At 69.9% G+C, this 114126-nt stretch carries 104 protein-coding genes, 1 other RNA gene, 1 pseudogene and 1 riboswitch (2 of these 107 running past the window's edge); of the genes and pseudogenes, 44 read left to right on the top strand and 62 right to left on the bottom strand.

Annotated elements, in window-relative coordinates:
* The 4 genes from OID54_RS12215 to OID54_RS12200 all read left to right on the top strand — a co-directional run.
* Nucleotides 1-161 carry the 3' end of a hypothetical protein gene (locus OID54_RS12215; RefSeq protein ID WP_329018162.1) on the top strand. 1216 nt of this gene lie to the left of the window's left edge, so the window shows 161 of its 1377 coding nt (coding positions 1217-1377); the start codon falls outside the window, past its left edge; it ends in the stop codon at nucleotides 159-161.
* Nucleotides 162-236: 75 nt separating this feature from the next.
* Nucleotides 237-839, top strand: a complete 603-nt coding sequence (locus OID54_RS12210; protein WP_329018160.1) for a DUF4383 domain-containing protein — start codon at nucleotides 237-239, stop codon at nucleotides 837-839.
* A gap of 9 nt (nucleotides 840-848) precedes the next feature.
* A complete protein-coding gene (locus OID54_RS12205) occupies nucleotides 849-1067 on the top strand; it encodes an FmdB family zinc ribbon protein (protein ID WP_329018156.1) in 219 nt (72 codons plus the stop codon).
* Between the two features lie 164 nt (nucleotides 1068-1231).
* Nucleotides 1232-1414, top strand: coding sequence for a hypothetical protein (locus tag OID54_RS12200; protein WP_329018153.1), 183 nt, complete (start codon nucleotides 1232-1234; stop codon nucleotides 1412-1414).
* A gap of 21 nt (nucleotides 1415-1435) precedes the next feature.
* Here the strand turns inward: OID54_RS12200 and OID54_RS12195 are convergent.
* The 3 genes from OID54_RS12195 to OID54_RS12185 all read right to left on the bottom strand — a co-directional run bounded on the left by OID54_RS12195 (nucleotide 1436) and on the right by OID54_RS12185 (nucleotide 2901).
* Nucleotides 1436-2256 (bottom strand): IS5 family transposase gene (locus OID54_RS12195; protein WP_329013717.1). Its coding sequence is split into 2 segments (ribosomal slippage): nucleotides 1436-1896 and nucleotides 1896-2256, totalling 822 coding nucleotides; the frame shifts between segments, so codons are not numbered across the junction.
* A 66-nt stretch (nucleotides 2257-2322) separates the two neighbouring features.
* Nucleotides 2323-2487, bottom strand: coding sequence for a hypothetical protein (locus OID54_RS12190; protein ID WP_329018150.1), 165 nt, complete (start codon nucleotides 2485-2487; stop codon nucleotides 2323-2325).
* 267 nt (nucleotides 2488-2754) lie between these two features.
* A complete protein-coding gene (locus tag OID54_RS12185) occupies nucleotides 2755-2901 on the bottom strand; it encodes a hypothetical protein (protein WP_329018146.1) in 147 nt (48 codons plus the stop codon).
* A gap of 257 nt (nucleotides 2902-3158) precedes the next feature.
* Between OID54_RS12185 and OID54_RS12180 the strand changes: the two genes are divergently transcribed.
* From OID54_RS12180 to OID54_RS12170, 3 genes are all read left to right on the top strand, one after another.
* The gene (locus OID54_RS12180; RefSeq protein WP_329018144.1) at nucleotides 3159-3974 is read left to right on the top strand and encodes a DUF3592 domain-containing protein; all 816 of its coding nucleotides are present in this window, start codon (nucleotides 3159-3161) and stop codon (nucleotides 3972-3974) included.
* Nucleotides 3975-4189: 215 nt separating this feature from the next.
* Complete coding sequence (locus OID54_RS12175; RefSeq protein ID WP_329027446.1) at nucleotides 4190-4654, top strand: protein-tyrosine phosphatase family protein; 465 nt, start codon at nucleotides 4190-4192, stop codon at nucleotides 4652-4654.
* Between the two features lie 4 nt (nucleotides 4655-4658).
* Nucleotides 4659-4910 (top strand): DUF2277 domain-containing protein, encoded by a 252-nt coding sequence (locus OID54_RS12170; RefSeq protein ID WP_329018141.1) that lies wholly within the window; start codon nucleotides 4659-4661, stop codon nucleotides 4908-4910.
* On the opposite strand, the gene OID54_RS12165 is transcribed toward OID54_RS12170, so the two are convergent.
* From OID54_RS12165 to OID54_RS12150, 4 genes are all read right to left on the bottom strand, one after another.
* Nucleotides 4867-5520: a DedA family protein gene (locus tag OID54_RS12165; protein ID WP_329018139.1), complete on the bottom strand. Its 654-nt coding sequence runs from the start codon at nucleotides 5518-5520 to the stop codon at nucleotides 4867-4869. The two genes, OID54_RS12170 and OID54_RS12165, sit on opposite strands and share 44 nt — an antisense overlap.
* A gap of 303 nt (nucleotides 5521-5823) precedes the next feature.
* The gene (locus tag OID54_RS12160; RefSeq protein ID WP_329027445.1) at nucleotides 5824-6288 is read right to left on the bottom strand and encodes a DoxX family protein; all 465 of its coding nucleotides are present in this window, start codon (nucleotides 6286-6288) and stop codon (nucleotides 5824-5826) included.
* Nucleotides 6289-6412: 124 nt separating this feature from the next.
* Complete coding sequence (locus OID54_RS12155; protein ID WP_329018136.1) at nucleotides 6413-8200, bottom strand: alkaline phosphatase D family protein; 1788 nt, start codon at nucleotides 8198-8200, stop codon at nucleotides 6413-6415.
* A gap of 123 nt (nucleotides 8201-8323) precedes the next feature.
* Nucleotides 8324-8986 (bottom strand): HNH endonuclease family protein, encoded by a 663-nt coding sequence (locus tag OID54_RS12150; protein WP_329018134.1) that lies wholly within the window; start codon nucleotides 8984-8986, stop codon nucleotides 8324-8326.
* Between the two features lie 163 nt (nucleotides 8987-9149).
* Between OID54_RS12150 and OID54_RS12145 the strand changes: the two genes are divergently transcribed.
* Together OID54_RS12145 and OID54_RS12140 are read left to right on the top strand one after the other, a co-directional pair.
* Entirely contained in the window at nucleotides 9150-9893 is a 744-nt protein-coding gene (locus tag OID54_RS12145; RefSeq protein WP_329018131.1) for an ABC transporter permease, read from the top strand.
* 244 nt (nucleotides 9894-10137) lie between these two features.
* The gene (locus OID54_RS12140; protein WP_329018128.1) at nucleotides 10138-10722 is read left to right on the top strand and encodes a TMEM165/GDT1 family protein; all 585 of its coding nucleotides are present in this window, start codon (nucleotides 10138-10140) and stop codon (nucleotides 10720-10722) included.
* 209 nt (nucleotides 10723-10931) lie between these two features.
* Here OID54_RS12140 and OID54_RS12135 read toward each other — a convergent pair whose 3' ends face one another.
* A complete protein-coding gene (locus OID54_RS12135) occupies nucleotides 10932-11918 on the bottom strand; it encodes an NAD-dependent epimerase/dehydratase family protein (RefSeq protein ID WP_329018125.1) in 987 nt (328 codons plus the stop codon).
* 274 nt (nucleotides 11919-12192) lie between these two features.
* Here OID54_RS12135 and OID54_RS12130 point away from each other — a divergent pair, with 274 nt between their 5' ends.
* The gene (locus OID54_RS12130) at nucleotides 12193-15006 is read left to right on the top strand and encodes a hypothetical protein (protein WP_329018122.1); all 2814 of its coding nucleotides are present in this window, start codon (nucleotides 12193-12195) and stop codon (nucleotides 15004-15006) included.
* A 192-nt stretch (nucleotides 15007-15198) separates the two neighbouring features.
* Here OID54_RS12130 and OID54_RS12125 read toward each other — a convergent pair whose 3' ends face one another.
* On the bottom strand, nucleotides 15199-15870 hold the full coding sequence (locus OID54_RS12125) for an HAD-IA family hydrolase (RefSeq protein WP_329018119.1): 672 nt from the start codon (nucleotides 15868-15870) through the stop codon (nucleotides 15199-15201).
* Nucleotides 15871-16075: 205 nt separating this feature from the next.
* On the opposite strand from OID54_RS12125, the gene OID54_RS12120 reads away from it, so the two are divergent.
* Nucleotides 16076-18127, top strand: coding sequence for an MFS transporter (locus OID54_RS12120; RefSeq protein ID WP_329018116.1), 2052 nt, complete (start codon nucleotides 16076-16078; stop codon nucleotides 18125-18127).
* Nucleotides 18128-18141: 14 nt separating this feature from the next.
* Here the strand turns inward: OID54_RS12120 and OID54_RS12115 are convergent, their stop codons facing one another.
* Both OID54_RS12115 and OID54_RS12110 read right to left on the bottom strand, forming a co-directional pair.
* The gene (locus tag OID54_RS12115) at nucleotides 18142-18621 is read right to left on the bottom strand and encodes a GNAT family N-acetyltransferase (RefSeq protein ID WP_329018114.1); all 480 of its coding nucleotides are present in this window, start codon (nucleotides 18619-18621) and stop codon (nucleotides 18142-18144) included.
* Nucleotides 18622-18738: 117 nt separating this feature from the next.
* Nucleotides 18739-19080, bottom strand: coding sequence for an antibiotic biosynthesis monooxygenase family protein (locus OID54_RS12110; RefSeq protein ID WP_329018111.1), 342 nt, complete (start codon nucleotides 19078-19080; stop codon nucleotides 18739-18741).
* A 279-nt stretch (nucleotides 19081-19359) separates the two neighbouring features.
* Between OID54_RS12110 and OID54_RS12105 the strand changes: the two genes are divergently transcribed.
* The gene (locus OID54_RS12105) at nucleotides 19360-20766 is read left to right on the top strand and encodes a VanZ family protein (protein WP_329018108.1); all 1407 of its coding nucleotides are present in this window, start codon (nucleotides 19360-19362) and stop codon (nucleotides 20764-20766) included.
* A gap of 49 nt (nucleotides 20767-20815) precedes the next feature.
* Here the strand turns inward: OID54_RS12105 and OID54_RS12100 are convergent, their stop codons facing one another.
* The 3 genes from OID54_RS12100 to OID54_RS12090 are packed head-to-tail and all read right to left on the bottom strand — an operon-like array spanning nucleotide 20816 to nucleotide 26180.
* A complete protein-coding gene (locus OID54_RS12100) occupies nucleotides 20816-21925 on the bottom strand; it encodes a tetratricopeptide repeat protein (protein ID WP_329018105.1) in 1110 nt (369 codons plus the stop codon).
* The gene (locus OID54_RS12095) at nucleotides 21922-25722 is read right to left on the bottom strand and encodes a tetratricopeptide repeat protein (RefSeq protein WP_329018103.1); all 3801 of its coding nucleotides are present in this window, start codon (nucleotides 25720-25722) and stop codon (nucleotides 21922-21924) included. The genes OID54_RS12100 and OID54_RS12095 overlap by 4 nt, the downstream gene beginning before the upstream one ends.
* A complete protein-coding gene (locus OID54_RS12090; RefSeq protein WP_329018100.1) occupies nucleotides 25719-26180 on the bottom strand; it encodes a hypothetical protein in 462 nt (153 codons plus the stop codon). The genes OID54_RS12095 and OID54_RS12090 overlap by 4 nt, the downstream gene beginning before the upstream one ends.
* 591 nt (nucleotides 26181-26771) lie before the next feature.
* On the opposite strand from OID54_RS12090, the gene OID54_RS12085 reads away from it, so the two are divergent.
* Nucleotides 26772-27179, top strand: coding sequence for a DUF3291 domain-containing protein (locus OID54_RS12085; protein WP_329018097.1), 408 nt, complete (start codon nucleotides 26772-26774; stop codon nucleotides 27177-27179).
* 118 nt (nucleotides 27180-27297) lie between these two features.
* On the opposite strand, the gene OID54_RS12080 is transcribed toward OID54_RS12085, so the two are convergent.
* A complete protein-coding gene (locus OID54_RS12080) occupies nucleotides 27298-28497 on the bottom strand; it encodes an RNA-guided endonuclease InsQ/TnpB family protein (RefSeq protein WP_329018093.1) in 1200 nt (399 codons plus the stop codon).
* Nucleotides 28498-28548: 51 nt separating this feature from the next.
* Between OID54_RS12080 and tnpA the strand changes: the two genes are divergently transcribed.
* On the top strand, nucleotides 28549-28977 hold the full coding sequence (gene tnpA, locus OID54_RS12075) for an IS200/IS605 family transposase (RefSeq protein WP_329018090.1): 429 nt from the start codon (nucleotides 28549-28551) through the stop codon (nucleotides 28975-28977).
* An 83-nt stretch (nucleotides 28978-29060) separates the two neighbouring features.
* The gene (locus OID54_RS12070) at nucleotides 29061-30182 is read left to right on the top strand and encodes a serpin family protein (RefSeq protein ID WP_329018087.1); all 1122 of its coding nucleotides are present in this window, start codon (nucleotides 29061-29063) and stop codon (nucleotides 30180-30182) included.
* Here OID54_RS12070 and OID54_RS12065 read toward each other — a convergent pair.
* Nucleotides 30179-30904 carry an O-methyltransferase gene (locus OID54_RS12065; RefSeq protein WP_329018084.1) on the bottom strand — a complete coding sequence of 242 codons (726 nt, stop codon included), beginning with the start codon at nucleotides 30902-30904 and terminating at the stop codon, nucleotides 30179-30181. The two genes, OID54_RS12070 and OID54_RS12065, sit on opposite strands and share 4 nt — an antisense overlap.
* A 452-nt stretch (nucleotides 30905-31356) precedes the next feature.
* Here OID54_RS12065 and OID54_RS12060 point away from each other — a divergent pair, with 452 nt between their 5' ends.
* A complete protein-coding gene (locus tag OID54_RS12060) occupies nucleotides 31357-33471 on the top strand; it encodes a bifunctional glycosyltransferase 87/phosphatase PAP2 family protein (RefSeq protein ID WP_329018081.1) in 2115 nt (704 codons plus the stop codon).
* Between the two features lie 278 nt (nucleotides 33472-33749).
* Here the strand turns inward: OID54_RS12060 and OID54_RS12055 are convergent, their stop codons facing one another.
* From OID54_RS12055 to OID54_RS12025, 7 genes are all read right to left on the bottom strand, one after another.
* Nucleotides 33750-34190, bottom strand: coding sequence for a transglycosylase SLT domain-containing protein (locus OID54_RS12055; protein WP_329018078.1), 441 nt, complete (start codon nucleotides 34188-34190; stop codon nucleotides 33750-33752).
* Between the two features lie 284 nt (nucleotides 34191-34474).
* Nucleotides 34475-35329, bottom strand: coding sequence for an ECF transporter S component (locus tag OID54_RS12050; RefSeq protein WP_329018075.1), 855 nt, complete (start codon nucleotides 35327-35329; stop codon nucleotides 34475-34477).
* A gap of 5 nt (nucleotides 35330-35334) precedes the next feature.
* Nucleotides 35335-36993 carry an ABC transporter ATP-binding protein gene (locus OID54_RS12045; protein WP_329018073.1) on the bottom strand — a complete coding sequence of 553 codons (1659 nt, stop codon included), beginning with the start codon at nucleotides 36991-36993 and terminating at the stop codon, nucleotides 35335-35337.
* Nucleotides 36990-38303, bottom strand: coding sequence for a CbiQ family ECF transporter T component (locus OID54_RS12040; protein ID WP_329018070.1), 1314 nt, complete (start codon nucleotides 38301-38303; stop codon nucleotides 36990-36992). Before OID54_RS12040 ends, OID54_RS12045 begins: the two co-directional genes overlap by 4 nt.
* Nucleotides 38300-38956, bottom strand: a complete 657-nt coding sequence (locus OID54_RS12035) for an SCO2322 family protein (protein WP_329018067.1) — start codon at nucleotides 38954-38956, stop codon at nucleotides 38300-38302. The genes OID54_RS12040 and OID54_RS12035 overlap by 4 nt, the downstream gene beginning before the upstream one ends.
* Nucleotides 38956-40182, bottom strand: a complete 1227-nt coding sequence (locus tag OID54_RS12030; protein WP_329018064.1) for a prenyltransferase/squalene oxidase repeat-containing protein — start codon at nucleotides 40180-40182, stop codon at nucleotides 38956-38958. Before OID54_RS12030 ends, OID54_RS12035 begins: the two co-directional genes overlap by 1 nt.
* A gap of 132 nt (nucleotides 40183-40314) precedes the next feature.
* Nucleotides 40315-40385: riboswitch (cobalamin riboswitch) on the bottom strand.
* Between the two features lie 375 nt (nucleotides 40386-40760).
* Nucleotides 40761-41423 carry a TetR family transcriptional regulator gene (locus OID54_RS12025; protein WP_329018061.1) on the bottom strand — a complete coding sequence of 221 codons (663 nt, stop codon included), beginning with the start codon at nucleotides 41421-41423 and terminating at the stop codon, nucleotides 40761-40763.
* Nucleotides 41424-41630: 207 nt separating this feature from the next.
* On the opposite strand from OID54_RS12025, the gene OID54_RS12020 reads away from it, so the two are divergent.
* The 3 genes from OID54_RS12020 to OID54_RS12010 all read left to right on the top strand — a co-directional run bounded on the left by OID54_RS12020 (nucleotide 41631) and on the right by OID54_RS12010 (nucleotide 45077).
* Complete coding sequence (locus OID54_RS12020; RefSeq protein ID WP_329018058.1) at nucleotides 41631-43106, top strand: glycosyltransferase family 4 protein; 1476 nt, start codon at nucleotides 41631-41633, stop codon at nucleotides 43104-43106.
* A 166-nt stretch (nucleotides 43107-43272) separates the two neighbouring features.
* Nucleotides 43273-44004: a class I SAM-dependent methyltransferase gene (locus OID54_RS12015; RefSeq protein ID WP_329018056.1), complete on the top strand. Its 732-nt coding sequence runs from the start codon at nucleotides 43273-43275 to the stop codon at nucleotides 44002-44004.
* Nucleotides 44001-45077, top strand: a complete 1077-nt coding sequence (locus OID54_RS12010; protein ID WP_329018053.1) for a prenyltransferase — start codon at nucleotides 44001-44003, stop codon at nucleotides 45075-45077. The genes OID54_RS12015 and OID54_RS12010 overlap by 4 nt, the downstream gene beginning before the upstream one ends.
* Nucleotides 45078-45174: 97 nt before the next feature.
* On the opposite strand, the gene OID54_RS12005 is transcribed toward OID54_RS12010, so the two are convergent.
* Nucleotides 45175-45468, bottom strand: a complete 294-nt coding sequence (locus OID54_RS12005) for a hypothetical protein (protein ID WP_329018050.1) — start codon at nucleotides 45466-45468, stop codon at nucleotides 45175-45177.
* A gap of 262 nt (nucleotides 45469-45730) precedes the next feature.
* Here OID54_RS12005 and OID54_RS12000 point away from each other — a divergent pair, with 262 nt between their 5' ends.
* Nucleotides 45731-46285, top strand: coding sequence for a hypothetical protein (locus OID54_RS12000; protein ID WP_329018048.1), 555 nt, complete (start codon nucleotides 45731-45733; stop codon nucleotides 46283-46285).
* Between the two features lie 108 nt (nucleotides 46286-46393).
* Here the strand turns inward: OID54_RS12000 and OID54_RS11995 are convergent, their stop codons facing one another.
* From OID54_RS11995 to OID54_RS11980, 4 genes are all read right to left on the bottom strand, one after another.
* Nucleotides 46394-47404: an LLM class F420-dependent oxidoreductase gene (locus OID54_RS11995; protein WP_329018045.1), complete on the bottom strand. Its 1011-nt coding sequence runs from the start codon at nucleotides 47402-47404 to the stop codon at nucleotides 46394-46396.
* Nucleotides 47405-47518: 114 nt separating this feature from the next.
* The gene (locus OID54_RS11990; protein WP_329018043.1) at nucleotides 47519-48340 is read right to left on the bottom strand and encodes a hypothetical protein; all 822 of its coding nucleotides are present in this window, start codon (nucleotides 48338-48340) and stop codon (nucleotides 47519-47521) included.
* Nucleotides 48341-48652: 312 nt separating this feature from the next.
* Complete coding sequence (locus OID54_RS11985; RefSeq protein WP_329027443.1) at nucleotides 48653-49564, bottom strand: N-acetylmuramoyl-L-alanine amidase; 912 nt, start codon at nucleotides 49562-49564, stop codon at nucleotides 48653-48655.
* Between the two features lie 169 nt (nucleotides 49565-49733).
* Complete coding sequence (locus OID54_RS11980) at nucleotides 49734-50405, bottom strand: class I SAM-dependent methyltransferase (RefSeq protein ID WP_329018041.1); 672 nt, start codon at nucleotides 50403-50405, stop codon at nucleotides 49734-49736.
* Nucleotides 50406-50624: 219 nt separating this feature from the next.
* Between OID54_RS11980 and OID54_RS11975 the strand changes: the two genes are divergently transcribed.
* Nucleotides 50625-52058 carry an MFS transporter gene (locus OID54_RS11975; protein WP_329018037.1) on the top strand — a complete coding sequence of 478 codons (1434 nt, stop codon included), beginning with the start codon at nucleotides 50625-50627 and terminating at the stop codon, nucleotides 52056-52058.
* Nucleotides 52059-52152: 94 nt separating this feature from the next.
* Here OID54_RS11975 and OID54_RS11970 read toward each other — a convergent pair.
* A pseudogene (locus OID54_RS11970) lies at nucleotides 52153-52599 on the bottom strand (response regulator); the annotation flags it as partial.
* A gap of 420 nt (nucleotides 52600-53019) precedes the next feature.
* The gene (locus tag OID54_RS11965; RefSeq protein ID WP_329018033.1) at nucleotides 53020-54234 is read right to left on the bottom strand and encodes a hypothetical protein; all 1215 of its coding nucleotides are present in this window, start codon (nucleotides 54232-54234) and stop codon (nucleotides 53020-53022) included.
* A 492-nt stretch (nucleotides 54235-54726) separates the two neighbouring features.
* Between OID54_RS11965 and OID54_RS11960 the strand changes: the two genes are divergently transcribed.
* From OID54_RS11960 to OID54_RS11950, 3 genes are read left to right on the top strand one after another with little or no spacing between them, the layout of a single operon-like run.
* The gene (locus OID54_RS11960) at nucleotides 54727-55578 is read left to right on the top strand and encodes a Nif3-like dinuclear metal center hexameric protein (RefSeq protein WP_329018030.1); all 852 of its coding nucleotides are present in this window, start codon (nucleotides 54727-54729) and stop codon (nucleotides 55576-55578) included.
* Nucleotides 55575-56318, top strand: coding sequence for a zinc ribbon domain-containing protein (locus tag OID54_RS11955; protein ID WP_329027441.1), 744 nt, complete (start codon nucleotides 55575-55577; stop codon nucleotides 56316-56318). Before OID54_RS11960 ends, OID54_RS11955 begins: the two co-directional genes overlap by 4 nt.
* Nucleotides 56318-57601, top strand: a complete 1284-nt coding sequence (locus OID54_RS11950) for a bifunctional RNase H/acid phosphatase (RefSeq protein WP_329018027.1) — start codon at nucleotides 56318-56320, stop codon at nucleotides 57599-57601. Before OID54_RS11955 ends, OID54_RS11950 begins: the two co-directional genes overlap by 1 nt.
* A gap of 51 nt (nucleotides 57602-57652) precedes the next feature.
* On the opposite strand, the gene OID54_RS11945 is transcribed toward OID54_RS11950, so the two are convergent.
* The 5 genes from OID54_RS11945 to yaaA form a co-directional block, all read right to left on the bottom strand.
* Nucleotides 57653-58150 (bottom strand): universal stress protein, encoded by a 498-nt coding sequence (locus tag OID54_RS11945; protein ID WP_329018024.1) that lies wholly within the window; start codon nucleotides 58148-58150, stop codon nucleotides 57653-57655.
* 40 nt (nucleotides 58151-58190) lie between these two features.
* Nucleotides 58191-59447: an arsenic transporter gene (locus OID54_RS11940; protein WP_329027439.1), complete on the bottom strand. Its 1257-nt coding sequence runs from the start codon at nucleotides 59445-59447 to the stop codon at nucleotides 58191-58193.
* Nucleotides 59444-59605 (bottom strand): hypothetical protein, encoded by a 162-nt coding sequence (locus tag OID54_RS11935; RefSeq protein WP_329018021.1) that lies wholly within the window; start codon nucleotides 59603-59605, stop codon nucleotides 59444-59446. The genes OID54_RS11940 and OID54_RS11935 overlap by 4 nt, the downstream gene beginning before the upstream one ends.
* A 121-nt stretch (nucleotides 59606-59726) precedes the next feature.
* A complete protein-coding gene (gene eda, locus OID54_RS11930) occupies nucleotides 59727-60344 on the bottom strand; it encodes a bifunctional 4-hydroxy-2-oxoglutarate aldolase/2-dehydro-3-deoxy-phosphogluconate aldolase (RefSeq protein WP_329018018.1) in 618 nt (205 codons plus the stop codon).
* Between the two features lie 86 nt (nucleotides 60345-60430).
* Complete coding sequence (gene yaaA / locus OID54_RS11925; protein WP_329018016.1) at nucleotides 60431-61231, bottom strand: peroxide stress protein YaaA; 801 nt, start codon at nucleotides 61229-61231, stop codon at nucleotides 60431-60433.
* Nucleotides 61232-61438: 207 nt separating this feature from the next.
* Between yaaA and OID54_RS11920 the strand changes: the two genes are divergently transcribed.
* Both OID54_RS11920 and rnpB read left to right on the top strand, forming a co-directional pair.
* Complete coding sequence (locus OID54_RS11920) at nucleotides 61439-62875, top strand: RNB domain-containing ribonuclease (RefSeq protein ID WP_329018014.1); 1437 nt, start codon at nucleotides 61439-61441, stop codon at nucleotides 62873-62875.
* An 80-nt stretch (nucleotides 62876-62955) separates the two neighbouring features.
* Nucleotides 62956-63368, top strand: an RNA gene (rnpB, locus tag OID54_RS11915) — RNase P RNA component class A.
* Nucleotides 63369-63407: 39 nt separating this feature from the next.
* Here rnpB and OID54_RS11910 read toward each other — a convergent pair.
* The 8 genes from OID54_RS11910 to OID54_RS11875 form a co-directional block, all read right to left on the bottom strand.
* Complete coding sequence (locus OID54_RS11910) at nucleotides 63408-64640, bottom strand: MFS transporter (RefSeq protein WP_329018010.1); 1233 nt, start codon at nucleotides 64638-64640, stop codon at nucleotides 63408-63410.
* A gap of 88 nt (nucleotides 64641-64728) precedes the next feature.
* The gene (locus tag OID54_RS11905) at nucleotides 64729-65157 is read right to left on the bottom strand and encodes a MerR family transcriptional regulator (RefSeq protein ID WP_329018006.1); all 429 of its coding nucleotides are present in this window, start codon (nucleotides 65155-65157) and stop codon (nucleotides 64729-64731) included.
* Nucleotides 65158-65488: 331 nt separating this feature from the next.
* A complete protein-coding gene (locus OID54_RS11900) occupies nucleotides 65489-66577 on the bottom strand; it encodes a hypothetical protein (RefSeq protein WP_329018003.1) in 1089 nt (362 codons plus the stop codon).
* Nucleotides 66578-66587: 10 nt separating this feature from the next.
* Entirely contained in the window at nucleotides 66588-67511 is a 924-nt protein-coding gene (locus tag OID54_RS11895; protein WP_329018000.1) for a hypothetical protein, read from the bottom strand.
* A gap of 52 nt (nucleotides 67512-67563) precedes the next feature.
* Nucleotides 67564-71502, bottom strand: coding sequence for an FxSxx-COOH system tetratricopeptide repeat protein (gene fxsT, locus OID54_RS11890; RefSeq protein WP_329017999.1), 3939 nt, complete (start codon nucleotides 71500-71502; stop codon nucleotides 67564-67566).
* Nucleotides 71503-71525: 23 nt separating this feature from the next.
* A complete protein-coding gene (locus OID54_RS11885) occupies nucleotides 71526-72131 on the bottom strand; it encodes a hypothetical protein (RefSeq protein WP_329017997.1) in 606 nt (201 codons plus the stop codon).
* A 314-nt stretch (nucleotides 72132-72445) separates the two neighbouring features.
* Nucleotides 72446-73696, bottom strand: a complete 1251-nt coding sequence (locus OID54_RS11880; RefSeq protein WP_329017995.1) for an FxsB family cyclophane-forming radical SAM/SPASM peptide maturase — start codon at nucleotides 73694-73696, stop codon at nucleotides 72446-72448.
* Between the two features lie 85 nt (nucleotides 73697-73781).
* The gene (locus OID54_RS11875; RefSeq protein ID WP_329017994.1) at nucleotides 73782-73976 is read right to left on the bottom strand and encodes a hypothetical protein; all 195 of its coding nucleotides are present in this window, start codon (nucleotides 73974-73976) and stop codon (nucleotides 73782-73784) included.
* A gap of 315 nt (nucleotides 73977-74291) precedes the next feature.
* On the opposite strand from OID54_RS11875, the gene OID54_RS11870 reads away from it, so the two are divergent.
* The 4 genes from OID54_RS11870 (at nucleotide 74292) to OID54_RS11855 (ending at nucleotide 79911) form a co-directional block, all read left to right on the top strand.
* Complete coding sequence (locus tag OID54_RS11870) at nucleotides 74292-75446, top strand: toll/interleukin-1 receptor domain-containing protein (protein WP_329017992.1); 1155 nt, start codon at nucleotides 74292-74294, stop codon at nucleotides 75444-75446.
* A complete protein-coding gene (locus tag OID54_RS11865) occupies nucleotides 75443-76639 on the top strand; it encodes an effector-associated domain 2-containing protein (RefSeq protein ID WP_329017990.1) in 1197 nt (398 codons plus the stop codon). Before OID54_RS11870 ends, OID54_RS11865 begins: the two co-directional genes overlap by 4 nt.
* Nucleotides 76640-76798: 159 nt before the next feature.
* On the top strand, nucleotides 76799-77800 hold the full coding sequence (locus OID54_RS11860) for a toll/interleukin-1 receptor domain-containing protein (protein WP_329017987.1): 1002 nt from the start codon (nucleotides 76799-76801) through the stop codon (nucleotides 77798-77800).
* 338 nt (nucleotides 77801-78138) lie between these two features.
* Nucleotides 78139-79911, top strand: coding sequence for an ABC transporter substrate-binding protein (locus OID54_RS11855; protein ID WP_329017985.1), 1773 nt, complete (start codon nucleotides 78139-78141; stop codon nucleotides 79909-79911).
* Between the two features lie 107 nt (nucleotides 79912-80018).
* Here OID54_RS11855 and OID54_RS11850 read toward each other — a convergent pair whose 3' ends face one another.
* Genes OID54_RS11850 through OID54_RS11835 form a run of 4 tightly spaced genes read right to left on the bottom strand, consistent with a single transcriptional unit; the run spans nucleotide 80019 to nucleotide 83507 of the window.
* Nucleotides 80019-81167 (bottom strand): C45 family peptidase, encoded by a 1149-nt coding sequence (locus tag OID54_RS11850; RefSeq protein WP_329017983.1) that lies wholly within the window; start codon nucleotides 81165-81167, stop codon nucleotides 80019-80021.
* Entirely contained in the window at nucleotides 81164-81922 is a 759-nt protein-coding gene (locus OID54_RS11845; RefSeq protein WP_329017982.1) for an SDR family NAD(P)-dependent oxidoreductase, read from the bottom strand. Before OID54_RS11845 ends, OID54_RS11850 begins: the two co-directional genes overlap by 4 nt.
* Nucleotides 81919-82734: an SDR family NAD(P)-dependent oxidoreductase gene (locus OID54_RS11840; protein ID WP_329017978.1), complete on the bottom strand. Its 816-nt coding sequence runs from the start codon at nucleotides 82732-82734 to the stop codon at nucleotides 81919-81921. The genes OID54_RS11845 and OID54_RS11840 overlap by 4 nt, the downstream gene beginning before the upstream one ends.
* Nucleotides 82731-83507 carry a polysaccharide deacetylase family protein gene (locus OID54_RS11835; RefSeq protein ID WP_329017975.1) on the bottom strand — a complete coding sequence of 259 codons (777 nt, stop codon included), beginning with the start codon at nucleotides 83505-83507 and terminating at the stop codon, nucleotides 82731-82733. The genes OID54_RS11840 and OID54_RS11835 overlap by 4 nt, the downstream gene beginning before the upstream one ends.
* A gap of 312 nt (nucleotides 83508-83819) precedes the next feature.
* Here OID54_RS11835 and OID54_RS11830 point away from each other — a divergent pair, with 312 nt between their 5' ends.
* On the top strand, nucleotides 83820-85181 hold the full coding sequence (locus OID54_RS11830) for an APC family permease (RefSeq protein WP_329017972.1): 1362 nt from the start codon (nucleotides 83820-83822) through the stop codon (nucleotides 85179-85181).
* 188 nt (nucleotides 85182-85369) lie between these two features.
* Here OID54_RS11830 and OID54_RS11825 read toward each other — a convergent pair whose 3' ends face one another.
* From OID54_RS11825 to OID54_RS11815, 3 genes are all read right to left on the bottom strand, one after another.
* Complete coding sequence (locus tag OID54_RS11825) at nucleotides 85370-86116, bottom strand: hypothetical protein (protein WP_329017968.1); 747 nt, start codon at nucleotides 86114-86116, stop codon at nucleotides 85370-85372.
* Nucleotides 86117-86218: 102 nt separating this feature from the next.
* Entirely contained in the window at nucleotides 86219-86404 is a 186-nt protein-coding gene (locus OID54_RS11820; RefSeq protein ID WP_329017964.1) for a hypothetical protein, read from the bottom strand.
* Between the two features lie 461 nt (nucleotides 86405-86865).
* Nucleotides 86866-87621 carry an SDR family oxidoreductase gene (locus tag OID54_RS11815; RefSeq protein WP_329017961.1) on the bottom strand — a complete coding sequence of 252 codons (756 nt, stop codon included), beginning with the start codon at nucleotides 87619-87621 and terminating at the stop codon, nucleotides 86866-86868.
* Between the two features lie 43 nt (nucleotides 87622-87664).
* On the opposite strand from OID54_RS11815, the gene OID54_RS11810 reads away from it, so the two are divergent.
* Together OID54_RS11810 and OID54_RS11805 are read left to right on the top strand one after the other, a co-directional pair.
* On the top strand, nucleotides 87665-89299 hold the full coding sequence (locus tag OID54_RS11810; RefSeq protein ID WP_329027437.1) for an alkaline phosphatase D family protein: 1635 nt from the start codon (nucleotides 87665-87667) through the stop codon (nucleotides 89297-89299).
* A gap of 111 nt (nucleotides 89300-89410) precedes the next feature.
* A complete protein-coding gene (locus tag OID54_RS11805) occupies nucleotides 89411-90826 on the top strand; it encodes a Bcr/CflA family multidrug efflux MFS transporter (protein ID WP_329017959.1) in 1416 nt (471 codons plus the stop codon).
* 69 nt (nucleotides 90827-90895) lie between these two features.
* Here OID54_RS11805 and OID54_RS11800 read toward each other — a convergent pair whose 3' ends face one another.
* Complete coding sequence (locus OID54_RS11800; protein WP_329017957.1) at nucleotides 90896-92269, bottom strand: hypothetical protein; 1374 nt, start codon at nucleotides 92267-92269, stop codon at nucleotides 90896-90898.
* A gap of 661 nt (nucleotides 92270-92930) precedes the next feature.
* Between OID54_RS11800 and OID54_RS11795 the strand changes: the two genes are divergently transcribed.
* On the top strand, nucleotides 92931-93935 hold the full coding sequence (locus tag OID54_RS11795; RefSeq protein WP_329017953.1) for a small ribosomal subunit Rsm22 family protein: 1005 nt from the start codon (nucleotides 92931-92933) through the stop codon (nucleotides 93933-93935).
* 200 nt (nucleotides 93936-94135) lie between these two features.
* Here OID54_RS11795 and ddaH read toward each other — a convergent pair whose 3' ends face one another.
* The gene (gene ddaH, locus OID54_RS11790) at nucleotides 94136-94960 is read right to left on the bottom strand and encodes a dimethylargininase (RefSeq protein WP_443055567.1); all 825 of its coding nucleotides are present in this window, start codon (nucleotides 94958-94960) and stop codon (nucleotides 94136-94138) included.
* 255 nt (nucleotides 94961-95215) lie between these two features.
* Between ddaH and OID54_RS11785 the strand changes: the two genes are divergently transcribed.
* Complete coding sequence (locus OID54_RS11785) at nucleotides 95216-95821, top strand: TetR/AcrR family transcriptional regulator (protein WP_329017950.1); 606 nt, start codon at nucleotides 95216-95218, stop codon at nucleotides 95819-95821.
* Nucleotides 95822-95972: 151 nt separating this feature from the next.
* Nucleotides 95973-96734, top strand: a complete 762-nt coding sequence (locus tag OID54_RS11780) for a bifunctional DNA primase/polymerase (protein ID WP_329017948.1) — start codon at nucleotides 95973-95975, stop codon at nucleotides 96732-96734.
* Nucleotides 96735-96954: 220 nt separating this feature from the next.
* Here OID54_RS11780 and OID54_RS11775 read toward each other — a convergent pair whose 3' ends face one another.
* The 5 genes from OID54_RS11775 to OID54_RS11755 form a co-directional block, all read right to left on the bottom strand.
* Nucleotides 96955-97851, bottom strand: coding sequence for a hypothetical protein (locus OID54_RS11775; protein ID WP_443055566.1), 897 nt, complete (start codon nucleotides 97849-97851; stop codon nucleotides 96955-96957).
* Nucleotides 97799-98851 (bottom strand): FTR1 family protein, encoded by a 1053-nt coding sequence (locus OID54_RS11770; protein WP_329017942.1) that lies wholly within the window; start codon nucleotides 98849-98851, stop codon nucleotides 97799-97801. The genes OID54_RS11775 and OID54_RS11770 overlap by 53 nt, the downstream gene beginning before the upstream one ends.
* Nucleotides 98852-99154: 303 nt before the next feature.
* On the bottom strand, nucleotides 99155-99994 hold the full coding sequence (locus OID54_RS11765) for a heme ABC transporter ATP-binding protein (RefSeq protein WP_329017940.1): 840 nt from the start codon (nucleotides 99992-99994) through the stop codon (nucleotides 99155-99157).
* On the bottom strand, nucleotides 99991-101124 hold the full coding sequence (locus OID54_RS11760; protein WP_443055769.1) for a FecCD family ABC transporter permease: 1134 nt from the start codon (nucleotides 101122-101124) through the stop codon (nucleotides 99991-99993). Before OID54_RS11760 ends, OID54_RS11765 begins: the two co-directional genes overlap by 4 nt.
* Nucleotides 101125-101270: 146 nt before the next feature.
* Nucleotides 101271-102263, bottom strand: a complete 993-nt coding sequence (locus OID54_RS11755) for a heme/hemin ABC transporter substrate-binding protein (protein WP_329017933.1) — start codon at nucleotides 102261-102263, stop codon at nucleotides 101271-101273.
* Nucleotides 102264-102529: 266 nt separating this feature from the next.
* On the opposite strand from OID54_RS11755, the gene OID54_RS11750 reads away from it, so the two are divergent.
* The 4 genes from OID54_RS11750 (at nucleotide 102530) to OID54_RS11735 (ending at nucleotide 107415) form a co-directional block, all read left to right on the top strand.
* On the top strand, nucleotides 102530-103939 hold the full coding sequence (locus OID54_RS11750) for an HtaA domain-containing protein (RefSeq protein ID WP_329017929.1): 1410 nt from the start codon (nucleotides 102530-102532) through the stop codon (nucleotides 103937-103939).
* A gap of 55 nt (nucleotides 103940-103994) precedes the next feature.
* Nucleotides 103995-105614 carry an HtaA domain-containing protein gene (locus tag OID54_RS11745; RefSeq protein ID WP_329017926.1) on the top strand — a complete coding sequence of 540 codons (1620 nt, stop codon included), beginning with the start codon at nucleotides 103995-103997 and terminating at the stop codon, nucleotides 105612-105614.
* Nucleotides 105615-105837: 223 nt separating this feature from the next.
* On the top strand, nucleotides 105838-106656 hold the full coding sequence (locus OID54_RS11740; protein ID WP_443055565.1) for a PhzF family phenazine biosynthesis protein: 819 nt from the start codon (nucleotides 105838-105840) through the stop codon (nucleotides 106654-106656).
* Between the two features lie 288 nt (nucleotides 106657-106944).
* Nucleotides 106945-107415: a hypothetical protein gene (locus tag OID54_RS11735; RefSeq protein ID WP_329017920.1), complete on the top strand. Its 471-nt coding sequence runs from the start codon at nucleotides 106945-106947 to the stop codon at nucleotides 107413-107415.
* A gap of 153 nt (nucleotides 107416-107568) precedes the next feature.
* On the opposite strand, the gene OID54_RS11730 is transcribed toward OID54_RS11735, so the two are convergent.
* Together OID54_RS11730 and map are read right to left on the bottom strand one after the other, a co-directional pair.
* Nucleotides 107569-108234 carry a biliverdin-producing heme oxygenase gene (locus OID54_RS11730; RefSeq protein WP_329027433.1) on the bottom strand — a complete coding sequence of 222 codons (666 nt, stop codon included), beginning with the start codon at nucleotides 108232-108234 and terminating at the stop codon, nucleotides 107569-107571.
* Nucleotides 108235-108377: 143 nt separating this feature from the next.
* Entirely contained in the window at nucleotides 108378-109235 is an 858-nt protein-coding gene (map, locus tag OID54_RS11725) for a type I methionyl aminopeptidase (protein WP_329017916.1), read from the bottom strand.
* Between the two features lie 113 nt (nucleotides 109236-109348).
* Between map and OID54_RS11720 the strand changes: the two genes are divergently transcribed.
* Entirely contained in the window at nucleotides 109349-109585 is a 237-nt protein-coding gene (locus tag OID54_RS11720; protein WP_329017913.1) for a hypothetical protein, read from the top strand.
* Nucleotides 109586-109727: 142 nt separating this feature from the next.
* Here the strand turns inward: OID54_RS11720 and OID54_RS11715 are convergent, their stop codons facing one another.
* Together OID54_RS11715 and OID54_RS11710 are read right to left on the bottom strand one after the other, a co-directional pair.
* Nucleotides 109728-111011, bottom strand: a complete 1284-nt coding sequence (locus OID54_RS11715) for an MFS transporter (RefSeq protein ID WP_329017909.1) — start codon at nucleotides 111009-111011, stop codon at nucleotides 109728-109730.
* 269 nt (nucleotides 111012-111280) lie between these two features.
* Nucleotides 111281-111916 carry a hypothetical protein gene (locus OID54_RS11710; protein ID WP_329017906.1) on the bottom strand — a complete coding sequence of 212 codons (636 nt, stop codon included), beginning with the start codon at nucleotides 111914-111916 and terminating at the stop codon, nucleotides 111281-111283.
* Nucleotides 111917-112010: 94 nt separating this feature from the next.
* Here OID54_RS11710 and npdG point away from each other — a divergent pair, with 94 nt between their 5' ends.
* Nucleotides 112011-112745, top strand: a complete 735-nt coding sequence (npdG, locus tag OID54_RS11705; RefSeq protein ID WP_329017902.1) for an NADPH-dependent F420 reductase — start codon at nucleotides 112011-112013, stop codon at nucleotides 112743-112745.
* Between the two features lie 65 nt (nucleotides 112746-112810).
* Nucleotides 112811-112999: a hypothetical protein gene (locus OID54_RS11700; RefSeq protein WP_329017900.1), complete on the top strand. Its 189-nt coding sequence runs from the start codon at nucleotides 112811-112813 to the stop codon at nucleotides 112997-112999.
* Between the two features lie 50 nt (nucleotides 113000-113049).
* Here OID54_RS11700 and OID54_RS11695 read toward each other — a convergent pair whose 3' ends face one another.
* Entirely contained in the window at nucleotides 113050-113856 is an 807-nt protein-coding gene (locus OID54_RS11695; RefSeq protein WP_329017897.1) for a site-2 protease family protein, read from the bottom strand.
* Between the two features lie 130 nt (nucleotides 113857-113986).
* Between OID54_RS11695 and OID54_RS11690 the strand changes: the two genes are divergently transcribed.
* Nucleotides 113987-114126 carry the start of an AfsR/SARP family transcriptional regulator gene (locus OID54_RS11690; protein WP_329017894.1) on the top strand. The gene runs 3256 nt beyond the window's last position, so 140 of the gene's 3396 nt are visible here — the first part of the coding sequence; the start codon lies at nucleotides 113987-113989; the stop codon falls past the right edge of the window.

The raw sequence follows: 114126 nt of genomic DNA, 5'->3' as shown, positions 1-114126 counted from the left end.
CGCTCGACGAGGCCGTGGCCCGGCTTCAGCGGGCCGTCGATTCGCTCTCCGGCCGCCACCCCGACTACTGGCACTTCCTGACCGAGACGGAAGCGGTGCGGCGTACCGCGGCTCGGGTCGTCGAGCAGATCCGTGAGGAGCGCGGCTCCGGGACCGGCTGAGCCGGGTCGCAGTTGTCCGGGGCGGGCCGCTGGCGGATGCTTGGTGGTACGGGTACGTACTCAAGGAGGCCGGACATGGCCGCACACGTACTGCATCGCAAGGATTCCCGTTCGCGCCGGGTCCGGTTCGACGAGCACCTTCCGGTGGATCACCGGCTGAGCCGCGTCTACCGTGTGGGCGCCGGGCTGATGGGTCTGTTGTTGCTGGTCTTCGGCATTCTGGGCTTGATCGACAAGATCGGCTTCTTCGACACCCAGGGCGACACGGTCGCCGGGTTGAACACCAACGGTGCGCTGAGCGTGCTGTCCATCTGCGTCGGAGTGCTGCTGTTCGTCGGCATGGTCGTCGGCGGCAATTTCGCCTCGACGCTGAACATGGTGCTCGGCGTTGCGTTCATCGGGAGCGGTTTCATCAATCTGGCGCTGTTGGACACCAGCTTCAACCCGCTGGCGTTCGAGATCCAGAACGTGCTGTTCAGTTTTGTCGTCGGTGTGCTGCTGATGTTCTTCGGCATGTACGGGAGGGTTAGTTCGACGCTGCCGCACGACAATCCCTACTGGCGGGCCAGACATCCCGAGCAGCGCGGACCCAGCGCGGACATGGCAGCGACCACGCCTGATGCCGCGGACGCCCTGGCCCGGTCGAGGGCCGAAGGGGGCCATGGACCGACCGCGTAGCCTGAGCACATGCCTCGTTACGATTTCCGCTGCCGCAGTTGTGGCGACACCTTCGAAGTGAACCGGCCCATGGCCCAGTCCTCCGATCCGGCGAGTTGTCCTGCCGGGCACGAGGACACCGTGAAGCTGCTGTCGACCGTCGCCGTGGGAGGGACCTCCGCGGCACCCGCACCGCAGTCGGGCGGCGGCGGTGGCGGTGGGTGCTGCGGCGGGGGCTGCTGCGGCTGACCAGCGCCTCCTCGGACCCGTACGACCCGTCGGAAAGCATCACCCGGCACCTTGGCACGTACGATCCGCGCCAAGGTGCCAAAGTGCCAAGGTGCCGACGTGCCCGCTGAAGCTGCTGTCCGTCGGCGCGTGACCCGCGGCGCGGTCCTTGCGTTCACCGTGGCATGACCGATCTTTCCGAAGTCCTTGAAGAACTCGTCCAAGAGCCGGGGGAGCCGTTGCCGCTGCTCACCGCCGGTGAGGCGCGGGCCGTCGTCGTGCTTCTCGGTCTGCTGGCTCAGGCCGGGACCGATGAGGGTGGTGTGGCCGCGGAGTTGCGGGATCGGATCGCCCGACGGGTCGGGTGAGGGAGAACTGCCTTAGAGGAGCTAACACAATGCCTGGACTCGTCTGTAGGTGATCACGCAGCAGGCGAGTTTCAGGAACGCTTCGTGGATGTCGTCGCGGATGTCCCAGCGGATCCGTAGCCGTCGGAAGCCATGAATCCAAGCGTTCGTGCGCTCGACGACCCACCGAACAGTGCCTAGGCCGGAGCCGTGGGGCACGCCCCGGCGAGCGATGACTGGTTTGATGCCGCGCTTCCACAGCAGTCGGCGGTACTTGTCGTAGTCGTAGCCTCGGTCGGCGAACAGCTGCCGGGGACGGTGGCGTGGCCGGCCGGTGGTCCCGCGGATGCGGGGGATCGCGTCGAGTAGGGGCAGTAGCTGGGTGACGTCGTGGCGGTTTCCGCCGGTCAGGGTGATGGCAAGCGGTGTGCCGACGGCATCGGTGATGATGTGGTGCTTCGAGCCGGGCCGGGCGCGGTCGACCGGGCTCGGCCCGGTTTTGGGCCGCCCCGACGGGCTTGGCGGTGCGAGCCGTCGATCACCGCCCGGGACCAGTCCAGCTTCCCCGCGCGATGCAGTTCGGTGAGAAGCAGCTGGTGCAGCCGGTCCCAGACACCGGCCTCGTGCCAGTCCCGCAGCCTCCGCCAGCACGTCATTCCGGAGCCGAACCCGAGCTCCTGCGGCAGCCACTCCCACTGGATCCCGGTGTGCAGCACGAACAAGATGCCCTGCAGGCAACCGCGGTCATCAAGCGGCAGCCGCCCCGGGTTGCACGACCGGCGCTGCCTGACCGGCAGCAGCGGCTCGACCCGCATCCACAGGTCGTCCGACACCACCCACGGCGGACCATTCCCCTTCCCCATACCCCGCCCAACGATCCGCCAGGGGAAGAGGACATGGCTTCCACCACAGCTTTCTGTTAGCTCCTCTTAGTTACTGCGCGAGTCCGTGGCGACAACCCACACCGTCACCAGGGCCAGCGCTGCCCAGAGCACCCAGAGCCAGATCGGGGTGGTGACCAGGAGCGTGGTGGCGGCGAGGGCGATCAGGCTGGCCAGTGTGCACAGGACGAGTCGGTTCGTCGTTGCCGTCATCGGTGGTCCTCCGGGGTGAGACGGGGCGGGTGCTTGTGCAGCCGGGTGCTTCGGGAGGAGTTTCCCAAGAGTGCCCGCCCGGCGCAGCGGTCCGCGGCAACGGGCGTCCTGGCCACCCTGTGGTGGTACCCCGTGTCATCGTGAAATCGCGTCCGGCTCCGGCGCTGCACTGTTCGGCATCGCCCTGTTCACTGTGCCCCTGCGCCAGGTGCAGAGCTGTGAGGGCTCTCTGCCGGCCTGCCACCCGGAAGAAGAACCGGGCGCGCCTCAGCGGGACTTCATAAAGCGCGGGACCACCACCGTGACGAGGGCGACGACACCGCCGCTCGTGGCCGCCCATAGATCGTCCGTCAGCAGGTATCCGATGCCCGTGCAGACGAGTGCGATGACGACCCCGCCGAGGTAGTCGGCCATATCGAGCTCCTTGGGGCCGGTGGCGATGCTGAAGCCCCGTGGGCCTCACCGGTGAATGCTCTCAGGTGAATGCGGGGCGGTGGGGCGGAGCGTTCCCCGCCGTGGACGGTCGTTTGGTGTCGGGCAGGGGGCACCTCGCAGTGCGGGTGCCTCCCAGGGCGACCAGGGCTGCCTAGAGTCCTGCCGAACGCTCTCCGTCGGGGGTGGGGAGTGGGCACGTCGATCGTGCCGTCGTACGGGAGCGAGGGGAGTTGGCGGTGATCGGTCGTGGTCGCCTTCGGGCGGGGGCCGTCACGGGCCTTGTGCTGTTGCTCTACGGCGGGGTCTGGTTCCTCGGCGGACTCTCCATCGCCGACCTTGCGCGCCACCCAGTCGGCTCGCTCTATCTGACGCCCGACACCGAGCCCTCCAACGGGACTCCGGGGCTGCTCTGGGCCTCCTTCGTCGCCCTGTTCCTCGGTCCGATGGTCCATGGGTCGGCGCGGTCGGCGCTCGCGCACGGGTGGGGTGGGACGCCAGCCTCGGTGGTGCCGTTGGCCGTCTTCGGTACGAGTGTCGGTACCGGGTTCTGTCTCGGGGCCGGTGCCTTGTGGGTGCTGGCACCCGACCCGGGCACTGACGTCGATGGCGCGGGCCGTCGTGGTGTGTCCTGGGGGCCGGGGGAGTGGGCGGCATGGACCGCACAGTGGTGGGCACCCCTGCTGCTGCTCGCGTTCGTCGTCGTACGGATCCTCGTCATCGTGGCGGCCTCGGCCCGTGAGTCCCATCGGGAGGCCCGTGCCCACGAGGTCATGGCCGGCGGAGTGTGCACGACCGGGCGAGTCATCGAGGTGTCGGAGACGGGGACGGAGGTGGGGGGCAGGCCGCGGATCCGGTTCGTCGTCGTGTTCACGGACCGTGGTGGTACGGATCGCAGGGTCACCCGCTACGAGTTGTTCGACCGGTCATGCGTCCCGCAGGTGCGGGATGGTGTCACCGTCTGGTTCGACCCCGAGGACCCGGATGATCACGATGCGATCAGTGTGGCTGGCGTCCCCGCAATGGGCGGTGGATCACCCGCTCGGGAGAAGTAGCCGGGTACCGCACCGAGTGCGGCAAGGCGGTGAACGCCCCACGTGCGCGATCTCATGATCGTATGGTTTTCACTGGCGCGCTGTGGCATGGCCGGGTGCGCCGAAGACCGGGCCCGGGCTCCACGGTCGGGCCGACGAGCGGTGTGGAACGAGGACGGATCTCCGATGACCACCGGATGTGTGAGCGCGTCACCAGCGGCGCCGGGTCGGCTTCGATGAGCGGCCCCTGGGCGCCGGATGCGCCGGGTGTGCTGCGGTTGCCCTCCGGGAGGACCATCCGCGGGCGTGGTCTGCGACGGCCGCTGCCCGACGGGGACACCCCGGACTTCGCCGTGTACCTGCTGGGGCGGCAGCCACCCGAGGTGGCCTGGCAGTCCCGCTGGCTGCCGTGGCCCGACTTCCGGCTGCCGCGCGATCGTGAGCTGGCCCGACAGCTCTTCGCCGAGCTGTGGGAGCGTGCAGCGCATGAGCGGGTGGAGGTCGCCTGCGAGGGCGGTCGGGGGCGGACCGGGACGGCGCTCGCCTGTGTGGCGGTCCTCGACGGTTGTCCCCCCGAGGAGGCGGTCGCCTTCGTACGCGCAGGCTATGACCGACATGCAGTGGAAACACCGTGGCAGCGTAGATATGTACGGAATTTTCCTGTGCTGCCCCACGCATCGAGTCCCAGAGAGGCAGACTGAAAGCATGTGCCGCAGTATCAAGACCCTCCGCCCACCGGTCCTGCCCGACGAGGCGACCGAGGACGATGTGCGCGCCGCCGCACTTCAGTACGTCCGCAAGGTGTCCGGTTTCCGGGCGCCGGCCGAGCACAACCGTGAGGTTTTCGACCGGGCCGTCGACGAGATAGCCGAAGCGACGCAGAAGCTGCTCGACGGGTTGGAGATCAGAGGGGCTAAACCGTCTCGGGAGCGGGCTGCCGCGTCGGACGCCGCATGACGAACGCGGCGAGTGCGCCTGCTCCGAACAACGCGAGCACGGAGATCGCCGCGCCGACCCAACTGGCGCCCAGCCACTGGCCGCCGAAGTAGCCGAGGCCCACGCTGTAGCCAGCCCAGGCCACTCCCGCCAGCGCCGACCAGGGAAGGAACTCCTTCACCTTGCGGTGTGCCGTGCCGGCCGCGAGGGAGACCAGCGAGCGTCCTGCGGGTGCGAAGCGGGCGATCACGACGAGTGCGCCGCCACCGCGGTTGAGCGCGGTGCCGAGTTTGGCCTGCGCCTTGGTGAGCCGTCGTGACTTGGCGATGGCCCGGTCGAAGCGGTCACCGCCGCGGCGCGCGAGCCGGTAGGCGACCAGATCGCCGACCACGGAAGCCGTGGCTGCGCAGAGGATCAGGATCAGGAGCGAGGGCACCTCGTGCGGCACCTTTTCGGCCGCTCCGGCGACCTTGGTGGCCGTAGTGGAACCGGCCGCGGCGGCTGCGGTGGCCGCGGCGATCACCAGTACTCCGCTCGGGAGCACCGGGAGGAACACATCGAGCAGTACGGACAAACCGATGATCGCGTAGATCCAAGGGCTGCCGGTCAGGAACCCCAGACTTTCCAGCACCTTGTCTCTCCCCGATTCCCCGTTTAGTGAGCCTGCCGCTACGTACTGTGGTCGTTGGCGCGCGGCAGTAACAGCTGTACAGCGTACGCGGGAAGTCCCCCTTTTGATCACTCGGGGCCCAACGTTGTTGTGATCATCACTTTCTGTCTGGATTCAGACCCGTGGGCATGATGTCAACAGCGCCTAAAGCCTCACTTGAAGAGGCCGTAGGCGCTGCTGAAATCGATGGTGCGAAGGCGGATTCAGGTGGGGGGCACCGCCCTGGCCGCTCGGCCTCGTCGTGGCCGAGTATGTGGTCCTTCCTTAGGCGGTGGCTGCTTTCCGCTGGTGTTCGCTGTCCTGGTCCCGTGCGGTCACGCGTGTTTCACCGCGAGAGCCGAGCAGTTGGTCCACGGCGAATGCGCCAGGGCCGGTGAAGACCAGCAGGAGGAAGGCCCAGCAGAAGAAGGCCGACGCCTCCCCGGCGTTCTCCAGCGGGAACAGGCCCTCGGGCTGGTGGACCTTGAAGTACGCGTATGCCATCGAGCCCGAGCAGATGAAAGCGGCGCTGCGGGTCAGTGCGCCGATGAGCACCAGTCCGCCGCCGACGAGTTGGATCACCGCCGCGTACCAGCCGGGCCAGGTGCCGGCTTCGATGGTGCCTCCGCCGTGCGCCCCGCCGAGTACGCCGAAGAGGGAGGCGGCGCCGTGGCAGGCGAACAGCAGTCCTATGACGATGCGGAAGAGGCCCAGTGCGTACGGCTGGGACTGATCGAGCTTGGTGCTCAATGAGTTCTGAGTCATGGGGGGACTCCGTGTGTGGGGGGACGGGAACCTATCGACCCAAGTAAGGCAGTCCTAAAATGTACTTGCAAGTTCAACATTCGATTTTCGGATGTTTCTCATACAACTCTCATTCGCGTGGACGCCGAGCGCTCGACGGGCCCAACTCCCTTTCATCCACAGTCAGTAGACGAGCGGCACCGCGGGCGTCCGCGTCCCGTGCGGTCGGCTGCCCCGTCCGGGCCTGTTCCAATCTCAGCCGTGCCGAGCGTCCGCGCAGCGTCAGGGTCATCAACTGATTCCCGAACCAGGGCCCGCCCGACCGGGACCAGTGCACCGGCGGCCTCCCGGTCCGCCCGTGGCGTGCCAGCACGTGTCCCAGCCGCCGCCCCAAGCGGCTCCAACCGAAGTGGAAGCCCAGCTGGATCATCCTGGGGATGGAGTTGTGCACGGGGGAGCAGGTCAGTTGGTACACCCGGGCGTCCGGATCTCCCGCACCGCGCCAGTCCGGCTCCGCCACATATGCGTGGTGCACGTCCCCGGAGAGCACGCAGATCGTCGCCGGGGCGTGGTCGCCCGTGCCGACCTCGGCCACCAGGGCGGTCAGTTCGTCGAAGGAGCGCGGGAAGGCCGCCCAGTGCTCCAGGTCGGCCCCGCGCCGCAGCCGTTCGCCGAACCGTGCCCAACGGGCTCCGCGTTCGCCCCGGCACAGTGCCGCGTTCCAGCTCTCCGTGTCATGGATGAGGGGCGGCAGCAGCCAGGGCAGCGAGGTGCCGATGAGGAGGTGGTCGTACGGCCCCACCGCCGTCGGTCCCTCCGTCGCCAGTGGCTCCGTCGCCAGTGGCCCCGCGGCCGTGGTCGCGCCCGCCGCCTCGCGCAGGCCGTCCAGCGCCTGGTCCCTGACCCAGCGGGCCTCATCCGGGTCGAGCATGGCCCGATGCTGTTCTTCGAGGACCCGAGCCGCCCGGGTGTCCACCATGAGCAGCCGCGTACGGTCGAAGTCGCGGCGGTAGCTCCAGCGGGTGGAGAGCGGATCGTCGTCCGCCCGTACCGCGAACTCGCGCAGCGTGGCGGTGCCGTCGGCCGCCGATGTGACGGCGGCGAACAGCCCGTCCGACTCCAGTTCCTTCGGTGGGAGATTGCCGAGGTGCTGGTAGACCCAGTACGACATCAGTCCGCTGACGACACGCTCCCGCCACCACGGGAGGGTGCGCATCTCCGCCAGCCAGGCGGCGCTGGTGTTCCAGTCGTCGATCAGGTCGTGATCGTCGAAGATCATGCAGCTGGGGACGGTGGAGAGCAGCCAGCGCACCTCCGGGTCGAGCCAGGACTCGTCGTAGAGCCGGGTGTACTCCTCATAGTCGGTGACCTCGGCGCCGGGAGCCTCGTCGAGGTCGCGCCGCTCGGCGAGCCAGGCTCGGGTCGCCTCGGACGTCTCGTCCGCGTACACCTGATCGCCGAGGAGGAGCAGGACATCCGGGCGCGGTCCGCTCGGGTCGGCGGCGATCCGGGCGGCCAGGGTGTCGAGTGCGTCCGGGCCTACGGGGTCGTGCTCGTCCGCGGGCGCCGCGGCCCAGCGGCAGGACCCGAACGAGACGGTGACACCGGTCGAGGACTCCGGGGGCGTGGTGATGGTCGACGGGGGGAAGGGCGAGTCCGTCAGCGGCCAGACCCGCGCACCGTCCAGCAGGACTTCGTACGGGGTACTGGTGCCGGGCGTCAGTCCGCGGACCGTCACCAGCGCGTAGTGGTGGCCGGCGATCGCGAAGGTGGGGCCGGAGCCCTGGGAGCCGTCCGCGCCGATGACCTCGACCGTGCACGCGCGGTCGGTCTCGACCCAGACCGTCGCATGGTCCTTGGTCTCCCAGTCGACGTACCGCAGCAGTGGTCCCAGTCGAAGCCCCGCCGGATCGGCCATGGCTGTCCTCCTCCTCCGTCGCCCCGTACGGTACGGAACGACGGAGGGATACGGACAGGGGTTCGGCCGTGCATGCGTCCGGTGTCCACCGGGTGACACACGGTCTTGATGTGGTTGCCGGGGTCAGCAGCCACCCAGGACCGACTGGAGCGCGCTCTTTTCGGCCGTGTCCACGCTCATGCCGTACGTGTGCTTCACCTGGACCCACATCCGCACATAGACACAGCGGTACGCGGTGCGCGGCGGTAGCCATTCGGCCGGGTCCTTGTCGCCCTTCGCCTGGTTGACGTTGTCGGTGACCGCGATCAGCTGTGGGCCGGTGAGGTCATTGGCGAACGACTGTCGGCGGGCCGTGGTCCAACTGCTTGCGCCGGATCGCCATGCCTCGGCGAGCGGCACGATGTGGTCGATGTCCACGTCGGAGGCCGCCGTCCAGGTCGCCCCGTCGAACTCCGAGTACCAGGTGCCGCTGACCGCGGCGCAGCTGGCGTTCTGCACCACGTTGCGGCCGTCGCGCTTGAGGACGACCTCGCGGGTGTTGCAGCTGCCCGACTGGGTGATCCAGTGCGGGAACCTGTCCCGGCTGTAACCGCTGGAGCTGCCTTCGGCGCGCACGGTGAGCTGGCCGAGGTAGGTGCGGGCGGTGGTGGCGTTCACCGGCGTGGGCGGGGCGGCCTGGGCCGGGGGTGCGGTCGTCAGGAGACTCGCGAGGGCGAGCGCCCCCGCCGAACCGAGCAGTGCCGCACGGGAGGGGCGGCGCGAGCGACGCGCGTAGAAGAAGGACATGCGAACTCCCTTGAGCATGGGGGGCCTCGACCGGAGGGTGCGGCCGGGTGGGGCGTCCGGGTGGTGCGGGGACGGACGTCCGCACTTCAGCCTGACGACATGCCCACGTCAAATCAAGGGTTGATGCACCGCCAGCAGAGGTGAGCCGGCGTAGGGTTGGCGCGTGCTGCTGCCGGTCAATGTCACCTTCGGGGCTGTTCTGGCCGTACTGCTCGCCGTGGCGGCGACCGTTGCCGCACTCGCCCATCTCGGACGCTCGCGCGACATCGTCATCGCCGGAGTCCGGGCAGCCGCCCAACTCGCCGTCGTCTCCCTGGTCATCGGCGCGGTCGTGCGCTCGCTGCCCCTGCTGCTCGCCTTCGTCGCGCTGATGTACGCCGTCGCCGTACGCACCGCTGGCCGGCGCATCACCCCCAACGCCACCTGGTGGTGGGCCGCACTGCCGATCGCGGCCGGGGTCTTCCCCGTGGTGGGAGCGCTGCTGCTGACCGGACTCGTACCACTGAAGGGCATCGCGCTCATTCCCGTCGCGGGCATCCTGATCGGCGGCGCGCTCACGGCGACGGTGCTGGCGGGGCGACGGGCCCTGGATGAGCTCGGCCTGCGCCACGGCGAGGTCGAGGCGGGCATGGCGCTGGGGCTGCTGGACCGGGACGCCCGTCTGGAGATCGCCAGGACGCCCGCCGCAGAAGCTTTGCTACCGGGACTCGACCAGACCCGGACCGTGGGGCTCGTCACACTTCCCGGTGCTTTCGTGGGAATGCTCCTGGGGGGCGCATCGCCGCTGCTTGCAGGTGCCGTACAGCTGTTCGTCCTGGTGGGGCTGATGGCGGTGCAGTCGGTCGCGGTGGCGGTGGTGCTGGAGCTGGTCGCCCGGGGAGCGGTCCACCGGGAGGCACAGGAGTGAGCTCACCGAGGGCCGTGACGTACCCTGGGGAGAGCAGAAGGGGAGTAGCTCTTCGCCGGAACGTCGACATACTGCCGGGCCCTGGGCCTGGCCGGCGCCCGGAGGCGGTTCCCGGTCCATCGGTCCGGTATCCGCCAGCGAGACCTTCGGCCGCAGTGTCCTACCGACGCTGCCGTGCCGAAGCGACCCCTGGAGCGGTATAGGTCTCTCGGCGCGGGCAGCCCGACCGATAGAGGAACCATCCGTGATCAGCTTCACCATCATGGCGATCACGTTCGGCGTTGTTTTCCTGGCCGAACTCCCCGACAAAACTGCACTCGCAGGACTGATGCTCGGCACGCGCTACCGGGCCTCCTATGTCTTCGTCGGTGTCGCCGCCGCCTTCGCCGTGCACGTGGCACTGGCCATCGCAGCGGGCTCCGTGCTCACCCTGCTGCCCCAACGCCTGGTGCAGGCCGTCGTCGGCATCCTGTTCCTCGCGGGAGCGCTGATCCTGCTCCTGAAGAAGAACGACGACGAGGAGGAGAACATCAAGGCCCCCGCCGACCAGTCGTTCTGGAAGGTGTCCGGGGCCGGGTTCATGCTGATCCTGGTGGCCGAGTTCGGCGATCTCACCCAGATCATGACGGCCAACCTGGCCGCCCGCTACGACGACCCCGTGTCGGTGGGCCTGGGTGCGGTGTTGGCGCTCTGGGCGGTGGCGGGCATCGGCATCCTGGGCGGGCGGACCCTGATGAAGTACGTACCGCTGCGGTTGATCACCAAGATCGCGGCCTGTCTGATGCTGGCGCTGGCCGGTTTCAGTCTCTATGAGGCGCTCATGGGGTGACGCCCCTTGCCACCACCACGGCCCCGGGGCCACCGAGCGTTCGGTGGCCCCGGGGCCGTGGTGCGCCTCGACACCGACCAGAAGGAGCCATCACGCCGTGATCGGCCTCGTCGACGAGTCGGCCCCTCGTTGTCGTGGACTGCGGCGCAGCCCGCCGCATCCGCAGTCTCACCGCGAGGAAACGCGTGCCAACAGTCCCGTGCTGGGCACTACCCGAGCGCGTCCAGGAGTTCGCGCTCACGCGCGGCGCTCAGCCCCGCGCGCCGCTCCCTGTCCAGGCCCTGTTCCCGTTCCCACCGCAAGGTGTCGGCCAACACTTCCGCCCTGGGGCGATGCCGCAACCCGGCCCGCTCCGCCGCGGCGCCACTCCGCGCCGACCAGCCTTCCCACCCCGGCTTAACCAGCCACAACGGCAAGGACTGCGGCCCCATGTACTCGGCCACCCCCTGCGCCAGCAGCCAGGCGGGATCGGCGGTGACCACCCGGCCGCCATGTCCGCCTGCGACACGGGACAACTCGATCCATTCGTCGAAGGGCAGGACCGGACCGACCGCGTCGAAGATGCCGGTCGTCCTCGCCTCCGCGGCATCCAGCAGCCAGGCCACCAGGTCCCGTACATCGACCACCTGGGTCGGCAGATCGGGTGCGTGCGGCACCAGCATCGGCCCGCGCGGATCCCGGGCGGCACGGGCCGCCCAGTAGCCGGACCGGCCGCTGTGATCGCCGGGGCCACCGATCAGTCCGGCGCGCGCCACGAGCAACCGATCGCCCACCGCATCGGTCGAGGCCCGCTCACAGGTGACCTTCGCCTCGCCGTACGCCTCTCGACCTGCGGAGCTCAGGTCGGTGGGGGCGAGGAGCGCCGCGGACTCGTCGGCGCCCGGGACGGCGTGCGACGCATAGGCGCTGATCGAGGAGACGTACGTCCAGTGCCGTGCCCGGTCTGCCAAGAAGGCGAGTGCATCGCGGACGAACCCGGGCTGCCACGACACCTCCACGACCGCGTCCCAGGTGCGGTCCAGCAGGGCGTGGTACGCCGAAGGGTCACCCCGATCGGCGCCGATCAGGGTGGCGCCCTCGGCGACGGGGCCGCTTCCACCGCGGGCGAGGCACGTCACCCGATGTCCGCGCGCAAGCGCCTGCCGGGACAACTCCCGCCCCACCCATGCCGTACCGCCCAATACGAGGATCTCCATCGCGCCAGTCAAACACCGCCGACCTCGGACGGGAACGGGAATCTGCCGCCAGCAGAGCCGGCGTGCGGTCCCCCGCCACTCCGCTTGATCCAGCCGCCAACGGACGATCAAATTCCGGTGTGCTGGCCGAAATCCGCCTGTGACGTGCAGGTTTCCGTACAGCCACAGTGTGCTGCGCGAGGCAACCGCCCACCAGCGTTCCCCGTCCTCCGACAACGAGGACCTCAGGCGTTCCTGGGGTGCTCGGGCACGATCGATGAGGAGGAGGACCACCTTGAACCGTGTCTCGCGCAGGGTGACGGCCGCACTTGCGGTGATCGCTCTTGCGGTGGGGGTACCGGGACTGGCGCACGCCGCACCGGGGACGACACAACCGCAACGACCCACCGATCTCATATCCCCGGCACCGCCGGGCAGTCCGGGGCAACTCCCCGACGGCTGGCGGATAACCGGCACGGGCACCGAGAGGCAATTGGTCTGGACGTCGTCCGCACCGGTGCCCGTGGGGAACGCCCGTATCGAGTTCTACGCCGGGGACCGCTTCCTCGGCATTCCTGTTCCAACGAAGGACCAGCGCAGCTTCGCGCTCGACCTGGAGGGAATCCGGATCGGAGCGTCCGAGGAGCTCAAGGTCCTCGCCGCCGGCCGGCGCCTCGACGCCGCCGCAACGCCCGAGAGCCCCGACGCCCGCCGCTCCGCCGCTCCGACGAAGCCGGCCACGCCCCTCCCGGCGAACCCGGTCGACCCCGGTGTCCCCGGCAAGTACCGCACCACGAGTGGCGAGTACGCCCTCAACTCGGTACGGCTGCCCGGCTACGCCAGCCCGATCGAGATGCGCGCCACGGTCGTCTCACCGACCGACGCCCCCGGTCGCAGGCCGCTCGCCCTCTTCCTCCACGGCCGCCACTTCACCTGCTACGACGCCAAGGGCGAGATCAGCATGTCCTGGCCGTGCGAGACCGGCTTCAAGGCGGTGCCGAGCTATCGCGGCTATCTCCACGACCAGAAACTCCTGGCCTCCCAGGGCTATGTCACGGTGTCCATCTCCGCCAACGGCATCAACGCGCAGGACGCGATGGCGAACGACGCCGGCGCCCAGGCCCGCTCCTCGCTGGTGCGCTTGCACCTCGCCCGCTGGGCCCAGTGGGGCACCGCCCCGTCCAAGGCGCCGGCCGCCGTACGGGCCGCTGCGCCCGCCGATCTCAACCGGGTGCTGCTCGTCGGTCACTCCCGAGGCGGCGAAGGCGTCAACCGGGCCGCGCTCGACAGCCGGTTCAAGCCACCGGCCGCGGAGGACGGATACCAGGGCCCGGTGCGCTGGCGCATCCGGGGCACGGTCCTCATCGGTCCCACGATCTTCGGCCAGAACCCGGCGCCCGATGTGCCCTCCATGACGATCCTTCCCGGCTGTGACGGCGATGTGTCCAACCTCCAGGGCCAGATGTACGCGGACGGCACCCGCGGCACCGGCCGGGGAACCTCCCTGCACAGCTCGGTCTACGTCATCGGCGCCAACCACAACTACTTCAACACCGAGTGGACGCCGGGACAGGCCGAGGCGCCTGCCGACGACGACTTCTACCCTCCGGAGCCCGGCGAGAAGCCGGATGCCGTGTGTGCGCTGGGCACATCGGCCCACCGGCTGACGGCGACCCAGCAGCAGTCCGCGGGCTCCACCTACATCGCCGCGGCGGCCCGACTGTTCGTCGCGGGTGATGACCGGGTCCGTCCGCTGCTGGACGGCTCCAACCGGCGCGCTCCCTCGGCGGACCCCGCTCGGGTGCTCACGCACGCGGTCGGCGGCCATCGCGCGCCCGTCATCCTGCCGGACGCATCGGTCGCCGTCACCGGTGGTCGACTGTGCAACCAGGTCGACCACCGGGTGAAGACGGCCTGCCTCAGTGGCCGTGAGCCCGGCGGCTCGCCGCACTTCGTGGGGTTCGTGGCCTCGCCCGAGCCGGGCCGCCAGTCCATCGCCCTGAAGTGGACGAAGGCGGGCTCACCGGTCCGGATGACTCCCGCGCGGCCGGTCTCCGTCTCCGGTGCCGAGTCGCTGGCGCTGCGGCTGATCGTGCCGCCCAACACCACCGGCACCAAGGTCGACATCACGGTGACCGACACCGCGGGTCGCAAGGCGACCCTCGGGCGGGCCACCGTCGACGGGCTGCCGGGCACGAACCGGACCTTCGCGCACTGGGGGCGCGAGGTCCGCGTACCGCTGACCGCGGCGGTGAAGGCCGGACTGAACCTCAAGCAGGTGAAGACCCTGGAGCTCACTCCGCGATCCACCTCCGGGCGGGCCTGGCTGGTGGACGCCTGGGGCTGGCGCCCGGGCACCCCTGCGGTGGCGCCCGTCGCACTGCCGCGGGTGGACCTCGGTGAACTGCGGGTCAAGGAGGGCAACTCGGGGGAGCGTACCTATCTGATTCCGGCGAAGGTCTCCGGCAAGGGCAGCGGCCAGGTCCGACTGTTCATCAGGGACCTGCTCACCGAGAAGCTCACCACCAGGACGGTCACGGTTACGGCCGGCACCAACTCGATCAACGTCCCGGTCAAGGTGAAGGGCAACACCCGCTACGGGTACGACAGGTGGCACACGGTGGCGGCCAAGGCGGTGCGGGGAGCCGCCATCGGCTCCTACTCCGGGGGCCTGACCGTGCTGGACGACGACCCGATGCCCAAGATCACGGTCACGCCCGTCGCGAATCGGGTGACCGAGGGCGGAGTGCTGAAGTGGCGGGTCTCCCTCTCCGAGGTCGCCGACGCCGATGTGGTGACCGGGTTCTCCTTCCAGCCGGTGGCCAGCGGACCGACGCTGTCCACGCTCGACGTCGACCCGGCGTGGATCAACCGGCAGTTCGGACGGTTGCCCACTCCGGAGCGGTCACTGTTCAACGTTGCGGACGATCCGTGGCTGGCGGCCGACATCCCCGCGGGCAAGAAGACCGCCGAGGTGACGGTGCCCACCATCACGGACACGGTGACCGAAGCTGAGGAGGCCACGCGGCTCAGGTTCTTCCACTACGACCGCGACTGGAACCAGAAGCCCGGTGCGTACTGCATCGGCAAGGTGAAGGACGCTTCGTAACATCGGATGTGAGTCGGACATGAGCAGCATGGCCGAGGACCGGGGCTGACCCGGGGATCGAGCCGCACAGTGCCCCAGGTCCCTAGGGACCTGGGGCACTGTGCGTGACCGACGGCGGTCCCCACGGCCGGCCGCCTGCCCCGGGGCAGGTGTGTCCCGTGCGACCGAGGACCGGAGTGGGGCCGCCTCGGCTCAGCCCGTGGCGCGGATGTCGACGATGGTGATCAGACCGTCCTGGACCGTCACCCCAAGCTCAGTGAGGTCGGTGACCTGGAGGTCGGGGCCCAGCGCCTCGGCGCGTTCGCCCACGCCCACCACCCGCATGCCCGCCGCCCGAGCGGCGAGGATTCCCGCCTCGGAGTCCTCGAAGACCACGCACTCCGCCGCACTGAACCCCAACTCCGCTGCGCCCTTCACAAAGCCCTCCGGATCGGGCTTGCTGGCGCTCACGTCCTCGGCGGTCACCCGAACGTCCGGCATCGACAGCCCGGCGGCGGCCATCCTCGCTTCGGCCAGTGGCCGGTCCGCCGACGTCACCAGGGCGTGCGGTGCGCTGGCGATCGCCGTGAGGAACGCCAGGGCCCCCGGTACCGGTATGACCCCGTCCATGTCGGCGGTCTCGCGCTCCAGCATCACCGCGTTCTCGGCGTGGTTCTCCGCCATCGGGCGGTCCGGCAGCAGTTCCGCCATGGTGGCGTAGCCCTGCCGGCCGTGGACGACCTTCAGTGCCTGCTCGGGGTCCAGACCGTGCTCCTGCGCCCACAGCCGCCAGTGGCGCTCCACCACCGCATCCGAGTTCACGAGGGTGCCGTCCATGTCGAGCAGCAGGGCCCGGGCGGTCAGGGTGGTGGTGCGTGCCGGCATTCGGTGTACTCCGTGCTCCGTAGCGGTGATGGGGATGGGTGAGATGGCACGACTCGGCGTCCCCGCTGGGGGGAGTGGTCGAAGTCGATTTTGTTTACTCATGATACAAAGCGGCCCTCCCGTCCGCCACCCCCGGCCCAACCCCGCAGGCCAGATGCGCTCACACCCACCACGATGGGAAGGACGCGGACCCTGAGGAGAACGCATGGCTCAGGAAGTGAGCACCACACCCACGAGCCCGGCGCCCGGTGAAGGCCAGAACCGCCGGCAGGTGCTGGTCGCCATCGGCGCGCTCCTGCTCGGTCTGCTGCTGGCCGCACTCGACCAGACCATCGTCTCCACCGCCCTGCCCACGATCGTCAGCGAACTCGGCGGCCTCGACCACCTCTCCTGGGTGGTCACCGCCTACATGCTCGCCTCCACAGCGGCCACCCCGCTGTGGGGCAAGCTGGGCGACCAGTACGGTCGCAAGAAGCTGTTCCAGTCGGCGATCGTCATCTTCCTCATCGGCTCGGCGCTCTGCGGCGTGGCCCAGAACATGGCCCAGCTCATCGGCTTCCGCGCACTCCAGGGCCTGGGCGGCGGCGGGCTGATAGTCCTCTCGATGGCGATCGTCGGCGACATCGTCTCGCCCCGCGAACGCGGCAAGTACCAAGGACTGTTCGGTGCGGTCTTCGGCACCACCAGCGTGCTCGGCCCCCTCCTCGGCGGATTCTTCACCGAGCACCTCAGCTGGCGTTGGGTCTTCTACATCAATCTGCCCATCGGAGTGGTGGCACTCTGCGTCATCGCCACCGTGCTCCACATCCCCGCGCGCCCCACCCGGCACACCATCGACTACCTGGGCACCTTCCTCATCGCCTCGGTCGCCACCTGTCTGGTCCTCGTCGCCTCACTCGGCGGCACTACCTGGGGCTGGGGCTCTCCGCAGATCATCTCGCTCGCCGTACTCGGAGCCGTGCTCCTCGTCCTGTTCGTCCTGGTGGAGCGCAGGGCCGTGGAGCCCGTGCTCCCGCTGAAGCTGTTCCACATCCGCACCTTCAGCCTGGTCGCGGTCATCAGCTTCGTGGTGGGCTTCGCCATGTTCGGCGCGATGACCTATCTACCGACGTTCCTCCAGATCGTGCAGGGCGTCACCCCCACCATGTCCGGCGTCCATATGCTGCCCATGGTGCTGGGACTGCTGATCGCCTCCACCGCCTCCGGGCAGATCGTCAGCCGCACCGGACGCTGGAAGGTCTTCCCCATCGCCGGCACCGGCATCACCGCGATCGGGCTGCTGCTGTTGCACCGGCTCACCGAGTTCAGCTCCACCTGGGAGATGAGCGCGTACTTCTTCGTCTTCGGCACCGGCCTCGGCCTGGTCATGCAGGTACTGGTCCTGGTGGTGCAGAACTCCGTGCCCTACGAGGACCTGGGGGTTGCCACCTCCGGTGCCACCTTCTTCCGCTCCATCGGCGCGTCCTTCGGTGTGGCCATCTTCGGCACGATCTTCACCAGCAGGCTCGAACGCAAGCTCACCGCAGCCCTGCGCGGCCAGGACGTACCGCCGGGCGCCCGGGCCGGTGACCTGGCCGCCGACCCCCGTACCATCGCCGAACTCCCCGCCGGGTTGCGCGCATCGGCGCTACACGCCTTCGCGTCCTCCATCACCGACGTCTTCCTCTACGCGGTGCCGGTCGTCCTCGTCGCCTTCATCACCGCCTGGTTCCTCAAGGAGGACCGGCTTCGCGGCTCGGTCACCGCCCCGGAACCCAGCCAGACCCTCGCCTCCAACCCCGTACAGCGCTCGTCCCACGAGGAGGTCGCCCGGGCCCTGTCCGTGCTCGGCTCCCGAGAGGGCAGACGCCATGTGTACGAGAAGATCACCCAACGCGCGGGCTATGACCTGCTGCCCGCCTCCAGTTGGCTGCTGCTGCGCATCCGCCGCCACGGAACCGTCGAACCGGGCGCACTCGCCGACACCACCCCCGTACCGCTGACCGTGATCACCGATGCCTCCCGCCAGTTGGAGGAACGCGAACTCGCCCATCGGGAAGGCGTACAACTGCTGCTCACCGAGAAGGGGTTGGAGACGGCCGTACGTCTAGCGAAGGCCCGCGAAGAGTCCTTGGCCGACCTGCTGGGGGACTGGTGGGGGCCCGATCGCCCCACCGACCTGGTGCAACTGGTCGAGGAGTTGAACGCCGAACTCTGCGGATCGGACGGGGAACGCCCCCACGGCCCGGGCCCGAGGGGCGACCACCGCGCACCCTGAGCCACACGGGCGACTCACAGCTCCTTGCCGTACCAGACGTCCATGTAGGGGCCGGTGCAGTACGCGGGTATCTCCCGGTAGCTCTGTCGGAGGTAGAGGCGTCGCGCCTCGACGAGGTCGAGCCGGGTGTTGAGGACCATGCGCCGCGCACCGAGCGCGCGGGCCTCCTCCTCCAACGCCGCCAGCAGCAGCCGCCCACCCTGCCGGCCGCGGTACGCGGGCCGCAGATAGACCCGGGTGAGCTCGGCCCGCTCGGCATCCAGCATCTGCACACCGCCACAGGCCGCCGCGACCCGCCCCAACCGTCCCACCATGAACTGCCCGGTGGGCGGGACGAGCAGTTCGACACCGTCTCCGCTGAGCCCTTCGGCCATCTCCGCAGGGGTCGCCGGCCGCTGCCAGTAGCGACCTGCGACCTCTGCGTAGTAGTCGTGGCGCAGGCTGCTGGCGGCGGGCGAGTCAAAAGCTTCGGCGGTGAAGGACCAAGACGTCATGCCCCTCTGTACCTCGTCTCCCGGGCCGCTGGCCAGCGATTTTCACCTCGGGCGCGGGCGGCAGATCGTACGGATCGTACGGATGAGGCCGCGCTGCCCGGGAGCTTTCGGCAGCGGCTAGCTCTCGGCGCCCGAAGACCGCGGCGCGGCCGTCTGGACGACCTCGAAGGACCATACGGTCGACCCGGTGGCGGCCGGCTTGCGCGCCTCGCCCTCCGTCCCGCCCTGGCCGTGTGCACTGCGCATCGAACCCGACATCCACGCCTCGAAGTCCGCCTCACTGCGCCAGCGGGTGTAGACGAGGTACTGATCGGTGCCCTCGACCGGGCGCAGCAACTCGAACCACTCGAAACCATCGGCGCCCTCCACGGCACCGGCCCGGGACGCGAACCGCTTCTCCAGCACCTCACGCTGCTCGGCGGGGACGGTCAGAACGTTGATCTTTACGACGCTGGGCACAGGACACCTCTCAAGAAGTACAGGCCGGGCACCGCACCTGGCCTTCGATCACATGGGTGCAGTCTGCTACATGCCTCGGTCAAGGCGCCGTGAGGGTGAGGGCAGGCCGTCCAGGGCGCACCTCACGACGGGGCGATCGTCCCGAAGCGGCTGGCCCATGGGCCTCGGGCACTCCACAGTTGCCGATCCACACTGGCTGAAACCGTCGACCGTTGGGTTCCGTCTGCGAGGGCGAGGCCCGTCCGCGCTCTGCCCCCTGACCTGGCAAGGAACACACCCGTGTTTACCGCGATCTTCCAGAACCACTACGGCTACTTAGCCACCCTCGTGCTCATAGCCCTCCTCCTGGGGGGTGCCGCATGGTGGATCTTCCGTCGGTTGGGCAACCCCCACGCGGGGTGGTGGGCCGGGCTTGTCGCCACGATCACCGGTGTGCTCGGTGTCACCTTCATGGGCAGCGGCAGGGCCAGCGGCCAGTGCGTCATCAACCATGACTTCACCCAGCCCTTCCAAGCGACGCAGGGGCTGTGGAACCTCGCCATGACGGTCCCGCTCGGGCTCTTCGCCCTGCTGGCCTCGCGCCGACCGTTGCCTGCGCTCGTGGGCGTTGTGGCGCTGCCCCTGGCCATCGAGTTCACCCAGGCCGAGGTGAGCGGTCTGGGGCGGGTGTGCGACAGCTCGGACGCCCAGATGAACATCCTGGGTGGCCTGGTGGGACTGGCGGTCGCCGCCTTCGTCATCGCCAGGCGGACGCCGCTCGACTGGCGCGCCGGTACGAAGGCGTCGCTGATCGCCTCCGCGGTGCTGCTGGCGCTGGGGGCCGGTGTGGCCCGCCCGATGCTGACCTTCTCGCACGTGGACGGCACGGGTCTGTCGGCTGCGGACTCCGGGCAAGTGCGGGCCGTGGAGCAGGTGGTGGAAGAGGCGTTCGGTGATCGGTATGCGCTGGGCCGGGTGCAGGACCAGCCGTGTGTGGGGGCGCCGTGCAGGAACGTCGTCTTCGTCCTGCTCAGCCGGGACAAACGGCACCCGAAGGCGTTCAGCAACGGCACTCTGTCCTGGCCGGACAAGAAGCACCTGAACGTGCTCCTGAAGGACAGCGACCGTCCCAGCGTCATGGGGTACCCCGTCCCGGGGGCGAAGGCGCCGTCCAATGAACGGGAGGCATACGGCATCGCGCAGTCGTACATGCGCGAGCGCTACCCGTGGGGTGCGGACGCTGTCGAGCACAAGACATATCCGGTGGGCGGGAAGGCGGAGCTGGGGTGGATGACCAGTTGGCGCTGGGTCCACAACGATGTGCTGATGCCGAGGATGCTGGATGTGCAGGTCGACAGGACCGGGCACGTCTCACAGGTGGATGTGACGCTCGGTCCCAAGCGATTGACGCTCGACAAGGCGAAGCTGAGCGCAGAGCAGGCTGAGAAGGCGGCGCGGGCCGCGATGATCGCCCGGCTCGGCCCCCGCGGAGAAGGCATCGAGGACGATCTCCGAGGCGATGCGTTCACGCTCAAAGCGGTCGAACGGAAGGGCATCTGGCGTCCCGAGTGGTTGGTCAACCTGTCGATCGGCGCGCCCGTGCCCGACCCCGACCCTGATGCTTCACAGACGACGGAACTGTGGCGCGTGGACGCTGTGACAGGACAGGTGTACGACAGCGCCGATGTCGCGGTGAAGGCTGATTGAGTCGGCCCGACGCCTCCGGGCCGAAGCATCGGAAGGAGGGTGCTCCGGCCTAACTACCGGCTGCCGTCGTCCGGGCGATGCCCGCGAGTCTGCGGGCATCCCGCATCCGGGCGCGCAGTTCCGGCAGGGCCGGGTGCTTCGAGCCGGCCGCTTCGGTGAGATCGTCGACGAGAGCGGACAGTTCGATCGCCGCCTCCTCATGGCGCCCGGCCCTGAACAGCAGTTCCGCGAGGTGGCTGCGGGTGTTGAGCGTGTCCTCGCCCCGCGGTCCCTGCATGTGCTGCCAGCTCAGCCGTGCCTCGCGGACCAGCTCGATCGCCGAGCTCAGATCGCCGGTCTCCTGCCTCGCGACCGCCAGATTGCGGCATCGGAGCAGGGTTCTCGCGTCCTCGGGGCCGAAGATCCCCGACAGGCCGTGCAGCGCCCGTTCGTACCAGGGGATCGCCGCGGCCGGGTCGCCCGCCTCGTGGTGGGCGTTCGCGAGGTTGTCCGCCCAGACGAACCACTCCAGATGGTCGGGCCCGTACAACTGCTCGGTCTCCCGCAGCATTCCGGCTGCCAACTCGATCGACTCCCCGTGGAGGTCGGCCCGGTACGAAGCCCAGAACAGAGCGGCCCGCCGTGCGCGCCGGTCCTCGTCCCCCAGCGGCAGACTGCGCTCGTCCACCCGGACGGTCTGCTTCAGCAGGGCGATGGCCTGCTGCGCCTCACCGGTGGCGAGCAGCGCCTCGGCCAGCCGAAACCGGGTGGTACAGGACTCCGGGGCTTCGGCGCCCAAGACGGACTCCCGCCCGGCCAGCGCCTGTGCGAGCGTCTGCTGTGCCTCGTGGGGACGGTTCGCGTCCAGCAACGCCGAGCCGAGGTCATGGCAGGTGGACAGGGTGTCCGCATGATGGCTGCCGAACACCAGACGACGACGTGAGTGGAGTTCCCGGTACTGCTCGATGGCCTTGCGCAACAGCGGCCCGTCGGGCTCTCCCGCCAGACCGGCAGCGTGCACGAGGGCGGCCAGGACTCCTTTGCGGCGCAGCGCTTCAGGGTCGTACGGTCCCCGTTCCCGCTCGGCGGCTGCCAACGACCGCACATGGCCACCGAGGAGTTCGGGGGTGAGGGTGAGGGGTTCGTCATCGTCGCGGTCGGGCGCCGCCGCTGTGCTCATCCCGATGTCCGCGGGGTGCTTCGGTACTCCACCGCCGCACGGGTGAGGAGCAGCAGATCGCGCTGCTCGGACGGCAGCGACTGTACGGCGCCCCAGGACGGTTCGAGCTCAGCGGTGCTGAGCGCGGCCAGCGGCCGTTCCCAGACGGCGGCCGGGTGCAGCAGGTCGTGCACGGCGAGCGATGCACCCCTGCTCCTGCGCCGGAGGCCGCCCCCGGTGGCGTAGGCGAGACGCCGGCCGTCGGACGAGGCGGCGACGGCCAGCGGGGGGTGGTCGCTCGGCCGTGGTAGGCCCCGTGGTGTCAAGGTCGCGGTGTCGTAGCAGTGGGCGCGCCGCTCGCGCGGTGCCCAACCCCCGACCGTGCGCCAGGACGGAACGGCGAACAGGTGCCGCAGTCGTGGTGCGTTCTCCGCCGCGGCGACCATCAGCAGCCTCCCGTCCATCACCTGCCACAGGAATACGCTGCCGCGATCTCCCACGGAGACCAGTTCATCGCTGGAGACGAACACCAGCTCCTCCACATTTCCATGGTCGGGAGGCGCCGTCCCGCGGGCCAGCGCCGTGGTCAGGGCCGAGTCGGTGAGCACCACCAACGGGCCGTCCGCAAAGGCGAGTCGGGTCCCGGTCGGGTCCGCTGCCACGACATCGCCGCGGCCCAGCCCGAACGGCTCCAGGGAGACCCTGCGCAGGGGCGCGCCGGGATGACCCAGCAGCGCCCCGGAGCGGGAACGCAGACCGATCACATAGCCGGCGTCGATCACCACGGCGCGCGCTCCGTCCAGGAGCGGTCCGCTGCCCAGCCGTTCGGTGCGGCCGGCCCCGTACTGCACGAGTTCCCATGGGCCGTACCCGGGGGCTTGCACCGCCCTGGACCTGGACCGTCCGGACCAGGGGGTGCGAATCGCCACCACCTCGCCGGACGGCAGTGTGCTGAACGAGCCGTGGCCGGCCGGGCCCTCGTACAGCAGGGTGCGCCGTCCCGTACTGGTGTCGAGCAGGTGCAGGCGTTCGGTGCCGGCATCCGGGGCGGTGAGCAGGGTCAACAGCGGGCCCGTCGGGGCGAAGGAGAGCTGTCGGGCGCTGCGGATCGGATCGTGGGTGCTCACGACGGCCCTCTGGCCGAGTGACTGCGCCGCCCCGGCCAGTGAGCGGGACCGGGCGGTGCGCAGCGCGGTGGCGAGCGGTTGCGCCGCCGGGTCCTTGGGGCTCCAGCGGCGGGGGAGTCGGCGGGTGATGCGGGCCGCGTCGCTGACGGGCACGGCGAGGGCGAGCTCCCACAGGCCGGACCGGTCGCGTCGGCGGCGCAGCTGCCGTGCCAGCCGATCGATCTCGCCCCGGCTGCCCCAGGCGACCTTGTCCCGTGCGGTGAGGGCCCGCAGGTCGTGGAGGGCCTTGGCCACGTACGGCAGCCACTGCGCGGGGTCTGACTCGGCGAGTCTTCGGTGGTGTTCCAGGGCCTCCGTCAAGAAGGGCTCGGCGTCCGCCGTGCGTCGGGCCTTCGCGAGCAGTGAGCCGAGTTCGTGCACGGCGGTGGCGAGTTCGGGCCGCAGCTGCGGGCGGGCGGCAGCCAGGGGCCGGTAGAGGCCGACCGCTTCCTCGATGACCTCAGCGGCCTCCGTGATGCGCCCGACCTGACGCAAGCGTCCGCCGAGGGTGATCAGGGCGGTGGCCAGTCGGGGCGTACGGGCCTTCGGGTCGAAGGGCACCAGTTGCCGCAGATTGCCCACGGTGTGTTCGGCGGCTGCCAGGGCTTCCTGATGATTGCCGTGCTCCGCGAGCAGCAGGGCGCGTTGATGGGTGAGTTCCGCGTGTTGGGGTGCCGCTTTCACGAAGGCGAGGAGGTCGACTTCGCGCAGAGACTCATGGACGCCCTCCGCTTCCTCGGTCACCGCCAGGGCCAGCCCCAACTGGCCGCCGCGCTGAAGCACATCGCCGAGCCCGGCGAGGGCCGCGGCCAGTTGGGGCAGCAGCGCGGGATCGTCGGCGGCGAGCGTCCGGTAGCGCCGTACGGAGTCCTCGCAGCGGGCGATCGCCTCAGCGGGGCGGGGCACGCGGGCCAGCAGCTCTCCGCTCTGGAGGAGCACCGCCGCCAGCATGGTGCGGTACGAGGGGTCGGCCGCCGCCAGTTTGCGGAAGCGGGTGACCGCCTCCTCGGCAGCGGTCAGTGCGTCCGTGGTGCGACCGGCCCGTCCGCGGCTGAAGCTGAGACCGGCGATCAGGGCCGCTTCCCCCACTTCGTCCGGGGCCTCGGACAGGAGTTGCTCGACGGCGCGCTCGGTGAAGTCGGCGGTTGCATCGACGAGGGCGTCATCGGTCGGCTTCAGCAGGGTTTCCAGGCCGATGGACCGCACCACGTCCGGATCGAGCCGTTCCATGGTCGCCAGTGAGGTCAGTACGGCGCTGCCGGCCCTGACGGCCAGTTCCGGATCGCGGCGCAGCAGGGGGAACAGCACCTTGTCCCCGATGTGCGGCCAGCGTTCGGCCGCGGCCGTCAGGAAGGAGAGCGCACGGGGTGTGTAGGGCGGTGGCTGCCCTGCCCGACGTCGAAGCACGGTGTGCACGGCCGTGACCGTCCACAGGTCGGTGGGGTGGCCGGTGACGGGGCTGCCGGGTAAGGAGAGGGCGAGGAAGTCCTCGGCCAGCCGGTCGGGGAGCAGCGGGTGCAGTACATGGGTGTCGCCCGGCACGGACGGCGGGTAGCAGGCGGCATGGTCGGCGAGGACGGTTTCGGCGGGCTCGGTGAACAGCAGTTCCGGCAGCAGGCTCCCGGCTCGTTCCCTGCGTACGGGGCCGGTGAGTACGGCGGTGAACACGGCCCTCGCCATGGTGGTCGTCGAGATGCGGTGCCCTTCCTCCGCTGCGCGGTTCTCGTGGCGCTGGGCCCAGTTCTCGTGTTCCCGGTCCAAGAGATAGGTGGTGAGCCCGATGAGGTCGTCGGGGGTGCTGCGGTGGTGGGCACGGGCGTCCACGGCGACGAGTGCCGCCATGTGGACGCTCAGCGTCAGCCCGAAGTCCGGATGGTCGAGTCCCAGGGGCGGGGGGATCGCGTCCGGGTCGGGAAGGGCGGGGTAGTGCCGGGCGAAGCCGCTGCGGGCCGCTCGGAACATGGCCGCCCGGTCGTCGCCTTCGGTCCGGAGCGGGCGGAGTAGTTGGTCCGATGTGGCTGCCGGCCTACCGTTGCGGTCCCGTCGGGCCAGTTTGGCGCGGAGCGCGGGCCAGGCGTCGGCCGAGCGCGCGATCAGCAGCACCCGTACGGGTACGTCCGCCTCCAGTAGCGCGTTCGTCAGCAACCAGTTCAGATGGGCCAGGGGCCAGCGGTCCGCGTAGTCCACCAGGAGCACAACACCGGGGTGGCCGGAGACACGGAGGTCCTGGCTGCCGGCGTCCGGCGGCTCGGTGTCCGCGGCATGGACGGCGTCGACCACCAGCCAACCCCGGGTGCCACGAAGGCCGGCGAGCTCATGGGCGAGCCGGGTCTTGCCCTGACCGCCCGCGCCATGGAGCCAGCGCACGCGCAGCCCGGGTGGTCCGCCGCACCAGTCGTCGAGTGCGGTCAGTGCCTCCTGGCGGCCGGTGAACTCGACGACCGCGGCATCGGCGCCGAGCATCCGACTGGGCGGCTCCCGGAGCCAGGCGGAGTCCTGTGCGGGGTTCGGCGGTCGATGGATGTGGAGCAGATAGACGGGCATTCCGTCGCCGAAGACATGGATGTCGGCGCCGATCGCTCCGTAGGCGAAGCCGCCTGCGGCGTGGACTTCCTGGTGGAGAGCGTCTGGAAGCCGGGGTTCCGGGCTCACCTGTGGATCGCGCCGCCGTCCGCGGACGGCGGCCGGGGGCTCTGGTGGTAGACGACGTTCCCGCCCTGCACGGCGAACTGGGTGGAACCGTCCCGGGCGGTGTTGGTCTGCTGCCAGGTCGTGCTGGTGCTCGGACGCTCGTCGCGGAGGCGGTTGACCAGTTCTCGCAGCGGGCCTTCGGCCTCTGGCTGCTGTTCCAACAGCCGGGTCAGGCGCAGGGTCCACAGCAGGGCCAACTCCTCGCGCACCCGATCGGCACGACCCTGTTCGGCCAAGGCGGCCACGGTGTCGGCGTCGTTGTCCAACTGGGTTTCGATCGCCGCCGGTCGGTCGGGGTCGTCCCGCCGGAACAACTGCACGACACCGTCCCGGGCTCCGCTCCAGACATCGGTGGCCATCGCTCCCACCAGCGCCGTCCCTCCGGCACCGGCGAGAGCCGTGAGCGCCTCCGCCAACATGTTCCATCCCCCATCGGCAAGCCAACGCCGACCGTGTCGGCGGGTCGGTCCAGCGTAGGACGCACCCGGGGGCGGGGGGCGGAGCTGGCTCGCTCAATGGGCTTCAGTACGTGGGAAGTTGCGTTCGATGCTTCCACCAGTCGAGTGGCACAGGATGAACCGCGGCGCCGGGGCGTGTGGGGCCGGCAGCAGGCAGACGCGGGGGCCGGGCCGGCAGTCGCAGCGCCAGGAACGCGGGCTTCGGCGGGAATGAGGGAGAGAAGGCGAGCAGAACGGCCCGCTCGGCGCTGTGGCGCGGGTCATCGTGCCCCTGTGCCGTAGCCGTCAAAACACCGTCAAAACGCTGTCAAAACGCCGCCGAAACGCCTCCTGGCGCAGAACCCGCCGTACTCCGCCCGGGCCGCGACAGTGGCCCCGTCCCGGTGACAGCGGCCCTTCACCCAGACAGAACCTTGACGGCCGCCGCGGCGCCTCGCGCTGCGCCGATTCGGTGCGGAGATCCTCATCCGGCCCACGCTCCCCTGCGTAGGGGAGGGGCCCTACCTAGGGTGGATCGTGCCACTCTCCGACCACCATGGATGCGAGGAAGTCGTGCCCGCTCTCCCCTGGGTGAAGCCCCATCCGGCCCGACCCGGCACCGTCGCCTACGTCATGGCCTCGCGCTTCGAAGTACGGTCGCTGAAGGACGTGCCGCGCTTCCTCCTGAAGACCGTGGCCGCCTGGCAGCAGGTGCGCAAAGCGCCCGGCGCGCTCGGCGTCTCCTTGGACGCCCACCCGTTCCAGCGGGTCTTCTGCACCCTCTCTGCCTGGGAGGACCGCGATGCGCTTTACACCTTCGCGCAGACCGAACCACACCGCGGCGTGATGAGCGCCATCCGGCCGGTGATGCGGACGTCGACGTTCACCTTCTGGGATGCCCCGGTGGCGGATCTGCCCATCGACTGGGCGGACGCCAGAAGACGACTCGACGAGCAGGCGGCATCCGACGCCCGCGCCTAGGCGTACTGATCACGAGCATGGCCGGCGGGCCGTCCGAGCGATCCCGACACTCCCCGTGCCGGTCGCTCTACGATCACTCCCCGTGACTCCTCCCTCACGTAAACGTGGGGGCTTCTCGCTATGCCGGGTTGGCGTCGCGACGGACCAGCCCGGCCCGTAGAACGTTCTGGGCGCCCACCGTGTCCGCGTGCGCGCTGTGGCCGCACGAGACGCAGTGGAACTTCTCCTGGGTGGGCCGGTTCTCCGCTGCGACGTGCCCGCATTCGGGGCAGGTCCGGGAGGTGTTGTGGGGGTCCACGGCGATCACTTCCCGTCCGGCGCTTTCAGCCTTGGCGTGCAGGATCGTCAGAAACACCCCCCATCCGGCATCCGAGATCGAACGGTTGAGCCCGGCCTTGGCAGCGGCCCCGTTGGGCAGGAAGCCGCCCGGCGTCTCGGGGTCGGGCTTCGGGGCGGGGGCCTTGACCATGTTGCGGATCTTGAGGTCTTCGTGCGCTATCAGGTCGTGCTCGCGGACCAGGCCGAGCGCGGTCTTGTGCGCGTGGTCGAGGCGCTGGCGGCGCACCTTGCGGTGCAGGGTGGAGACCTTGGCGACAGCCTTGCGGCGGCGCTTCGACCCGCGCTTACACCGGCTGAGAGCCTGCTGTGCGGCTTCGAGCTTCGCGGTGGCCTTCCGGGCGTGACGCGGGTTGGCGACGTGCTCGCCGTTGGACGTGGTGAGAAAAGAGGCGATGCCCATGTCGATGCCGACCACGGACCCGGTCTTGGGAAGCGGCTCGGGCTGGGCCTGCTCGGCGGTCAGCACGACGAACCACTTACGGCCCTCGCGCTTGACCGACACGGTCTTGACCTTGCCGACCACGGCGCGATGCTGATTGACCTTGACGTGGCCGACGCCCTGGAAGCGGACACGGGTGACCAGGTCGTGCGGGGTGGAGTCCCACCGGCAGCCGTCGCCGTCCTTGGGGAAGTCCACCGTGTCGAACCAGTCCACGCCCCGGAAGCGCGGGTAGCCGGGCGTCTGCCCGGCCTTGACGCGCCGGAAGAACGCGGCGAACGCCTTGTCGAGACGGCGAAGCGTGGCCTGCTGCGAGGAGAACGACCAACGCCCCTGGCGTTCCGGGTCGAAGACTCGGATGTCCTTGAGCTGGGCGGACTGCTGCCCGTACTTGATGCTCGTCTTCGAGCTGTGCCGGTAGGCGTCACGCCGTTCCTGCAACGCCCCGTTGTAGAGCGAGCAGTGGTCACGCAGCATCTCGCCGAGCGCGGCGGCCTGGCCCACGGTGGGCCGCATGAGGAACTTGTACGCACGGATCATCCGGCCCACCCCCTTCCAAGTCGGTTCGCGTGATCATACTACGCTTGGTGTATGTCACCACGCTGGGAACCGAATCCTGATATCCGCACTGGCCGTCACGTCGCCTACAACCTGCACGCTCACTTGGTGTTCGTCACGAAGTACCGCAAGGGCATCTTCGATGACGCGATGCTCAAACGGTGCGAGGAGATCATGCGGGAGGTCTGCCACAAGTTCGAGACCGAGCTGCGCGAGTTCAACGGCGAGACCGATCACGTACACCTGCTCGTGCACTACCCGCCGAAGATCGCGCTGTCCAAGCTGATCAACTCACTCAAGGGCGTCAGCTCCCGGTACCTGCGGGCCGAGTACACCGGCCGCATCAACCGCATCGGGCTGGGCTCCGTCTTCTGGTCCCGCTCCTACTTCGCAGGCTCGTGCGGCGGCGCACCACTCACGGTGATCCGTCAGTACATCGAGCAGCAAAAACGTCCGCTCTAAGGTGCCGGTCAGAGCAGTCCTAGGATGCGTTTCCCTCCCCGGCTGAAGCCGGGGATACCCACGCAAGATCAGGGAAAGAAGCGATGGCACGAATCACGGGACTGCGGACCCACGGCGGCGCGATACGAGACCTGGCGGAACGCTGGCTCGAACAGCTCGACTCCCGGAGGGACGGAGACTTCGTCTGCTCGCCCGCGGGGCTCTGGCTGGCCCTCGCGGCCATCGCATCGGGCGCCCGGGGCAGAACCGCTGACGAACTCGCCCAACTCCTCAAAGTCGCCGGTGCACCGGCGGGCGCCGCGGTCACCGATGCCGCCGCCGCGCTGGCCGCGACCGACTCGCTGGCCACGGCCACCCAGGTGTGGAGCACCGTGCCGCTCCGCGAGGACTTCCGTGCCGCACTGCCCGACATCGGCTTCTCCACCACGCTCGACCCCGCCCGGATCAACGCCTGGGTACGGGAGGCCACCGACGGAGCCATCGAGCGACTGCCCGTCCCCATCGAGCCGTCCACTGTTCTCGCCCTGGTCAACGCATTGGTTCTCACAGCGCGCTGGGCGACGCCCTTCCATGCCGCCCGCACCCGGCCGTGCACCTTCCGCGATGCGCTCGGACGACTCCACACCGTCCCGACGATGCATCGGGAGCTGCGGCGCGAAGAAGCATGGACGGTCGAGGGCTCGTACGTCGTGGAACTCGCCTGCGCCCCCGTACACGGCGGTGAGCCAGCCCGGATCCGACTCGTCCTGGGCGCCGAAGGCAGGTCCGCGGCCGAGGTGCTGCCCGCGGCCTGGGCCCCAAAGTCCGAGGCCGCCCCGGTGGCGGGCGATCAGCTGCTCCTCGCGCTGCCCCGGTTCGCCCTGCGCACCACCCGCGACGTCACCAAGGACCTGGCGGCGCTCGGGGTGCGCGAGGCGACCTCCTCGACCGCAGACTTCTCCGCGCTCTCTCCGGAGCCGCTCATGATCAGCCAGGTCGTGCAGGAGTCGATCGTCGAGGCCGGCGAACTCGGGGTGCGGGCCGCGGCGGTCACCGCCGTACTCATGGCACGGTCGGCGGCGCCGCGCCCTGCGCGCGAGATCGTCACGATCGCCTTCGACCGTCCCTTCGGCATTGCGGTGATGGACGGCAGCGGCGAGGTCCCGCTGTTCGTGGGGTGGCAGTCGGGCGCTCCGAAAGGTCCGCAGGCCCCCGCCACGGCCTAGGAGACGACCCGCGCCAGCAGGAACCCGTCGTACCCCTTCACCCCGACCGTCTGCACCGCCGTCGCGTCCAGTCGTGGCTCCCGAGCCACCAGCGCGTACATCTCCCGTGTGCCGACCACCGAAGGGTCGGTGCTGTCCCGTTCCACCACGGCCCCGCCCCGCACGGTGTTGTCGACGATGATCAGGCTGCCGGGGCGGGAGAGCTTGAGCGCCCACTCCACGTAGTGCGGGTTGTTCTTCTTGTCCGCGTCGATGAAGAACAGGTCGAACGGACCCGCGCCGGGCTCGGCGGCCAGCTTCGGCAGTGTCTCCAGCGCCGCACCCGTGCGGACCTCCGCGATGTGGTCGAGTCCGGCGCGGGCCAGGTTCCCCCGCGCCACCTCGGCGTGCTCCGGGCTGTACTCCAGCGAGATCAGCCGACCCCCGTCGGGCAGCGCCCGCGCCAGCCAGATCGTGCTGTAGCCGCCCAGGGTGCCGATTTCCAGGATCGTGCGCGCGCCCATCGAGGCGGCCAGCAGATGCAGCAGCTTGCCCTGGTTGCCCGCCACCGCGATCGACGGCAACCCCGCCGACTCGCTCGACGTGAGCGCCGTCGTCAATGCGTCGTCATCGGGTGCCAGGAGGTCGGTGAGATAGCGGTCCACCGCCTCCCACCGCTCTTGGGCGGCCTGCTCGGCGGTGTCGTGTGCGTGCTGTGATCCCTCGGGCAACTTTTCCGTCATGGTCAACAACCTAAAGGTTGTCCCGTGATCCACGGATGGGCGCGCGACGACGGCTGCGGGACTCTCCGCGGCCCGCACAGCAGGCGGCACCCCCGGATCGCGCTGCCGGACTATCTGGATGCGCCCGACTTGGTACGAGTGCGTCCTCCGGTGCGCGAGGGACGGCGGCCGGCGTGGGCATGGGCCGGTCGAGTGCGGGAGGGCCTTCGCGGAGACGGGGATTTCAGGCCCGTATCAGAGCCGACCTGGCAAACCGTACGTCCGACGTCTTGTATGTTCCCCCGCATACCTCTTTCGCGCCCGACCTGGCGCCCGCCGACGGATATCCGAGCAAATCGGGATGACTGTCAGGCAAAGAGGGGGTTGCCGCAGTCTCTTGGGACGGGTAATGCGAGGCTCTCTGAGCCAGATGACCACGATGGTAACGGAACGTAGGGGAGGCGCGGCGCGACGTGGCGAACGCGGAGCACAGCGTGCGCGGGAGTGCAACGACGGACTCAAGATTGGGCGCGGCCAGGCTCGCCCTATGGCTTGTGGCCGCCGTCCTCGCCATACGACAGACAGCGATGGTCCTCCGTCAACCCCCCGGTGAGCGGTTCCTGGACCTGGAGACCTGGGTCGGTCCGGACGGCGGGCTCCATCTGGACGGCTCGCTGTACACGGACGACCGGTTCACCGGCACCCCGTTCGCGGGGCTGCTGTTCAACCCTCTCACCCGGACCGCCGAGCAGGCGCTCGGCATCGCCTGGACCCTGGGCACCCTACTGCTGGTCGCGGGCATAGGACTGCTGGTGGCACGCTCGCTGCCCGCTCCGGTGTCCCGGCGCAGCGGCCTCCTTGCAGCTCCCCTCGCCATCGTGCTGCTGCTGATCTCGCTACCGGTGCGCAACAGCTTCCACCTCGGGCAGATCAGTGTCATTCCGGTGCTGCTGGTGCTGCTGGGCGTGCTCGCCGTCCGCGAGGAGCGCGCGGCGGGGCTGCTCATCGGAGTCGCCGCCGCCCTGCAACCCACGGTGCTGCTGTTCGCGCCGCTGTTGTGGTTCACCGGGCGCAGACGCGCGGCGATCACCTCAGGCGCCACCTTCGCGGTGTGCACCGTGCTGGCCTGGGCCGCCCTGCCGAGCGACTCCACCACGTACTGGTTCGACCATGTCGCCGGCACCGGACTGGGCAGCCACCCCGACGGGCTGGCCAACCAGTCACTGCACGGCGCACTGCTGCGTTTCGGTCTCGAAGGGCCGCTGGAGATAGCGCTCTATCTGGTCCTGGCCGCCGCGGTGGCGTGGTTCGGACTGCGCAGGGCCGTCCGGTACGCGCAGGACGGACAGTTGCTGCTCGCCGTGGCGGTGGTCGGATGCGTTGCCATCGCCGTGGCGCCCACCACCTGGCAGCACCAGTTGGTGTGGCTGCTGCTCGCGGCCGTCGGCCGGGTGGGCAAGCGGGCGTCCGACCGGATGCTGTGGCCCGTACTGATCGTGCTGACGGTCACCCTGCCCAGCAAGATGCTGCTGCCGAACATGGTGGTGCTGGAGCCGATCCGCCACAACGCCGTACTGATCGCGGCACTCGCAGCTGCCTGCGCGGTGCCCTTCCTGGCGCGGACCTCTCCGCACTTCCGGCGTCCCGTTCCCACCGAGTACGTCACCCCGGCGCCCTCGCGCTGGAGCCGCATCCCGCTGCTGCCGTTCTGGCGCCGTGTGGTGACCCGGCCCAATCTGCTGCTGGAACTGATGGTCATCAGGGCCGGGTACTCGATCTACTCCAGGATCAGGCTGGAGGCCACCGGCAGTGTGGACGCGGCCAGGGAGCACGGCCGGCAGATCCACTCCATCGAGCAGGCGCTCGGCTTCGACATCGAGCACTGGTTCAACCACGCCGTGGTGGACGTGGAGTGGCTGGAGGCGTTCTTCAACTTCTACTACACCTCGTTCCACTTCCCCATCCCGTTGATCATCCTGGCCCTGCTCTACATCCGCCGCCCGGGGGACTACCGCTGGGCGCGTTCCGCGCTCGCCTTCGCGACCCTGCTCGCGCTCGTGGGCTTCTGGTTCTACCCGCTCTCGCCGCCACGGCTGATGCCGGGCATGGGCTTCATCGACACCGTCCACAAGACGGCGGACCTGAGCAAGCCCGAGTTCGGTGCGATGACCGCGGTCACCAACCAGTACGCGGCGATGCCGTCGCTCCACTTCGGCTGGTCGCTGTGGTGCGGTGTGGTCGCCGTGATGTTGGCGCCGAAGCTGTGGATGAAGCTGCTCGGACTGATCCACCCGTTCATCACGCTCTGCGTGATCGTCGGTACCGCGAACCACTGGATCCTCGATGCGGTCGGCGGCGCGGTGGTGGTGGGCATCGGCTTCGCGCTCACCTATGTGCTCTCCGGTCGGCGCAAGCTGCTGCCCGGGGTACCGGTGGTGCTGCCGAGTGCGCGCGAACCGGAACCCGAGCGGGTGTCCGTTCCCGTCGCCCGTGGGCGGGCGAGTGCGGCACCGGAGCCGGCCATGGCCGGCGGGGGGCACGAGGACCCGGAAGGCGAAGTGCGCGCCGAGCCCGCGGTTCCGAAGTAGCAGGGCCCTGGCGGGGCCCCGGGGGCCAGGGGAGACCCTGGCCCCCGGGGTGGATCGCCGCTCCTGCCAGGATCTGACGACGGCCCGTTTCCCGCCACCGGAGACGGGCCGCAGCCGTGGCCGGGCCCGATTTCGTTCCGGGCCCGATTTCGTTCCGGGCCTGCTTTCGTTCCGGGCCCGAGCAGACTCGCGCAGGGGTGGTGACCGGTCTCGCTCTGGGCCCGGAGAAACGACTGAGCGCACGCCCGGAAGGACGTGCGCTCAGCGGTCAGGCCGGGTCAGTACCAGCCCTGGACCTGCCAGGAGGACCAGGCGCCGCAGGCGCTGCCGTAGCGGTCCTTCATGTAGTCAAGGCCCCACTCGATCTGAGTGGCCGGGTTGGTGCGCCAGTCGGAGCCTGCGGTGGCCATCTTGGTGCCCGGCAGGGCCTGCACCAGGCCGTAGGCACCGCTGGACGGGTTGGACGCGTCGGCGTCCCAGTTGCTCTCCCGCTCAACGATCTTGCTGAAGCACTGGAACTGCGCCTCGTCGTTGATCATCTTCTTGGCGATCGTCTTCGCGGACGCGACCTCGGCCGCGGCGGGCGCGGCGCTGGGAGCAGCCGATGCGGTGGGAGCGTTGACACCCATCACCATCGCGGCGGACGTGACCGCCAGGGCGGAGCCCACCAGGGCGGTCTTCGGGCGAACGGCGATGCGGCTGAGGATGGAGCGGGTCACTAACGGCACCTAACGTCGGGTACGGGGGCTGTCGCCCGGCGCCCGACCCGTCCGTACGACGGAGGAGGAAGCCGGTGGATGCGAGCCCTCCCGCCGGAGCGGGAGGGCAGCGCACTGAGCGACCGGACCAGTGTTAGCGGCCCGCGGAAGCGGTGGCAACGAGCCCCGGTACTAGTCCGCCTCGCAACCGGCTCCCGGCGAAGCGCCGCCACTCTTCCCGTATGCCCTGGTCACCGCGGTACGCCGGCCCCGCACGGGATCTCCTAGGCCCTTTCGTAGAGGCCCTAAGCCCTGTGGGGCGGCTCACGGTCGACGCTCCCCTGAGGGGCGTCAAATGTGACCTGGGCCTCGAACGCCGCACGTCGTGTCGCCCGCCGCAGCGCCTTCAGAATCGCCGGCCCCAAGGTGAGGGTGAGGACGAGGGTGATCACCGCCCGGCCCAGGTCCCAGCCCATCGACGTCAGCAGGCAGTAGGTCAGGAACCGCACCAGGTTCTCGGACAGCGGGTCCCCCGGGTGGAACGAGATATTCGACGACACCCCCTGGAGATACGTCCAGCCCTGGAGGTTCATGACCGTGCCGTAGGCGAAGGCGGCCACCGTCCCGTACAGACCGAGCATCAGCACTTCGGCGCGGCCCCGGATGCGGTCGGGCCCCGGCAGCAGCCCCACGCCCATCGTGAACCAGCCCATCGCCAGCATCTGGAACGGCATCCAGGGTCCGACCCCACCGGTGAGCAGTGCGGACGCGAACATGGTCACCGCGCCCAGGACGAAACCGAACCCGGGGCCCAGCACCCGACCGCTGAGCACCATCAGGAAGAACATGGGTTCCAGGCCGGCCGTGCCCGCGCCCAGGGGACGCAGGGCCGCCCCCACCGCTGCCAACACCCCGAGCATGGCCACCGCTTTGGCATCCATTCCCGTATCGGCGATCGTGGCCACGACGACGGCCACCAGCAGCGGCAACAGCGCGGCGAACAGCCAGGGGGCGTCGGCCGCGTGGTCATGGAGGCCGGAGCGCTCGTCGGCGAGCAACGGCCAGCCGAAGGCCACCACTCCCACGGCGCTGATGAGCACCAGGGCGGCGATCGACCGAGGGCCGAGCCGTACGGGCCGCGCGGACCGCTGTGCGTCCACGGCCCTCACCCGTGGTCCCTCGAACGCCGGGCCAGTGCCCGTTCGACCTCGGACACGGTCAGCCACTGCTGGGGGGCGAGGACCTTCGCCGTCTGCGGTGCGAACGCCGGCGACGACACCACCACCTCGGCGGTCGGCCCGTCCGCGACGATCTCGCCGTCGGCCATGATGAGGACGCGGTCGGCGAGTTCCGCGGCCAACTCCACATCGTGCGTCGCCAGCACCACGGCATGGCCGTCCCCGGCGAGCGACTTCAAGATCGTGGCCAGCCGTGCCTTGGCCGCGTAGTCCAGACCGCGGGTCGGCTCGTCCAACAGCAGCAGGGGCGGCCGGCCCGTGAGCACGATCGCCAGCGCCAGTGCCAGCCGCTGCCCCTCCGAGAGGTCCCGTGGATGGGTGTCGTCGGCCACGCCCGGCAGGAGTTCGCTCACCAGGGCACGGCAGGCTCCGGGGTCCGCGCCCGCGTCGGCGTCCGCCGCCGCGCACTCGGCGGCCACGGTGTCCGCGTACAACAGGTCCCGCGGCTCCTGTGGGACGAGGCCGACGCGACGGATCAGTTCGGCGGGAGCCGCCCGGTGCGGGGTGAGCCCACCGACGTCCACGCTTCCCGAGGCCGGAACCACCATGCCCACGAGCGTGCCGAGCAGGGTGGACTTGCCGGCGCCGTTGCGGCCCATCAGGGCCACGGTCTCCCCGCGGGTGAAGCTCAGGTCGATGCCGCGCAGTGTCTCCGCGCGTCCCCGTCGCACGCTGAGTCCCCGGATGCGAGCGACCTCCGTCGCGGTGGGTGCGGGGTGGGCGGTGGGTGCAGGGTCGGCCGTGGGTGCGGCGCGGTTCTCGCCGGGTTCTTCGGCCAACTGCTCGCGCAGCGCTGCGGCCCGTCGGCGTGCGTCCCGCACCGACAGCGGCAACGGCGACCAGTGCGCGAGCCGCCCGAGCGCAACCACCGGCGGGTACACCGGGGAAACGGCCATCACATCGGCAGGCGCGCCCATGGTCGGAGCGGCGCCCGGTTCGGGCAGGAGGATCACCTGGTCCGCGTACTGCACCACTCGCTCCAGCCGGTGTTCGGCCATCAGTACCGTGGTGCCCAGGTCATGGACGAGCCGTTGCAGCACGGCCAGCACCTCTTCCGCGGCTGCCGGATCCAGCGCCGAGGTCGGCTCGTCCAGCACCAGCACCTTCGGGTGGGTGGTGAGCACCGAACCGATGGCGACGCGCTGCTGTTGGCCGCCGGAGAGGGTGGCGATGGGACGGTCGCGGAGTTCCGCGAGCCCGAGCAGATCCAAGGTCTCCTCGACACGGCGGCGCATCACGGAGGGTGCGACGCCGAGGGACTCCATGCCGTAGGCGAGTTCGTCCTCGACGGTGTCGGTGACGAAGTGGGCCAGCGGATCCTGGCCCACGGTGCCGACGAGGTCGGCGAGTTCCCGCGGCTTGTGGGTCCGGGTGTCGCGGCCGTCGACGGTCACCCGACCGCGCAGGGTGCCGCCCGTGAAGTGCGGCACCAATCCGCACACCGTCCCGAGCAGGGTCGACTTGCCCACGCCCGACGGGCCGACGAGCAGCACCAACTCACCCTCGGGGACGGTGAGGTCGATATGGGCGACGGTCGGCGCCCCGGCGTCGGCGTACGTCACCGACACCTGCTCGAAGCGAATCACCAGGACTCCTTGGGGGCCGGGGCCAGAGACGGTACGGGCGCGATGAACGCGGGCAGCAACCCGATGAGGATCGACAGGGCCGGCCACAACGGCAGCGCGGGGGCGACCAGCGGCACGACCGAGGGATGCAGGGCGTCGGGGGAGTGGGACCCGGCCCAGATCATCAGGACGGCGACCGCGGCACCGGAGGCGGCGACCCACCAGGACCGCGGACCGAACCGGTCGGGCCGGTAGCGGGTGCGCACCGAGCGGCGACCGCCGAGCCGCAGCCCGGCGACGGCGGCGAGGAGCCCCGCACCCAGCAGTGGTATTGCGTACGAGCCACCCTCCGCCGCCAGCAGGGCGTAGGAGCCGGCGCACACCCCCAGCAGACCGCCGAGGGTGAGCGCCGTGGTGGTGTGTCGCACCGCGGGCGGCACCTGTGCACTGCGCCCGTAGCCACGCGCGTCCATGGAGGCTGCGACGGCGATGGAACGCTCCAGGGCGCCTTCCAGCACGGGCAGCCCGATCTGGGCGACGGCCCTGATGCCGCCGGAACGTCGACCGCGCAGCCGTCTGGCGGTCCGCAGTCGGCCGATGTCGGTGACCAGATTGGGTGCGAACGTCATGGCGACGACGACGGCGACACCGACCTCGTACAGCGCGCCCGGCAGGGACTTGAGGAGCCGGGCCGGGTTGGCGAGGGCGTTGGCCGCACCGACGCAGATCAGCAGGGTGGCGAGCTTCGCACCGTCGTACAGGGCGAAGACCACCTGTTCCGCGGTGATCCGTCCACCGATGCGGATGCCCTGCGCCCAGTCGGGGAGCGGAACTTCGGGCAGGTCGAGCAGGGTGTGGGAGCCGGGGATGGGAGAGCCGAGGGCGACCGAGAACAGGACGCGCACGGCGATGACGAACAGTCCGAGCTTGACGAACGCCGCATAGGAGCGGGCCCAGGGGGCGTCCGTGCGCCGGGCGGCGACGACATAGCCGGCGACGGCCACCAGCAGCCCGAGGAGCAGGGGATTGGTGGTGCGGGACGCGGCGGTGGCGAGCCCGAGGGCCCACAGCCACCAGGCACCGGGGTGCAGTGCGTTGCGCCGGTCGGCCTCGGGTGCCCGCAGCCGTGTCCACCAGGGGCCGCGCCCACCGGGTCCGGAGGGGCTCGGGTCCGCGGTCGAGTGTTCCGTCGGCAGTTCGCCCCGGGCGGGGGTCCGGGTGGCGAGCCGTGGGTGGGGGCGGGTGTGACCTTCCCCCGGTGGCCGGTTCGCCGGCGTCCTGTTGGCAGGCGTGTGGTCGGCCGATAGCCGGTTCGTGGGTGTTTCCTTCATCGCCTACGACGACGGGACTGCCACAGCGCCGCCCCTCCCAGCGCCAGGATCGCCGCCACACCTGCGAGAACCCCCACGGAGGGGCCGCCGTCGGTGTTTTCGTCGCTGCCACCGTCCGCCGTGGATGAGGCGGCGGCCGTGGGTCGGTCTCCCGCGACCTGTTCGCCGCAGCCCGCGCGCGGATAGCCCGAGATCGCGCACAGCAGCGCCTGGCTGTTGTAGCGCAGCGGTTTGGCGACGGCTGCCAGTGCATCGGCGGCCGTGGCGGCCTTGGGCACCTGGGCGCAGGCGGTACGCAGCGGCGGCGGGCGTTCCCCGGCCGGGGCGTCTTTCAGCGTGCCCGGGTCGATGACCAGGGCCAGGCGCTTGGCGTCCGGCTTTGCGGGTGTCGCGGCACAGATGGCCGCGAAGTCGGGTTCCCGACGCGGCCGGGCCGAGTCCGAACTGTCCTCGCTCACCGAGAACCGGTAGCCGGTCACCGAACCGTCCGCAGGTCGGGCGCTCGCCGGGCCCTCGGTGGCGTACGTCCAGGTGGTGCCATCGCCCAGCCAGAACGACCAGTAGCGGTATCCCGCGGCCTGGGCGGGCCCCGCTCCGAGCACGGTCAGCGCCGCCCCGAGCGCGAGGACGAGCGCGAGGACCCGGCCGCGCATCAGCTCTGGTTCTTGCGACGGCCGCTGAACAGGATGCCCACACCCACACTGGCGGCGAAGAACGCGCCGACGATCCACCAGACGGCGATCCCCGAATCGTCCTTCTCATCCTTCTCGTCCTGCTGGGGCTCGGGGCCGAGCGCGGTCAGTTCGGCGACCAGGTCCTTGCCGCCGAACTTTTCGGGATCGGTGTCCGCGGCGTTCGCAGCGAAGATCAACTGTGCATACGCGGCCGGACCGGACTCCTTGGCCCAACCCGCCGAGTCGGCCTCCAACCAGGCCAGCGACTTCTTCGCCTGTTCGCTGAGGCCCTGGACCTGGAGGGCGACCACGGCGTCGGCGGTGTTGCCGAAGTCGGGCTTCTCCTTCGGGTCGTCGGAGCCGGGCATCGGGGGAGTGGTGAGGTAGCCGGTCTTGGCGAGTGCGGTGGCGAGATAGGTGCCGCCGTTGTGCGCGGCGCCCTCGATGGTGGTGGCGGGCTTGCAGGCGGTGCCCTGCGCATCGGTGCTCTTGGCGTTCTCGGGCTCGGCTGCGAGGCCCTTGCCGTGCGCCCCGATCACGGCGGCGGCGGTCGAGTCGCCCACCAGTCCGGGCATCGCAGGCTGGTAGACGAACGCCCCGCCGTTGGTTCCGCCGCACGGCTGGGCGAAGGTGAGCAGTGCGTCGTACGGGGACTTCCCGCCCTTGGACTTCACGTCCGCCGGCTTCTCGCCCGCAGCCGCGAGTGCACCGATCACCACGGCGGTGGAGTTGGCGTCACTCGCACCCCCGGGGTTGTAGCTCCAGCCGCCGTCCGTGTTCTGCACCGACTTCAACCAGTCGACGGACTTCTCCACGGTCTTGTCCTGGCCGCCGACCGCGGTGAGCGCCTGGACCGCCGCGGCGGTCGCATTGGAGTCCAGCGGCAGCTTGGCCCCGCAGTCGGCCTTGGTGTCCGCGCGGTACGAGGGGAACGCGCCGCTGTCGCACTGCTGGCCGGTCAGCCAGTCCACCGCGGCGGTGGCGGGCTTGACGTCCTCGGTGTCCAGGGCGAGCAGGGCGAGCGACTGGCGCCAGACGCCGTCGTACGCCGGGTCGCCCTTGCCGTACAGGCCGGGCGGCAGCGCAGCAGCGGACGGAGTGGGGGTGGGCGCCGCGAAGGCGGCCGGAGCGGCGGCGGAGGCGATGGCCGCGCCGATGACGGCGGTGACGGCGAGCGCTGCGGCGCTACGGCGGACGGTGGTCATGACGGGCGGTGCCTCTCCTGCGGGAGCCGGGCACGGGCACGATCAGGCACCAGGGCTCCGGTTCCGTATTCCTCGACGGTGCCGGTCACCGGCGGTTGCCGGTGGCGCAAGCCGGTCACGGCCGCGTACAGAGCATTCCGACTCACCGCTGATGGTGTGGCGGCTCACGGCTGCGGGTCAGTGCCGGATTTGCACCGGCTTCCCCCTGTACGGGTGTGATGACGACCTGCCTACTGTACCGGCGGTGACCCGGGGGGTGGAGCGGCCATCTCGGCTTCACGGGCAGCGGCGCCCCCATGCGCCCCGCCCGCACCGGCGAACCCGGATCGGGGTCGGGTTGGGGTCGGGTCGGGTCGGTCCATGGGGCCATGAGCCGGCCGCGCGCTGAGGCGAGGGGGCTGGAGGTCCGCCCCGGCATAGGGCACAGAGGCACGGGGGCAGGGTGCTCGGGTCTGGGGGCGACGGGGCGAGGTAGGCCCGGGAGGCAAAGTGTGACTGCGTGGGTAGCCGAGGGGTGATCGTCGCCCTCGGGCAGTGCGGCCGGTGGTCCGGCGGCGGCGGGGGATTCACCCGCCAGTTCAGGCCGACCTGTTCCGCCCGCCCGCCTTGGTGGCCCCGTCCGTCGTCGCCGGCTCGGACTCGGCCAGTTCGAGGAGTTGACACACCGTCTCGATGTCCGCCCGCACCTGTGCGATGGACGCCCGCCCGGAGAGCCAGGTGATCAGCGCGGCGTGCCAGGTGTGCTCCACCACCCGGACCGCGGAGAGTTGGGCGGCGGTGGGCTCGGCCACCGCCATGGCGTCCAGGATGATCGCCGTGGTCTGCTGCGAGACCCGATCCACCTCGGCGCTGACGCTGCGATCGGCGAAGGTCAGGGCACGCACCATGGCGTCCGCGAGCTGCGGTTCGCGTTGGAGTGCACGGAAGGCGCGCATCAGTGTCTCCGCGACCCGCTCGGCCGGGCCGGTCCCGGCCGGGGGACGCTTGCGCAAGGTGGTGTGCAGATGGTCGAGCTGGTCCTGCATGATCGCGACCAGTAGATGGATCTTGGACGGGAAGTACCGGTAGAGGGTTCCGAGGGCGACGCCGGACCTCTCGGCGACCTCCCGCATCTGCACCGCGTCGAATCCGCCCCGGCCGGCGAGTTGGGTACTGGCGTCCAGAATGCTGCGGCGGCGTGCTTCCTGGCGCTGCGTCAGGGAGGTGGGCGGGGGCCCGGGCGACTTGGCTGCGACTGTCATGTGTCCGTTCCATTTGTCCTGTTCGACGCACGTCCAGGGCGCACGGCCTGGCAGCGCTTTCGCCGTGGCGCGAATCACCTGATCCGGTCCTTACAGCGGGACTACCTGCGGGTAGATTCGAATCCTTGGACGATCAAGTCTGAAACTTGTTCTAGATTAGCGCCAGCGGTTACGCTCGCGCGAAACGCAGCCAGAAGGGGGCCCCGAGTGACCGCTGAGGCCATTGAGGCCGGCCCTCATCGGAGGCCCGACTCAGGGTCGGACTCGGGTGCGGGATCGGATTCCGGGCCCGGCCAGCACGTCGGTCAACTCGCCGCCGAACCGGCCGGCCCCGCCCTGCCGGCCACCTCGTCCTCCGGTGCCGCCGCCCCACCCGCTGCCCCCACGGTTCCCGACCCCGGCTCGGCCGCGCCCGGCACCGCCGCCGCAGGCCCCGGTGACAAACCGCTGCGCATCGCACTGCTCAGCTACAAGGGCAATCCGTACTGCGGCGGTCAGGGTGTCTACGTACGGCACCTGTCGCGCGAGTTGGCCCGCCTCGGGCACAGCGTCGAGGTCATCGGTGCCCAGCCCTATCCCGTCCTCGACGACGGAGTGGTGCTCACGGAACTGCCGAGCCTCGATCTGTACCGCAGCCCCGATCCGTTCCGCACGCCCGCCCGCGATGAATACCGCGACTGGATCGACGGGCTCGAAGTCGCCACCATGTGGACCGGTGGGTTTCCCGAGCCGCTGACGTTCTCCCTGCGCGCGGGCCGCCATCTGGCTGCGCGGCGCGGACAGTTCGATGTCGTGCACGACAACCAGACCCTTGGGTACGGGCTGTTGAGGGATCTCGGTGCGCCACTGGTCACCACCGTCCACCATCCGATCACGGTGGACCGCCGGCTGGACCTGGACGCCGCCGCCGACTGGCGCAGACGGGCGTCCGTACGCCGTTGGTACGGCTTCACCCGGATGCAAAAGCGCGTCGCCAGGCGGCTGCCCTCCGTGGTGACCGTCTCTGGGACCTCCCGGGACGAGATCGTCGAGCACCTCGGGGTCGCGCAGGAGCGCATCGGGGTCGTTCATATCGGCGCCGACACGGACCTCTTCGCACCGGACCCCACCGTCCCCGAGGTGCCCGGGAGGATCGTCGCCACCTCCAGCGCCGACGTACCCCTGAAGGGCCTCGTCCATCTCGTGGAGGCCCTGGCCAAGGTCCGCACCGAACACCCCGCGGCCCATCTGGTGGTCGTGGGCAAGCGTGCCGAGGACGGGCCGGTCGCCCGACTGATCGAACGGTACGGACTCGGTGACGCCGTCGAGTTCGTCAAGGGCATCTCCGACCCCGAACTCGTCGATCTGGTCCGCGGTGCGCAAGTGGCCTGCGTACCGTCGCTGTACGAGGGGTTCTCGCTGCCCGCGGCCGAGGCGATGGCCACCGGGACACCGCTGGTGGCCACCACGGGTGGCGCCATCCCCGAGGTGGCCGGGCCCGACGGACGCACCTGTCTGGCCGTCCCCCCGGGCGATGCGGGCGCGCTCTCCGCCGCGCTCTGCCGACTGCTGTCGGACCAGGCGTTGCGGGCCCGACTCGGTGAGGCCGGCCGACAGCGGGTGCTGGAACGGTTTACCTGGGCGAAAGCGGCCCAGGGCACGGTCGAGTTGTACCGGGCGGCGATCGCGAGGACCATCCGGTGACATCGTCCACCGGCCGGACGCCCCGATCCCGGCGGCCGTGCTCCGTACCCCTGTTGCCTCTGCCGTCCCAGCCGTTGTCGCCGGTCTCGTTGACACTGTTGTTGCCGTTGCCGTTTCTGCCGTCCTTGCCGCCACTGACCCCTCTCGACCGCGAAGGCTGGATTCCGTGCTGACCGTCGACTTCTCCCGGTTCCCCCTCGCTGCGGGCGACCGCGTGCTCGACCTCGGCTGCGGCGCCGGCCGGCACGCCTTCGAGTGCTACCGCAGGGGCGCACAGGTCGTGGCGGTCGACCGCAACGGCGAGGAGATCCGCGAGGTCGCCACCTGGTTCGCCGCGATGAAGGAGGCGGGGGAGGCACCCGCGGGCGCCACCGCCACCGCGATGGAAGGGGACGCGCTCCAACTGCCCTTCCCCGACGCCACCTTCGACGTCGTGATCATCTCCGAAGTGATGGAACACATCCACGACGACAAGGGCGTACTGGCCGAGATGGTCCGCGTCCTCAAACCGGGCGGGCGGATCGCGATCACCGTCCCCCGCTATGGCCCCGAGAAGATCTGCTGGACCCTCAGCGATGCCTACCACGAGGTTGAGGGCGGACACATCCGCATCTACAAGGCCGATGAACTGCTGGCCCGGATCGAGGAAGCCGGGTTGGTCACCTACGGCACCCATCACGCCCATGCGCTGCACAGCCCCTACTGGTGGCTGAAGTGCGCCTTCGGCGTGGACAACGACCAGGTCCTGCCGGTGAAGGCGTATCACAAGCTCCTCGTGTGGGACATCATGAAGAAACCGCTGGCGACCCGGCTGGCCGAGCAGGCGCTCAACCCACTGATCGGCAAGAGTTTCGTGGCCTACGCGACCAAGCCCCAACTGCCCCGGACCACGGCATGACCACCCCTCGGACCGAACACCTCGTCCTGCCCGGGGTGCTCACGGCCGAGCAGGCGGATGCGACCGTTGCGGGCGTGCGCGCCATCCAACGCGAGGACGGCGCGATCCCCTGGTTCCCCGGGCACCACCTCGACCCGTGGGACCACACCGAAGCCGCCATGGCGCTGGACGCGGCCGGTGAGCACGAGGCCGCGGCACGGGCGTACGGATGGCTCCAGCGGCACCAGAACCAGGACGGCTCCTGGTACGCGGCCTACCGGGACGGCGATGCGGAGCAGCCCGTCGACCGGTCCCGGGAAACCAACTTCTGCGCCTATCCCACCGTCGGCGTCTGGCACCACTACCTCGCCACCGGGGACGAGGGCTTCTTGGACCGCATGTGGCCGATGGTCTACGCGTCGGTCGAGTTCGTGCTGCTGCACCAGTTGCCGGGCGGTCAGATCGGCTGGAAGCGTGAAGCGCCGGAGGCGGGAGGGGCGCCGGTCACGGACGCACTCCTGACGGGCAGTTCCTCGATCCACCACGCGCTGCGCTGTGCGCTGGCGATCGCCGATGAGCGGGAAGAACCCCAGCCGGACTGGGAGTTGGCGACCGGCGCCCTGGAACACGCGATAGACCACCACCCCGAGCGCTTCCTCGACAAGAGCCACTACTCCATGGACTGGTACTACCCGATCCTGGGCGGCGCGGTCACGGGCGCCCGGGCCACCGCACGGATCGCCGAGCGCTGGGACGAATTCGTGGTGCCAGGACTCGGGGTGCGGTGCGTGCTGCCCAATCCGTGGGTCACCGGCGGCGAGAGCTGTGAACTGGCCCTGGCGCTCTGGGCGATGGGGGAGTCCGACCGGGCGTTGGACGTCCTCCAGTCGATAGCGCACCTGCGGGCGGACGACGGGATGTACTGGACGGGTTACGTCTTCGAGGGCAACCGCGCGATGTGGCCCGAGGAACGGACCACCTGGACGGCCGGCTCACTGCTGTTGGCGGTGGCCGCCCTCGGGGGAGATGAGGCGACCACCGCGGTCTTCGGTGGGGAACGACTGCCGCGGGGGCTGGCTCCGGACTGCTGCTAGGTGGTGCCGACATCCCGTCCGCCCGAAGACCGGGCGGGGGTGTGTCGGACACGGCCTGGCTTCCGGTGCCCACCCGGCCGGGCGGGCACCGGACGGCTCAGCGGCGGCGCAGGCTTCCGGCGACGGCGTGCCCGATGAACAGGTACACAACCGCGGCCAGACCGTACCCGGCGACCACGCGCGCCCAAGCGGCGTCGAAGGTGAACAGGTCGTACGACCAGCCCGCCAGCCAGCGGGCGGTGTCCTGGACGAACGCGACCAGGTCGTTGGCCCGGTTGGCGTCCAGGAGATACATCAAGATCCACAACCCCAGGATCAGGGCCATGACATCCGCGACGATCGCTATGACCGTCGCGGCCTGGTGGGTTCCACTGCGATGACGAGGACTCATAGCCCTCGTGTTGCCGCTTGTGCGCCTGTGAAACCCGCCTTCTTGTCATGTCCCCCCTGGCCTCCCCTTGGCCTCCCTTGCCCGGACCGTGTGTCTCCGGCCGGGTCAGCCCAGGCCCCTGTCCAGGCCGCTGCTCTTGTCTGCGTACATGCCCTGCCCGCCCGGGGCGGGCACCTGGAGGTCACCCGCACGGGCTCGCCCGAGTGGCGGAATGCGGCCGATCGGGTGACGCTGCCAGAACAGTCCCTCAGGGAGGTCTGCCGTGTTCCGACATCCGGTACGCCGCGCCCTGGCCGCGCTGGTGCTGTGCGTCGCACTGCTGGGCGGGGCCGTGGCCTGCGGTGACGACAACGGCTCCGGTTCGTCCTCGGCGTCGACATCACCCAGCTCCACCAGCTCGACACAGGCGCAGAAGTACGCCAAGACCAAGTTCGTCGCGAACGCCTCACTCGCGGCGGGTGCGATCTACCAGTGGATCGTCAAGCCCTACCGCGACGGAAGGTTCGCCAAGGGAGCGGACGGCCGCACTTTCACGTTGGTGAAGGCCGGGCTGGCAGGAGCCTTCGCATACAACCGGTTGCAGGCCGCGGTGAACAATGCCAAGGGCGATGAACTGCTGGCCAAGGCCGTCGCCCCCCTGACTGCCGGCATCGACTCGCTCAAGAACCTGGGAACCAAGATCCGGGACGGCGATGCGAGCGCCACCGACATCAACGCCTTCCAGGACGTCATCAACGATGTGAAGAAGGCGGGCCAGGACGCGGGGGTGAAGGTCACCGAGAAGGTGCCGAACCTCTCCCAGCTCGGGGGCGGCTGACCTGCCGCACGGATCGGGGCTGCCCTGCGGTCCGTGCCGTACGGCGCCGGCTTGGGGTACTCGTTCGATCGGACGCAGTGTGGAGCACCCGGCCGGCTCCTGCGGGGCTCAGAGCACCAACTCCGCCATCACCCGCAGCGTCTGGAGGTCGGGCGAGGTGAGCAGCAGGTCCGTCACCGGGCCGGAACGCCACAACTCAAGCCGCTCGGCGATGCGTTCCCGCGGCCCGACGAGCGATATCTCGTCCGCGAAGGCGTCCGGCACCGCGAGGACCGCTTCCCGACGGCGTCCCTGGGCGAACAGGGCCTGGATGTGCCGCGCCTCTGACTCGTACCCCATGCGCGCCATCAGATCGGCGTGGAAGGCACCGGTGGTGTGACCGGTGCCGCCGAGATAGGAACCGAGCATCGCCTTGACCGGGAGGAGCCCTTCCGAGATGTCGTCGCAGACCTGTGCACGGGCCATCGGGGCGACGGTGAAACCCTTGGCTAAGCCGGTCAGCGCCTCCTTGTGCACATCGGTGCGGAGCGGCGACCAGTACAGCGGAAGCCAGCCGTCCGCGATGCGGGTCGTCTGTGCGACGTTCTTCGGGCCCTCCGCGCCGAGCAGGATCGGAAGGTCGGCACGGAGCGGATGAGTGATCGACTTCAGGGGCTCTGCCCGGACCGTGCCGTCCTCGCCGGGGTGGGGATGGCGGTGGTAGCGGCCGTCGAGCTCCACCGGGGCCTCCCGTCGCAGCACCTGGCGGACGATTTCCACGTACTCCCTCGCCGCAGCCAGCGGACTTGCCGGGAAGGGGCGTCCGTACCAGCCCTCCACCACCGGGGGTTGCGACAGACCAAGACCGAGCATCATGCGTCCGCCCGAGAGGTGGTCCAGGGTGAGCGCGTGCATCGCGGTCGCGACGGGGGTGCGGGCCGCCATCTGGGCGACCGCGGTGCCCAGATGGATGCGTGAGGTGTGGGCGGCGATCCAGACCAGTGGTGTGAATGCGTCGGAGCCCCAAGTCTCGCCCGTCCACACCGAGTGGTAGCCGATGCGTTCGGCCTCGCGGGCGAGATCGAGATGGCCGGGGGTCGGTCCACGGCCCCAATGGCCGAGAGCGAGTCCCAGTCGCATGGCACCTCCGCTACCCACAAGGGTTTTTGACGAGGCGTCAGGCTATGTCAGCGGTTGGAGAACGGCAATGGCCCTCCACCCCTTGCGGGGCGGAGGGCCATCGGTGTTCGGGGCTCAGCCGCGCTGGATGCCCGTGGTGTCCTGGAGCAGACCGCGGCGGCCGTCCTGGGTCTGGGCGATCAGACCCTGGCCGCGCTGGTCGACGGCCAGGTACCAGGTGCCCGGCGCGAGTTCCGCGATCGGGGTGGGCGAGCCGTCCTCGCCGTACAGCGGACGGGCCACCGGCACCGCGAACCAGAACGGAGCGAAGTCGCCCCCGCCCTGGGCCGCGGCGGGTCCGTGCTGCGGCTGTCCACCGTATGAGGGCTGCTGGCCCTGCTGCTGGGGCTGCTGCGGCTGACCCTGCTGGGGGTAGGGCTGCTGCTGGGCTCCCGGGTAGCCGTAACCGGCCTGCGGCTGACCGCTGTAGGGCGCTGCGGGGGCCGCCGGCCGCGGGGCGCCGATCAGCGGAGCCTTGAGCGCGCCGATCAGCTGGTTGCCGACCGCACCCGCGGCCAGTACCAGTGCGGCGATGAAGCCGATGATCAGGCCCGCGCCCGCGTCGAAGGAGATCCCGCCGTCGCTCAGGGAACCGGCCGGGTCGAAGATCGCACCGAGCGCGGACCAGGCGGTGAAGACGGCCAGTACGAGTCCGATCTGGCCGAGTTCCAGACCGAGGACCTTCGGCGGCCGGGGCAACAGATGGGAGAGGACGATCAGCGCCGCACTGATGATGCCGGCCAGATAGACGCTGAGGAGCAGGGACCCGCTGTCCCAGGCGGAAATCTCTCCGCACGTGGCCTCGCAGTCGAACGTGCTGAGGAACGAGGCGATGAACAGCAGTACCGCTGCTCCGATCACCACGCCATCGCCTCGTGTGAGGGAGCGGATGTTCACGTAACGAAGTCCTTTGTCGGTCGTCTGTCGGTCATCTCAACGGGCGGTCATCGCTGCCGCTGGAGGAGGTTTGTGCAGCACATGGCTCGGGGGTGACGTGCCATCGTAGGGTGAATCTATCGTCTGCCCGATCAGGACGTCTGCCAGGTGATGGCACCCGCCTCTGATCAGCGGCCTGATCGAGACGCTATCGGAATCCGCGACCGGTGCGATGGAACAGTGGATCGAACACCCCTGTGGTGGCTGCGAACAACTCGCCGAACCCGGTGTGCCCACGGCGGTCCGGAGCGCAGTGCACCCCGGCTGAGCTGCTCATTTCACCAAGAAGTCCTGGAGTCCCGAGGCGATGCCCCGCGCGGCCGACTGCCGCCAGCGGGGGCTGGTCAGCAGGGCTGCGTCCTGGGCGTCCCGCATGTTGCCGCACTCGATGAAGACTTTCGGCACGGTGGACAGATTGAGCCCGCCGAGATCCGTACGGACGTGCAGACCGCTGCCGTTGCCGACGTAGTTCGAGCGGGCGCTGCCGGTCGTACGGGCGAAGCCGTCGGCGATGCGCTCGCCCAGCTCCCGGGAGGGGCCGATGATCCCCGTGGTGTCGGCCGAGCCGGTGGTGACCGGACCGGGCAGGATCATATGGAAGCCGCGATTGCCCCTGCCGGAGCCGTCGGCGTGGACCGAGATGACGGCGTCCGCCTTCGCCTCGTTGCCGCGGCGGGCCCGTTCGTCCACACAGGGACCGAAGGGGCGGTCGCCGTCATGGGTGAAGGAGACGCGGGCGCCCTGTCGTTCCAACAGCTTGCGCAGCCGTTGTGACACATCCCGGGTGAACTCGGCCTCCGTGTAGCCGTTGTTGGTGGAGGTGCCGGTGGTGTCGCATTCCTTGCGATGGGTTCCCGCGTCGACCAGCCGCCCGATCTCCTCGGGATGCCGGAAGTTGCCGGGATTGTGCCCCGGGTCGATGACCACGGTCTTGCCGGCGAGGCTGCCGCGCGCCTCGCGGCTGCTCGGTGCCGACGGTGCTTCGGCGTCGGCCGTCCGACCACTCGGTGACGGTGCCGGGGACCCGGATGCGACGCCCGCCGACGGCCCCTTCGCGTCGGACGGTTCGCCCGTGGACCGCGACAACAGCCAGCCCGTCAGCGAACCCGCCAGCAGGGCGACGATGCTGAGGGCGAGGGCGATCAGGACTCCGGAAGGCCGGCGGCGCCCGGGGGCGGCCGGCATGGGCGTTGCTGCGGTCTCGTCGTGCGGCACGTCGGCGATCGTAGGGCCTCTTTGACGGTTCCGTCCGGTTCGACGGGATGTCGTGGGCGCGTCGGACGCCGGCCGGGCCGGTTCGGGGGCTCCCGGTGCCGTGGCGTCCTGAAGGAGGGAAGTGCGGTTTTGCGGCAGGTCAGCCGAGCGGGCCGGTGCGACGCAGGACCCGCAGCGACTCCGTCACCGAGACCTCGGTGAACCCTCCCGACGCCACCGCACGGCAGTACACCCGATACGGCGCCTGTCCACCGTCCGCGGGATCGGGGAAGACATCGTGGATCACCAGCAGCCCGCCGTCCGCGAGGTGCGGCGCCCAGCCGTCGTAGTCGCCGCCCGCGTGCTCGTCGGTGTGTCCGCCGTCGATGAAGACCAACCCGAGCGGGGTCCCCCACAACCGTGCCACCTGCGGGGAACGGCCGACCACCGCTACCACGTGCTCCTCCAGTCCGGCTAGGTGCAACGCCCGACGGAACGTCGGCAGGGTGTCCATCCGGCCCAGTTCGGGATCGACGACCGAAGGGTCGTGGTACTCCCAGCCCGGCTGCTGCTCCTCGCTGCCCCGGTGGTGGTCGACGGTGACGGCCGTGACCCCGGCCGCCCGCGCCGCGGCGGCGAGCAGGATGGTCGAGCGCCCGCAGTAGGTCCCGACCTCCAACAGGGGCAGCCCGAGCGCTCCCGCCTCCGTCGCGGCCTCGTACAGTGCCAGCCCCTCGGAGACGGGCATGAACCCCTTGGTGCCGACGAAGGCGGCGAGGATGTCCTGCGCGGGTGCGGCAGCGGGGTCCTGCGCGGGTGCGGCGGCGGGCATGGGTGAGGATCCTCCTGGTCGTACGGGTGTTCTGGCGCTCATGCTGCCGTATCGCCCGTCCGGAAGAGCACGCGGGCGGCACCTGCACGGGCTCGCGGGCGGTGGTCCGTGGGCGTTCGGTACGAGGCGCCGTGGCTCAAGGCCGACTCTGACGCCTGCCGCCAGGGTCCACCGAAATCCGGATGTGCCGGCCGTCCGGCGGCTGGGACCATGGCATCCATGGCCCCAGCCCCCACAGACATCCAGCAGACCCGCATATCCACCCCCACCCCCCGCACCACGCGCACCCTGCTCGTCCTCTTCGCCGCCTGCGCCGGGCAGTTCCTCGTCGTCCTCGACGTCTCGGTCGTCAATGTGGCCCTCCCGTCCATGCGCGCCGACCTCGGGCTCTCCACCGCCGGCCTGCAGTGGGTGCTCAACGCCTACGCCATCGCGTTCGCCGGATTCATGCTCATCGGCGGTCGGGCCGCCGACATCTTCGGGCGCAAGCGAACCTTCCTCTTCGGCCTCGGTCTCTTCACCGTCGCCTCCCTTGCCGGTGGACTGGCCCAGGAGGGATGGCAGTTGCTCGCCGCCCGCGGCGTCCAGGGCCTCGGCGCTGCGGTGCTCGCACCCGCCACCCTCACCATCGTGACCTCGGCCGTCCCCGCGGGGCCCGCCAGGACACGGGCGATCGGCACCTGGTCGGCCGTGGGCGCCGCAGGCGGCGCGGCCGGTGGGTTCGTGGGCGGGGCGCTCACCGATCTGCTCTCCTGGCGCTGGGTGCTCCTCATCAATGTGCCGGTGGGGGCACTCGTCATCGCCGGCGCCGTCTTCTGGCTCACGGAGAGCCGGGAGAGCGTGAGCCGTCGTCTCGATCTGCCCGGCGCGGTCCTGGTGACCGCCGGACTGGCAGCGGTCGCCTACGGGATCGTCCAGACCGAGGAAGTCGGTTGGATCTCCGTCGAGACGCTGCTGCCCCTGCTGGGCGGTCTCGTGGTGTTGGGAGTGTTCGCACTGGTGGAGGCCAGGACCGCCGTCCCGCTGATGCCGTTGAAGGTGTTCCGGTCACGAGCGGTCACCGCGGCCAACGTCACGATGATGATCATCGGCTCGGCGTCGTTCACCATGTGGTTCTTTATGACGATGTACGCCCAGAACGTCCTGGACTACTCACCCCTGAAAGCGGGGTTGGCCCTCATTCCCAGCTCGATCGCCGTGGTGGTCGGCTCAACCCTCGCGCCCCGGCTGATGCACCGGGCCGGAGCGGCGAACATCGCCGTGATCGGTGCCCTGGTGGCCGCGACGGGTCTCGGCTGGCAGTCGACGATGACCGCCGACGGCGGCTACTTCATGGCGATCATGATTCCTGGTGTGCTGATGATGATGGGCATCGGCCTGTCGGCCACCCCGCTCGCCGCGCTGGCGATGGCGGGGGCGGGGCCAGGGGACGCCGGTCTGGTCTCCGGGCTGATCAACACCTCGCGCACGATGGGCGGCGCACTGGGCCTGGCGATCTTCTCGACGGTCGCTGCGTCACGCACCGGGGACAGTACGGCTGCGACCGATCTGACCGACGGGTACGCGCTCGCCTTCCGGGTGGGCGCCGGACTGCTGCTCGTCGGAGCCGCGCTGATGGCGCTGTGGCTGCCGCGCCGCGCGGACGCCAACTGACGTCCTGCGCGGGCAGTGCCCGGCCGGGGGCCATGCACATACTCCCGGGCGGTGCGCGGGGACCCCAGCAGGGGTCGGCAGCGACGGGCGGTCAGGGTTGCGGCTCCCCGTCCAACTCGCCTTTCGCCAACGCCGGATCGATGACCACCTCGCCGGTGAGCACCCTGCGCACCGTCCGTGCCAAGTCGTCCACCGGGCCGTCCTTCACCACGAAGCCCGACACCCCGGCGTCGAGTGCCCGGCGCAACTGGCCGGGACGGGATGAGGTCGCCAGGATCACCACTCGGCACTCCGGTACCTCTTCCCGCAGTGCCGCTGCGGCGTCCAGCCCGTTCAGCCCGGGGAGTTCGACCTCCAGCAGGGCGATGTCGGGCCGGGTCTCCAGCGCCGTCCGGACCACCTCGTCACCGCGTCCCACCTCGGCGATCACATGGAACTCCGGCACCAGCCCGAGGAGCAGTGCGAGTGCGCCGTGCTGCCCGCTGTCGTCCTCGGCGAGCAGGATGCGCAACGAGGGGGCGGGGCGATGGTCCCGCGGCATCTCTTCCACGGCGTCATCGTAGGTGCGGAAACGTCCGCGACCTGGGAGGACGCCTCCGGCATCACGCAGCGAACACGCACGTCGCCGCCGAGACCCCAGTGCCGAGACCACGCAGAACCGGGTCCGGTTCCCCCGCGCCGGAGCAGCGGGGGAAACCGGTTCCAGCCGAAGGGCCCTGGTCGAGGGCCCTCATTCCTCGTCAGCTCGTCGCCGCGCCCGATGACCCCTGGCGGCGGTGCTTGCCATGCGGTTCTGCTGCGGAGTCCTCCGCAGCAGCCGCCACCCCCCGGTGCTTTCCAGCGCCGTTGGCCGCAGACTCCGTCGCCTCGTGCGCAGGCGTCTCGATCGTGTCGGTTCCGGCTTTAGACATGTGGGACTGCCCCCCGTTGTAGTCGCTGAATGACTTTGAGGGCGAAAAGTCTAACCAGGACCGATGCGTCCACCGAGCGGTGCCTGCTGCAACGGGATCGGTCGGTAGCCGTCCGGTGCGCCCGGGACTCCACGGCCGGTGCTGGACGGGGCTTGCGCGACCCCTCCGGCGTCCGCGTTCCGCAGATCGCTGTCGAGCGCCTCGACCATCGTGCGCCGGCCGTCGGTGAAGACGCTCGCCGTGCCGATCCGGGCGATGGCGCACGGCATCGCCGGGGTCACCACCGGTAGCCCCAGCACGCCGTTCGGGTCCCACCACCCCGCACCGGTCAGCCAGCCGTCAGGCCCTGGCCGTTGGTGGAGTCGGCGCCCCTCGGGCCGCCAGACCCCGAGGTGTGCACTGCCGTCGCCGCCCCGGACGCACAACGCCACCGCGCAACGCTCCGGCGCCAGCGACCGCCCCGACTGGAGGGCGAAGGGGGTCACGGTCACTGCGGGATCCGTCGGCTGTAGGGACTTGGGGAATCGGATCGGCAGCCCGCTTCCCCACACGCCCCACCCGAGCCGGTCCCGTCCCGGCGCGTCCGACCGGATCAGCAGCAGTCCGCTGTCCGCGTCGGCCAGGAGCAACCGGTCCTCGCTGCCGTCGGCGACCTGGAGCAGCGGCATCACTTCGCCGCGGCGCCGCAGGTCCACGGCGATCGACTTGCGCGGACCCCCGTCCAACCGGCGATCGAGGGCCAGCATGCGCCCTTCGCGGTCCAGCCACACCCCTCCCGAGCAGTGTCCCGGTACGACGGCCAACTGCTCGGGACCGAAGGCGCCGTCCGTCACCAGCCAGATCGCGGAGACCCGTTCCCCGGGGGCGATCGCATAGACGCTGCGGCCGTCGGGCGCGGGCGGAAGCAGTACGAGGTCGGGCGTCTCGATCCCGCCGATGGGAAGCTCTCCCGTTCCCGGACCCGCGGGATACAGCAGCGAGAAGAGATGCCGCCCGGCCACAGGTCGCCGGATCAGCACCCTCCCGTCGGCGAGCGGCTGAAGGTCGGTACCCGCCTCCTCGGGCTGGGCCAGCGGCAGCGGTACGGCGTGCGGCGCGGACCCCCGGAGCGTCCATCGCTCGGGGAACAGGGCCTCACCCGCCCCCGCCAGCCGCGCCCCGTAGGCGCCGTTCGCCGTGATCGTGAACGCGCTCGACGCCGCTCGCGTACGAATTGCTTCCGGCGCCGTGTCCCGCGCGGCGGACTCGATGGCACAGGCTGTCATCGGTTCGTCACCTCCGGTCACGAAGCTAGATTTCGCACGCCCAACCGAACCTCACGAGTCCTCCTCGTTCACACAAATGGATGGTGGGAAGGCGAATCGCCGATGCCTGCGGAACCGTTTGTGCTCGGGCGGCGTCTGGATGCCTCCGAATGTCGCCCCGGCCGCTGCCCACTCTCCACAGCCCGCTGTCCACGGCCCTCCTGGGGGCTTCGCCCCAGGTCCGAAGGGCTTCGAGGAGAGGGCCCAGCGCTTTTTCGACGGTCCGAAGGTCCGTTCCCGAACCGAACGCGAACCCGATCTGATGCGTCCTGGCCCGCCAGCGTCCGACGGTCTCCCCTCAGCCCGGGCCCGACGGCGCCGACGAAGACGACGAAGACGACGAAGGACGACGATGGGCGCAGCCCTCCGCCGTGGGCGATGCACCCGCCGTCCTCCCGCCGCTCTCCAGCGCTCAGGAACCAGGGCCGCACCCGGCGCGGGTAACCTGTCTGCGTGCCCCGCCTCTCTGAAGTCATCGACGCCCTCGACGCCCTGTGGCCACCCGCGCGGGCCGAGCAGTGGGACGCCGTCGGCACCGTCTGCGGTGACCCCGGCGCACAGGTGCAGCGGGTGCTGTTCGCCGTCGACCCGGTCCAGGAGATCGCGGACGAGGCGGTCGACATCGGGGCCCAGTTGATCGTCACCCATCACCCGCTCTATCTGCGCGGTACGACGACGGTCGCCGCCGACCACTTCAAGGGCCGTGTCATCCACAGCCTGATCAAGAACGACATCGCCCTGCACGTCGCGCACACCAATGCCGACACCGCGGACCCCGGTGTCTCCGACGCCCTCGCGGGCGCCCTCGACCTACGGGTCGTGCGCCCCCTGGTGCCCGATCCCACCGATGCCTCCGGGCGCCGCGGGCTCGGCCGCATCTGTGAGCTGGACCACCCCCAGACCCTGGCGGAGTTCGCCGCCAGGGCCGCCGAGCGACTGCCCGCCACCGCCCAGGGAATCCGCTTCGCGGGTGACCCGGACGCCGTCGTGCACACGGTCGCCGTGAGCGGCGGCTCGGGCGACAGCCTCTTCGACATGGTGAGGTCAGCAGGCGTGGACGCCTTCCTCACCGCCGATCTGCGTCACCATCCGGTCTCCGAAGCCACCCAGCGCTCCCCGCTGGGCCTGGTGGATGCCGCACACTGGGCCACCGAATGGCCCTGGTGCGAACTTGCGGCCAGCCAGCTCGACGAGATCTCCGACCGACACGGTTGGAACCTTCGGGTCCATGTCTCGCGCACGGTCACCGACCCCTGGACCTCTCAACTCTCTTCACGTCTCTCTTCTCCTGGAGCCCCCAACTGAACGCCGCGCCCGCCGACCAGATCCGACTCCTCGACGTCCAGGCCCTCGACGTACGACTGTCGCAGCTCGCCCACAAGCGGCAGTCGCTGCCGGAGCACGCCGAGATCGACTCGCTCACCAAGGACGTCACCCAGCTGCGCGACCTGCTCGTCGCGGCGCAGACGCAGGAGAGCGACACCGCCCGCGAGCAGACGAAGGCCGAGCAGGACGTGGACCAGGTGCGCCAGCGCGCCGTACGCGACCAGCAGCGGTTGGACTCCGGCGCGGTCAGCTCCCCCAAGGACCTGGAGAGCCTCCAGCGCGAGATCGTCTCCCTCGCCAAGCGCCAGGGCGACCTGGAGGACATCGTCCTCGATGTGATGGAGCGCCGTGAGGCGGCGCAGGAGCGGGTCAAGGAGCTGACCGAGCGCGTCGCCTCCGTGCAGGCCAAGGCCGACCTCGCCACCGCCCGCCGGGACAGCGCCACACAGGAGTTGGACGACGAAGCCGCGGCGGCGACGAAGGAGCGCGAGACCATCTCGGCCGTCGTCCCGGCCGATCTGCTGAAGCTGTACGAGAAGCTCCGGGTCCAGCAGGGCGGAGTGGGCGCGGCACGCCTCTTCCAGCGCCGCTGCGAGGGCTGCCAGTTGGAGCTGAACATCACCGAGGTCAACGAGGTGCGCGCCGCACCCCGCGATTCGGTGCTGCGCTGCGAGAACTGCCGTCGGATTCTGATCCGCACCCAGGAGTCGGGGCTGTAGTGACCGCCGTACGGAAGTTCGTCGTCGAGGCCGACGGCGGCTCCCGGGGCAATCCGGGACCGGCCGGCTACGGTGCAGCGGTGATCGATGCGAGCACCGGCGAGACGCTGGCCGAGGCGGCCGAGTACATCGGGGTGGCGACGAACAACGTCGCCGAGTACCGCGGTCTGATCGCCGGTCTGCGGGCCGCGCACGCCTTGGCGCCTGATGCCGCCGTCCACGTTCGGATGGACTCCAAACTGGTCGTCGAGCAGATGTCGGGGCGCTGGAAGATCAAGCACCCCGACATGAAGCCGCTGGCCGCCGAGGCGGCCGGCGTCTTTCCGCGGTCGGCCGTCACCTACGAGTGGATTCCGCGGGCGCAGAACAAGCACGCGGACCGTTTGGCCAACGAGGCGATGGACGCGGGCAAGGCCGGCCGGCAGTGGGAGCCCGCGCGTTCCACGGCCGAACTCGACACACCGGCCAGGGTCGTGGGTGATGCGGCGGCCGGCGCAGCCAAAGCGCGTGCGGCCCTGTCGGGGCGCGCACCCGAGACCACCGGCGCCACGCTCGACGGGCCCACAGAGCCCACAGAGCCCACTGGGGCCACAGCGACCGCACCGGCCGCCGAGCCGGCGCCGCCACCCGTCGGCTGGGCTGCCTCCGCCGACCTCGGCGCCCCCACCACCTTCGTCCTGTTGCGGCACGGCGAGACCGCGCTGACGCCCCAGAAGCGCTTCTCGGGCAGCGGCGGCACCGACCCGGCCCTCTCCGAAGCGGGTCGACGACAAGCACAGGCCGTGGCATCGGCGCTGCTGGCCAGGGGCACCGTCCAGGACATCGTCAGCTCCCCGCTCCAGCGCTGCCGGGAGACGGCCCGAGCGGTCGCCGAGCGGTTGGACATCGACGTTCACATCGAGGATGGGCTGCGGGAGACGGATTTCGGCGCCTGGGAAGGGCTGACCTTCGCCGAGGTGCAGGAGCGGTACCCGGATGACCTGACGGCCTGGCTGTCCTCCGCGAAGGCCGCCCCGACGGGAGGCGGTGAGAGCTTTGCCGCGGTCTCCCGCCGCACGGTGTCCACCCGCGACCGGCTGCTGTCCCGGTACGCCGGGCGTACGGTCCTGTTGGTCACCCATGTCACACCGATCAAGACCCTGGTCCGCCTCGCACTCGGGGCGCCGCCCGAGTCGTTGTTCCGGATGGAACTCTCGGCGGCATCGGTGTCCGTCGTCGCCCACTACGCGGACGGCAACGCATCCGTACGGCTGCTGAACGACACCTCTCACCTGCGCGGTTGATGCACGGCTAATATCTCCCCGCGGCTGACACCTTCCACCTGCACGGGTGGCTCATGGCCGCGGTGGCGGGCCGGGTGCTTGCGGGCCGCCCGGACCCGCCGTGACCGGCCCGGGCCAGACCAACAGCACCGGGCAGGGCGCGTGGTCCACGACGAAACGGCTCGCCGGACCCAGGCTGTGCGGCCCCGGACGGGTGAGGTCGCCGTCCCGGGCCAGCACAAGCAGTTCGGCTCCGCTGGCTGCCTCCACCACCTCCCGCTCCACCCGGCCGGTGCGCTCCAGTCGGGTGCAAGGGAGAGCGAGTCGCTGCGCCGCCGCCGTCAGCAGCCGGTCGGCCGACTGCGCCGCCAGTTCGACCACCCGCTCGCCGGGGTCTGCCTCACGCTGGCCCCGCCCCAGCAGCCCGGCGTACGCACCCCGGGCCACCCCCGGCACCTGGGGCCCCGAGACGTGCAACAGGACGATCCCCGACTCGCCGACCCCGTACCGACGTACGGCATCCACACATGCCGGCCAGGTGCCTTCGACGATCCAGGCGACCACGGTCATGACCCACCTCCGCAGCAGACCGTTGTACGGGCGGTGCGGATCACACGCCGATGACCGCCAGCGAGGCCCACAGTGCCAGCACCGAGACGACCAGCGTGGCAGGCACGGCGAGCAGTCCCAACCGGGTGAACTCACCCAAGTCCACCTCGCTGTCGTGGTCACGCACGATCTGCCGCCACAACAGCGTGGCGAGTGAACCCGCGTAGGTGAGGTTCGGGCCGATGTTCACGCCCAGCAACACCGCGAGCACGGCGCCCGGGCCGATCGGTGCGGCGAGCGGCAGCAGCACCAGGACCGCGGGGAGGTTGTTGATGACATTGGCGAGAACGGCCGCGAGGGCGGCGATCGCGAACAGCGCGGCGAGATCGGTGCCGTCCGGCATCAACCGGCCGAGGGCATCGGCCAGCCCATGGTCGACGACCGCGCGAACCACGATGCCCAGGGCCAGGACGAAGGCGAGAAAGGGCAGGGCCGCCGAGCGGACCAGCTTCCGGACCGTGGTGCGACGCCTCGCGAGGGCCCGTACGGCGAGCACCGAGGCCCCCGCGCAGGCCGCCCACGCCGGATCGATGCCGACCGCCGATGCGAGGACGAAACCCGCCAGCGTGCCCACCACCGTGGCCAGCGCGAACACCGGCACCGGAGGAGCCTCCACGGCCGCGGGAGGGTTCGCCCCCGCGTCCAGATCGGTGGCGAAGAAGCGGCGGAGCACCACGTACTCCACGGCGATCGCCGCGATCCAGGGCAGCGCCATCAGCGCCGCGAACCGGGTGAAGCTCAATCCGCTCGCGGCGAACGCGAGGAGATTGGTGAGATTGGAGACGGGCAGCAGCAAGGACGCCGTGTTGGCCAGATGGGTACAGGCGTAGACGTGCGGGGTCGGTCGAGCTCCCAGCCGGGCGGCGGTGGCGAAGACGACCGGGGTCAGCAGGACGACCGTGGCGTCCAGACTGAGCACTGCGGTGATCGCCGATGCGACCACGAAGACTTGGGGGAGCAGTCGCCGCGGCTGCCCCCGTGCGGCGCGTGCCATCCACGCCCCGCACGCTCGGAAGAGGCCCTCGTCGTCGCAGAGTTGGGCGAGGACGAGTACGGCGGCGAGGAACCCGATCACGGGTCCGAGCTGTTCGGCCTCCTGCCACGCCCGATCCAGGGGGAGGAGGCCGGTGCCGATCGCGAGGGCCGCCGCGGGGACGGCGATGACGGCTTCGGGCCAACCCCAGGGGCGGACGACGGCGGCGATGAGAACGGCGACCAGCAGCAGGACGGAGAGCGTGGTCGCCCAGGCCCCGCTCAGGGCCGTTCCTCGAACGGGGAGGGGGTACGGGCGGGTGAGACACCACCCGGCACGGTCACATCGAAGACGGAAGGCACCGGCCCCCGCTCGCTGCTGCGTCGTCCCACGGGGTCATGGTCGGCGCTCGATCCGGAGCGCGGAGCAGGGGCTTGCGACATGGAGGGGAGTCTTCCAGAGCCGGTCGACGGCACCCGGGACCGACCTCGGGGGGTCGGGCGGGGTGGGGCGTCGCTGGGCGGGATCCGTGGTGATGTACGGTCGTCCGCGCTCGGCGGCGGCTCAGCCCCGCAGCGCGGCGGCCGAGGCGGCCAGTTCCTCCACCCGGGCCCAGTCCTTGGCGGCCAGCGCGTCCGCCGGCAGCATCCAGGTGCCGCCGACACAGCCCACGTTGGGGAGCGCCAGATAGGCGGGGGCGTTGGCGGGGGAGATCCCGCCGGTCGGGCAGAAGCGCGCCTGTGGAAGCGGGCCGCCGATGGACCGGAGGTAGGCCGTGCCGCCCGCCGCCTCGGCGGGGAAGAACTTCATCTCGTCCACCCCCTGCTCCAGCAGGGCCACCACCTCCGACACCGTGGAGACTCCCGGCAGGAATGGCACACCGGAGGTCCGCAGTGCGTCCAGCAGTCGATCCGTCCAACCGGGGCTGACCAGGAATCGGGCACCGGCGTCGGTCGCGGCCTTCACGTTCTCTGCGGAGATCACCGTGCCGGCACCGATGACCGCCTGCGGTACCTCGGCCGCGATCGCCCGGACGGCGTCCAGCGCGGCGGGCGTCCGTAGCGTCACCTCGATCGCGGGCAGTCCGCCGGCGACGAGGGCGCGTGCGAGCGGCACGGCGTCATGGGCGTCCTCGATGACGACGACGGGAATGACGGGTGCGAGATCAAGGACGGAGGTCATGCGCTCATCCTGCCCTGCACCCGCACTGTGCGCAACGCTCGTTGCGTATGATGCAACAGCGTCGCGTGGTTCAGTCGCTCAGTCGTTCAGTGGATCTCGGCGACCACGACATCGAGGGCCCAAGGGCGTCCCTTTGCTTCGGGAGCCGTGGCCTCGACCGTGTGTCCAAGCTCCCGCAGTACGTCCACCAGCTCCGCGGGCCCCTTCGGGCGAGCCCCGGACACCAGCAGGTCCCGTACGATCCGCCCCTTCGTCGCCTTGTTGAAGTGGCTCACCACCGAACGCTTCTCCACCCCGTCGACGATCTGCGAGTGGAGCACCCGCACCGTCGCCGTCCGAGCCGCGAGCTCCCCCTTCGGCTTCCACGCCCCCGCATAGGCCGCCGAGCGCAGATCCAGCACCAGCCCCCGACCCGCAGCCTCCGGCATGACCGACTCCATCGGCCCGCGCCAGTGCGCGGCGAGTGAGCCGAGACCCGGCAGCTTCACCCCCATCGAGCAGCGGTACGACGGAATCCGGTCGCCGATCCGCACCGCTCCCCACAGCCCGGAGAACACCAGCAGGGACGCCCGCGCCCGACGCCTGGCATCCGGCTCCAACGACCCCAGACCGAGCGCGTCGTACAGCACCCCCGTATAGACATCGCCGGCCGGCCGGGTCCCCGCGGTCCGCAGCGCCACGTTCTTGGCCACCTCGCCCCGCAGGCCCTCACTGAGCCCGAGCACCTGCTGCGCCTTGACCTCGTCGGACGCGCACAACTCCACCAACTCGTCCAGGACCGCGGCCCTCGCATCGGCCAGCCCCGGCAACGAGAGCGACTCGGGCTTCAGCGGAGCGCCGCGCCCGGAAGCGGCCTTCCCCTCCGACGGCGGCAACAGCACGAGCACGAACGTTCTCCTCACGGCGCATGGCGAACAGGGGGCAGCAAGAGGGCGAAAACCCCCGCGCCAGCGTACGCGCCGCGCCGGGCCCGTCCGCCACGCCTCGCCCCCTCACGCACCTTCGCCGGGGGCTACTTCCCGCCGCGGAACACCCCCTACCGAAGCCCCCGCCTCCGGAGTGCCGACCGCCCCGCCCCGCCATACGCTCGATCCATGCCCCGCCGCCCCCTGCACACCACGGGCCCGCCGAACGCCCCGCTCCAGGTCGCGCTGCGTGAACTGCGAACGGAACTCGGGGTGCCCGACGACTTCCCACCAGCCGTACTCGCCGAGGCGCACGCCGCCGCCGCGGCCCCTCGGCTGCCGCAGAACGACGCCACCGACATTCCCCTCTTCACCATCGACCCGCCCGGCTCCGCAGACCTCGACCAGGCGATGCACCTCGCCCGGCACGGCAACGGCTACCGGGTCCACTACGCCATCGCGGACACGGCCGCCTTCATCACACCCGGGGGGCAACTGGACATCGAAGCCCAGCGCCGGGTCCAGACCCTCTACTTCCCCGACGGCTCGGTACCCCTGCACCCGCCCGCCCTCTCCCACGCCGCGGCCAGCCTCCTCCCGGGACACACCGCCCCCGCACTGCTCTGGCGGATCGACCTCGACGCCGAAGGTCGTACCCGCAAGGCCGAAGTGCACCGGGCACAGGTCCGCAGCCGGACCCGAATCGACTACGCGACCGCCCAGCGCCAGATCGACGAAGGCACCGCACCCACGGCGCTCGCCCTGCTCCGGGACATCGGCCTGCTGCGGGAAGAGCTGGAGCGCGAACGCGGCGGGATCTCCCTCAACGTCCCCGAACAGGAGATCATCGGCGACGACGGCCACTACACCTTGGAGTACCGCGCGCCGCGTCCCGCCGACGGCTGGAACGCACAGATCTCCCTGCTGACCGGCATGGCCGCCGCCGACATCATGATCGAATCCGGTACGGGCATCCTGCGCACCCTCCCGACCGCCCCCGACGGTGCCGTCGCCCGGCTGCGCCGCTCCGCCACGGCCCTGCACATCGACTGGCCCCACCATGTCTCGTACGCGGACGTCATCCGCTCCCTCGACCCGCGGGACGCCCGCCACGCCGCCTTCCTCCAGGACTGCACCGCACTCCTCCGCGGCGCCGGCTACACCGTCTTCACCGGCGGTCGACTCCCCTCACCCGCCATCCATGCGGCGGTCGCCCACGAGTACACCCACTGCACCGCGCCCCTGCGCCGACTGGTGGACCGGTACACGGGCGAACTCTGCATCGCCGCCTGCGCCGGGCAGGGCGTTCCGGAATGGGTGTTGGAGGCGCAGGCGGGCCTACCGGGTCGCATGGCGGAGGGCTCCCGGCGCGCCAACACGGTGGAACGCGAGTGCGTCGACCTCGTCGAGGCCGCTCTGCTCAGCGGTCGGGTGGGGGAGGAGTTCGACGCGATCGTGGTCGACGTCAAGGAGAAGGAGCCCACCGTCGGCACCGTCCACCTGGAGGACCCGGCCGTGGTCGGACGCATCGAGGCCGACCGCGAACTCCCCCTCGGCGAACCGCTGCGGGTCCGCCTTACCCAGGCGTCCCCCGGCACGGCGAAGGCGCTGTTCGTCCCCGCCTGACCGGGGCCCGGCCGGGCGCCGCACCCCTGCCGCGTGCCCGACCGCCCGGCCATGGCGGGTACCATGGCCAGCACGGCAGACGAGCCGGGCGGACGGCCGCGTGAAGATCCTTCGGGCTCTTCCCGAGGAACGTCCGGACTCCACACGGCAGGGTGGTGGCTAACGGCCACCCGGGGCGACCCGCGGGACAGTGCCACAGAAAACAAACCGCCGGGGACCGTATCCGTACGGACCTCGGTAAGGGTGAAACGGTGGTGTAAGAGACCACCAGTGCCCAGGGTGACCTGGGCAGCTAGGTAAACCCCACCCGGAGCAAGGTCAAGAGGAGAGGCTGTAACAGGCCACTCTGCGCGGACGTTCGAGGGCTGCCCGCCCGAGTCCGCGGGTAGACCGCACGAGGCCGGTGGCAACACCGGCCCTAGATGGATGGCCGTCGCCCCGAAGACCGCGAGGTCCCGGGGCACAAAATCCGGCGTACAGCCCGACTCGTCTGCCCCACCCCCCACTCGGCTGCCGAGTACTCCGTCCGGGGTCAGCCCGTGGGCCCCGAGGAGCACCTTCGTGCCGGTGCGGTCGTGGGGTAGCGGTGGACCGAGGTGAGGATGACCAGGGCGGCGACGACGCCGACCGCGGTGGCGGCGACGGCGATGCCCGTGCCGTTGTGGTGGCTGAGAACCCAACCGCCCAGTGCGCCGGCGACGGCGATACCGATGTAGAGACCGCTGGTGTTGAGGGCGACGGCCTCGGCTTCGGCGTCCCGGGCGAGTTCGAGGGCGCGGGCGTTCATCGGCGGATTGAAGCCCCATCCCGCGAAGCCCCAGACGGCCAGCACGATGACGATGAGCCAGTTCGGCGCCTTGTCGGTGAGTGCCCCAATGAGGGCGAGCGTGGCGGTCGCCGTGACGAGCCCGATGAAGGTGGCGATCAGCGTGCGGTCGGCACCCCAGCGGTCGGTGAGGCGTCCGCACAGATAGGTGCCGAGGGCGCCGAAGACGCCGATGACGGAGATGAACAGCGCGAGGATGGCGCCGTCGTGGCCGGTGAGTCCGTAGGTGAGGGGCGCGACGTACGTGTACGTCATCAGCCCGCTGGAAGCGCCGAGCACGGTGCCGGCGACGCAGAGGAGGACGGCGGGGCGGGCGAGGACCAGTAGTTGCCGACGTACGCCGATCTCCGGGGCGCCGGGCAGGGGCGGGAGAAGACGCAGGGAGGCGAGGGCGACGGCGGTGGTGGCGAGCGCGACGGCCAGGAAAGTGGCGCGCCAGCTGTGGGCGGAGCTGAGGAGGGTGCCGACGGGGGCGCCGATGAAGAGGGAGACGGTGAGTCCCGCGGCGACGGTGCCCATGGCTCGGCCGACGCGTTCCGGCGCGGAGGCGCGGGCGGCGAGCGCGAAGACGGCCGGCGTGATGGCAGCGGCGATCAGTGCCGTGACGACGCGCATGACGGTCAGCGCGGTGTAGTGGGGAGCGAAGGCGGTGGCCACGTTGGCCAGGGCGAAGAGGACGAGTCCGCCGACGACGACGGGCTTGCGGGGCTGGCGGGCGGTCGCGACCGCAAGGGGCGGGGCCGCAATCGCGTAGGTCACGGAGAACACCGTGACCAACTGACCCGCCGCGGCTTCACTGACGTTCATGTCCGATGCGATCTCGGGGAGCACGCCCGCGATCACGAAGTCATCCGTTCCGATCACGAACGTCGCCAGGAATAGACACAACAGCCATCCGGAACCACCCTGACCAGCGAAGACCTTCACAACAGATGTCATGGCTGGACGGTAGGACCCTGACACTACTGTCAACGTCAAGCGGGCAAGCGGCCGAACTCCTCCCGGAGCGGGGGTACGCCGGATCGGATCAGCCCGAGGCTCCGTCTTGGTCTCTGCGCGTTCGGGACGTCGCGGTGTATCGGGCTCCGGCCGGTGCCATTGACGCTTCCAACTCGCCGCTGTGCTGGGCGAGCCGGTCCCTGACCTCCTGGAGACGTGAGATCCGTCTGTCCAGTGACTCCAAGCGCTCGCGCGCCGTGTTGAGTTCGCCCCTACATCTGGGCGCTGTCGTCAACGGGCGCTCCAGACAGCCCAGCTCGGCATAGCGGAGCACATCGTCCGTGGTCAGGCCAACATCGAGCAGTTCCTTGATGTTGCGCGCCCTTACCAGAGCGGCTTCGTCGTAGTCCCGGTAGCCGTTGCTGTCGCGGGAGGGGGAGAGGAGTCCCTGTTCCTCGTAGTAGCGCAGAGAGCGTGTGCTGGCTCCGATGCGCTCCGCGAGTTCCCCGATGCGCATGGTTCCTCCTGGTGTCGATGGCTCCGACTCGTGCCCGGACCATCCTCGGCTGAGTGGGGTTCACGCCCGGTGCTTCTGGGGTCTGCGGTGTGCAGTCGGCCGATTCTCGATCGTACGTATGCACGCAGGGGAGTCGACGTGTGCACCTTCGACAGGGGGCCGGCCGGATGTCCGGGCATGGCTGCACGGGGATTGTGTGTGCGTGCGCCTTCGTGGTGCCGGTACGGCCTGCGGCCGGCACATCGAAATCCGTGGCCCCATATGCATGTGGACACGGTCATCGGCCTGTTCCCCCTGGCCGGTGGTCTTCCCCCGTCTGATCGAAGGTCTGCTAGTCGTCCCGATCGGCCGATTCGTTCACCATGCGTTGAACCCCCAGCGTGAGACGGGTCATCACCTCGTCCGCGTGCGCCACCCGGTCCTGGTGGAGCGTGACCCCGAGGAGGAACGTCCCGTTTCCCAGGGCGCAGTAGAACAGGGCGCCTTCGTCCACGTCGAGCACGGTTCGGGTCAGACGCCCGGGCAGTACCGCCTTCAGCGAGTGGTTCAGTCGGGCCACCACGAAGTGCAGTCGTCGGGAGATGTCGTGGTAGCGGTCGCGGCGCTGCTGTCTATTGATCAGGCTGTGGTATCCGGCCAGTCCGTCGGCGGACAGGAGGTCCGTGGAGAGGAATCCCGAGGTGGGGTCGACGTAGGCCACGTAGTGCAGGTTCTTCGAGGTGAGCGAGGCGGCGCAGAGTGCCCCGATGCGATCGGCGTCGGGTCCGATGTCGCCGAACACCTCGCGATGGTGCTCCTGGGCCGCGGAGGCGGCGAAGGGGAACTCCGTCGCCGCTGGACGTTCCGACGACGGTGATGCCTCGGGTGCGCCGATGAAGCCGCCGTAGTCGATGCGCAGTTGGTGCAGCCCGGTGCGGAAGCCCGTTGCGAGCCTGGTCATCGCCCGATCGCCGGCCTCCGCGGCCTCCCGCCCCAGGGAGACCCCCGTCAGATAGCGCCCCGGTCGTACGTAGTAGTGGAACAGGGTGGCCTGACCCAGTCGTAGGACGGTGCGGATCAGCCGACCGCTCTCCACCGGGCGCAACGAGCGGTCCATCCTGCCGAGCAGGAAGTTCAACTGGCGTCCGACGCGGATGTAGAGGGCGCGATCGCCCTCGGACGGCCCGTGCGGGTTGGCCAGGTGGGCGAGGTGTGGGTGGTCGAGGATGTCCACGGAGTAGTTGAAGACGCCGCGATGGTATTCGGCGACGTGGTGCAGGCCCTCGGGATGGAGCGCCTGTTCACAGAGGTCGATGAAGGCCGCACTGTCGTCCGTCACATGTTCGGCCTTCTTCCGGTGCGGCACCGGCACCGGTCCGGTCTCGGCCGCCGGGTCGGCCGCCTCGACAAGCGTGTGGGGATGGTCCCCCGTTTTCTCCATCACGCCTCCTTCAGGTTGTGTGGTCGAAGCCCGAATAGAACAGGGCCGGGTCGAGTGCCTCCATCTGGCGTTTCAGGTCGGCACCGAAAGGGGTTTCCAGGGCGGGCAGTTCGCTGGCGTAGAGCGCTGCCACGGTGTCTGGAGCGTAGGGCAGATGGATGAGGGTCCTTTCATGAGGAGACGCGAACAGGCCCTGTTCCAGGGCGTGTTCAGCGGGCGTCGGGTGGGTCGTGCCATGGGTGGATGCCGGGCCGGTCCCGTTCCTTGTGGTTCCGGGTTCCACCTGGGCGCCGGATATTCCTCCCGGTGTCGGTTGGTTCTCGACGAGCAGGAGGTTGTTGTGGATCAGCCCGTGCTCCTTGAGGCGGTCCACCAGCTGTCGGGTCTCGGGCCGGGCCAGTCCGCCCGGTTCGCTGACCACCGCTATGAACTCCACGGCCCGACAGATCTCCACCGTGACCTCGCTCCACTCGGAGCCGCAGTCCACCAGGAGACAGCCGGCGAGTTCGACCAGGCGTTGGACCGCCATGCCCATGATCTTGGGCAGATTGGTCAGCTCCTCCAGCGGAGGGTCACCGGGTGTTCCCTGGGTGAGCAGCAACATCTCGCCCTTGCGCCCGTCGGGGGAGCGCATCGGGGTGAGCCGCGGCTCCAGGGAGCGGAAGTCCAGGGGGATCGCACCGTCGAAGGCGAACCCGGCGAGACCTCCGCCGTAGTGCATGGCCGAGCCCCACTGGTGCAGCAGCCGGGTCAGCCCGGCGGTCCGTAGGTCGGCGTCCATCAACATCACGTTCTGTCCGACCGGCCCGACCGCGGCGTCCACCATCGCCCCCGCAGCGATGGTGACCGTACTGGCGCCGACCTGTGGAGTGGCGGCGAGCACCGCTACCGACCAGGAGCGACCGAACTCTCCCTCCAACGATTGGTCCACCACTGGTTGCCTCCTCAGGGCGACGCACACCGGGGACGGGCACGCGGCCCGTTCCTCAGATGTAGGGGATGTCCAGGTCCAGCTCAATCCTCACTCCCCCTTGTGCCCCCCTGCCGCCGTGCAACCGGGCCTCGCCGATCTGAAGATTGGTCGCCGCGAAGACCGTGAAGGGATGCTCGGCGCGCATCCGCTCCCGCAGTCGGTGGTACGTGTCCCGGTCGAGCTCCGATGCCTGCTCGGATTCGCCGGCGAACACCAGGGCGTTGCCGTGGTTGAGCGCGGCGATGAGGGTGAGCGGATGGTCGGCGCCCAGCGATTCGACCAGCCCCTGCCAGCCCTCGGCGCTCAACTGCGGGCCGTCCGTGCCGCTGCCTGCCGAGCGCAGGCAGAGGGCCAGGTTGACCTGGGCGATCCTTAGGAAGGGGCGCCCCGGCTCCCAGGTGGCGTACTGGTCGACGCAACCGCTGGCCAGTTCGACCGCCTCGGCGTGCTTGCCGAGGAGTCGGAGGTCGGCCGCGAGGGCAAGGCGGGCCGCCACCGATTCATGGTGGTCGGGACCCCCGTAGATCAGCAGCCCGGCCACGGTCTCCGCATCCAGTTTGCGCGCCGCGCTGATGCTGTCCCGGTCGCCGCGGCGCCTCAGGGTCGCCGCGAGGCCCCTGGCGGCGATGAGCGTCGTGGGGTCGGACTCGCCAAAGGTGTCGACGGACTCCTTGTACGCGTACTGGAGGTGGCGCATGGACCGGTCGTAGTCGCCCGACTCCCGGTACCTGTTGCCGAGGTGGGCGGCGGAGTCCCAGGTCAGACGGTGTCTGATGCCCAGCATCCGACGGCAGCGCTCGGAGGTCTCGCGGTGGAGGTCCAATGCCTCCTCCGTCATGCCCACCATGGCCAGGGAGAGCGCGAGGTTCCCTTCCGCCATCAAGGTGAAGGGGTGGCCGTCGCCGAAGACGTCCTTGATGAGTTCGGCCGTTGACTGGTCCTCCGCGAACGCCTCCTGGACCCGTCCGAGTGCGCGCAGTTCTGCGCCCCGCCCCAGCGCGCTGCGCAGCGTGAAGGGGTGGTCGAGGCCGAGTGCCGCCCGCAGGGCGTCGAGGGCCGTGCGGTTGACCTCTTCGGACTCCTTGAACCGCCCCGCGTCCCGATGGATGTTGCCCCATTCGACCTGGAGCCGCAGCAGCAGGGGCTCCCGGGGCGACAGGGCGGTGCTCCAACGGTCGTTCAACTGCTCGGCGAGGTCGAGGGCAGCGCCGAGTTGACCGGTCAGCCGGCGCGATCTCACCTGGTTGACCAGCCACCGCCGTACCTCGGGGTCGTCGCTGGTGACCGCCTGCGAGGTGTCGACGTGCTGGTCGAGTTCGGCGAGGACCGGCTCGAAGCGCTCCTCGTCGGTCTCGTCGTCCTGCGGGGAGAAGGCGGCGAGGATGCGATGGACCGCGGTAAGGGTTTCCGGGCGCTCGTCCTGCGACAGATGGGCGCGCAGCAGCACCAGCCCCATCGGGTCGCCGACGATCCGTTCGGAGGCGTGGTCGGTACGGGCCAGCGCCCGTGCGGACAGGGTGCGAAATGCGGTCCCGAAGGTCACCGAGGTGAGGAGGGCCTGTCCCTGCTGGCCCAGCCAAGCGAGCGCTGCCGCCGATCGCATCAGCTCGATCGACGCCCCGCGCGGAGACAGGTACGCCAGCAGCCGCAGGATCCGCTCGGCCGCCGGGTTCTCCGTACGGAGGGCGTTCAACTGCATCGCCCAGGTGGTGCGGGCGGCCTGCGGGTATTCCTCGACGGATGGTGGCGCGGGTTCGTCGGCGGATCGGGACCGATAGAGGTGGACCGCTTCTGCGAGCGGCAGACCCGTGTTGCGCAGCCAGGTGGCGGCCAGTTCGACGGACTGCGGCAGTCGGCCCGAGATGTCGAGGATCTCGGCGGCCATCTCGGCGGTCAGGCCGGGGAAGTGGCGGGCGAGTTGGGCGTGGGCCTCGGCGCGGGTCGGCATGGCCACCGGGATCCGGGTGCCGACCGCGGCCCACTCGTCGGACTGCGAGGTGATCAGGACGTGCGCACTGCCCCCTCCGGGCACGAGACCTTCGAGTTCGGTGGCGCCCGGAGCGTCGTCGAGGACGAGCAGAAGCCTGCGGTGGCCGCTCGTGGTGCCTTCGCGCAGCACCCGCAGGGCAGCGGTGACCGCGCCCGGCGAGGTGCTGGTGGTGACCTGGAGCCTGGCTCCCAACTCGGCGAGCCCGGCGCGGACGAGTGCCGGGGTGTCGGCGTTGATCCACCAGATGGCGTCGTAGTCGGCCGCGAAGCGGTAGACGAACTCCAGCGCGATCTGGCTCTTTCCGACCCCGAGGGGTCCGGTGAGGGCGACCGGCAGCACGGGCCGGCCCGGCACCAGGGCGTCACGGAGTTGGTCGAGGTACTCCTCCCGCCCCAGGAAGGTGGCGTTGCGGGGCGGCGACTGCCAGATGTCGGGTGCCTGCCCGGGGAAGCGGGCGCCGCCCTCGGTACGGTCCCGGGTGGCCGAGCGGGCTTCCTCCTTCTGGCCGTCGAGTGCGAAGCGCTCGAAGAGCAGGCTGCGGGCCTCGCGCTCCCCGAGGCTCTGCAACAGAGGCCCCTGGAGTCGTGCGATGGGACCTTCGAGCCGGGTCTCCTCGATGGTGACCGCGACCATCCAGGGGCTGGTCCGGCCGCCGCCCAGGCGCGCCGAGTTGCGCACGCACTGATCGCTCACCTCCTGGTAGCCGGGTGCCGACGGCAGTGCGGGGGAGACCAGGACGATGGTGAACGTGGGTTCCTGCTCCGAGGGCGCCCGCGGTCCCTGGTCGCCGTCGGTGGTCTCGCAACTGATGCCTATGCCGGCCAGTTCGGTGCGGATCCAGTCGGCCCACTGGCGGTCACGCGGTGCGTGGACGATGCGGGCTGTCCGCGGCCCGGGCGGGGTGATCTCCTCGAACCGGTTCGCGTACTCACGCCGAAGCCGCTCGGGGACCGGGCGGATCACATTGACCTCGCCGCGGCTGATCTCCTCGGCGATCCGCAGATACGCCTGGAGCTGGCTGGAGTGCTCGCCCGGCTCCAGGACGAAGGGGACCAGCACCTCCTCGTAGGCGAAGGTGGCCGAGTGCCGCACCTCGACCTGGCTCCAGTACTCGGTGGTGTCACCGGCGACCAACGGCCCCACGATGCCGGCGAACTGCTGCTCCGCGTAGCGGCGTCGGGCCATCGCCTTGGCGCGGTCGACACGCTCGATCCGCATCGGGACCGGCAGGATGCGGATCTCCCGGCCGGTGCGCTTGGCCTGTTCATGGACCTGTCGGGCGACGGCGGCCGTGCCTTCGATGGACTGGTTGCTCAGGTTGAAGCCGCCGACCAGTACGTCGGGCAGCCACAGGGTGCAGACGCTGGCGTTGTCCGAATGGCCGGTACGGCTGTCGATCAGGACGTAGTCGTACCCGGAGTTGCGGAGCTGCTCCCGCAAGGTGTGGACGAACTGCGCCCCGGCGTGCTGACCGTAGAACCGGGCCCAGTCGAACAGGGCGACGTTCTTGCTGTACTCCTCGCTCTGACACCCGGGGCCAAGGAAGGAGATGCTGCCGCCGTCTCCGGGGAAGTGGCTCCAGCGGACGGTGTCGACCCAGCCCGCCACCCCGGTGTGGAGGTCCAGGAGTTCATTCAGTCGCGCGTCGTGGTCCGGTTGCGCGAGCTGTTGTGCGACCAACCGCTCCACGGCCGATCCATAGTCGCGGACCATCTCTACGACGCCGTGTAGCCGGGCGAGGTCGGGATCGGAGAGGAAGGGGCGCAGGAAGCGGTGCAACCCGGGCGACTCCAGGTCCCAGTCGATGACCAGCACGCGCTTGCCGTCGCTCGCGAGGAGCCAGGCGACGTTGGCGAGCGCCATGGTGCGGCCGACCCCGCCCTTGTAGGAGTAGAAGGTGACGATGGTCGCCGTGCCGTCGCCCTCAGGGGCTCGGTTGGCGAAGGGCTCCACGCTGCTCATCGATGCCGCTCCACGTGTTCACATCAGCTGTGCGGTCCCCGGAGGATGGGACGTTCACCCTCTTCCGGGGAAGAGAACCAGGACCTGCGCTGAGCAATCGCGTGCTGCCCGGAATCGAAACTTCCGGAACTGTGCCTCCCGGATTCTCGAACTCCGGAATGGGGCGGCGTTGCGATGCTCCCGGACTGCCACGGTACCTGGACGGGAGCGGGGTTGTTATCCCAGGAGAAGGCCGGCATACGGGAGTGAGTGGTGAATTGCGTGAGGTAGTTGATGTCATGGGCCGTCATCACCGGAGGTGGATGCAGGGCGGCGCCCGCGACACGCTCGGCGACATTCCGTACGACCTGGAGATATCCGCCCCGCGCGGCCGGGTCGGCGACCAGGTGTCCTAGCCCGCGCCGGGGGTAGTCGCTCCCTACGGGCCCGGCCAGTCGACCGGTCTCCTCCACCCAGCGGTCGGGCAGTCCTGCCGTGTCCCACACCACGTTCACCGGGGAGAGCGCCGTATCGCCCGTGCGATGGCTGCGCCATCCCATGCGCTCGCTGAAGACCGACAGGTCAAAGGTGCAGCAGGGGCTGCGGAAGTACTCCTGGGTGTACAGCACGACCAGTGCTCGACAGGCCATTGCGGGTGTGCTCGGCGGCACACCGGCACCTGGCTGACCAAAGATCCCGGCACCCCCGGTACCCCCGGAAACCCCTACACCCCCGGAAATCCCTGTCGCCCCACCGGTAGCCGTCGTCCGGCGGTGCCTGTCGGCCAACTCGCCGTCGAACTGCGCCTCACGCCCCAATCTGGCGCGCAACTCCGCTTGGAGATCGCAGAGAAATTGCTCAACGTATTGTCTGCCGCCACCGTCTATGGCGTGACTAATGAAAAAGTACGGGCCCATGTGCCCCCGTCCCCCACCCTAGATCAGTACGCTCATCACCTTTTCGCTCACCGGCGCGATTTTCTCTCGGCAGACATCCTCATGATAGGAAGAAATGGTCGCCCTGTGACCTCGTTGCGATAGGTATCCGCCAGTGTCCTAATGCTTTTGGCCACGCGCTGTTCGACGTGGTCGATCAACGTGCGTAGATCTGCGCAGTAGCAGGACGGATTGTCGAAGCCGTTCCGCGGCTCGTACCGGTGGGCCCGCAGCCCGCCGCCGCACACCTGCACCACGGGGCACCCTCTGCACTGCTCGCACAGTCCATCGATGCCCACCCGCTCCGCGGCGAATCCCGGATGCCCCGCGACCTGGTCCAAGTCATGCGTGTAGACATGACCTCCGGTGTGGACGGCCTTGTCGTACGTCGATCTGAGGATGTCGTTCTGCTCGATGGTTCCGTCGGACTGTACGACCACCGAGTCGGAACCCAGCGGCCCCCAAGCCTCGCTCGCACTCGCCCCGCCGAGTTGCGCGTCCACCAGCGCATCGAAGATGCGCACCGGGACCTCGCGCACCGGGGCGTCGAACCAGCGATCGAAAACGGCTGAAAGCCATGTGCCGTACGGGGCACGGCCGGGACCTGCGCCGGGCGGGGGAAACTCCCACGTGGCGTGCGGAAGCAGCAGGTCCACCGCGGGCGGGTCAAATTCGAGGAGCGCTTCGTAGGTGGCCACCGGATCGGCTTCGAGGTCCACCACGCACAGCAGTCCCCGGTAGAGCTTGCGGTAACGCTCGCCCTGCAACAGCGCGAGCCCCCGCGCCACATCGGTGTATGTGCCCTTGCCCGAGCGGTAGGGCCGCCGTCGGTCGTGGGTCTCGGCCGTACCGTCCAGGCTGACCCCCACCTGGATACCCCGACGTTCGAACACATCGAGGAACCGGGGGTCAATCAGGGCGCCATTGGTCTGAACGGCCAGGTCCAGCTTGGTGTCAAGACCCTCCCAGGCGCTGTGCAGAGCCTCCGCGAGCCGGTCGATGCGCTCCGGGCCTGCGAGCAGCGGCTCGCCGCCGTGCAGCATGACCTGTACCTCGGGGGGACGGTGTCGGCGCACATGATCGGCGATCCGTCGGGCGGTGCGGTCCATCACCGCGGGCGCCATCACCAACGGCTGGTCGATCCACCCCTGGTCGCGCAGTTCGTAGACGTAGCAGTCTGGACAGGAGAAGTTGCATCGGCTGTACAGCTTCACGATGAACTGGGTGAAGGCGATCGGGGGTTGGCGACCGCCCTGCGCGCCGGCCGTGGCGCCCCGCACCGGGGCGCAACCCGCGCGATGTGCTCGTACGGCCCCCGAAGGCACCCGACCCATCTCATCCGGCGGTGGCGTCCCGGCCCGACAGTCACAAGGCACTTTGCCACCTCGGAGTACGCGGACCCGCCGTCCCGCCGGCCATCTCACCGCGGTGTTTGCGCAGCAGCGCTTCCACGACGGCGGAGCGCGGCAGACCTTCCAACAGCTCGACGGGAACCAGGCCCGCCAACTCGGGTAACTCCCCCTCGGTGATGGGCGCGCTCTTCCCGGTCGCGCAGTTCATGGCACCCAAGCCCCCTGTTCACGTATCTCGTACGTCCCGGTCGGGGACGTCGAACCAACCCGACAGGTCCTGGTATCGTCCGGAAATCGTGAGCCGTCGGCGAATACCCAGCCTGTACGCCTGACGTGTGCCGTACGCCTGCCCTGTGTGCACCGGGCAGGCTCTTCCCACTGTACCCAGCCCGGTCAAGTGAGCCTATCCTCGGTAGCGGGGGCTCATGGGTCGAAACGGCCGGGTGCCGGCGTGGAACCATGTCGGTGCCGGCGGTGGTCCCGCCCATCCGTACGGTGACCGGCGGCAGTCTGCGAGGGGCGCGTGGATCGATCCGTCAACTACTTCTACACCAGCTGCACCAGGGGCGACGGCTGGCCGGACATCACCCGGTTTCACGCCGACCTTGAGTACCGGCTGCGGGTGAAGGAGGGCCGGTGGGTGAGCGGCGACCTCGGTGGATCGACGACCGCGGACAGCCCGGCGGCCGAGGCAATCGCCGAGGTCGGAGTGATGATCGCGCTCTACTCACCCCACTTCTTCACGAGCCCGACGTGCGCCTTCGAATGGGCCGTCTTCCAGGCCCGGATCCGCCGCAGCGAACTGCTCGCCCGCCATGACATGAGCCGCTGTCTGATCACGCTGCTGTGGAAGCCGGTGCCGGAAGGCACGAGACCCCCGTCCGTGCCGGCGCCGGAGGAAGCCGTGCACGACGGGCTGGGTCTCGCCGCGCTGATGCAGTCGGACACGCCCGAGTCGTACGACAGCTACTTCCACCTCATCGGACGGCTGGCCGAGCGGATCACCGAGGCACGGCGCACCGAACTGCCCCCTTTCACGACCACCGATCTGGCCGATGTCCAGCCCGAGTTCGGACCCGCGTCGCCCGGCGAGACCGGTGAACCGAGCCTTCCGCGCCGGCGCACACTGCGAGTCGGCTCCCCTGACGCGGCACAACCAGGCTCGACCCCGCAGGACGTCGGCTTCGGCAGCCTGCCCCGACTGGCCCCCGTCGATCCTCCGGTGACCGCGGGGTCCGCATTCCCGACCACCCTGACCGTCGCCGTCAACTACGTGGGCGCTGACCAGGCGTGGGCGGACTGGATCAGCTCCTTACTGGGGGAGGACGGCCACGCCGAGGTGCGACAGGTGCGCTGGGAGGCCGGGGACGAGTCGCTCGGCGAGAGCGTGGCCCGGGCGCGCTCGGCCGCCCACCGCGTGGTCGTGATCTTCTCCCGCAGCTACTTCGCGGCGCGTGCCACCGAACCACTGGAGTGGGAGGACGTGTTCACCGGTCGCGACAGCGAGCGACTGATCCCCGTACAGATCGACGAGGAGCCGCGCCCGGTCCTGGTGCGCCGAGGACTGCGGGTCCTTCGGCTCCACGGCTCCGCCGACGACGAGGTGCGACGGCTGCGGGCGGAAGTGCGTGATCCGAGCCCCCGCGTACCGCTTCCGCGTGAGGGGGAGCTGTGGTGACCGCTCAGAGCGCTCGCCCCCGCACTCCCACCGGCCCGCCGCCGATATCGAACCTCCCGGGGCAGGGCCTTCCCTTCGTGGGGCGCGACGCCCAGATCGCCGAACTCCTCGGCCTGGTCGAGAAGCACGGCCATGTCCTGCTGCACGACCTGGATGTGACCAATCAGGGCATGGGCAAGACCCAGATGGCCATCGCCTACTGCCTGCGCTACACCCTGCGGTACGACGTGGCCTGGTGGTTCTCCTGCCGGGGGGCGCACGACGACGACGCACTCGCGCGCCTGATCGGCGAGCAGTACCGCCAACTGCGCGCGGCCTGTGAGATCACGGACGACTTCCGCCCCCGGCGGCGGAGCGATCCCGCCTGGCTTTTCGTCTATGACCAGGTCGAGTTCCCGGACCGGATCTACGAGCACTTCGTACCGGGCGCCGGGCACCGTCTGATCACCTCCCGCACGGCCGGTCGGACCTGGGGCGACAACCAACTGGGGCTCGCCGGGCTGACCGTGCACGAATCGACCGGCCTCCTGCTGAACCAGGCCCAGAACCTCACGGCACGTGAGGCCGGTCTGTTGGCCGAGGTCGTGGACGGCCACCCGGGGCAGCTCCTCACGCTCGCCGAGATCGCCCGGGACACCGGCTTCGAATCGGCGCGGCACGCACTGCGCGACATGCGCCCGCGCGGTGGACCCGACAAGCGAGGCAACGGCCTGCCACGGAACCAGGGCCCACAAGACCCCTTCGGGACACGGTTCCTGCCGGCCCCCGCGCCCTGGAATGCGCAGGAGATGGCAGCCCCCTCCCTGGGCGGCACGGAGTTCCCCGTCGATCCGCCGAGGGTAAAGGCGCCCGGTGGACAGCAGGGCCGTCGGGCCGGCCGGCTCGACCCACAGGACAAGCGGACGCTGATCGAGGCGCTGGGCAGGTCCCCGGTGGGCCGCAGCCGTGATTCCTGGGATGTGTTCGTCGACTCGATCCGCCAGGCCACGAGGCTCGACCTCTCCGCCGTCAACGACGGGAGCAACGCCAAGGACCGGATCATCTCCCTCGTCAACTTCGCGTTGGGCCGGCCCCGGCCGGATGCGATGGCCGCCATCGCGGACGCGGTGGAGGAGCGTGGCGAGGGAGAGGACGAGATCGACACGGTACGGCGTCTGGTGGACGCGGCGGTGCGAAACTGGGACCCGTGCTAGGTCCTGCCTTCACGGTCGCCTCTGGCCTGCCACGACACCGCGGGGGTGCGCACGGGCCGTCGTGCACCGGGCGGAGTTCGGCACCGACGGCCCGGGATCACCGAGCAGTTCGAGAGCGGTACGACGGAGGCCGCTCGGTACACGCCCGTGGGAGGGGTCATGTCGAACGAACCGTTCTTCTTCACCAGTTACGCCATACGCAGGGCGGACCGCCAGCTGGTGGCGCAGTTCCACGCCCGGTTGCAGGACGAGGTGCAGATCAAGCGCGGACGCTCGCTGCCGCACACGGGCTTCCTCGACACCGAGTCGCTGAAGCTCGGCGTCGGCTGGCGGCGACCGCTGCTGGACGCCCTGCGCACCACCCGCTTTGTGATCGCGCTGCTCGGCGACGACTATCTGGGCAGCACCTGGTGCGGACGGGAGTGGGCCGTGGCGACGGAGCGGGCCCGGCGTGCCACCCTGGCCACGGGGGAGGAGCCCGTCGCCGTCGTACCCCTGTTCTGGACCCGACCCACCGGAGCGCTGCCCCCCGCGGTCAAGGCACTCCAGTACCGGACGAACCTCCTGGGCAGCGCCTATGCGGACACCTGTCTGGTGGATCTGATCCGGGGCGATCCGCGCGAGTACCACCAGTTCATCGTGGATCTGACGGACCTTTTGACGAAGGCGGCCTCGGTGTCCCTCCCACCTCTGGACTTCGCCACCGCAGACACCCTGCCCTCGGCCTTCGTCCCGGTCTCGCCGGCTGCCTTGCCCACGCTGTCCACCCCCGCGGTCCCGGAGCCCGTCGCCGATGCTCTTGGCGGGTCCTCGGCCCTCCCGGGCGTCGTGGGGAACGGCGGCCCGCGGATGACGCCGGCGCAGAAGTCGCAGTACATCGAGATGCTCGTGGACTCCGCGGTGGGGCGCAGCCGTGAGTCCTGGGACGTCTATGTGGACTCGATCCGGGGACTCCTCCAGCCGGTGCGGTTCTCCTTGCTGACGGACGGCGGATCGGCCAGGGTGCGGAGCGTGGCGCTGGCCAATGAGGCGCTTCGGCGCCAGACCCCGGATCTGCTGGTCGCGACCGTCGACGCACTCGCGGAACTGGAGGGCGCGCAGGCTGCCGGACCGCTGCGGGAGTTGGTGGACGACGTGGTGTCGCGCTGGCCGCGGGCGTAGGGCGACGGCTCGAACCCGCACACGAGGATGCGCCCCGCGGGCCACGTTCGGTGTGCGGGTCATCGCCGTCCGTCCTCGTGTGCCCTTGGGGCGGCTGACCGGCCCCGAACGGTCTGAACAGCGGATGCGTAGGACTCGACAGGGGCGGCGGGAAGGGACCTTCGGGCCGTACTGAAGGGTCCTTGGCCCCGTGCACGACTACGCCCTTGGCAATGAATGCTTCCAGCCATGGCTGGTATGGGCGCATATGGGTCGGGAGGGTTTATCGTGCATGACGAGGGGGTTCCGTCGCGGCGTCGGGGTCAGTGCGAACCGTCCCGCTGAATGGAGGAGTCACCTTGCGGACGCTTCAGCCTCTCGGCACGGAAACGGGCGTCGAGCACTCCTGGGACGTCACGGTCGCCCCGGCACTCGATGCCACGGCAGCGGACCGGACATTCGGCACCGATGAGCCGCAGCGACCGGCCTCCGGCGCCCAGCCGCCCGCGTCCGGGCTCAGCGCCGCACTGCTCAGCCGGGTGACCGGGTTCTACGATTCGGGACTGCGCTCGGCCCAGTTCCTGTGGTGCGACGAAGGCCGCTGGGCCTGGTGCCGTCTGGAGCTGCGCTCCGCGTCCCAAGGTGTCGTCGCGCTGGACATCCGACCCCTGACCGGGCCTCCATCCGGACTGACCGCACGCGAGATCGACATCATCTCCCTGGTGGCGCTCGGCCTGTCCAACCGCGAGATATCCAGCCGCCTCGGCACCAGCATCCGTACGGTCACCACTCAGGTGGAACGGTTGCTGAAGAAGCTCGGCCAGGACTCCCGTTCCGGACTCAGCGCGCTCGCCGTCGACCGCGACCTCATCCGGCTGCCCATCCCCGGCGGGGTCGAGCACCGCTCCGGCATCCGCGTCCTCGACATCGAACGCCACTCCGCGACGGCGACCGGGGTGGCGACCCCCGTGCCGCGCAGGAGCAGGCCCGCCCGCCGTGACACCGTGCGGATCGGCACCATCGCCGTCGGCGGCGCCTTCGCGGCCGACGGCCGGGAGACCGCCCAGGGCGCCGAACTCGCCGTCCGTGACATCAACGCCCTGCGCGGTGAGTACGGCCGAGCGCTGGAACACGTCGTCGTCCAGATCGACCCGCTCGACGAGGACTCCGTACGCGAGGGTCTGGCGCGGTTGGTCGAAGCCGATGTCGACGCCATCACCAGCAGTTATGCCAGCGCCATCAGCCAGGGCGTCTTCGACTTCGCCGCCGACTTCGGACGGACCTTCCTCCACACCAACACCTGGACGCGCAGTGTGGAGGCCGTCCGCGAGGACCCCCGCCGTCTTGGGCACGTCTTCCAGACCTGCCCTTCGGAGACCGCCTATCAGTCGGCGCTCCTCGCGTTCCTGCGCTCGCATCCGGCGTCGGGCCTGTCATCAGGCCCGTCATCGCGTACGGGGCCGCCGCGGCTCGCCGTGGTGGAACTCGACGGGTTCGGCTGTGCGATCACCGACGACACCTTCGAAGCCCGGGTGCGTCAGGTGGGGTGGACGGTCACATCGGCCCAGCGGGTCGGTCTGACCGTGGACCGCGTCGACGAGCTCATCGAAGGCGCGCTCAGCGACCGCCCGGATGTCGTCGTGGTGTCCCACCTCAACGTGGAGACCGCGGCCGAGCTCCAGAACGCCATCACCCGTCATAGCCCGGCCCAGCTGACGTACCACATCTACACACCATCGGTGCCGGGGTTCGCCCAGCGGATCGCCAAGGGCGGTGAGGTGATCTGGTCCACGGTGACCGGACGGCCCGATGATCCGCTCGGGCGCCGCTTCAGCGATGCGTACGCGCGTGAGTTCGGCACCGCGCCCGGCCGCAGCCAGGCCAGCGCCGCCTATGACCAGGTGCGGATGCTCCACTCAGCCTTCTCGGTGACGGGATCGTTCCGTCCGGAAGCGGTGGACCGCTATCTGCGGGAATCGGCCTACCGTGGGGTCAACGGCACCTATCTCTTCGCCTCCCCGGGCCAGTCGGTGACCGGCTACCCGTACGACTCGGTCGACCAGAGCCTGTCGCAGCCCACACTCACCTATCGGCTATCGGGACGCGGTCAGGAGATCCTCCCCGTCGGCTGACGACCGGGGAGCCGTGCCGCGGATCGATCGGCGGGGCGGCCAGGAACGCACGAAGGCGCCGCCCACCATCGTGGGCGGCGCCTTCGATCACGTCAGCTCCGATCACGTCAGTTCCCGGCGAAGAACGGTCCGTAGTCGTACGTCACCCGGGGCACCGAACAGGGATGCCCCAGCACCAGGTGCATCAGCTGTCTGGCAGGCTCGATCACCGCACTGGCGACGGTGGAACCCTGCTCCAACTCATGTTCCTTCGGATTGGGGTGGCAGCACAGCGCGTCGGGGAAGTTCTCGTGGTCGCTGAGCACCTCGTGCCAGCCGGCGACCGAAGGTCGTGGCATCAACTCCGCCAGCGCCTGCGCCCGTTCCCTGCGGAACAGGGTGTCCGGCATGACCCGCGGGCCATGGTCGGTGGCGGTCGTCGGGAAGGCACTGTCATCGCTGATGAAGTGGTTGGCGTGGACGAGGTACTCGCCCTGCCGCACCGGGAGCCAACTGATGTCCCGTGCCGTGCCCGGCCGGGCCTCGGCATCCACCGCCGTGCCGTCACCGACGATCAGATAGTTCGCCGACGAGGACCGGGGCGCGGCCCTCAGCACCTGCTCGGCCGCCTCGGCGGATTCGGCCTCCAGCAGTCCCCGCAACAGCAGGTGGTACGGCATCCCCGGGGTGCCCACATCGAGTGAGGAGACCAGGGCATTGGTCAGGACCGTCACACCGGCCGCGTTCATCCCGAACTTGGCGAGGAGGCCCGCCTCCACCACGGACACCCAGCGCGGGCCGCGCTCAGGGACGGCCTCCAGCACCACGACGGTCTGGTGCGAGAAGGGTATCCAGTCCCAGTTCTGCCCCACGATGGGCTCCGGGCCGCGCAGATCGCAGAACGCGGTGCACTCACCGGGGACCACGGCCGCCGCAGCGAGCTTGCGGGCCTTGCCCGAGAAGAGGATCTCGGTACGCAGATTGAGGGCGAGGACGTCGTCGAAGGTCACCCCGGCCCCCTCGGCGATGCCCTCCATCTCCTGGAGGTAGCGGGGGTCGAAGTCCTGGATCGCCGGCACAAAGGTACGGGCCAGTGCCGTTGCCTCGTCCCAGGTGAGGTCGGCGAACTTGGCGTACACCCGGGCGTAGTTCTCCAGGGACAGCAGTACGCGCTCCTTGGCCGCACTCCCGTACTGCACCCCGCGCTCGTGCGCGGTGCCCTCGACCCGGACGACCAGCGGCTCCCGGGGGGTGATGAACTCTTCCGTCGTACTCATGAGGCGCTCTGCCCTCCGTCCACGGCGATGACCGTTCCATTGACGTAACCCGCCTGTTCCGAGGCGAGGAAAAGACACACCTGGGCGACCTCGTCGGCCGTGCCCAGGCGGCGGGCCGGGATCCGTTGCAGCACCTGGGCGAAGATCTCCGGACTGTGCGACACGGTGGTCATCGGGGTGTCGATCACCCCAGGCGCGACCACATTGCAGCGGATTCCTTGAGGACCCCACTCGACGGCCAACTGACGGGCCAGCGAGATCACCGCGCCCTTGCTGGCGCTGTAGGCGGCGCTCGGCTCGCCGCCGTCACCGCGCACGGCGGCGATGCTCGACAACAGGGTCACGCTGCCGCCCTCGCCGGCGATGAGCATCCGCTCCGCTGCCTGGGCCGCGACCAGCAGCGAACCGCGGGCGTTGAGGTTGACCACCGCGTCCCACTCCGCGGCGGTCGTCTCGATCGCCGCCTTGAAGCGGTACACCCCCGCGCAGTGGACGAGGGCGGTCGGTGCGAGGCCGCCCCAGGCGCGATCGACCCGCTGGAACGCCTGCCGTACCGAGGACTCGTCGGTGATGTCGCACGGGAAGGTGGTGATGCCGTCATCGGACTGCTCGCCGTCCTCGTCCACCGCCAGATCCAGACCGATCACCGACCAGCCGTGCCGGGCCGCCAGCGTCGCGGTGGCCCGTCCGATGCCCGAGCGGGAGCCGGTGACCACCAGTCGCCGCCCGGTCCGCGTACCGTCCGTGGGGTTCATGAGGTGAGCACTCCTCCGTTCACATTGAGGGTCTGACCGGTCACGTAGTCCGCGCCCGACAGCAGATAGTGGACGGCGTCGGCCACATCGGCACCGATGCCATGCCGGGCCAGTGGAACTTCGGCGACCAGTCGCTCGCGCTCCTCGTCGAAGGTGCGCCCGCTGCGATGGGCCCGCGACTGCAACTCCTCGCGGTGCATCTCGGTCATCACATAGCCGGGGGCGACCGCGTTGACCGTGCAGTGGGGCGCCAGTTCCACCGACAGCGTCTTCATCAGGGACTGCACGGCCGCCTTGGACGCGCTGTAGGCACCGGCGCCCGGGGTGGGCTGCTGGGCGAAGAGCGACCCGAGGACGACGATCCGACCGGTGTGCCCGTCGTGCGCCAGCGCGGGCCACACCGCGCGCACGGAGTGCAGCACCCCGAAGAAGTTGATCTCCAGTACGCGTTGGATGTCCTGATCGGGAGTGTCGAGGAGCGGGGTCTCCGGGCCGCCGACGGCCGCATTGGCGACCAGGGCGTCGATGCGCCCGAACGCCGCGAGGGCGCGCTCTGCCATCAGCGCCGCGTGCTGCGGTCGGGATACGTCGGCCACCAGGGCCGCGATCCGCTCCCCGCCGGGGTCGAGCGCCTGGCCCGTCCGCACGACCGTGGGGTCGACATCGGTGATCAGGACGTTCCAGCCCTCATCCAGGAGCCGCTGGGCCACACTGCGCCCGATCCCGCGTGCGGCTCCGGTGACGACGGCGGTACGCCGGGTGGCGGCCGGGGGAGTGCGGTCCGCCGCGGGGAGGGCGGGCGAGCTGCTCATGACCGGGCCGCCGTGGACTCGCGCACCGCGCTCGCCACCTCGTGGCAGCGGGCGAACCAGATCCGCTCATCGGCCCGGACCGAGGTCAGGAACTGCTCCAGCATCCGCAGCCGACCGGGGCGGCCGATGATCTGTGGATGGACGGTGAGGGTCACCAGACCGCCGGCGTCATGGATCGCGGACGACTCCTCGCCCCACAGTTCCGCCACCTCGCGCGACGAGCGGATCGTACGGTCCCAACTGGAGGCGTCGAACCAGAAGTGCGGTGCGTCGTCGAGCGACCAGTGCACCGGAATCTCCACCAGGTCGTGGCGGGGATGGGCGTAGGGCAGGACCGCGTCCATCATGTTGGACGAATAGCTGAACCCGTTCGCCACGAGGAGATCCAACGTGTTCGGGCTGATGTCCCACGAAGGGGATCGGTAACCCATGATCCGGTCCTGGAAGGAACGCAGTACGGACAGCCCGCGTGCGAGTTCCTCCTCCTCCTGGTCCCGTGCCATCAGGTGCGGAGAGCGGTGGGTGAATCCATGGTGCCCGATTTCATGGCCCTGTTCGACCACGGATTCCACGATCGCCGGATGCCTTTCCGCATCACCGCCGCAGACGAAGAACGTGGCCGGTATATCCAGACGCGTCAGCATGTTCAGCAACTGGGGTACCGCGACTTCGGCGCCATAGCGCGCCTGAGAAAGCACTCCGGGGCGGGCGGCGTTCGCAGGGTCTTCGGCGAGCCACAATTCTTCGGCGTCGAAGTCGATGGTCAACGCCAAAGCCGCGCTATAGCCAGCTGGCCACATACGGGGTCCTCTCTCCAATGCGGGATTGAGGAACACGGTAACGATCAGGACCGTTTTGCGAACTCCGTAAGATTACGTATCGGGCCGTGTGAACGGGGACTGCGCCCGACCCCGGTGGTGCTGAGCCCGGGCACCCGTACGTACAGATGCGTATGTCGGTCGCCGCCGGGTTTTGCCACCCTTCGGGAATCGATGGAACCCCGTTGAACCGACGGGCGCGGAGAGGAAATGCCGGTGTCCAGTCCCACCAGTGAAAAAGCACCTCAGCTGACGAGAGTGCTGCGGTTGCCCGCGATCGTCCTGTTCGGTCTCACCTATATGTCTCCGGTCGCCGTCTTCACGACCTACGGAATCGTCAATGACGAAACCGCGGGGCATCTGCCGGCCGCCTATGTTCTGGCACTGGGCGTGATGCTGCTGACCGCACACAGTTACGGTCGGATGGTGCGAAGCTTTCCGGCCGCCGGTTCCGCGTACAAATATTCCCAGCGGGTCTTCGGGGGCCATGTCGGTTTCCTCACCGGCTGGACGCTGATGCTGGACTACCTCTTCTTGCCGATGGTGTCCTTCCTCCTCGCCGGCATCTATCTGCACGCCCAGTTCCCCGGGGTGCCGCAGGGCGTGTGGAGCGTGCTCGTCCTGTTGGTGGTGCTGGTCTTCAATGTGCTGGGCGTGAAGTTCATCAGCAAGATCACCGCGATCATCATGGGGATCACGGCAGTGCTGCTGGTGGTCTTCGTGACGCTGTCCGGTGTGCAGTCCGAGGTCTCGGCCTCCGACGCCTTCCAGTCGTTCATCCCCGAGTCCGGTCAGTGGACGCTGCTGGCGGGCGGTGCGGCCATCCTGGCGCTGAGCTTCCTGGGGTTCGACGCGGTCTCCACGCTCGCCGAGGAGGCCCACAACCCGCGCAAGACCATTCCGCTCGGCATCATCCTCACCACCGCGATCGGTGGTGGTCTCTTCATCCTGGTGGCCTGGGTCGGTTCGCTGGTCCGCCCGGACAACAACTTCACCGACCCCGACTCGGCCGGTGCGGAGTTGATGGAGACCGTCGGTGGCAGCGCCCTGAGCGGTGCGTTCACGGCGGTGTACGTGCTCGGCTGTATCGGTTCGGCCATGGTGTCGCAGGCGAGCGTGTCCCGGATCATCTTCTCCATGGGCCGCGACGGACTGCTGCCCCGCACGCTCTTCGGCCGACTGCACCCCAAGTTCGGTACGCCGGTGGGTGCCCTGATCGCGGTGTCGGCGGTCGCCCTCCTCTCCACCGTCCTCACGCTCGACCAGGCCGTCGTCATGATCAACTTCGGTGCGCTGGCCGCCTTCTCGATGGTCAACCTGAGCGTGATCAAGCACTATCTGTTCGGCAAGGGACGGACCATGGGCGCCAGGTCGCTCCTGGTCAACGGTCTGCTGCCGGGCCTCGGCTTCGCCTCGACGGTCTGGCTGTGGACCAGCCTCACGGGTGAGACCTTCGTGGTGGGTCTGGTGTGGATGGCGGTCGGCGTCTTGCTGCTGGCGATCTCCACCCGGTTCTTCACCCGGCAGCCGCCCGAGTTGCACATGGGCGCCGAGGGCGAGGACTTCGCCGCCCTGGAGACCGAGACCCCGACGGTGTCCCGACCGCACGAGGGCAGTCCGCTGGGCTGATCCCGCACCGCGCGAAGCGTGTGGATGAAAAGGAACGCGGAGGAGGCAGGTGCGATCCGCGGCACCTGCCTCCTCCGCGTTCCGGGGTCCGAGAGCGGCGGCTCGCATTTCCAGCGGGCTGCCGTGTTCCGGGTGTCTCGGCGGTGAGTCCCGCCGTCTCTTCGCCCGGGGCTTCCTGCTCAGCCCGTTCAGTTCGCTTGGTCGAACTGTGGTGACTGGGCCACCACCCGCTCCGCGACCGGGAAGACGGTTCCGCAGTCACCGCACTCCGCGTCCCCGAAGAGATGGGCGATCCCCTCGGCCACTTCCTTGTGCCCGTCGCTCATGGCCCGTTGATGCAGCCGCTCGGACGGCCCCAGCAGATCCTGCGGTGCCTTCGGACGCAGCGGGCGGCGTCCCTCGCCATCCGGACCCTCCTCGGTGGACGAGAAGTAGCCGGCATCGCCCAACGTCAGGAAGATTTCCACCCCGCAGTGGGGACAGTTCACCTCGTACTCGCCCTCCACGAGGCCGTCGAGGAGTTCGTCCCACACGGTCACGCCGTCGAAGGCCAGCGCGGTCTGGAGCAGCAGCACGTACGTCTGCGGCTCCAGCGCCGCTCCCAGGCACTCGTCGGTCAGCCCCGCCAGTTCAGCGATGGTGGACGCATGGGTCGTGCGGATGTCGGAGCCGTCCGGCGAACGACGGGCGCAACTCACGATCACGCCCGCCGCGATCAGGGCCCAGGAGCGCTGCTCGGGCTCCTGGGCGGCTGCGATCCGTGCGAGCCGGGGTAGCGCCGCGAAGCTCGCAGTGAAGGCCGAGTCCAACTGTGGACAGAGACGATCCATCAGTTCCGGCCAAACGCTACTCGGGGCAGCCTCAAATCGGTCGAGCAGGGCCGGAACGCCATCTGCGGAACCGAATGCGTCCTTGAGCTGCGACCAATCCGTCATGCCCGGATCTAACCAGGCGCTCGGTGGGGAAGGGAGAGCAGGCGGGTACCTGTCCCTTTTCAGTCAGTTGTGCAGTTGATTACTTCGACCGGTCGGCGGCGTTCACTCAGCGGGACAGCTGGCCCCTGCCAGGGACCGGGCCACCACCCCGACCTCCTTCGAGAGCTTCAACAGCCCAGTCAGTGTCTTCTGTTCGGCCGGACGGGTGCTCTCCTGATCGAGCCAGGTGTGCAGCCGGTCGACCGAGTCCCAGATCGGATCGAGCGTCATCTCCAGGGTGTGCTCCATGGCACCAGCGTCCCATGCCGACGCCCTGTCGGCAGCGTTCCCGGGTGCGTTGGCCGAGCCTCGCCACAATGTGCTTTTCCTGTGGTTGTTTTCGGTGCACGGGCGAAGGGTCGAACACGACGAACGAGGTACGGGCGCTGGGCGTTGACCAGCCGGAGGCGCCCGGCCGGACACCGTCCCCGATTCGGCCGCATCGGTCCAGGCAGCAGCCAGTGACACGGGTCATCGGCTCCGGGGCAGGTCCCCGGGCCGCGGACCTTCGCAAGCGGTCAAGGGCACGGCCCCATCGGACGGAGCGGGATCCGCATCGATCGACGCCCCGCGGTCGAAGCTCCACACGGTACGACGCGTCCAGGCGGCCGATTGTGGGTGCACCACGCCCGGCCGACTCCGCTGCCAGAGGCGATCGAAGGACTGTCGCGTTGCCCCTGGCGGGCCACCGTGGATGACGGAACAGCCCCTCAGCCCCGCCCGATGAAGGGCATCCCCGTTGCCATCACCGTCACGAACTGCACATTCGCCTCCAACGGCAACTCGGCCATGTGCAACACCGTCCGCGCCACGTCCGCCACATCCATCAGCGGCTCGGCGGCACGCGACCCGTTCGCCTGCACCACCCCCTGGGCCATCGGAGCGGTCATCTCGGTCGCGGCATTGCCGATGTCGATCTGCCCGCAGGCGATCCCGTACGCCCGACCGTCCAACGAGATCGACTTCGTCAGCCCGGTGATCGCGTGCTTCGTCGCCGTGTACGGGGCCGAGTGCGGGCGGGGCACCTGAGCCGAGAGGGAGCCGTTGTTGATGATGCGTCCCCCGCGCGGGGACTGGTCCCGCATCAACCGGAACGCGGCCTGGGCGCAGAGGAAAGCCCCGGTCAGATTGACGTCCACCACCGCCCGCCAATCCTCGGGCGAGAGGTTCTCGAACCGCACCCCACCGCCGGGACCGAACACACCCGCATTGTTGAACAGCAGGTCGACACGGCCCCAATGCCGATGGACCTCCTCGAAAAGCGTGGTCACATCGGCGGGTGACGTCACATCAGTGGGGACGCAGCGCAGCTGCCCGTTCGTCAACGACGCCGTCTCCGCCAACGGCCCGGGCCTGCGCCCGGCCAGCGCCACCCGCCAACCCGCCCCTGCCAGCGCCAACGCGACACTCCGACCGATGCCCGACCCCGCACCCGTCACCACTGCGACCCGCGATTGATCCGTCATGGGCGCGCAGCGTAGCCCCGTGGCAGCCCTCGGCGCGCCCGGTATGACCGCCCGTCCGTCCCACACCGCGCAGTCGGCTGAACTGCGCAGCGCGGCCCGCCACATGACCCGTCGCCGTCTGCTCAACCACACCACGGCCGCGGTGGCACTCGCCTTCGGCGTGGGACTGCCCGGTACGGCGCACGCCGCCGAACTCGACGCCCGGCGCATCACCGATGACCCCTTCACCCTGGGCATCGCGTCCGGGGAGCCGCTGCCGGGCTCCGTACTGCTGTGGACCCGACTTGCGCCGTTCCCCTACGAACCCGACGGCGGAATGCCGTTCCGCCGGGTACGGCTGCGCTGGGAGATCGCGCACGACCCCCGCTTCACCCGGATCGTCCGCCGTGGCACCGCGGTGTCCCATCCCGAACTGCACCACAGCGTCCACTGCGAGGTGAACGGGCTCGTTGAGGACCGCACGTACTACTACCGCTTTCGCGCCGGGCGGTGGATCAGTGCCACCGGCCGCACCCGCACCGCACCCGCGCCGTCGTCCCGGGTGGCCGCGCTGCGGTTCGCGGCCGTCTCCTGCCAGGCGTACCACCACGGGTACTTCACCCCGTACCGGCATCTCGCCGACGAGGAACTCGCCGTCGTCTTCCACCTCGGCGACTACCTGTACGAGCACCCCGTGAGCCCCGTCGGCGGCGCCCGCCGTCTCACCGGAGGGCCGCTGCCCGCCCACTTCGACCGCGAGACCCTCACCCTGGAGGACTACCGGCTGCGCTACGGCCTCTACAAGAGCGATCCGGACCTCAAGGCGGCCCATGCCGCGCATCCCTTCGTCCTCACCTGGGACGACCATGAGACGGAGAACAACTACGCGGGCGACCAACCGGGTCACACCCAGCCGACGGAGGAGTTCCTCCTGCGCCGGGCGTCCGCCTACCGCGCCTACTGGGAGCACCAGCCGCTGCGGCTGCCCCAGCGCCCCCGCGGGCCCGACATGCGGCTCTACCGCAGGGTGCGCTTCGGGCGGCTCGCGCAGTTCGACGTCCTCGACACGCGCCAGTACCGCTCGGCGCAGGCGTACGGCGACGGGTGGCACCCCCCGGGCCCGCAGTCCGAGGACCCCGCGCGCACCCTCACCGGTGCCGCGCAGGAACGCTGGCTCCTCGACGGCTGGCGCACCTCCCGCGCCCGCTGGCACGTCCTGGCCCAGCAGGTCACCTTCGCCCGACGATGGCGCAGCCCGGTGCCGCCGCACACCGTGAGCATGGACGCCTGGGACGGCTACCCCGCCTCACGGAGCCGGGTCCTCGCCGGAGCGGAGGCTGCCGGCATCGACCGTCTGCTGGTGCTGAGCGGCGACGTCCATGTGTCGTACGGCTTCGACCTCAAGGCCGACTGGGACGACCCCGACTCCCGCACGCTCGGCACCGAAATCGTCACCACCTCCATCAGCAGCGGAGGCAACGGCACCGCTCGGCCCCCGAACTGGACCGCACTCACCACCGCCAACCCCCATCTGCGCCACTACGACGGCCACCGTGGCTACACGGTCGTCACGCTCGACGAGGACCGGATGCGTGCGGACTTCCGGACCGTCACGGCGGTCACCACCCCGACCGCACCGATGACGACGGCCGCCTCCTTCATCAGCGAGGCCCGATCTCCCGGGCTGCGACGCGTATGAAGTCCACACATTCCGAGGAGTCGGGTGCGAAGCACCGACCCTTGCAGACAGGTGCCAACCAATCCTGCGGAGCTGAGAGCATAGGTAAGGATTCAACGATATGGAGATGTGATGCCGAAGCCGGACAGCGGCCAGGGCGGTACGGAAGGGAACATACCCAGCGCGCGAACGCCGTCGGCCCCCCGGACGACGACCGCCGCGACCGAAGCGACCGGAGCGACCGCCGCGATGGCCGCGGTGACCTCGCCCACACCCGTCGACACCGAAGCCCCCGCGCCCGTCGAGCGTGCGGGGACCGGCGATCCCCGTACGGTGGCACGGCGCGCAGGACTCGTCGTCACTCTCGTCCTCGGCGGCCTCACCGCGCTGCCGCCCCTCTCCATGGACATGTACCTCCCGGCGCTCCCCGCCGTCACGGACTCCCTGTCCGCACCCGCCTCGACCGTGCAGCTCACCCTGACCGCCTGTCTGGCCGGCATGGCGCTGGGACAACTCGTCGTCGGACCCATGAGCGACAAGTGGGGGCGCCGCCGCCCGCTGCTCATCGGAATGCTCGTCTACATCCTCGCCACCGCCATCTGCGCCTTTGCACCCTCCGCTGAACTGCTGATCGCCTTCCGGTTGCTCCAGGGCCTCGCCGGTGCGGCGGGGATCGTCATCGCACGGGCGGTGGTCCGCGATCTGTACGACGGAGTGGAGATGGCCCGTTTCTTCTCCACCCTGATGCTCGTCTCGGGCGTGGCACCGATCATCGCGCCGGTGATCGGCAGCCAGGTGCTCCGCTTCACCGACTGGCGCGGGATCTTCGTCGTCCTCACCGGCGTCGGTGTGCTGCTGACGGTGGTGGTCCTGAAGTGGCTGCCGGAGACCCTCGCGCCCGAGCGACGGCACAGCGGCGGTGTCGGCCAGGCCCTGCGCACCATGCGCGGACTCCTCGCCGACCGTGTCTTCGCCGGCTACATGCTCACGGGCGGACTCGCCTTCGCCGTCCTCTTCGCCTACATCTCGGCCTCGCCTTTCGTGGTGCAGGAGATCTACGGCGCCTCCCCGCAGACGTTCAGCCTGCTGTTCGGCCTGAACTCCATCGGTCTGATCGTGCTGGGGCAGATCAACGGCCGACTGCTGGTGGGACGCGTCAGCCTGGACAAGGCGCTGGGGGCCGGGCTTGCCATGATCACCCTGGCGGCGGTGGCACTGCTGCTCCTCACCTCAGGAGTCTTCGGCGAGGTCGGTCTGTTCGCGGTGTCGGCGGGGCTCTTCGTCCTGATGGCGGCGATGGGGCTCGTGATGCCCAACACCAACGCCTTGGCGCTCAGCCGCACCCCCCACGCGGCAGGCTCGGCCTCCGCGCTCCTCGGTACGTGTTCCTTCCTGATCGGGGCGGTCGCCTCACCCCTGGTCGGCATCGCAGGGGAGGCGACGGCCGTACCGATGGCCGTGGTGCAGTTGGCCTGTGCGCTGGCGGCGGTGGCCTGCTTCCTGGTGCTGTGCAGGCCCTGGCGTCCGCGCGAGGGCGCCACGGTCTAGATGTACTGATCATGAGCGGGTGCACCCGGCTGGGCTGGCCTCGGTTGGTGCGGGTGCGAGGTGCGGGATTCAGGGCAGGCGGCGGGGGTGGCCCAACAGATGCAGTCGGTCCTTCGAGTCCGTCCAGCTGAAGACGCCCACCCCGGCGACCTCGAACTGCGGGATCCGCACCTGCGGAGCCAGCGGCTGGGGCACTGGCCGGGGCACCTCCAACTGCACCGGTACGCCACCGCCCGCCAGCGCATCGGCCACACTGCGGGCGCTGGTTGCGCCGTAGGCCGTGCCGGTGTCGCCGACGGTCGCCAACAGCAGTTGCCGTGAGCCGTCCGACTGCTCGAAACAGTGCGCCTTGCGGCGCTCCAGATCGAAGGCGAGATGGCCCGCGACGAGGTACCCGCCGTTCGGCGACACCACGGCGCGCGGAAACTCGCCGGGCTCGATCGCGGGCTTGTGGCAGCGCGTCTGCGCGATCGGCTTGCCCGTCGCGGTGTCGTGCACGGCCCAGATCTCATGGGTGCGCGCATCCTTCCGCTTCTTCGCCGGCCGCCACTTGGCGAGGAGGAGGCCGGGCGCCACGGAGGTCGGCGTACCCGATGCGGGGTCGGCGCCCGAGGGGGCCACGTTCCTGCTGTACCAGCCGCCCTTGACCCAGAAGCCGCTTTCGCCGCTGAGCAGGAGCCCCTTGTCCGTCACTGCGCGGACCTCGGTGAGCCGACGACAGCCGGTGCAACCCCGGGGATGGGCCAGCGCGTTCTCGGGGACCCGGGCCGTCTCCCCGGAGAGGGGATCGACGACCGCATTGCGGGTGCGGCCGTCGGTGATCAGGATCCCCGGACCACTGCCCGATACGGTCGGCGCACCGGACCAGGGGAGTTCGACCCGGCGCCGGGCGCCGCTCAGGGCGTCGTAGACATCGAGGACGACGAAGGTGTCCGACGTCAGATGGTCCCCGCTCGTCCTGCCGAACGACCAGGCCACGAAGAACTCGCGTCCCTCACGGGCGACGGAGAGCAGCCGGGGGAAGCGCCCCGCCGCAGCCCCACCGGGTGCGTCGGACACTGAGGAGTCGATGGCCGTCGGCGGCTGCCAGGGGTGGCCGCTCCAGCCGGGTTGCCCGGTCGACACATCGAGCGTACGCATCCGGAACCTGCCCTTCGGCAGCCGTTCCAGATGGGCGAGGAGTCCGCTCGCCCGGGCGAGCGCCTGCTCGGGGGAGGCGTCCGGGATCTCCCAGCGTTGACCGGTGGCGTAGGAGGGCGGGACGGCGAGTTGCGCGGCCGGTGCGGGGGAGGACTTGGTGGTGGGGCGGGAGGGGGCGTCGGCAGCCGAGGAGTCGGTGTCGCTGCCGCACATGGTCAGGACGAGGAGCAGTGCCGTTCCGCCGGCTCCGGCTGCCAGCGCCATGCGCATGATCCGCCGTCTTCTGCGCCCCTGTGTGCTCATGGATCCCCCGAGCGCGATGCTCACATCCGAGGGCGCCCGTCCCGTGCGGCGCCTCACCCCGTGGCGGGACCGCACACATCCGCGGGCGGTCTCGCCTTGCCTGGTCCTGCTCGCGTGCTCGTGATGCCAGTGGATCTCGGACGCTGGTGCTGTGACACCGCTCTCGGCCCGGAGCGGTGCTCTTCTCCTGCTCTCCGGCATTTCGGTGCGGTTGTGTGCACCGAGCCAGATCACTGCTCACTTTGCGGGCCGCTGCTCACCTGCCGAAACACCGCTCGCACCGCAGGCTGCCGCTCACGCCCATGGATGGTGCTCACGTTCCGTGTGCGTCAACGGCGGTCAGCGTAGCAACAGGCCCTCCGTACCGCTCGGTTCGGGCCCGGATGGAAGCGAAGGGCACGGCGATCGTGGATTCGGTCGGCCTGCTGTGTCTGCTGCGTCTGCTGTGTCTGTCATGTCTGCGGTGTCTGCGTGTCTGCCGGGGCTGTTCAGCTGTTCGGCGTCGACGGTCGGCCGTCGACGGATCACTTCCCTGTGCTGTGCTGTGCTGTGCCCAGCCGTGTGGGAGCGTGGCCCATCGCCGACCCCCGCCGGGCGGCTGCCCGGTCGCGGGACGGCCGGCCGGCCCTGCGGCGCGGTGGGAAACGCCTAGAATCACCCGGTGAATGCCACCTCCCCCACCGCGGAAGTCCTGCGCGGCGCCTTGGCCGGTCTGCTCGACGGGCTGCCGCCCAGCCAAGCCGCACGCGCCGTCGAGCGGCTGATCGCTAACTATCGCGGTGTCACCCCCACCGACGCTCCCATCCTCCGGGACCGCTCGGACGTCGCCGCCTATGCCGCCTATCGGATGCCCGCCACCTTCGAGGCCGTCCGCTCCGCCCTGGCAGCCCTGCGGGAGTCCGCGCCGGACTGGGTGCCGGCGACCCACACCGACATCGGCGGAGGCACGGGTGCAGCGAGTTGGGCGGTGGCGGAGGCATGGCAGGACAAGTCGCCCCTCACCACCGTCCTCGACTGGGCCGAGCCCGCACTTGCCCTGGGGAAGGAGTTGGCGGTGGCGTCCGGGGTCCCAGCCCTGCACGACGCGCACTGGCAGCGCATGCGCATCAGCGCGGCCATCTCCATGGAGAGCACCGATCTCGTCACCATGTCGTACGTGCTCAATGAACTGACGGCGTCCGATCGCACGGCCGTTGTCGCGGAGGCCGCACGGACCGCGCAAGCCGTGGTGATCGTCGAGCCCGGCACCCCCGACGGCTACGACCGCATCATCAGCGCGCGAAAGGAGCTGGTGGCGGCGGGGCTGACGGTCGCCGCTCCCTGCCCCCACAGCGCGGATTGCCCCATCGTCCCGGGCTCGGACTGGTGCCACTTCGCCGCGAGGGTCAGTCGGTCCTCGTTGCACCGCCAGGTCAAGGGAGGTTCGCTGCCGTACGAGGACGAGAAGTTCAGCTACGTCGCAGCGACCCGCTTCCCGCCCCTCCCGGCGAAGGCCCGTATCGTCCGCAAGCCCCAGATCCGCAAGGGACTGGTGATGCTCGACCTCTGCGAGGAGGAAGGGCGTCTGGCGCGGGAGAACGTGGCCAAGCGACACGGTCCGCTGTATCGGGCCGCCCGTGACGCGGCCTGGGGCGAGCCCTGGCCACCGGCTGCCCCCGACGCCTGAAGGGTGCGCGGTGGCCGGGGCCGCCATGGCGCCCCGCCACCGCAAGGCCGCCAGCCATCGGCCACTGGTTTCAGCCCCGCCCCTGCCCTACGCATCGGCGCGGGGCCGTATCCGTGCCCCTGATCGTGGACCGCACCGGCCCCCGGCCAGCTGCCGGGAAGCCGGGACGGCCCTCCATCCGTGCTCAGTCGCGATCCTGCTCAGTCACGCAGTTCCTGGGTGCAGCACTTCACGCTGCCGCCCCCCTTCAGCAGCTCACCCAGATCCATCCCCATCGGCTCGTAGCCCCGGTCCCTGAGCGGCGCGAAGAGCCCGAGCGCCGCTTGTGGCAGCAGGACGTGTCGCCCGTCACTCACCGCGTTGAGCCCCAGCGCCGCCGCGTCCTCCTCCTGTGCGATCAAGGCATCGGGAAACAGCCGCGCCAGGACCGATCGGCTGCCCGGTGAGAAGGCTTCGGGGTAGTACATGACCTCGTCCGCGGCCTCGTCCAGTACGGACAGGGCCGTGTCCAGGTGGTAGTAGCGGGGGTCGACCAGATCGAGCCCGATCACCGGGCGGCCGAAGAACTCCTGTGCCTCGTCGTGGGAGAGGGGACTGGATCGGAAGCCTCGACCCGCCAGCACATAGGACGAGGTGACGGCGAAGTCTCCCTCCCCCTCGTTGATGTGCAGCGGTTCATGGATCTTGGTGTAGCCGGCGGACCTGAACCAGTCGAGATGGGCCACGGCCTCGCCCTCCCGTTCCCGGTGGGCGAACCGGGCGCCGAGCACCCGGCCGTCGATGACGGTCGCGCCGTTCGCGGCGTAGACCATGTCCGGCAGATCGGGCTGCGGCTCCAGCAGCTCGACGGTGTGGCCGAGAGCGCGATAGCGGTCGCGCAGGTCCTCCCACTGGGCCAGGGCCAGTTGAAGGTCGACGGGCTTCGCCGGGTCCATCCACGGGTTGATGGAGTACGTCACCTTGAAGTGCGTGGGTGGGCACATCAGATAGCGGCGCGGCGAGGCGTCACGAAGCGATGAGCGCAATGAGGGCTCCTCACATACGAGTACGACGGGGTACACGCGGTCTGCGTGTGGAGCCATGGTGAGGCCAAATCGGCCATTGCGCTGTGACCTGGTCGACTGCTTCATCGTTTTGTACGGCGCGCCCGACCTGAGCAGATGGAGAAACCTCCGTAAAGTGACCCGCCCCTGGTACGGCGGGTTCTCGACAATCAGCTGTACGATGATTCAGCCGATCGAGACGATACGTTTCGGCTTATCTCTTGTAGATTGGTCGCCATGACCGACACCAAGGCGCCTGATTCCAGCCGTCGTAGCGAACGCTCCCGCCGAGCCATCTACGATGCCGCTCTCGCCCTCGTCACCGAGGTCGGATACGGCCGAACCACCATCGAGGGCATCGCGGCCCGCGCCGGGGTCGGAAAACAGACGATCTACCGCTGGTGGCCGTCGAAGGCCGCCGTGCTCCTCGAAGCCTTCCTCGATCTCGCGGACCAGGCGGCCGACGGGTCCTATGACTTTCCCGACACCGGAGATCTCGAAGCCGACCTCAAAACCGTGCTACGCGCCACGGTGGACGAGATGAACAACCCGGTCTACGAAGGACCCACCCGTGCGCTGGCCGCGGAGGGCATCGTCGATCCCGTTCTCGGCGCCCAGTTCGTCGAGAAACTGCTGGAACCGCCGATCCGCCTCTATGTGCAACGGCTGCGTTCGGCCGAGGCCGCAGGCGCCCTGAGGCCCGGACTCGACCCCCGTACCGCCGTCGAACTCTTTATCGGACCCCTCACCCACCGCTGGCTGCTGCGCACCCTCCCGCTGACCCACGAGTACGCCGACTCCATCGTGGAGTACGCGCTCAGCGGCCTGAGACCCCGCGGCTGAAGATCAGCCCCCGGCCGATCGGGTCGGCGCCCGGGCCTCCTCACGGTCCGGATGCCGACCCCCGGTTGGGAACTGTGGCCACCCACAGAGCAGGATGGTGGGACGATGGTAGAGACCACGTGGGGCGAGCGTGAGGTGTGTGAGGGGATAGATGGGCGACGGTAAAGGTCGTTACAGCGGCACGGAGAACAGGCCCTCCTGGGAGAGCCGGCTGCCCCAGTGGATGCGCCGACGTGCCAAGGACACCGAACCCGACGATTCCGCCCGCGAAGAACTGCTGCTGGCCGTCGCCGATGCGGGAATGCCCCTGGCCCCTGCCGCGTATCCCGTCTCCTATCGATGTTCCTGCGAACGCATCGGCTGTCCCACACCCGGGCGCCACCCCGTTTCCTTCGCGTGGCAGACGCAGTCGACCACCGATCGCGCACAGATCCAGCGCTGGGCCGATGGCGAGCCCCTGGCCAACTTCATCACCGCGACCGGCATGATCCACGATGTGCTCGACGTTCCCCTCGAAGCCGGCCGCAGCGCCTTGGAGCGACTGCTGGAGCAGGGCATCGACGTCGGTCCGGTCGCCGAGTCCGGTGGGGAGGGCGAGCAGGCGCGGGCACTCTTCTTCACCGCGACCCGCGGCACGCCCGAGGATGAGGACGAGTGGTGGCCCTGTGAGCTGGACTGCCGGCCCGAGACCATGGACGAGCACCCGGGGCTGCGCTGGCACTGCCGGGGCAGCTATGTCCTCGTCCCTCCCGCAAGGCTTCCCGGGGACCACGACGTGTACTGGGTGCGGGGCCCTGAGCACCCGCTGCCCGACCCGCTGACCTTGCTGGAGAGCCTCACCGACGCCTGTGCCCAGTTCATCGGCGATCACGGTGGCATCGAGCACGAGGCGGCCTGGCCACTCGGCCGTTGATCCCGGCGCTTCCGAACGCTCTGGACGCTCCCGGTGCCGCGGCAAGCGGCCCCGGCAGCTTCCGGGAAGAACGTCACCGATCGCCCGGGGTCGACCGCCCCGGCGCGGCCGGAATCGGCACCTGCCGAAAGCTCGCCGATCCCGCCCGTCTCGCTGATGTGATCCGACCGCCCCGACCGCCCTCATGACCTGCCTGGTCCGGAGGGCCCAAGCACACGGCCTAGGAACCCTTGGCTGACGTCAGTCCCGTCAGCCGTCCCAGGACCTTGACCTTCCCCCCGTTGAGCCCGCTGCTCGCCGCCGGCACCCACGCCGCCTGGCTGGAGATCCGCTCCTTGGTCAGTGAGGTCTTCACCTCACCACTGAGCAGCGCCTTCACATCCGGATGAACCTCGATCCGCACCCCCCGAGCCATGGTCTCGCGCTCGAAGTTGCGGACGGTGAAGAAGACCAGCGCCCCGCCGCCCTGGGTCGCCAGCCCCAGCGGGCCGTAGTCACCGCTGTTCAGCGGCTGGTCGATGTACTGCCGTGCGCGACCCGGCCGATTGGCCTCCTTCACCCGAGTGGTGCGCCACTGCGAGGTGTGGGGACCGTCCTCGAAGTGCTCGGGCTTGCCGGTCTGGGTGTACGAGGCGTACTCCTGGCTCAGATCGCGCGGTACGCGCGCCAGAGCGGGACTGTCCGGCGCGATCGCCTCGGCGAAGCCGTCCTGGTCCATCTTCAGGGCGGGAATGCGATCGGGGGAGAGGATCGTCAAGTACGCGGCCTGCCAGACGTCCTGAGGCGCGTTGCGGAGGAAGACCAGCACCCAACGGTTGTCCGCGGGGCCCTTGTCCTTGTCGCGGTTGGAGTCCGCATCGGCCAGGAAGAACCGGGGCCAGCCGGCCTTCTTCGGAATGGTGAACCGGGCGTCCGTCAACTCCAGGGGCACATGCTGGGGATTGCCATCGGGGTAGTTGACGCTGCGTGACTTGATGCCCGCCTGGTTGATGGCGCCCAGCGCCCCGGTGACGTGCTGCGCCGCCTTGGCGGCGTCGTACGCCTTGTCGGCGGCGTTGTAGGCGTCAGTGAACTCCTTGAGCGCCTCGGCCGCTTCCGCCGCCGTTGCGGCCGGCACGATCTCGCGCTCCCCGTGCACGGTCACGCACCCGCTCGCCGTCAAGGCAAGCGCCGTCACCGCCACCACCGTTCGATGGAACCGCACTGCCCTCTGCGCCCGGCTCCCGTGCTGCCCGCCCACCCGAATCGGCCTTCTCATCGGCTGCACTCTCCTTGCCCCCCACTGACCGTCCGAACCCTACCGGGGACAGGAACAGCGCGAGTGCCGGGACCAGATAGAGCGCCCACACCGTGATCTGAAAGCCCGTGGGGGCCGGCTCGAAGCCCAACACTCCCCTCAGCAAGGCCCCGTACCAACTTTCGGCGGGGATCGCGTCGGAGAAGTCGAAGGCGGCTGCCGGCACTCCGTCCGAGAAGTCGGCACGCTGGAGGTGGCCCACCCCCTTCGACAGCATTCCCGCGGCCAGCACCAGGAGCGCGGCGCCGATCCAGCGCACCGAGCGGGACAGGTCCACCCGCAGCGCAAGCCGCCAGACCGCCCACACGACGAGCACTGCCGTGGTGATGCCGAGCAGAAGAACGGTGAGCGGGCCATCGCTGCCGTGGCCATCGGACGCGGCCCGCACGGAGGACCAGAGGAACAGGGCCGCCGTCAGGCCCTCATGGGAGACCGCCAGCGCTGCTGTCGTCGCCAACGCGCCATGGCCCCTGCGCAGCCCTTGCACCCCCGAAGCAGTCGCGGTCGCAGGAGCAGTCGCAGTCCCGGTCGCCTTGAAAGGTGGTCGCCGCGTCCGCAGCACCACCCAACCGACGAGCCCGGCCGCCGCGATCGACAGGAATCCGCCGAAGATCCCCTCGGCGCGAGGCGTCAACTCCCGCGGCCCGTATTCGAGTACGGAACCGAACCCCAGCATCAACAGTGCCGCCGCAGCGGAGGCGAGCAGCACGGACGACAGCGCGGCGCGTCGTCCGCTGCGGAAGGCGAAGGCGATGACCAGGGCGGCGACCAGACCGGCCTCCAGCCCCGATTGCAGCCCCATCAGATAGGTGCCGTACACGCTCTCCCCCTCCGCTCGCCGGGGGCGCCGAAAAAGCCTGCCCGCGCCCTCTTGTCGTACGAGACGGCGAGTTCCCCACCGGGGTTCTCCTACGCACGGCCCCGCCGGAACGGCCGTATTGCATCGCTGGTGCGCAGTGGGCAACGGGCGCGGAATCCATGGGCAGTCGGGCAGTACGGGGATGCGCCGCCCGGGCGGTGTGCGTACGAGCGGCTCCCAGCAGCCGCGTACCCGGGGCGCATCCACCGGGGAGGTCCGGTGGATGCGCCCGAGTTCGGATGGCGGTCCGGGCCGGGACCTCTGTCAGTCCGAGCGGCGGGGCAGCACCACCGGAGCCCCCGAGCGGGGGTGCGCGAACACTTCGACGGGCTGGCGGTAGACCCGGCTGAGAAGCTCGTCCTGGAAGATCTCCGCCGGTGCGCCCTCCGCCGCGATGCGCCCCTCGTGCAGCACGGCGACCCGGTCGGCGTAGGCGGCGGCCAGGCCCAGATCGTGGAGGACCACGACCACGGAGTCACCCGCCGCCGCCCGGCTGCGGCAGATGCGGAGCACCAACTCCTGGTGGCGCAGGTCGAGTGCGGCCGTCGGCTCGTCGAGGAGCAGCAGCGCGGTGCGCTGGGCCAACACCCGGGCCAGCGCGACCCGTGCCCGCTCACCGCCCGAGAGGGCGGAGTACGGCCGGTGGGCGAACTCGCCGGTCTCGGTGGCGGCCATCGCCTCGGCGACGGCGGCGTCGTCCTCGTCCTCCCGTGCCGTACCGGCCCAGGGCGCGCGTCCCATCCGTACGACGTCCGCGACCGGGAAGGGGAAGGAGAGGGCCGTGGACTGGGGGAGTACGGACCGTCGCAGGGCCAGTTCCGGGGCGCTCCACGAACCGGCCGGACGGTCACCGATCCGGACCGAGCCCTGGTCGGCTGCGATGTCGGCGGCGAGCGCACCGAACAGCGTGGACTTGCCCGCGCCGTTGGGCCCGACCAGCGCCAGCACCTCGCCCGCCCGGGCGGATAGATCGATGCCGGCGAGGACCGTGCGCCCGCCCAATCGGACGTGCACCCCTTCCGCGCGGGCCAGGACGCTCCCCGGGGTGGGGCGCTCGGGCAACTCCCGACTCCGGGAGCCGAAGAGACTCGTCATGGTCCTCATGCCCAACCACCTTGCTTGCGACGGGTCCTGCGCAGCAGCCAGAAGAAGAACGGGCTGCCGAAGAGTGCGGTGAGCACACCGAGGGGGAGTTCGGCCGGCTCGGCAACCGTTCGGGCGGCGAGGTCGCCCACGGCGAGTACCAGCGCACCGCCCAGTGCGCTGCCCGGGATCAGGAAGCGGTGCCCTGGGCCGTGGACCATCCGCAGCAGGTGGGGAACGAGGAGTCCGACGAATGTGATGATTCCGGCGACCGCCACGGCGGATGCCGTGAGCAGGGCGACGGCCAGCACCAGGGCGATGCGCAACCGCTCCACGTCGACGCCCAGATGGCGCGCCGACCGCTCCCCGAGGGCCAGCAGATCGAGCTTGCGCGCGTAGAACGGTGCGATGAACAACCCCAGCAGGGCGCAGGGCAGTACGGCGAGCACCTTGGGCCAGGTCGCCTGGGAGAGCGACCCCAACTGCCAGAAGGTGATCTGGGTGATCTGGGCGTTGTCGGCGAAGAAGATGAAGAGGCCGATGAGTGCACCGGCGAAGGCGTTGACGGCGATTCCGGTGAGGATGAGGGTGACGACCTCGGTCTTCCCGCCCGAACGGGAGAGCACATAGACCAGGAGCACGGTCACGAGTCCGGCGACGAAGGCGCAGGCGGTGATGGTCCAGTTGCCGAAGAAGCTCAGGCCGAGCGCGATGGAGGCGACGGCTCCGACCGCGGCACCTGCGGAGATGCCGATGACTCCGGGTTCGGCGAGCGGGTTGCCGAAGACGCCCTGCATCAGCGCACCGGCACAGCCGAGGGAAGCACCGACGAGCAGGGCGAGCACGACGCGCGGCAGCCGTACGTTCCACAGGACGCTCTCGCCGACCCGGTCGAGGGGGGCGCCCCCGAGCCCGATGCGGTGTTGCGCCGATGCGATGACATCGCTGAGAGGGATGTCATAGGCGCCGTAGCCGGCGGAGACGAGAGATACGAGGACGAGCGCGCCGACGAGACCCGTCGTGAGCAGGAACGCGGTGGAACGAGAGCCCTTGGCAGCCGGTCCCTGCGGTGCGGCGGATGCGGTCCCGTCGGCTGGCTTGCCGAGATCGACCTTCGGTGTGCCCGGTTCCCGGTGGGAGGCTGACTTCATGGCGGTTGCTGCTGCTGTCGCGGGTTCCGGGTCAGGGGAGTCGGACGGCGAGTCCCGTTCGGCCTGGTCCGTCCCCGGGCTCGATCGGGAGTGGTCGGCGGGTCCGTTCTCCGCCGGGGAATCCGGTTCCGTTTCCGTTGCCATGGTCATGCGCCGTTCGCGTAGAGCTGGTCGACCAGGGACTTGAGCACCTGGTCCGTCCGGGGGCCGTAGTTGAGCAGTACGCCGTCGGGGATGGAGACCACCCTGCGGTCCATTCCGGCAGGGGTCTGGGCGACGCCCGGGATCTTGATGAGGCCGTCGATACCGCCCACGGAGTCAAGGCCCTTCGACATGACCAGGATTGCGTCCGGTGCCGCCTTGGCCAGGGCTTCGCTGGTGATCGCGGTGAAGTCCTTCTTCAGGCCCGACTCCTTCCCCGCGTCCACCGCTCCGGCTGCCTCCAGCAGTGACGCGGCCCCCGACTCGCTGCCGCCCAGGAGGTAGACCGAGGCCGTTCCGCGCAGATAGAGGAAGGCGACCCGCGGCTTCTTGCCCTCCGCGGGCTGGGGGATGTCCTTCTGGACGGTGGCCAAGCGGGTCTCGGTGCGCTCCTTCAACTCGGTCCCCGCGGCCGGGACGCCCAGCGTCTTCGCGACGGCCTCGATGCGGGTGCCCACGTCGGCGAGTTCCTTGGCGGTCTTCACGACCACCAGCGGGATACCGGCGTCACGAATCTGCTGAATGGATTCAGCAGGTCCCGAGACGGTTTCGGCCAACACGACCGTCGGCCTCAGCGACAGCACGCTCTCGGCCGAGACGTCATGGCCGCGTGTGACCACAGGAAGGTCCTTGGCCTCCTCGAAGGTCGCCGTGACATCGCGGGCGACCACCTGTTCGCCGAGACCGAGGCTGAACACGATCTCGTTCAGCGATCCGGTCAGCGGCACGATGCGCTCACCCGAGGCGATCGTGACCCTGCTCCCATCCGCGGACTCGACCGTCACGGGGTACTCGGGCTTGGTCTTGGCGTTCACCGGCTCGACCCGGTCAGGGGCCACAGATGGCTTCGACTTCCCCCCTTCGGAAGGCGAAGCGGAATCACCGCCACAGCCCGTCGCCGTGACCGCAATGGCGAACGCGGCCACCGCCGCACCCATCAGGCGGAATCTGTGCGTCGAGCGCACCGAGCGCGACTTGGCCCGTGAGAGCACCGGGAGCACCGTCCTGTCGTTCTTCTGATCCAGGGCGAGGGCAGTTGCCCTCTGATGTCTTCCCCCGGTCTGGAGCTCATGGGTGAACCGGACCGAGGGGCCATAACCGGAATGCAAGGGGCTACCGGTACAGGCCGGACATAGCTTAGGTTAGCCTTACCTCGGTCTGCCAGACCGTGGTGGGCTTCGAACTTCTCGGGAGGGGTATTTCCATGCCGTCGTGTCGACCGGTGCGCGCCTTCGCCGTCGCGCTACTCGCGGCCTTGCTCGGAGCGCTGCTCCCGGCCGGTACCGCTCATGCGGCGGATCGCACGGTCCAGGGCGGCAGGCTCGACTGGGGCATCAAGTCCTCCTTCCAGAGCTATGTCACCGGACCCATCGCCAACGGCAGTTGGCGGCTGACCTCCGGCGCCGCGACCGTGGGCGGCAGCAACTTCCGCTTCCACTCCGCCAAGGGGACCTACGACCCCGCGACCGGCTCCTTCGAGGCGCGCTTCACCGGTGGAGTCCACTTCACCGGCCACCGCAAGCCGACCGGCGGCAATGAACTGGACCTGGCGATCAGCCGTCCGACCGTCAAGATCTCCGGCGGTCGCGGCACGCTCTACGCGGACATGACCAGCAAGGCCAGGGGCAGCGGCAAGGTGACCTCGGCCAGTCAGGTCCCGTTCGCCTCGCTCAGCCTCGGTGGCATCAACATGAAGGGCGGCTCCAGCCCGATCGGGCTGAACAACATCCCCGCCACGCTGACCACGCAGGGAGCCAGCGCCTTCGCCGGCTACTACACGGCGGGCACCCCGCTGGACCCGATCAGCCTGAGCGTCGACGTCCTCGCCGCACCGACCGCGCCCAAGAAGACGACGAAGCCCTCCACCAAGCCCGCCGCGAAGCCCAAGGCGCCCCAGCAGGCCGGCGCCCTCCAGGACGCCGCGGTGGACTGGGGCGTGCGCCGCACCTTCCGCGAGTACGTCACCGGGGACATCGCCCAGGGCAAGTGGACCCTGTCCGGCGGCGCCCAGGACGGCGGAGCGCTCTTCCGCTTCCCCCAGGGCAAGGGCACCTTCGACGCCAAGGCCCAGACGCTGAACGCCACCTTCGCCGGAGCCGTGCGCTTCACCGGTGAACACCTCGATCTGACGCTCACCCAGGTGAAGGCCACCGTGCAGTCGGGCCGAGGCACCCTGATCGCCGATGTGGTCAGTGCGGGCAAGACGCAGAAAGCCGTGCCCCTGATCACCTTCACGGCCAAGGACTTCGCTCCCAAGAGCGGTCTCGCCGCGCTCACGGAGGCCCCCGCCACCCTCACCGCCGGTGGCGCCAAGGCGTTCGGTGGCATGTACCAGGCCGGCACCGACATGGACCCGATCTCGCTCGCCGTCACCGTGGACAAGAAGGCGCAACTGCCCGCCCTGCCCGATCTGGGCACCGCGGCGGAGCCGACGCCCACGCCGACCGAGCAGAAGGACGATGCCAAGCCGTCGTCCGCAGCCGCGGCCCCCGCCGCAAGTTCGACCGATTCATCATCCCCCACCGGGGTGTACGTCGCCGTGGGAGCCGGAGTGCTCCTCCTCGTGGCCATCGCCCTGATCGCCGTACGCCGACGTCGTACGACGCAGAACTGAACTGACTCTTCGTATTTCCCCCCGGAATCCCCCCGGAGCCTAGGAGTAACCCACCATGTCAGCCTCTCGCCGTCCCCTTGCCCTGGCCGCAGCCGCGGCCACCGCGGCAGCCCTCGGTGCCACCGCCCTCGCCCTGCCCGCCGTGGCGGCCGGCAAGCCCTCGTCCGGTTCGGCCAAAGCCGCCCCCGCGGCCGGCGCCCCGACGATCGGTCTGAAGGACGGCACGCTGGACTGGGGCTTCAAGGAGTCCTTCCGCACCTATGTGGCCGGTGGCGGCAAGATCGACGTCGCTGACGGCGCCAAGCAGGCAGCGGGCAACGGTCCGTTCACCTTCACCAACGGCAAGGGCATCTACGACACGACGACCCACGCCACCAACACGACGTTCGACGGCAGCGTCGTGTTCAACTCGGCCCACTTCACGATCAAGCTCTCGGATCTGCGGGTCATCACCACCCGCACGACCGGCACGATCCAGGCCGACATCACCTTCAACGGCGCGCTCGACAATGACGTGGCCCTCGCCAACCTCGACATGACCAAGGTCCGCCCCGCCCAGGGCGAGGGCGGCGCGATGCTGTTCAAGGACATACCGGCGACGATCACCGCCGCGGGCGCGAAGGCGTTCCGCTACAAGGAGGGCGACGTGCTCGACGCCGCCACCCTCACGGTGAAGTCGGAGGGCGGCGTTCGCCCATCGCCCTCCCCGTCGAACTCGTCGAAGCCGCCCGTGAGCAGCCCGTCCCCCTCCACGTCGTCGAAGCCGCCCGTGATCGAGCCCTCGGCGTCCACGTCCACCAAGCCGACGCAGCCCAGCGGCAAGCCGTCGACCTCCACCGGCCCCACGGCTCCCGTCGGCAACGGCGCGATCGTCGACGGAAACCTCGACTGGGGCGTGAAGGAGCGCTTCCGCGAGTACGTCACGGGCCCGATCGCCCACGGAAAGGTCGAACTGGCCGCCGGCGCGAAGAAGTCCGGTGACATCTACCGCTTCCCCAAGGCGCAGGGCACCTTCGACCCCAAGAAGAAGACCCTCGCGGCCTCCTTCGGCGGCAGCGTGCGCTTCCTCGGCCACCTCACCGACGGTACGTACGTCCTCGACCTCCGCATGAGCGGTCTGGAGGTCAAGGTGAACGGCACCCAGGGAACGCTGATCGCCGACGTCTCCACCAAGAGCCGCGCGACCGGCAAGGTGACCACCCTCAAGGACCTGAAGTTCGCCACCGTCAAGGTCCCCTCCGGTGGGCTCAAGGCGCAGAACGACGTCGTCAAGCTGTCCGGCGCCGCGACCACGCTGACCGCCGACGGCTCCAAGGCGTTCGAAGGCATGTACAAGGCCGGTGAAGCGCTCGACCCGCTGACCGTGGCCGTCTCCCTCACGGAGGGAACCGACCTGCCCGACGGCTCAGGCGGCACCTCGGACGGCGGCTCGACCGGTGGTTCCACCGGCGGTTCGGGCACGTCCACGGGCGGCGGCACCACCGGTGGTTCTGTCGGTGGCGGCTCCGTCGGCGGCGGTTCGGTCGGCGGTTCCGTCGGTGACACCGGCGCCCTTGCCTCCACCGGTTCCGACATTCCGACGGTCGGCCTGCTCGCCGCCGCCGCGGGTGTCGCTGCGGCCGGTGCCGGTGTGGTCTTCGCGGTGCGCCGCCGTGAGTCGGCCAACCAGGTCTGATCCGCCACGACGAGAACCCGGGCCGCCACCGACGCGCACGCCGCGCCGGTGGCGGCCCGGGCCGTTTCCGGGGGTGAACGATCCGGCCCGCGCCGAAACGAGGGCTCCTGGCCCAGCGGCTTTCGCCCACTCCGTACTGCCTTGTGGGTACGGATACGCGTCGTTGTCGCCTTGCAATCGCGGTATCCCTATGCGACGGCGCATCGGGTGCTTGAATGCCGGAGTGAACGAACGCGATGTGCACGATGTACTTGACGTGCTCCATGTCTTCTGCGGTGCCGACGGTCGGAACGGAAACGCCCTCGGAGTGGTGCGTGACCCCCGCGTCTGCCCCGACCGGACGTCACGTCAGGCGCTCGCCGCCGAACTCGGCTTCAGCGAGACGGTTTTCGTCGACGACCCCGAGCGCGGCGTCGTGGACATCTACACCCCCAGCACACGGCTGCCGTTCGCAGGACACCCCCTGGTCGGTGTCGCCTGGCTGTTGGACCTGGAGTCGGTCAGTGCACCCGCGGGCGAGGTGTGGGCGCGCAACGACGGCGAGTTCACCTGGATCACGGCCCGCGCCGAGTGGGCACCGCCGCGCCTCATCGAGCAGTACGCCAGCGCCGACGACGTGGACGCACTCCCCACTCCGCCGCCGGGCGAGGGATGGCTCTACGCCTGGGCATGGGAGGACGAGGCCGCGGGGCGCGTTCGAGCCCGGGGCTTTCCCCGCCGCGGTGACGGCATCGCCGAGGACGAGGCCACCGGGGCGGCAGCCCTGCTGCTCACCGAGCAACTCGGCCGGGCCCTGAACATCACTCAGGGCAGGGGCTCACAGATCCTGACGGCTCCCGGTCCTGACGGGGAGATCGAGATCGGCGGTCGGGTGCGCCTGGAAGCCCTCGCTCCGCCCGCGCCCATTCCCGCCTCGGTGCTGGCCCAGCCCGCCCCGACGCCGATGCGCATTCGGATGGCCCCCATCAAGCGGGACGCCGGCTCGCGTCCACGGCTGGTCCCCTACACCCTGCGCGCCGAGGTGATGAGTCCCCGGGAGTGACCCTGGCTCCGTTTCCGGAAGCCAGCAAACGTTGTCGTCACGGCTGGGAACGGTCCGTCAGCGACGAGAGCCGTGTCGCCGAGTTCCACCGCGCGCCGGTACCCGCTTGCGGCCGTCGCATGTAGTGGTCGGCAGAACGACTGATCATGCTTGCGGAGCCCCGCCCCCAGCTGCCAGCGGATCGCCCGGGGGAGGGGCGGAGTGCCCCGGTCATGGACGCCGGCCGCGAACCCCGATCTCCGCCGCCCTCACCACCGAATCCGACTGCCTGAGAGGACCCAACACCCGATGCCCATATGGCCCTCGATCGTTGCCGTACTCGGTACCCTGGCCGGCGCCCTGACCGCCGGACTCCTCCAGCACCGTTCGGCACGCATCGCACGCGCCGAGGAGCGCGCCGACTATCACCGCCAGGACCAACTCGGCGCCGTCACCGACTTCGCAGCCGCTCTGGATGCGCACCGCTCGGCGATCTTCCATCGGGAGCGTCTGGCCCTGACCGAGGCGGACACCGAGCACCAGCTTGAGGCCCAGACGAGGTCGCACGACACAAGGGCGGCAATCACCGCGCCGCACCTCCGCCTCCGGGTCCTGGTCCCCGAGTTGGCCGAGCGCGCCCAACAGGCCGCAGATGCCACGTACACGCTGCGCAAGGCCACCGACCGCACCGAGTTGGACGCCCGGCGACACGAGGCCAAGGAGGCGTCCGTGGCCTTTGTCGCTGCCGCCGCCGCGCTGCTGAGCCTCGACAACCGCTGACAGGGGACGACCCGCGCTGCCGTGGTCCGTCGGAATGCGGGCCCTGTACGGCCGACGGCAGGAGCGGTGGGCCGGATGACTCGATCGAAGGGCTGACGGAAGACGAAGGGGCGGTCGCCGAGTGTCGGCGACCGCCCCTTCGTCGTCTTCGTGTCAGGCGCTGAGCGGGAACTCCGAGCCCAGCTCGCGGAAGACCGCGCCGTTGAAGTCGAAGGCGCGCTTGCACTCGTCGATGATGCGCTGCTTCTCCAGGTCGTCCGCGTTCACCGCGTCGAGCAGCTCGCGGTAGCTCCGCTTGAAGGCGGCGGGGTTGGAGATGCTCTCGAAGACGTAGAACCGCACGCCGTCGCCCTTGCGGGCGAAGCCCCAGGTCTTCTCCGCGCGGTCACGGATGATCTGACCGCCGGAGAGGTCTCCCAGGTAGCGGGTGTAGTGGTGTGCGACATAGCCCGCGGGCCAGGTCCTCGCGCACTCGGCGACCCGGGCGGCATACGCCGCGGTCGCCGGCAGGGGCGAGGCCGCCGCCCGCCAGTCAGCACCCCGCATATGAGCCAGATCGCGCTCCAGTTCGACGGTCCGGAACAGCTCCGGCTGGATGAAGGGCCCCGCCACCGGGTCATTGCGCAACGCTTCGGCGGCCTCCTCCAGCGCTTGGTACACGAACCACAGCTGTTCGGTGTACCGCGCGTAGGCGTCCACACCCAGTCGACCACCCATGAGGTCGCTTATGAAGGAGGAGGTCTCGGCCTCGGTGTGCTGCTCGTGCGAGGCGACGCGGATGAGCGTGGAGAAGGGAGTGCCGGTGGCGGTGGCGTCCAAGGCGGACCTCCAGGAACAGGTGACGGAGAAGTGCGGAGGGCACCAGCGCATGGCTGCTACCGCCACCGATCATCCTACTTAGGTTTACCTAAGTCAATGGGTTCCCGACGAGCTGTCGGCAAAAAGTTCACCAGCGGGCCGGTTCAGGGCAGGGTGAGGATCTCCGCTCCGCCGTCCGTGACGACGAGGGTGTGTTCGAACTGGGCCGAGCGCTTGCGGTCCTTGGTCACCACGGTCCAGCCGTCGTCCCACATGTCGTGCTCGTAGTCCCCGAGGGTCAGCATGGGTTCGATGGTGAAGGTCATACCGGTCTGGATGACCGTGGTGGCGTGCGCGGCGTCGTAGTGCGGAACGATGAGACCGGAGTGGAACGCGGTGTTGATCCCGTGTCCGGTGAAGTCCCGGACCACGCCATAGCCGAATCGTTTCGCATAGGACTCGATCACCCGGCCGATCACATTGATCTGACGCCCCGGCTTGACCGCCTTGATGGCTCGATTGAGCGATTCGCGGGTCCGCTCCACCAGGAGTCGCGATTCCTCGTCGACGTCACCGCACAGATAGGTGGCGTTGTTGTCGCCGTGCACCCCGTGGATGAACGCCGTGACATCGAGGTTCACGATGTCTCCGTCGCGCAGGACGGTGGAGTCGGGGATGCCATGGCAGATGACCTCGTTGACCGAGGTGCACAGGGACTTCGGGAAGCCGCGGTAGCCGAGGGTCGACGGATAGGCGCCGTGGTCGCAGAGGAACTCATGGGTGACCCGGTCGAGTTCGTCGGTGGTCACACCGGGGGCGATGTGGGTCGCGGCCTCGGCCATCGCCTGCGCCGCGAGGCGACCGGCGATGCGCATCCGCTCGATCGTCTCGGAGTCCTGCACCTCCGGGCCGGTGTACGGGGTCGGCGCCTCCTTCCCGACGTACTCGGGACGGCGGATCGAAGCGGGCACGGAACGGATGGGGGAGAGCTCGCCGGGTACGAGCAGTGACTGGCCAGACATGTCAGCGAGTCTAACCAGGGGTGGTGGGGCAGCATGGCGACAAGGGACGGGCGCCCACGCATGGGAATCCATCGCAGCGGCACGAGAGATTGCACGAGAGAGGAGAGCCCCTGATGGCTCTGTTCAAGCGGCGTACGGTCGGCAAGCCGGGGGAGTGGTTCTACTGCCTGGAGCACAAGAAGGTCGAGGAGGGCCCCGAGTGTCCGGCGAAGAACCGTTTCGGTCCGTACGGGACCCGGGCGGAGGCGGAGCGTGCGATGGAGACCGCACGGGAGCGCAACCTCGAATGGGAGAACGACCCGAAATGGCATGACGGCGGCCAGGGCACCGGGGGCGGACAGGCATCCTGAGGTCCCAGCGCCGAGCCGTCGCGCCGCCGTGGTCCCGGGAGCGCCGGCCGGACCCGGGACCTCGCCGGGTCGCCGGCGCGGCGGGCCGCACTCTTCGTGGAGGGTGCGGCTGCTCCGCGCGCTGCCGGCAGGGGGCGAGCCCTCACCGCTGTTGCGCGGTCGCCTCCTGCTGGGCGCGGCGGCGCAGCGCGTCCTCGTCGGTGTCAGCGTCGTACCGCACCAGCCGGGGCAGCATCGCGGTGAGCAGACCCACGCCGGCCAGACACATCAGCCCGCCGCCCCAGAACGCGGAACGGGTGCCCGTCCACCCCGCCATGGCGCCCGCCCGGACCTGGCCGAACTGCGGGCCGACGCTGTACGACAGCACTTCTATCCCCGCCAGCCGCCCCCGCAGCTCCTCGGGGATCGTCTGGTTCCAGATCGTCGAACGGCCCAGGCCGCTCAGCGTGTCGCCCGCCCCCGCGACCGCCAGGCACAGCAGCACCAGCCAGACATTGCCCACCCAGCCGGCCGCCGTGATGGCCAGCCCCCAGATCGCGGCGCCGAAGATCACCAACAGACCGTGCCGCCGCACCCGTGAGGTCCAACCGCTGGTGGCGCTCAGCAGGGCGGAGCCGACCGCGAGCGCCGTGTACATCAGCCCCAAGGACCACTCGGCGTCGAGATCGTCCGCCAGGAAGGGAAAGATCGCGAGCGGAAACGCAAAGATCATCGCGACCAGGTCGATGGCGTACGTCCCCAGCAGCACCGGCCGCGACCACGCATAGCGAGCACCCTCCGCGATGCTCCGCAGCGAAGGCTTCTCCGCGTCGTGCGCCGCCGGCGCCGGGCTGAGCCGCAGACACAGCAGTACGGAGGCCGCGTAGCCGACGATCGTCACCGCATAGGCCGTGGCGGGGCCGGCGTACGCCACGATCACGCCCGCCGCCGAGGGGCCCGCGATGCCGCCGAGTTGCCAGCGCAGGGTGTTCAGCACCGCAGCCGCCGTCTGCTGGTCGTGCGGCACGATCCGCGCCATCATCGAGTCCAGCGCCGGACGCTGGAGACCGGCGAGGGCGGAGACCCCGGCAGCGACCCCGTACAGCGGCCACAGCATCGGCTCGGGCAGCAGCGCGTTCACCAGCAGGACGAAGGCGAACACCCCGAGGCCGGCTTCGGTGGCGAGGATGAGCGTGCGTCGGTCGAAGTAGTCGGCGAGCGCCCCGCCGTACAGACCGAAGACGATCAAGGGGATGAGTTCGACCGCGCCCATCGCGCCCACGGCCAGGGGGGAACCGGTCATCTCCTTGATCTGGAGGGGCAGTGCCACCATGGCCATGGTGCTGCCGAAGAAGGTGACGAGACCCTGCACCCACAGCAGTCGAAAGTCGCGGGACGAGTGCCAGGGGGAGAAATCCGGGATTACCGCCGAAAGCTTGGAAGCCACAACGATCCATCGTCCATGTCGTCGAGGACCGTCAGCAAGCGAGTTTTTCGCTCCTATTCCCATCGCTGGTGCGGAGAGGATGCGGCCAAGGGCCGCTGACGAGGGCGAATGTGGTCATCGACGGTACGAAGGCCGTCCGTTCGGGGACGGCGGGACGGGTCCGGTCTGGTCCATCACGGGCCCGGGTTCGCCTCGCCGCAGTCGGCCGTCCGCAGTGGGGCTGAGTCCGTCCGGACGCCTGACCGCTCAGCCAGGGAACGGGCGGCGCCTCACCAGCGGGCGGGCGGCGGAGTGGTCAACTGGTCCGCCAACCGGGAGAGCCGATCGCGGAAGTGCCGCTTGCCTCGCGCCGCGGGCACGCTGTTCTCGCCCGCGGCTGCGCTCACCAGGTGCTGCACCGTGTCCAGGTCAACGTCGTCTACGTCTGCGTCGGCATCGTTGACGTACCTGGTGTTCCCCTCGACCGTCAGCGTCTCGTGCGCCAGCCCCTCGACCTCCGGGTTCCCCCCGTCCAGGGCGAGCACCGTCGCTCCCGCTCGCCTGGCGTCGTACACCCGCTCCAGCAGATCCGCCGCCGGGTGCCCCGGCGTGACCAGCAGCAGCGTCTCACCGCGGCGCGCGGCCTCCAGCCGGCCCAGACCGACGGCCAGGTGCGCCGGGTCGTCCGGATGCACCTGGTGGCGGACGAGCGTCGGAGTGAGCTCCGGCAACCCCGACCAGGCCGCCTCGTCCACCAGATGGGCCGCCAGATGCCACGGCTCGTACTCGGCGGTCCCCAACAGCAGGAGACCACCGCCCCGCGGGACCACGGAGGTCCGCAGGATGCCGGCGAAACGTCGGGTTGCGGCGGGCCACTTGGTACCCGCGAGGACTTCACGCAGCAGGGCGACACGTACGGCATCCATGGCCCCAGATCATGAAGGACACATGACACGGCGGTCAGGTCGATGCCCCCAGTTCACCCGTTCGAGAGGAAATACTTGCGAGTAGGGTCGGGTCATGACTTCGACGAACTCCGCGAGCACCCCCGCGAACGCAGAAGGCCAGGCCGCCAAGCCCGCCGCGAAGGACCCCTGGGACCTCCCCGATGTCTCCGACCTGGTGGTCGGCGTGCTCGGCGGAACCGGCGACCAGGGCCGCGGCCTCGCCTACCGGTTGGCCAGGACCGGCCAGAAGGTGATCATCGGCTCCCGGGCGGCGGAGCGCGCGCAGAAGGCCGCGGTCGAACTCGGTCTGGGCATCGAGGGCGCGGACAACGCCGAGTGTGCCCGGCGCAGCGATGTGGTGATCGTGGCCGTGCCCTGGGACGGACACGCCAAGACCCTGGAATCCCTGCGTGATGAACTCATCGGCAAACTCGTCGTCGACTGCGTCAACCCGCTCGGCTTCGACAAGAAGGGCGCCTACGCCCTCAAGCCCGACGAGGGCAGCGCCGCCGAACAGGCCGCCGCCCTCCTGCCCGACTCACGGGTCACCGCCGCCTTCCACCACCTGTCCGCCGTACTGCTCCAGGACGCCTCCATCGAGGAGATCGACACCGATGTGATGGTGCTCGGCGAGTCCCGCGCGGACACCGACCTGGTCCAGGCCCTGGCCGGCCGCATCCCCGGGATGCGTGGAGTCTTCGCCGGCCGGCTGCGCAACGCCCACCAGGTCGAGTCCCTGGTGGCCAACCTGATCTCCACCAACCGCCGCTACAAGGCGCACGCCGGGCTGCGCGTCACCGACGTGTGAGCCGCCTCGGGGCATGGGGGACACTGTGGGGGACGGTCGAAATCCCCCGACAGGAGCCTCCCCCCATGCCCCGCCTCGCCCTCTTCGCCCTCGTTGTCTGTGCGCTCGCCGTGGTGGCGGCCGTGGTCTCCTTCACCCAGGGCCTGTGGATCGGGATCGTCTGGGTGCTGCTCGCCGGACTCTCGTCGAACATGGCCTGGTACTACTTCCGCAAGGCCAGGATCGACGCACACCGGGCCGCGGCCACCGACTGAAGCACACCGGCTCCCGCCGACCGGGGCAGCAGTCCGAGCGGCCGTCGCCGTCACTGGTCGACGAAGGACTCGCAGAACTCGTTGGTCCCCTGCCAGAAGCGGTAGTACTCCAGCCCGCAGTCGGACTCCAGCCCACCCACGCCCAGCCCGCGCAGCACCGCGTCGACCCCGTCGAAGAAGAAGTGGTTGACCTCGGGGATGAACAGCAGCCCGAACACGGCGAGCAGCCCGAACGGTGCGAACGGCTCCACCTGCCTGCGGATCTTGTACGACAGCCAGGGCTCGATCACCCCATAGCCGTCCAGCCCCGGCACCGGCAGCGAGTTCAAGATGGCCGCCGTCACCTGGAGGAGTGCCAGGAACGCCAGCGCGTACCGGAAGACCATCGGAACGCCGTCCAGCGCGTCCAACCAGAACGGTGCCGTGCACACGACGGCGAACAGCACATTGGTGAGCGGGCCCGCGGCCGAGATCGCGCTGTGCTTCCACCGCCCCCGGATGCTTCCGCGCTCGATGAAGACCGCGCCACCGGGCAGACCGATACCGCCCATGATCACGAAGAGCACCGGAAGGACGATGCTGAGCAGGGCATGGGTGTAGGCCAGCGGGTTGAGCGTGAGATATCCCTTGGCGCCGATCGAGAGGTCACCGCTGTGCAGGGCGGTGCGCGCATGGGCGTACTCGTGCAGACAGAGCGAGACGATCCACGCCGAGGTGACGAAGAGGAAGACCGCGAGCCCGACCGTCGCCGCGTAGTCCGTCCACACCGCCCAGCCGCTCACCGCCATCACGGCGACGATCCCGAGGAAGACCGGGCTGATGCGCCGGTCGCTGTGGCGTGAGGCGGCAGTGGGCATGGGGCGACTCCGATGGCCGTGGCGCTGACGTGTGCTGAGAGACCGTACAACCCGTGACCGGGGAACGACCGACGAGTACGGGTCGGTTCCTGGTGGGCGGGCGGTCACCCGGACCGGGGACAATGGGCGGGTGCGCTATCGGCTGATCGGCAACACCTCTGCACTCCGGGACGACGGGACGCCCGTTTCCGTCGGTGGGGCGCGACTGCGTGCCCTGCTGACCGTGTTGGCACTGCGACCGGGCCGTGCGGTCCCGACCGGTGTGCTCGT

The organism is Streptomyces sp. NBC_00690 (assembly GCF_036226685.1).
In the GTDB taxonomy this organism is placed as follows: Bacteria; Actinomycetota; Actinomycetes; order Streptomycetales; family Streptomycetaceae; genus Streptomyces.
Note: the sequence above shows the minus strand (reverse complement) of the source record. Positions and strands in the feature narration are given on the sequence as shown.

What these genes read in the sequence shown, in the direction of transcription:
- OID54_RS11975 (WP_329018037.1), top strand. Translation starts at nt 50,625, where the DNA reads ATGGCCCCAGCCCCCACAGACATCCAGCAGACCCGCATATCCACCCCC.
- OID54_RS12040 (WP_329018070.1), bottom strand. Translation starts at nt 38,303, where the DNA reads ATGAAGGAAACACCCACGAACCGGCTATCGGCCGACCACACGCCTGCC.
- OID54_RS12005 (WP_329018050.1), bottom strand. Translation starts at nt 45,468, where the DNA reads ATGAGTCCTCGTCATCGCAGTGGAACCCACCAGGCCGCGACGGTCATA.
- eda (WP_329018018.1), bottom strand. Translation starts at nt 60,344, where the DNA reads ATGACCTCCGTCCTTGATCTCGCACCCGTCATTCCCGTCGTCGTCATC.
- OID54_RS12065 (WP_329018084.1), bottom strand. Translation starts at nt 30,904, where the DNA reads ATGACGGAAAAGTTGCCCGAGGGATCACAGCACGCACACGACACCGCC.
- OID54_RS12200 (WP_329018153.1), top strand. Translation starts at nt 1,232, where the DNA reads ATGACCGATCTTTCCGAAGTCCTTGAAGAACTCGTCCAAGAGCCGGGG.
- OID54_RS11995 (WP_329018045.1), bottom strand. Translation starts at nt 47,404, where the DNA reads ATGCGACTGGGACTCGCTCTCGGCCATTGGGGCCGTGGACCGACCCCC.
- OID54_RS11695 (WP_329017897.1), bottom strand. Translation starts at nt 113,856, where the DNA reads ATGCCCACTGCCGCCTCACGCCACAGCGACCGGCGCATCAGCCCGGTC.
- map (WP_329017916.1), bottom strand. Translation starts at nt 109,235, where the DNA reads ATGTCTGGCCAGTCACTGCTCGTACCCGGCGAGCTCTCCCCCATCCGT.
- OID54_RS11815 (WP_329017961.1), bottom strand. Translation starts at nt 87,621, where the DNA reads ATGACGGATCAATCGCGGGTCGCAGTGGTGACGGGTGCGGGGTCGGGC.
- OID54_RS11875 (WP_329017994.1), bottom strand. Translation starts at nt 73,976, where the DNA reads ATGAACTGCGCGACCGGGAAGAGCGCGCCCATCACCGAGGGGGAGTTA.
- OID54_RS11965 (WP_329018033.1), bottom strand. Translation starts at nt 54,234, where the DNA reads ATGACAGCCTGTGCCATCGAGTCCGCCGCGCGGGACACGGCGCCGGAA.
- OID54_RS11785 (WP_329017950.1), top strand. Translation starts at nt 95,216, where the DNA reads ATGACCGACACCAAGGCGCCTGATTCCAGCCGTCGTAGCGAACGCTCC.
- OID54_RS11910 (WP_329018010.1), bottom strand. Translation starts at nt 64,640, where the DNA reads ATGACATCTGTTGTGAAGGTCTTCGCTGGTCAGGGTGGTTCCGGATGG.
- OID54_RS11945 (WP_329018024.1), bottom strand. Translation starts at nt 58,150, where the DNA reads ATGACCGTGGTCGCCTGGATCGTCGAAGGCACCTGGCCGGCATGTGTG.
- OID54_RS11900 (WP_329018003.1), bottom strand. Translation starts at nt 66,577, where the DNA reads ATGGAGAAAACGGGGGACCATCCCCACACGCTTGTCGAGGCGGCCGAC.
- OID54_RS11820 (WP_329017964.1), bottom strand. Translation starts at nt 86,404, where the DNA reads ATGGAGCACACCCTGGAGATGACGCTCGATCCGATCTGGGACTCGGTC.
- OID54_RS12150 (WP_329018134.1), bottom strand. Translation starts at nt 8,986, where the DNA reads ATGTCCTTCTTCTACGCGCGTCGCTCGCGCCGCCCCTCCCGTGCGGCA.
- OID54_RS11850 (WP_329017983.1), bottom strand. Translation starts at nt 81,167, where the DNA reads ATGAGTACGACGGAAGAGTTCATCACCCCCCGGGAGCCGCTGGTCGTC.
- OID54_RS11720 (WP_329017913.1), top strand. Translation starts at nt 109,349, where the DNA reads ATGGCTCTGTTCAAGCGGCGTACGGTCGGCAAGCCGGGGGAGTGGTTC.
- OID54_RS11980 (WP_329018041.1), bottom strand. Translation starts at nt 50,405, where the DNA reads ATGCCCGCCGCCGCACCCGCGCAGGACCCCGCTGCCGCACCCGCGCAG.
- OID54_RS12080 (WP_329018093.1), bottom strand. Translation starts at nt 28,497, where the DNA reads ATGATCCGTGCGTACAAGTTCCTCATGCGGCCCACCGTGGGCCAGGCC.
- OID54_RS12035 (WP_329018067.1), bottom strand. Translation starts at nt 38,956, where the DNA reads ATGCGCGGCCGGGTCCTCGCGCTCGTCCTCGCGCTCGGGGCGGCGCTG.
- OID54_RS11840 (WP_329017978.1), bottom strand. Translation starts at nt 82,734, where the DNA reads ATGAGCAGCTCGCCCGCCCTCCCCGCGGCGGACCGCACTCCCCCGGCC.
- OID54_RS12170 (WP_329018141.1), top strand. Translation starts at nt 4,659, where the DNA reads ATGTGCCGCAGTATCAAGACCCTCCGCCCACCGGTCCTGCCCGACGAG.
- OID54_RS11860 (WP_329017987.1), top strand. Translation starts at nt 76,799, where the DNA reads ATGTCGAACGAACCGTTCTTCTTCACCAGTTACGCCATACGCAGGGCG.
- OID54_RS11735 (WP_329017920.1), top strand. Translation starts at nt 106,945, where the DNA reads ATGCCCATATGGCCCTCGATCGTTGCCGTACTCGGTACCCTGGCCGGC.
- OID54_RS11710 (WP_329017906.1), bottom strand. Translation starts at nt 111,916, where the DNA reads ATGGATGCCGTACGTGTCGCCCTGCTGCGTGAAGTCCTCGCGGGTACC.
- tnpA (WP_329018090.1), top strand. Translation starts at nt 28,549, where the DNA reads ATGTCACCACGCTGGGAACCGAATCCTGATATCCGCACTGGCCGTCAC.
- OID54_RS11765 (WP_329017940.1), bottom strand. Translation starts at nt 99,994, where the DNA reads ATGAGGACCATGACGAGTCTCTTCGGCTCCCGGAGTCGGGAGTTGCCC.
- OID54_RS12135 (WP_329018125.1), bottom strand. Translation starts at nt 11,918, where the DNA reads ATGGAGATCCTCGTATTGGGCGGTACGGCATGGGTGGGGCGGGAGTTG.
- OID54_RS11825 (WP_329017968.1), bottom strand. Translation starts at nt 86,116, where the DNA reads ATGACGGATTGGTCGCAGCTCAAGGACGCATTCGGTTCCGCAGATGGC.
- OID54_RS12120 (WP_329018116.1), top strand. Translation starts at nt 16,076, where the DNA reads ATGGCTCAGGAAGTGAGCACCACACCCACGAGCCCGGCGCCCGGTGAA.
- OID54_RS12125 (WP_329018119.1), bottom strand. Translation starts at nt 15,870, where the DNA reads ATGCCGGCACGCACCACCACCCTGACCGCCCGGGCCCTGCTGCTCGAC.
- OID54_RS12185 (WP_329018146.1), bottom strand. Translation starts at nt 2,901, where the DNA reads ATGGCCGACTACCTCGGCGGGGTCGTCATCGCACTCGTCTGCACGGGC.
- OID54_RS11750 (WP_329017929.1), top strand. Translation starts at nt 102,530, where the DNA reads ATGCCGTCGTGTCGACCGGTGCGCGCCTTCGCCGTCGCGCTACTCGCG.
- OID54_RS11985 (WP_329027443.1), bottom strand. Translation starts at nt 49,564, where the DNA reads ATGCCGGCCGCCCCCGGGCGCCGCCGGCCTTCCGGAGTCCTGATCGCC.
- OID54_RS11845 (WP_329017982.1), bottom strand. Translation starts at nt 81,922, where the DNA reads ATGAACCCCACGGACGGTACGCGGACCGGGCGGCGACTGGTGGTCACC.
- OID54_RS12190 (WP_329018150.1), bottom strand. Translation starts at nt 2,487, where the DNA reads ATGACGGCAACGACGAACCGACTCGTCCTGTGCACACTGGCCAGCCTG.
- OID54_RS11935 (WP_329018021.1), bottom strand. Translation starts at nt 59,605, where the DNA reads ATGTCGCAAGCCCCTGCTCCGCGCTCCGGATCGAGCGCCGACCATGAC.
- OID54_RS11920 (WP_329018014.1), top strand. Translation starts at nt 61,439, where the DNA reads ATGCCCCGCCGCCCCCTGCACACCACGGGCCCGCCGAACGCCCCGCTC.
- OID54_RS11800 (WP_329017957.1), bottom strand. Translation starts at nt 92,269, where the DNA reads ATGAGCACACAGGGGCGCAGAAGACGGCGGATCATGCGCATGGCGCTG.
- OID54_RS12090 (WP_329018100.1), bottom strand. Translation starts at nt 26,180, where the DNA reads ATGTTGGCGGAGGCGCTCACGGCTCTCGCCGGTGCCGGAGGGACGGCG.
- OID54_RS11700 (WP_329017900.1), top strand. Translation starts at nt 112,811, where the DNA reads ATGCCCCGCCTCGCCCTCTTCGCCCTCGTTGTCTGTGCGCTCGCCGTG.
- OID54_RS11805 (WP_329017959.1), top strand. Translation starts at nt 89,411, where the DNA reads ATGCCGAAGCCGGACAGCGGCCAGGGCGGTACGGAAGGGAACATACCC.
- npdG (WP_329017902.1), top strand. Translation starts at nt 112,011, where the DNA reads ATGACTTCGACGAACTCCGCGAGCACCCCCGCGAACGCAGAAGGCCAG.
- OID54_RS12205 (WP_329018156.1), top strand. Translation starts at nt 849, where the DNA reads ATGCCTCGTTACGATTTCCGCTGCCGCAGTTGTGGCGACACCTTCGAA.
- fxsT (WP_329017999.1), bottom strand. Translation starts at nt 71,502, where the DNA reads ATGAGCAGCGTGGAGCCCTTCGCCAACCGAGCCCCTGAGGGCGACGGC.
- OID54_RS12100 (WP_329018105.1), bottom strand. Translation starts at nt 21,925, where the DNA reads ATGAGCACAGCGGCGGCGCCCGACCGCGACGATGACGAACCCCTCACC.
- OID54_RS11810 (WP_329027437.1), top strand. Translation starts at nt 87,665, where the DNA reads ATGACCGCCCGTCCGTCCCACACCGCGCAGTCGGCTGAACTGCGCAGC.
- OID54_RS12115 (WP_329018114.1), bottom strand. Translation starts at nt 18,621, where the DNA reads ATGACGTCTTGGTCCTTCACCGCCGAAGCTTTTGACTCGCCCGCCGCC.
- OID54_RS12030 (WP_329018064.1), bottom strand. Translation starts at nt 40,182, where the DNA reads ATGACCACCGTCCGCCGTAGCGCCGCAGCGCTCGCCGTCACCGCCGTC.
- OID54_RS12155 (WP_329018136.1), bottom strand. Translation starts at nt 8,200, where the DNA reads ATGGCCGATCCGGCGGGGCTTCGACTGGGACCACTGCTGCGGTACGTC.
- OID54_RS11885 (WP_329017997.1), bottom strand. Translation starts at nt 72,131, where the DNA reads ATGGCCTGTCGAGCACTGGTCGTGCTGTACACCCAGGAGTACTTCCGC.
- OID54_RS11905 (WP_329018006.1), bottom strand. Translation starts at nt 65,157, where the DNA reads ATGCGCATCGGGGAACTCGCGGAGCGCATCGGAGCCAGCACACGCTCT.
- OID54_RS11760 (WP_443055769.1), bottom strand. Translation starts at nt 101,124, where the DNA reads ATGAAGTCAGCCTCCCACCGGGAACCGGGCACACCGAAGGTCGATCTC.
- OID54_RS12175 (WP_329027446.1), top strand. Translation starts at nt 4,190, where the DNA reads ATGAGCGGCCCCTGGGCGCCGGATGCGCCGGGTGTGCTGCGGTTGCCC.
- OID54_RS12025 (WP_329018061.1), bottom strand. Translation starts at nt 41,423, where the DNA reads ATGACAGTCGCAGCCAAGTCGCCCGGGCCCCCGCCCACCTCCCTGACG.
- OID54_RS11780 (WP_329017948.1), top strand. Translation starts at nt 95,973, where the DNA reads ATGGGCGACGGTAAAGGTCGTTACAGCGGCACGGAGAACAGGCCCTCC.
- OID54_RS11745 (WP_329017926.1), top strand. Translation starts at nt 103,995, where the DNA reads ATGTCAGCCTCTCGCCGTCCCCTTGCCCTGGCCGCAGCCGCGGCCACC.
- OID54_RS12070 (WP_329018087.1), top strand. Translation starts at nt 29,061, where the DNA reads ATGGCACGAATCACGGGACTGCGGACCCACGGCGGCGCGATACGAGAC.
- OID54_RS12010 (WP_329018053.1), top strand. Translation starts at nt 44,001, where the DNA reads ATGACCACCCCTCGGACCGAACACCTCGTCCTGCCCGGGGTGCTCACG.
- OID54_RS12210 (WP_329018160.1), top strand. Translation starts at nt 237, where the DNA reads ATGGCCGCACACGTACTGCATCGCAAGGATTCCCGTTCGCGCCGGGTC.
- OID54_RS11755 (WP_329017933.1), bottom strand. Translation starts at nt 102,263, where the DNA reads ATGGGTGCGGCGGTGGCCGCGTTCGCCATTGCGGTCACGGCGACGGGC.